This window comes from Thermodesulfobacteriota bacterium, from assembly GCA_030583865.1.
GTDB lineage: Bacteria > Desulfobacterota > GWC2-55-46 > GWC2-55-46 > GWC2-55-46 > UBA5799.
Genome location: CP129479.1, coordinates 1,324,406 through 1,439,748 on the forward strand (window position 1 = coordinate 1,324,406; position 115,343 = coordinate 1,439,748).

Consider the following 115,343-nt stretch of genomic DNA (forward strand, 5'->3'; position numbering starts at 1 on the left):
AACCCCGGCCAGGGCCGCGCTGCCGTGTTTTCGTCCCAGATAGAATTCCGAGACTTTGTAAGGGTCGAGTATTCTTTCGACCGAAGCCGCGGCGTTCGCCAGGGCGTGAGAGGCTGCATCCATCTCTTTTTTCGGGTCGGGCTTGGGCTGGGTGAGCCCCGCAATGGAGGCCGTGACTACCGCCGGCTTGAGCCCGCCGGCCTGCATGAGGACCTGCTCGACATCCAGGGTTATCTCCCTTCCAAGCGCCGCCTCGACAGATCTCTCGGCCTCTGCTATCTGGCCCTCCTCGAGGTATCTGGTCGTGTTTATCGCTGCCCTTACCCTGAGCGCGTCATCCGTTTCCCTGTAATCGAAGGCGGAGAGGTACGATACCTTGTCAGCGTCGAATGCGCGCTTGAGGGCGGCGCTTATGCCGCTCCTCAGCCTTATCTCCGAAAGCGAGACGTGGAGCGTGTAAAGTAGCGGTATCGAGATGACGAAGAGTATCGCGCCGAGCGCGGCTATCCTCTTCTTGAGCTGGTGGACGTCTATTTCAGTGAGTACGCCGGGCCTGAAGCCGTACACGAAAAAGACCATGCAGGTGCTTATGATGATGGCGACGAAGTTGGTGAAAAAGAGGAAAAAGCCGCCGAGCGCTATTGAGAAGTTGGCGCTCCCGAGCCCGTACCCGGCGACGCTCAGGGGCGGGATTACCGCGGTCGCTATGGCCACGCCAGGCACTATGGTTATGTAGTTCCTTTTCGTGCAGATGGCTATCGCGCCGACGAGGCCCGCGAGGAAGGCGACTACAAGGTCGTAGAGGTTGGGCCTCGTCCTCGCGAGTATCTCCTGCGTGACCTCGTTCAGTGGAGAAACCCATGTCGCAAAGGCGGCTACCGCAATGGTCGCGGCAACGCTCTTGACTATCGTCGAAAAGGCCTTTTTGCCGATGGCCTCGTTCCCGGTTATGAAAGCGAAGCCGCTGCTCAATATAGGGCCCATCAGGGGAGATATCAGCATTGCGCCGATAATGACGGCCGTGTTGTTCGTTATGAGGCCAGTAAGCGCGATAAGGTTGGCTATGGTGAGCACGAGAAAGTAGCCGGCCGAAATATCGACTTCCTGGTATACGGTCTTCATGACCGACGACTGGTTTACCTCGGCTGCCTTCTTATGGAGCCATTCGTTTATCAGGCCTATGGCTTTGAGTCTTAAAAGGTCCACAAACAGACCGCTCCTTTCATTTAGTAGTGGAATATACCAAAAAGAAGGGCATCTTGTCCATTTTCGAGACAGCCACCTACTCCCACTTGCCCTTGAGCAGGGGCTTTACCGGATGCTTCTCGCGTTCGAGTTTCAGGTCCTTGAAGATGTCAGCCGACGACTCTGTCTCGTCCTTGGGCTTAAGAGCGAGGCCGAGCTCCTTTATGGGTTCTTCGGAAGCGCCGATAAGTATCATCTCCGCGCCCTCATAGTCGAGGAAGTCGGGAGGGTCTGCGTCGGCAAACCTCCTGCCGTCGAATTTCTGCATGAGCCTCTTGGGGAAGCCTGCCTTTTTGCGGCCCTTGAGTCCCGCTCCCGGGGGCGCGGGCTTCTCAGGGTTCTTTATGGTCACGATATAGCTCGCCTCGTCCTCTATCCTGAAGGCCTCCTGCACCTCGCCGGGCCTTTCCGGGAGTTCGAGCGAATACGCCAGGTGGGTATGGTCGCCGTGCCTTGCTATCGCGTATACCCCTTCGCCCGCGGGGCGCGCCGCAGGGAGCTCCCTTTCTCCCCTGGTCTTTGTCCTGTATTCCTTCTCTTCAAGTTCGTCCGCGACCTCCTCGGCCCTTCTCCTGACCTTGTCGACAAAGCCCCAGCTCCTTTCACCGCCCTCGACGTCCGGCAATGCCTGCCTGCCGACGACAATGAGGCGGTAGATTTTCTTTCCCTCGGGGCTCAGCACCATGTAGAACCGCTGCACCTCCTTGAGCCCCTTCACCTCCTCTTCCTCGACCTTCGGCCTGTATATGAAATATATGCTCCCTCTCTCAAGCACTTCGGGCTTGGGCATAATACACCTCCGTTCCGCTTTGAAGCGGCTTTTATATTAAAGTGTTTTTCCGGTGTAGGTGCGAGTCAAGTAGAAGGGGAGGGCGAATGGGCCGGGCCGGTTGCCTTATTTAAATTCCGTTTTCTGTCATTCTGAGGGAGCGAAAGCGACTAAAAAGAATCTAACTTGCTTGCTGATTGTCAAAATGCAGTTTCTTGCCATTCGATTACACCCAGGGCTTTGCTCACTTTCTCAGATTCCTGACAGTTTTCTTTCGGCAGGTTTCCCGGGCTGCTTTTTTGATTTGACACGAGCCGCTTTTTTTGAGAAACTTAAAAGGTTCCGCCCCTGCCGCACGGCGGGGCTACGAATTACCCGCAAACTGCACCGAAATCCATCCATATGCCCCCGTAGCTCAGCAGGATAGAGCAACGGATTCCTAATCCGTGTGTCGGACGTTCGAATCGTCTCGGGGGCGCCATTTTTTCCCACTATAATCAATGCATTAGCTGATTCAACTTCTCCTCCTCCCTGGCCGTAATCCCCTCTACTTTGCCTAAACTTTGCCCATTGGCCTCTTTGCCCAGGGCGGCGCGCTCCTTGTGGTAGTCAGAGACCTTCCTCGAAGCCCTCTTGAGGTCCTCCTCATTCACGATGTTGTACCTCTCGAAGACGCTCCTGGTCTTATGACCGGATATGAGCATGGCAACCCTCTCGGGCACGCCGGCGCGGACCATGTTCCGGACGGCCGTCCTCCGGAGATCGTGGAATATCCGGGTAGGGACCTCCTTACCCGGGTCCCATAGCCTTATCTTCTTTTCGCTCCTCTCCCAGGCCTTCTTGCAAGCTGTGTCCCAGGACTTGTCAAAGCGCCCCAGAGGCCCTCCACGGTCGTCAAAGAGCACCCAGGGGGTATCAGGCCAGTCCGCGTCCTTGAGGGCCTTTTGGAAGCGTATGGCGGCCAGCAGCTCGCCTTCCATGTAGACCACCCTGGCCTCGTCGTTTTTCGTGGACCCGGCATTGAGGGTTATCTTTCCCTCGACAAGGTCCACCTGGTCCCATACAAGGCCCCTCAGCTCGCCCAGGCGCATGCCCGTGTGATAGGCCATGATTATGAGCGGCTTGAGGCGAGGGGGCAGGGCCTCCTTTAGCGCCTGGTATTCCTCGAACTCGAAAAAGCCGGAGCGCGGAGGGCCTTCCTTCAGGTGAGGGATGTACGGGACCTGTTTCACCTTGGGAGGGGTCTGCCTGGCTCCCAGGTGGAACATGCGCTTGAGGGCCGAGAGCTCCCTGTTGATGGTGCCGTTCTCGACCTTGTCCTCCTGCTGCCGTTTGAGAATGTAGATGTTTATCCTGTCCGTCGTTATCTCCGGGACGCGCACGCCCCCGAAGGTTTCCTTCAGGGTCCTTACGCTCAGGCCGGCGCGATCCTCTGTCTTCTTCCCGTTCACGCGGTAGTCGTTCAGGAGGTCCTCGGCGAGTTCGTCAAAGAGTATCCGCTCGATCCGCAGGCCCTGGAAGCGGCCCTCTGCAACCTCTCCCTCCCTGGACTTGAGCTTCCTCTCGGCGTCGGTCTTTCTCTTTGAACCCGAGCTCTCACGAAAGGGCTTGCCGTTCCGGTAGTACTTGATCCACCAGACCTGGCTTTCGACGTAGTTGTCGTTCTTGTCCCTGTACTTGGGCCGGTAGACGCTTCCCATCATCCTCCTCCTTTCTCGTTTTTTTCCTTCCTGTACCCCGTTATATTGTCCCTCAAACAGTTGAAATAAGTATCCACTGTGAGGATCGCAGCGTTGACCTTGTTCTCCGGGGCTTCCCTTATTACTCTCAGGTATCTTTCCAGGCATGCTTTTTCTTTGTCTGAAAGCCCGCGAATGTGCTTAAGCCTTCTAACGCCGCGCATCGAAGCTATATGCAGCACCTCGGCCATGTATCCCTCCAATAAAGAATTCAAGGCCTCTTCTGTTAAGCCCCTGCTCGGGCCTTCATCGGCCTCGAAGATATCCGCGAACTCCTTTGCGCTGACCGGAGTCCATATCTGCCACCGCCCGGACGGTATCCAGTTTTCCATCAACATCAGGGCGCCGGAGAGGTTGTGCTCGCAGTAGCAGACTATGAGATCCTCCTGTGCGATTATCGGCTTCTGAAGGCATTCGGTGCACAGCCCCTCTGCCGGCGGCAGGGTCCAGCTTTCCTCGATCTCTCTCAATTACGCTCCCTTCGCGGCCGCGAGCGGGCCGGGTTTCACTCCCTTTTTAAGGCGACCGTCATTAAGCAGGAACCTGGCGTATAAGAGCTTCTCCAGGGCGTCCTCGGCGAGACTCTTCATATCCCTGCTGCTTACCTTGAAGTTGAAGTCATCATCTCCGGCCTTAGACTTCAGGAGGCTCCAGACGGCTATCATGTTGTTGACGGTCTGTCTTAGTTTATCCGCCTCGCCGAACCCGAGCACCGTATCCATCGATAGCGTCATTTCCCGGACCAGACCCATCTCGTGGCCGCCCATTCGGGCCTCTCCTTCAGAGATCGCCCTTTCGAGGGACTCTACATGCCTTACGCCGGGGGCCAGTTCGTCTATTGCCTTCCTTAATTTATCGAGGTCGATGGTCACGGTCTTCCTGGAGCCGGGCTTCGCGTCATTCTTCTTTGCCATTTTGAACCTCCGTTTGAATTTGCTTCCGGTAATCGATGCAGTGGTCTCTAAGATAGTCGATATGCTGAAACGCCTCCTTCGAGAAAAAGGCGATGCTGTCCGGAGACGTGCCCTCGATTGCATGGCTTTCCCCGAGGGAATACATGATGCTGCAGAAGCTGTTGAGATAATTAAGGGAGTGCTCTATCTCGCTCTCGACGTCCTCAGGCTTATTGTCCATCGGGCTTGTGGGTATTTTTTCCAGCATGGTCCGGGCCTCCTCAGTGTGCGGCATGGTTTTCGATTGCGGCAAGCTCGATATCGTCGGCCTCTTTAAACAGCCTGGCGTATCTTTTGGATGCTTGCAGATTGTCCTCGATGATGAAGCTGCAGGCCAACCTGGCAGCGAGGTCCTTTGCCCGGTCCAGCCTCTCCGTTTCGCTCAGCATCTTCTCTGTTATGTTCCCGTCGATGAACTTCTTGAGCTCCGCGCTCATCATGATTGGCTCCGTCCCTTCTATGGGTTAGACACTCTCTGAGTCGAGGTTATTGAAGGGCGCGCTCCTCTTCCGTTGCCTTTGCCTGGTAATCTTTCTTGCGGCGCGCTCGCTCCTCTATGCACCTTTTCTTCAGCTCCTGGAGCTTTTCTATCTCCAGGTCTATCTCGGCCATCCAGTGGCTTAAATTATCGACGCCCGGCGAGTCCGGGCTTTCGAGGTCAAGGTTGACGAGGAAGTGGATATCTTTTATACGCCCGTATACGTGTTCCTCTCTCGGCTTCTCGGCGGCCATCTCGTCCGGGGCCTCGTTTGTGACTATGTATCTCTTCTTGACACATTCAGGCAGGGGATGACCGGCCTTTTTTTTGGCGAGGAAGAACAGCTTTGCCACGGCCTCATAGGTGTCGGTTGTATGGGTAAGGTATCTCTCGGTTGCGCCGCTTCCCTCGTATGGGTATAGGACCCTCAATGCCTTCATCGCGGCGAGGACCTCTTCCTCCAGTTCCTTCGCTTTGTTTTCCGGCTCTTCATCCGGGGTCTCCATCTCCCCCTTGAGGAATACCTGGTCCATCTCGGTGAGGAGGTCATTGGAGATTTCCTTCAGGCCGCAAATAAGCCTGGCCATTACCCTTGTTTGGTATGTGCCTGTTGCGTTCATATTTTCCATGAGGGGCGTGATCATTTCGTGGAACGCGAAGAATTTGTTGTGTACCATATCCGGGTAGATTTCCTCGGTCTTTTTCCCTATCGTCTTTTTAACCAGCATCGCACGTCCTCCGGATTTTGGGCATAAAAATAGCCCGAGTGTTGTCTGTGGCTCTATACGAAACCACCCCCATACCTCACGATATGGAGACACTCGGGCTTTCTTCTACCCTGAAATATGAAACACCCCTTTCCGCATCAAATATGCGGAGGAGGGGATAGCCCGTATAGAGTTTTAGACACAAGTAAAATACCGCATTCCCCCGTTCGTGTCAAGACCCTTATGCGGCCCTATCTGATAATACCCAGGGCCCGGCAGAGCGCCTTGAGCTCATTGAAGTTCTCATTGTATGCCCTCCGGATCCTCGCGGCCTCGGCGGGCCTGTCGTTTGCAACGGCCGCTATCAGTTCCCTTTCGAGACGCCTCTCGATTGCCTGGAGCGTCCTCAGGCGGCTTCTGCGCCCGTTCAGTCCCTCAATCGCAGCCGGGACTTCCTCGGGGTTTACAAGGAGCTCTGGGAGTTCCTTGTGGCATGCGGAATGCACTGTGAGGTCAACAATCGCGCTCTCAGGTTTTTCAGGATCCGACGACAGTTCTTCAAGTACCTCTTCGTCACTCTCCATGAATTCGACCAATTCCGGAGAAAGGCTTGAAGTGGGCTCCTCCAAGATCGCCGCCCCGGCGTGCTCCGCAGGCCCATCATGTTTTCCGCATGTATCTGCAGTCTTAACGCCTGTCGGAAGGCATAGCGCGCCTTTATCTGGACTCTCATCGAGCACCTAAGACCTCCCCTGCCAATAAGCGCCTGAGGGCCTTGTCTCCCGGGTGAACCGTGGTGCTAATTGAGCTCATTCCGACAGGCAAGGTCCTCAGGCAATCGCGATACATGAAGCCTTATACGGCCCTTGGCTGGACGCCGGCTCAGGCGTGGACCCGGAGGCCCTCCTTGAGCTTCAGGGCGCTCTCCATCGCGGTTACGATCTCGTGGACGAGTTCTGAGGGGGCATGCTCCCATAGCCCCTCTACCGTGGTTATCTCCTTGCCGTCCACGAAAAAGCCTGAGGTGGAGACCACGTTATCGAAAAACTGCCTTTTCTGCACGGCCTGGGAAACCTCAGTTACCTTCTCCCTCGGTGCCCCCTGGCCGAGGCGGGCCGCGATGAGTCTGGAGTACTCCTGGGATTTTACAAAAGGGACGTACCTGAGCTTTACGATGCAGGGCTTATCGCTTTCCCTGTTTTTCCCGTATTCGGGGATGTACTCTATCGCCACGTCCGGTGAAAATACTTCGATTGCCATTTTACTGCCTCCTTGGTTTTTTTTTTGCGTCTTGAAAAAAACTCGCTCACTCAGCCGTGTTATGGTAAGCGCATGCCGTATAGAGCCCCGCTTTCAGAAGGCCTCGCGCCCGAGGGCGCCTATCCTCTCGGCCGAGGCAGCATTATTTCCTTCTTTGCCTCTTCCGGGCAGCGTTTCCTGTACTCAAGCATCCAGAGGCAAGACTCGATGATTTTTTCAGCGTCGTTCATATATGTTTCCGATCTCCACTCTGGAGGGGTTTATTGCTTCGCGATGCGCGTTGCCACGAGCTCTACGTCATAGTCCTTGCTCAGCTTCGACATCCTTTCCATAAGCAGGGCTACTGAGCTCTCGTCCAGAAGCTCGATTTTCTCCACATTGAAGACTATTTTGGGTCGAGTATCTGCCGGCTCGGTACGAAGCGGTCCGGGATAGGCGTTAGCAGATCCACCTGCATAAGGGGGGTTCGCCATGCCTTCGGCGCTGATAGTCTGTCCCGCCGTGGAGGTCCCCCCGGGCTGAGTGGCCAGAATCTGCTGCACACTCGCCATGCCTGCCGCTGTGGCGGCAGTAGCTGCCGCGATGGCAAGGGCTGGACCGACTACGGGGATAGGCGCAAGGGCCGCATATGCGCCCATTGCCGCCCTGTAGGTTTGTATGGTGGTCTCCCCAATGGCGAAACCCTTCATGAGATTGAATGCCTTGCCTCCTTCCTTTCCGGTGAGTACTGTGAGGTTTTGAAGGAGGTTTGCGTTCGCTCCAAACATTGAGGACGCCGTTTGCAGCTGGAAGGTGCGTTTCTTCTCGGCAAGGCCTATCTCCATTTCGGTCTGGGCTTGCCATAGCTCCTCTTCCGTTGCTCCGGCTTGAGCGAGTAAAGAGAGCCGTTTGGTGTTGTATTCCTCCTGTGCCCCGAGCTGCTGTTCATACCTGAACCATGCGCGGGAAAATTCGTCATCCGGGCCTTCCTCCTCGGGAGCGCTCAGGCTCCAGAGCTTTGCCTTAGCCTCCGCTATGCGTTCGTCCTCGGCAAGGGTCTCAAATGTCTCCCTGATGCTGGAGGTCATGGAGTCTATATTCAGCGAAGTATCCAGTCCGCTTGCAGGTGAGTCGCCTATCATGCCGAGGTCAAAGCCGGTGAGGCCGGTCGAGAGAGAAGGCTGTACGGCCTGGAGGCCGCTCCCGGTCCAGATAAAATCACCGCTCTCGAAATCTCCGGAAGTTTTTGATCCTCTTTCTCCGCCCCCGGCGGTGCTCAGCTGCTTTCCAGGCAAAGCAGGCTGATAGGAACTAAGTGGGTACCTCCGGTTGTCTTTCCCGCCCGCCGCGTTCGGGTTTATCCATGCGGCGCCCTTGTCTATCGCTCCGGTTATCGAGTCGAACCATTCGAACGGCGCTTTGAGGTTCTTCACCGTCATGGCCGCTATCTCAAGGCCGACGTTTCCGATCGCCTCTTTAAGCTGGTTATAGGCGAGCGTTACCTCTTGGACCTTCCTTTCATGCTCGGTCATTTCATTAACCGCGCCGGAGACCTTCCCTTTGAGTAGGTCCATCGCTTTAGCCGTTTTTTCGGCTTGTGAGGCGTTCTGGCCGAGTTCCTTGCTTAAGTTTCTTAGTTCAGGTATTAGTTCCCCAAGAGACTCTATGTTGCCGGCCATTGCTTTCCCGATAAGGGTTGCAGCCTGACTTTGAGAGATGCTTCTCTGATATGCGAGATCGAAAACAAGGTTGAGGTTCTGGACGGACCCGGCGTAATCGCCTGTGAGGAATATAAGCTGTTGAAGGACGGCTGCGACCTCATCGTCCTGGACAAGCGCATAACGGGAGCTCGCCTTGATAACATCCTCGACGTGGCCTTTTAACGAATCGTAGTCAACACCCAGGCTGTTGATCTGGATCCGGAGCCTGTTCATGGCCTTCTCGCTCTCGAGGGCCTGCTTGCTGGCATCCACGAGCCAGGCGGCAGAGGCTACCACGCCGGCAGCCTGGAGCCATGCGGCCCTGATGCCCATGATGCTGCCGCCGAGCCCGTCAAGGCTTTTTCCCATTCCCTTGGAGCCGGTCTCTACCTTGCCGGTAAAATCCTTGAAAGATTTTTCAGCCTGGGTCAGCGGCTTCGAAAAAGAGTCTTGCGCCGCGATCACAACGTCGAGCTTCCGTTCAGCCATAGAGCACCCTCCCTTTCAACCTACAAATCTTGAGTATTTTTTTTAGACCTTCGATTCGAAAAGAGCCCCTCTTCCCCCTTACTCTGTTCAGGCCAGAAATCATAACTGCCGGCTGGTGAGTTCGCGTAATGGCGCGTTCCACGTGGAAAAAATCAGGTGGAAGGGCCGAGATTTTATCCGGGCATGACAAGGCAGGATTTTTGTTTTCGGCAATCATGGGCAAGCCGTTCCTTATAAGTATTTATTTCTCTTATACTTCTTATTCCTTATTTCTCTTATTATGATAGTAGGATAAAAATCCTATAACTATATAAAGAGAATCCCGCCTTAAGCTCTATATGCAAGATATAGGCTCGAAACTCGAAAATCTTGGAAGCGGGGAAAGGCTATCCGTATCCGCCGTTTACAGCCATGATTTTACGTATGAAAGGGCATGACGCCATGATTTCCGCTCTCCTTTCGCTCCTCAATACAGGTCCGGCCTCAGGCTCAAACCGTAGAACCATACCTGCCCGCCTGATTTTTCCTTGCGGAATTTCTTTTCCATAAGCCTGGAGAATCTCTTTTTGCGCGGAGGCTCAGGACCAATGGCTTCTGAGTACCAATCCTGAAAGGCTTTATAGACCTCGCTGAATCTCACGCGGTCGTCGCTTGTATCGTCAGGTGGATAACAACAAGACTCAATGAACTCGGCCAGGAGGTCCTCCGTGAAGCGATACTCTTCCGTGGCCGCCTTGACTCCCTTGGGCGGGTTGAGCCCCTGGCGCTGCCACTCGATACACCCCCGGACCAGCCAGGCCAGTATACCGGAGGCCTCGGCCTTGAGCTTCTCCGGTAGTTCCCGGTCCTTGGGGCGTTCGTCTTCGCCTTGAGGGGCGTCTACGAATTTCATTTTAAAAGGGAGCAAGTGTATCCGCTGCCAAAAGGCGTAATCGTCACCCGGAGCGTGCGGCAGGTGATTCGTAAGAAGGCAGAGGAGGTGCGTTGGCTCAAAGGTCGTCTCATGTTTATCGTAGAGGTTACGGCCGGTGAGGGTGTCCCCGCTCGATAGCCACTTGGCCTTGGACGTCGAGAAGCGGCGCCCTTCGTCCGTCTCCGAGGCAAGGGCTATCCTGAGGCCTTTGAGCGTCATAAGGTCCGGCGAGGCGCCGGAGCTCAATCTTGAGTTCCGCTGGTCCAGGAGCATCTCGGACTGGATAGGCTGCACGAGCGGGCCCAGGGTGTAACGCAGGGCCTCTACAAACGTGCTCTTGCCGTTCCGGCCTTCGCCGTGGAGAACCGACAGGATATGCTCGGTAGCAAGGCCCGTGACGCCGTAGCCGAAGAGCCGCTGTACATAGGCCACGAGCTCCATGTCGCCGGCGAAGACGTCCTCGAGAAACTTCTCCCAGATAGGCGACGGCGCGTCATAGTCGGTCCATTCATGCGGCGCTGACTTGGTGATGCGGTCCTCGGGGCGGCCTTCGCGGAAGCGACCGGTCCGAAGCTCTATAACGCCGTTAGCTACGCCGAGTATCCATTGGTCCTTGTCGAGCTCCTCGCCGCAAGCGCTCATGGCCGGCTCCACTATGTGAGCCCAGTCCAGACAATTGCGAGCGCCGCGCAAGGACCTGAGGCGGTTAACGCGGCGGCGGTAGTCCTTGATCGTGAACTCTATCTTCTTGGCGCGGGCCTCCTGCTCTGAAGCCTCTGCCTGGCGTTGTTCCTCCTTGATCCTGGCGGCCTCTTCAGTGTACAAAAGGGCCACTTCCTCGACGCCCTGGAAGACCCGGTTGTACACGTCGAATCGCCAATGGTGGCCGCTCCAGATGAACCACTCGCAGGCGGTCTTATTGAAAAGGTACTTGTCTCGGTTTAATACAGCGAACAGCAAGCCATCCCCGTACTCATTCGCCTGCAGGCAATTATGGATGAACTCCCGCGGTATGTCGCTCTTTGCGGCTCCTTCAGCTTTTAGTCGCTCGGCCTCTTCCTTGCAGCGCGCCTTCACGGCTTCCGTGATGCTTTTAACGTCCTCCATCCTCGTCCATCTCCTCCCCAAAGACCTTGAATTTTCGGAGCCATATCCGTATCGTATCCGGCGAGACGCCGATCATGCCGGCAATGAGCTTTATGTCGAGGCCGTGTTCCCGGACCTCCATAAGCGCGGCCATGAGGAAGACCTGCCTGAAGGCGAGTTGCGCGCCCTGCAGAAAGGTCCCTGAGACAGCAGTAAACTTGCGTCCACAGAGCTTGCAGGCACAGCGCTCGCCGGCCCAGAAGTTCCGTACCGCGCCGGGCCCCTCGACCGAAGCCCGGCAGCCTGGGCACCTGGCTTCGCCGGGGTGAAGGTTCCTGAGGACCCAGGCGCGGCAGGCCGCCTCGTCCAGGAAGTCGACTGAGAAGGCGGCGGCCGCGTCACTTGCGGTAAAATATTTCAGGGCGCGGGAGGCGTCCTCCACGTGGGCGGCGTCCTTGCCCGAGTTTTCCATGTGGCCTGCTAATGTCCTGTCCTTTTGCACGCTGCCTCGCTTTTCAAAATTTTTCAGGGGTATCCCCGTCCGTCACATTTTGCTCAGCTTTCTTTTTAACGCATTTTTGCAAGCCTAAAAAATCTCGGACCGCGCTCGAACTTCGGGCGTCATTGGACCCGCATTCCCCACCCCTCTGGAAGGACCCGTGAAAATTTTTTGAGCCTTGCCTCTCTATGATTTCACGCTGGCAAGCTGAGTAGGGGGCAGGGGGGCGGCATAGTTATCAGCTATGCCGCCCTTCAGAGGTGAGGTGCGAGGCTGGCAGCGGGTCATCCTGTCCTGTGCTTCAACACAGGGTTGGTGAGGTTGATTTCCCTCACGCTGCCGGCCCCATACCTGTTCTCCTCCCTTGCCCTGAAGTCCTGTCTGCAACCAGGGCGATAAACTCTCCCTGGTTTGATAATCACTTCCTTCCTATCTCCCGTTCGAATTCGTGTGCGAGAAGGCTTTCGGCTTTCTCGTGTACTATCTTTTGAGCCGCCCTGATGCCAACGGTCTTCACCATCGCTACGATATCCGGGCCATACAGTCTTTCAATAGGCTCTCGCATTTTGCCTTTGTACCTGCCCTTTGTCATAGTCCTTGGGAATTCTCCTGTACGCTTCCAGATAGCTGGAGCTCCCTCGGGGGTGTTGGCCATAAATCCTTTTTTAACTACCTTGCGGCCGCTGGCCTTTTTAACTTTTACAGTGACGCCCTTTCGAGTCTGTCTGGCGTCGAAATGCTGCAAGCCCGGAGGACGGCCTCTGAAGGCAAGCAGGAATTTCATGTCCTCCCATGATACTCGCTTCACATATAAGCCCGCGTCGAATCTGTCGCGCTTGATATTGTACTCGCTGCGTACCTCGCGGCTTATGGCCGTCCTTGCCTGAGGCCCGAGCTTGTTCAGGGTACGCGTGGCAATCTTTTTATACTTTTCGGGATCCAGGGCCTCTTGAAGCTCTTTGAGACCTTTAACTTTAAAGGTAAACATGGCTCTTCTGTCCTGTGCTGTCAGGGGCTTCCCTGGCCTCTCTGCTTCTCACAGATAAGGCCAGGGAAGGGGAAGCCCCCTGGTCCGGCGGGAGGAGTACACCGGAGTTTTTTTATCAACCAAGAGGGAGCATCCGCCTGGTGAACACCGCACCAGGCGGATGGGTATCCCCTCAATCCCGTGGAGGTCCGGGATTGCTAAGCCTGTTTAGAAACTCTGCCTCAACCTCCTTCATGAGCCCGCGGGCGCGCTCTTCAGCCAGGGCCGCGCCTTGCGGGGTATCGAGTGCGAAGACCTGCCCCTTTTCAGACCGAACCTCGAATATTGACGCGAGAAAATGCGCGAACCTCGGGGACCCGTGAAAATGCGTTTTTGAATTAAGGAAGGCAGCATACGCCTTTAAGATGAGATCGAGTTGCGGCTGTATTTCGATTGTGAGTTCCTCGAGGACATGTTGCCAAAACCGGTGGTCAGCAGCCGCGCGATCTCGGTCAACAACGGACCGCTGCCGCTCCTGGCCCTCGAGGGCGTGCCCTATAGCCTCCATGAGCTCTGTCAACTCGGCTACCTGAGACTTTGCCCGGTCAGCTTTTGATCTCGCTGCATCAAGGTCCTGCTGTGAAATTTTGCCGAGAACAAAAGCATCGACCGCAGACCTTCTCTCGCCCTCGGCTCGCTCTGCGGCCGCAGTGAACTCGGGGAATTCCTCCTCGAACTTTCTCCTTTTGCCTTTGAGCTCTGATAAGGTGTTCTCAAAGTCTTCGACCGCTTGGCGCGAGTCCTGCCGGTCCTCCAATATCTTCGCGAGCTCCTCGCGTTTTTTATTTTGAGCTGTATTCCTTTTTAAAATCTCTAATGCCATTAGAATCCTCCAATTCGATTTGATTAATGAATTAATTTGGCTCTCACCCGGGGAAACACTGCGGCAGCAGTCCCGGATGAGAGCCGCCCCTTTGGTGGCTGGACGGGCCAGCAAAGGGGACCTCCCTGGATGAGGTGAGGGACAGGGTATTAATTAGCTCTCCGGCCCCTCGTTCTTGACCAGGGCGCGCCTATCAATGGCTTTTGCGGCTGCGTCGATGCGGACCTTGAACTACACGCCGTCCATATTCCACGCCTCTTTCTCTTCGAGATAGGGCTCCTGCTCACCGTTTAGAAAGAAGACCTTTATGGTTTTCCCCTTGGGGCCGGCCAGGTACCACGTTTTGGAGCTGTCGGCGTCGAGGCGGGGATCGTAGACCCGTGTAAACCTGGTCCCGGCATACGGGTTTGCCCGCGTGGCCGCTTTGTTGTCTCCGGCGAACTGCCCTGAGTTGAAGAATGTCTCGGCCGCACCCTCGAGGGCGAGAGGGGCGATAAAGTACTGAGCCCTGATATTGAGGTTTGAAATGCCCTGGAGGTCCTTCTGGAGTCCCATGAGCGCAATGCCCTCCGCGAGCGTGGTCTCGCCGGGATTTCCGCCGGTGCCTATGTTGTTATGCGCCGCATCGAAGAGCGGGTTGCCATCACCCATCTGGGGGTTGCTTGTGAGTACTGCGTATGCTATGTCTCCGATCTTCCTTGCGGCAGCCTCGCCGTGCTTATAGGGAATGTCGGTTAGGGCGCCGAGATCGTCATTGATTATGGCCTGGCGGGTTATCCTGAAGAGCTTGCCGTATGTGGCGAGTTTGGCGGTCTCCTTTGCGTCAGTAAGCTTGCCGTACTTGTATTCGTCGGACTCGGCTATTTCGTCGAGGTCGTCGGACTCGGATGCCTTGGCAAACGTATTGGGCTTGAAATCCGGAAGGCTGCCGGGAGCGCACCATATTCTCCAGGTTTCCTCCTGTGTTTCGTACCCCTCGAAGAGCATTTTGTTGGCTACGTTCGAGAGGATGGACGGGAAATCGCTCGTGGTGAGAGTCCGGGTCGCTAAATGCTGCTCGGGCGCGAGGGCGCGGCCCACCATCTCCAAGGCAGTGCCCCCTACGGGAAGACTCTGAAAACGCAGACTCTCGCGAGCCAGTTCTTGCAGGTTGAAGCCTATGAGGTCCCTCGCTCCGGGGCGCCCCTCAGTCTTCTTGATTTTGCAGGCGCGCATGAGGATCGCGTCCTCCGCGGCCGCCCGGAATTTGTCTCTTTCGTCTCTCGTAATCTGTGCTCCCATTTACTTCCTCCTCTGCTTGTTTATTGTGGTTAGAAACAACTCTCTGCCGTCCTGGAATTTTCTATCAACCGGTCAAGATCTCGAATGTCGAGCTGGACGCGGCCCCCGATGCGTACTACCGGGAGCGTGCCCTTGAAGATCATTTGGCGGAGAGCGCCGGGGGTCCGGCCTAAATATATTGCGGCCTGCTCGACGCTCAGTAGTCTTGCTGTAAGGGGTTTAGCGGAGGACATGGCTATGCATCCTCCTTATTTTTCGAGGGGCAAGAAAATCCTGGCGCGCTCGTAAAACGCTTCAGTTTTGCGAGCGATCTGTGGCTATTAAAGAGAGGGGATCCTGCCATGAGAACTTCCTCCGTTTTCCATTTCCATTCTCTTTCGTAAGAACATCTGCGATTTCAGAAATTTTATTGCGTTTGCGAGCTTGATGGCTTCCACCTTGCCGCCGGAATGATAATTCGTGATGTGCTCAGATAAAGCAGGGGTGGAAGGGAAGACGAAAACGACTTTTGGACCTTCTGAGAGTAACTGTGGGCGATGGCCTTGCAGGACAAGAAATCCCGCGCAGTATGCATCCATCGTGCTGAAGGTGTTCTCGCTCATATTCGTCCTCCATAGTTGAAAAAAACAAAAAGCCAGAAACGATTAAGTCTCTGGCTTTATAGCAACTAAAAGAAAAGCTGTCGCGGAATACTGATATCTTTTTTTAAGGACTGTTTTCCGTTTCTATTTTTTTCTTTATTTTTCGAACGTTATCCTCCGTAAAACTATCTTTTAATTCTAAGACGCATGAAGTAATTTCAGAGATTGAATGGTTTGACAGATTGAAATCCTTTGGCAAAAGCAAAGACTGTTTAGCCTCTTCAATGCTATAAAATAAAAAGCGCACATAGTCAGAAGGAGACGCCTCGCGGGAAGCCAGTATTTTTTTCCAATTGTAAATTCCTCTAGACAAAGCGATTGGCTCGTCATTAAACCTGACGATCATATCTATTTTAGAACGAGAGATGGGTTCAAGTTCAAGTCTTAAGGCGCAAAGGACCTGCTGGATTGATGGGTAGTAGCCTGGTCCCAGATGATCTATCTTTTCTAAAAGTGGCAAAACATAATTTTCAAACTTATACGCTTGATTGTGGTCTGAGGTATTTCTTCCTGCTCTTTCTATTAGCGTGAGCAAATCTGTATTTGTATTATTTTCAAAGTATCCTTTATCTAATGAGGCTTGAAATTCATTGATTTTATTTTCCAGTTCCTCAGCTATCTTATGAATTTCTTGATGCAATTCCAGTGCATGCTTCTTATTTTTTCTGATTTCTTTGGTTGATAAAAATAATGAGCTAGGACTTTCGTCTGAATCTATTATAGGTTTTGAAGGATTACAGAGAACTGCCCCATCAACTATGATAGCCAGAACAGTTTCACGGCCTATATTCTTTTTGTTAGGTGGTATTTTATTGTCAATCTCGCAGAAAATATTTCCAATACTACGGTACTCTATTAAGCGGCGGGCAATAATATTTTTTTCAGGCAAAAGTAGCCTATTGAAAAAAATACAAACCCATTCTGGCAAATCCTTATTTGCAACACATGACACTTCCTTTTTCAATTATCATTCTCCATTCTCGTGGACAACCTGATCTCTCTTTAGGCTATCTTTTTCACCTTCAGCTTCTTTTTCCGTACCTCCCAAAGATCATACTGCATCTGCTGATTGAGCCAGCTCTCGGGCGTGGTGTTAAAGGCAATGGAAAGCCTCACGGCCATCTCCGGGCTGCCGGCACGGCCGTTCACCAGCTCCGAAAGGGTCTTGCGGCATACGCCCAGGGCCTCAGCCGTCTCGGTGATGGAGAGTCCCAGGGGCTCTATGCAGAGTTTCTTTATGACTTCTCCTGGGTGAGGAGGATTGTGCATATACCGCTCCATGCCTTTAAACCGCTATTTTTATATCGATGGTGTCGTAGTCCACGATCGGCGTTGAAAGCTTCCTGCCGTCCTTCTTCCGCTTCATGTCCACGAGGCCGTACCGCTCGAGGATGCTTATGTCGGTAACAACGGCCCTCATGTCCCTGTCTGCGAGTCTTGCGAGCTCCTGGATGCTCTCCGGGCGCTGCTCCCGTATGATGTGAAGCAGCTCGATCCTCCTGGGTGTTAGTGCCTTTCGAAACCCTTCTATGCTCTCAAAGAAAAGGCCCTCTTGCTTTGAAGCCTTCTGGCCGCGCTCGATAGCTTCCCCGGCCTTTACGAAATCATCCAGGGCCTCTTTTGTGCTTTTTATGCCAACCTTGACTTTCTTTGCCTTCATGACTTTTTCTCCTTTAATGCTTTCAGGCGTTTAATATCATCCTGAAAGTCCTTTACGAGGGCCTTCAGATTCTTGAACCTGTACGGCTTCTCCTCGCCCCTGAAATGCCGATGGTCCCCTTTGCCTTCGGCGTTGTCATAGCCTATGACTCGGTCTCCGTCCACGATATAAACGAGCGAATATTTATATCCATGTGGCCTGTCCGTAGAGGGAGGCACCTGCCATAGCTTCAACTCCACGATGTTACCGGAATCCTCGACCACTTTCTGATGGATTATGCGGCGCGCCTTCATTGGTGTTATATTATATCATCAAAAAGATTATTGCAACCTTTTTTGGCATAGGCCAGGACTGCCCGATGCTTGGGGCGAGCGGCGCGGGAAACTCTCCGGAGCCTCCTGAGAGCTGCTTGAACCTCTGAGCCGCCCCAAGATACAGGCGAGGGGCGCTATCAAGGCTCTGAGGCCCTCCAGTAGCCTCTGAACCGCTCCTGAAGGCCCTGGGGTCCGCGCCTCAGAACACGGCCTCAGTGACCTTGTGCTGCTCTATGATGCGGTCGAGATCGTTCAGGTCCAGATGTATGCGCCTGTCGAGCTTGACCATCGGCAGGCGGCCTTTGTATATGAGCTCCCTGACAGCACCTGGTGTCCGGCCGAGATATATTGCGGCCTGCTCGATGCTCAATAGCCGCGGCTTTATCACCGCATTGTCTTTATGCCCCAAGGATTTTGTGGCCGGAGGTGCTTTTACTCGGCATGGCCTTTCTCCTGTATTTTTGCTGTATCGACAGGCTTACTTTGCCCGTTACTTTGCCCAAAAAATTTAAAACTGTGTAAAAACCAGTAAAACCCGGTAAAGTGTCATTTTATAGAAACCTTCCGGATTTTAAGGGAAATTGTCAAAAAGCATAAGAAATAGGAAGGCGAGAAAAAGCCCCCGGACGTTTTCCTAATCCGTGTGTCGGACGTTCGAATCGTCTCGGGGGCGCCAAATAAATCAAGGGGTTACGGGTAAAGGCCCGTAGCCCCTTTAAGTTTTCTAAGTATTTATCCAACCCTGTCCAACCCTGTTAAGGCAATAAAAGCCGCCCCAAGGGAAGGGAGCGGCGTGATTGTAATGGGGGATTCGCTTATTCAGTCAGACCTTCTCTTTTAACGGCTGGTTCGACTCATACCAGGCACGCCCTCTCTCTAAAATGTCCTTTGGTATCGTGCCTTCATCGAGCTCGGCATGAGGCGCAAAGTTTTTTTTGCCGCACTCAACGCACTCTGATGAAAACCAGAGTTCAGGGGGTATGAGCGGCTCGGCGTTATGGTCGACTTTTATCCAGCAATCCCAATTTAACGTGCTGCAAGGGCATATATCTTTCTCCATGCGGCCCCCCATTTATCCCTAATTTAGTTTTTCTTATGGCAATTTCTTAAAATTGCTATTTTCCCCGGACTCTTTGTTGCTGGCGTGAATAAAAAATGCTCATATATATGCTCCGTTTTTTATTCCCGCACTTCCGGGAAAATTGGATATTTAAATTTTTCTAGGTTTTGCTCTTATTGAGTCCAATCCATCTTTACCAAGTAATATTACATCATTGGGACCCACATGTTCTGGCCAATCCCTCTTTCTAATGTTTCTCAAGTCGATTTTCATCTCTATTTCCATTGTTAAATCGAATTCACGATAATAAGAAAGCTCTGGAAGACTATCATAGCTTTTAAGATTTGTAATTATATAGGCAAGTGGAAAATATTTGATAACATTAAAAAATCCCCATTCATTATAAATTCCCCTAATCGCTGGCATCGAAAAATCTCTGAAAATTACGGTTTGATTATATGGATATAGCCAATAGAAAATTGAAATATCATCTGGGAGTAAAGATTTTTCATCTGCTAGAAATAATCTAATCTTTTCATCGAATGGTGATTCAAAAAATTCGATTTTAGCGGCTAGAAGATGTCCAAGAATACCCCGAATAATCGCATTAGGGCGCGTTTTGATTTTGATTATGGGGCAAGGTAGGTAGAGATTGGATTTTAAAAGTTTACTGAGTGAAATACTAAATTCATTTAATACCGGATCATATCTTGTTCCCAATAATGAATTACACTCTTTACAGATGGTTCGATATTTTACGCCGTTTTGAGTGATAACGAACTGCCTTTCTCCTTCATTTTGTTTATTCATCAGTATCTTATATATTCCCTCAATTTCCATAGGCAATAATTCAACTCCCCCCTTTGGAGGAATATGATCCCAAGAGAGTTGTGATTTTTTTTTGCAAATGTTGCAAATATCCTGAATGTTCCTTTTAAACTTTTGATAATTCATAGCTATACTCAAATATTTAGAGAAACGGTCAGAAACCCCCGGCCTTTCAAGGCCGGGGATGAATGGCCGCCCGTAGCGAAGCCAGCGTAAGCTGGCGTAGCGGAGGCAATATCGCCTCACGGTTTCCCGATACCCCGGCCTTCAGGCCGGGGAGAGGTTCATAAAAACTAGGTATTTTTTAAATTATGAACTTCTCCCCGGGCCTAGAAAGACCGAGGGTTTATGACCGTTTCCCTAAATCCTTTTGTAAACTACTTCATCAATAGCAAGCTCAACGCCATGACCGCCATCCCCAGCACAAGGCCGAGGATGCTGTCGTGCCCCTTGCCATATGTGCGGCTCGTCGGAAGCAGTTCGTCGAGGCTTATATACACCATTACCCCGGCGATGCCGCCGAAGATGATGCCCATGACCTCGGGCGGGATTATCATTCCGTCGCCGTTAACGCCCACGAAATAAAGGATGAGGAGATATCCTATGAGCGCGCCCACTGGCTCGGCAAGGCCGCTAATGAGCGAGTAGGCGAAGGCCTTGCCGCGCTTCCCGGTAGCGTAGTATATGGGGACAGAGACGCTTATGCCCTCCGGGATATTATGGAGGGCTACCGCGACCGCTATGGCAATCCCCAAGCCGGGGTCGTGCATCGCAGCGAGGAATGTCGCAAGTCCTTCGGGCAGGTTGTGGATGGCTATGGCGAGGGCGGTAAAGAGCCCCATCCTGTGGAGCTTGCTATTATGGGCCGCGTGGTCGTGTATGCCGCCTGCCTGGTTATCGTCGTACGCAGCCGCGCCGGGCTCTATCGCGGCTTCGCCCTTAAGCGGGGCCCGCTCCGAGCCTGCGTGGGTCTCGTGCGGGTTCCGGGCTGCCGGGATGAGGTTGTCGATTACGGCTATGAAGAGTATGCCGCCGAAGAACGAGCCCGCGTTCGCCCAGTGCCCCCAGTAGTCGCCGTAGGCCTCGGTGAGGGCGCTCCCGCCCTTAAGGAGTATCTCCACGAACGAGACATATAACATAACCCCGGCGGAGAAGCCTGTCGAGACCGAAAGGAACCGGTAGTTGGTCCTTTTGGCGAAAAAGGCTATGGCGCTACCTATGCCCGTGGCCATTCCGGCGAATAGGGTAAGCCCGAGCGCGAGCCAGACGCCGCTCATAAGGCCTCCCGGATGCGCGATACCGGCCTTATGCCGTCTGCCGGAGCTTCGATTTTTGCGGGGTCACTCATAGTCTTTCTCATCGCCAACATAATGAGATTTGTAACATCCCGGCGGGCATTCTTTCAAGGGGCATCATTTTTTGCTTGCCATTTGTAATTTATGGTGTTAAGGTAAGCAGGATTTATTTCTTGTCGCCATTCGGTCGGCGCAAGCTGTGTCATGGTTGGCCTCCCTTACATCAACCTCACCCAGAATAACCTTTAAACGATCCCGCCTAGACCGGCCCTTTATTGGGTAGGCTGTTTCCGGAGTAATTTATCATGTCATTTGAACTACTCGGCTTGAGGGCCGAACTGCTGAAAGCCGTGGAAGGCGAGGGCTATACCCAGCCCACACCCATCCAGGCGAAGACCATCCCCGTTATCCTCGAAGGCCGGGACGTCATGGCCGGGGCGCAGACCGGCACCGGCAAGACCGCCGCTTTCACGCTCCCGATGCTCGATATCCTCAGCCGGACCAGGCGCGAAGAGAGGGGCAGGGCGCCCAGGGCCCTTGTCCTCACGCCAACACGCGAGCTTGCCGCGCAGGTCGGGGAAAGTGTGCGGACCTACGGCAAGAACCTGCGCTTGAGGCCCGCGATCATCTACGGCGGGGTCGGCATAAACCCCCAGATAGACGAGCTACGCCGCGGCGCCGACATACTCGTCGCTACACCTGGCCGCCTCCTCGACCACGCGGGGCAGAGGACCGTGAACCTCTCGGAAGTAGAGATACTCGTCCTCGACGAGGCGGACCGCATGCTGGACATGGGCTTTATACACGACATACGCCGCGTATTGAAGCTCCTTCCGGCAAAGCGCCAGAACCTCCTTTTCTCGGCGACCTACAATGACGAAATAAAGCGCCTCGCCGACGGGCTACTTCATGAGCCTGCCGTCCTGGAGGCAGCGCGGAGGAACACTCCCGCCGAGGCGGTCTCCCAGGTGGTGCACCCGGTGGGGCAGACCAGGAAAAGGGAGCTCCTTTCGCATCTCGTGAAATCCGGCGGCTGGCGCCAGGCGCTCGTCTTCACCCGCACAAAGCACGGGGCGAACAGGCTTTCGGAGCAGCTCCTTAAGGACGGCATAAGCTCGACCGCCATCCACGGCAACAAAAGCCAGTCGGCCCGCACCAGGGCGCTCGCCGAGTTCAAGAAAGGCTCGGTCAAGGTGCTTGTCGCTACCGACATCGCGGCCAGGGGGCTCGATATCGAGAGCCTGCCGCACGTGGTGAATTACGACCTCCCCAACGTTCCCGAGGACTACATACACCGGATAGGCCGGACAGGCCGCGCCGGGGCCGGAGGCACCGCGCTCTCGCTCGTCTCTCCGGAGGAAAGGGAACACCTTACGAACATCCAGCGCCTCCTCGGACGCAAGATACAGGTTGAGGAAGTGCCGGGTTTTCCGCATGACGCATCTCAAAAGGCCGCGCCTGCCGCGCCCAGGGCCGCGCATCAGAGGGACGCCGGGAAGGGCCGCTTCAACAGTCCGGGCGGCTTCAGAAGGCCCTCGCGCAGGAACTGATCCGGTTTCAGAACGGACCTCAAAGAAAGCTATCATAAGAGACACCCGCCTTGCGGCGGGTGTTTTTTTTGAGCGCCTCTCCGCGCCGGGTATATGGCTATCGATACAGTATGCCGGGCGGGCCGTCCGGAGGCGATGGCCTCTCGTATGGCGGGGTGGGATCGAAGGTGAAGGGGAGGTCGGGCCTGACCTCCGGTGAAGGTTCCTCTATGTCGATCGTCCGCATAAGCCTTATGGTCTCATCCAGGCGGAGGTCGGCAAGCCTTTTAAGCCCGTCCCTCATGTGTCCTTTTTTAGCGCCCTGCGCCTCTCCGAGGCGGGACTCAACCATGCCGAGAACGCTGCTCGTGTAGGTGTCTACCACCCCGTGCACACGTTCGAGCCGCATCCTGCCGGGCACCTCCGTTACCCGAATTTCCCTGAGCTCGGAGACGGCCCTCTCTTTCTCAGCCGGCGGGACCTCCGATAGGCCGGCGGCTCCCATTAATATGTTTGCTTCTTTGTGGAAATTCTCTACAATGTCAAGTGCGGTAGAGACCGCGTCTCCCTGGGCCCACAGGGGCGAGGGGAGGAAGAGAAAAATAAGGAATAGAAGGGCCCTGGCCATGACACAGTATATACAACCGCAGCCGGGGCTGTCAATGGAGCATGACCGATAATACTGGTAGAAGGCTTTTCATCATAGACGGAAGCTCGATAATGTACCGGGCCTTCCACGCCATTCCCTCCACTTTCACCAATTCCAGGGGGCTTCCGACGAACGCGGTATACGGGTTCACGCAGTCGCTCCGGAAGATCCTCAACGATTTCAAACCCGAGTACATTGTCATCGCCTTTGACGTCAAGGGGCCCTCGTTCAGGCACGGGCTAATGCCGGGGTACAAGGCCGAGAGGCCCCCCATGCCCGACAGCCTCTCCCTCCAGGTCCCGTACGTGAAGCAGATGGCCGGGGCCCTGAACATCCGCACACTGGAGATGGCCACCTTCGAGGCGGACGACGTTATAGCCACCCTCGTTAAAAAGTTCGAGGCCGCCGGCGTGAAGCTCGCCGTGATAACCGGCGACAAGGACATGTACCAGCTCGTGGACGACAATACCGTGATACTCGACTACATGACCGGCAAGGAGTACGGCCCCCCTCAAGTCAAGGAGAAGTTCGGGGTCGGCCCGGAGAGGATACGGGACCTCCTTGCCCTTTCCGGCGACGCGACAGACAGTGTACCTGGCGTACCCGGAGTGGGGCTGAAGACCGCGGCCAAGCTCATAAGCGAATTCGGCTCTGTTGACGGGATTTATGAAAATATAGAGAGCATTTCCAAGCCGAAGTTAAAGGAAAGCCTCATGTCGAACAGGGAGCAGGCAGAGCTTTCGCTGCAGATAGTCACGCTCAACCCCGACGTCCCCCTTGAATGCGAGCTTGAGGAGCTTAGATACTCGGGGCCTGACTACGCCGCCCTCGGCCCGCTCCTTTCAGAGCTCGAATTCAGGAAGCTCATAAGCGAGATGATGCCAGAGGCGCCGAGGCCGGTTGAGGAGGGTGGAGACTATTCTGCCGTGCTCGACAAGGAGGGGCTCTCAAGGCTTGTCTCAGAGCTCTCGGCCCTTAAGGAGGTGTCAATCACCCTCTCCCTTACCGAAGAGGGCTTTAACGGGAAGCTCAAGGGCATCGCTTTCGGCCTGGGGCCGAAAAAAGGCAGGTTCGTGCCAATCGTCTCCGGCCATATAGCCCCAGGCGAGCTTATAGAGGCGATAAGGCCCCTAATGGAGGACGCCGGAATAGCGAAGCACACGGACAGCTCAAAGGCCCTTTATCTCTTCCTTGGCAGGATGGGCGCGGAGGCGAGGGGTATTGGCATGGACGTCTCCCTTGCCTCATATCTTGTAAACCCCTCGAAGCCCGACCACACGGTCCCGGCCCTCGGCTATGAGCTCCTGGGCCTTTCCACCGAGGAACTCCGCGACGGGGCCGATTTCGAGGCCGAAGCGCTCGCGGAATGCAAAAAGGCCTGCAGCATACTGGATATCTCGAAAATAATTAAAAAAGAGCTTGAGGATAACGGACTCTGGCCGCTTTACGAAGAGCTCGAGCTCCCCCTCTCCAGGGTCCTTGCGGAAATGGAGGCAACAGGCATAAAGCTCGACAGGGAGAAGCTAGTCATTCTCTCAAAGGAGATGGAAAAGGAGCTCGCTTCGATGGAGAGGGAGATATACGCCTCTGCCCGGACCGAGTTCAACATAAACTCCCCGAAGCAGCTCTCAGAGGTCCTTTTCACGACACTCGGCCTTAAGCCCTTGAAGAAGACCAAGACCGGGTACTCGACGGACGAGGAAGTGTTGACCCAGCTCGCCGCGCGGCACGACGTCCCCAGGCTCATAATCGGCTTCAGGCAGCTATCGAAACTCAAGTCCACGTACGTCGACGCCCTTTCCGGGACAATTAACCCGGAGACCGGACGCATACACACCACTTACAACCAGACGGTCACGGCCACGGGCCGCCTTTCGAGCTCAAGGCCCAACCTGCAGAATATCCCCATCCGGGGCGAGATGGCCGGACGCGTTAGGGAGGCCTTTGTCGCGGAGGACGGCTTCTCGTTCATCTCAGCCGACTATTCGCAGATAGAGCTCCGGATAGTGGCGCACCTCTCCGAAGACCCAATCCTTATGGACGCGTTCCTTAAAGACGAGGACGTGCATACGAGGACCGCGAGCGAGATATTCGGCACCATGCCAGGGCTGGTTACCCCGGAGATGAGGAGGAGGGCCAAGGCCATAAACTTCGGCATCATCTACGGCATGGGCCCCTGGGGCCTCTCTACCGAGCTCGGGATATCGATGAAAGAGGCGACCGACTACATAAACATGTATTTCGACCGCTACAGGCTCGTAAAGGAGTTTATAGACAGGACCATAAGCGAAGCCGCCAGGAACGGCTTTACGAGGACCATCTACGGCAGGCGCCGCTTTATCCCTGAGCTTAAAAGCCCCGTAGAGGCCACGATAAGGCTCGGGAACAGGCTGGCGATCAACACGCCGATACAGGGCTCGGCAGCCGACATGATAAAGGCCGCGATGATAAGGATATCGGAGCGCCTTAAAGAGAGCGCGTCCCGAACTCGCATGCTCCTCCAGATACACGACGAGCTGATCTTCGAAGCGCCGGATGGCGAGCTTCCCGCAATGAGGGAGCTTATAAGGGGAGAGATGGAAGGGGTCCTTGAGCTCAAGGTGCCTGTGAGGGTAAACATAGAATGCGGCCCGGACTGGAGGAGCGTCGAGTAGGCCCGTATCCGCCTTGTAAAAAGCTCTTGACCTTGTATTTCATTAAAGATACTATTTATAATATAAAAAGTGTAACCATTGGATTCCGCCCCCTTTAGAAGTACTCACTAAAATCTATCGAGTCTGCAGCGATGAACGAGTCAAAAAAGCCGTATACAACCGGCGAGATAGCCGCTTTTTGCCATGTTACGATAAACGCGGTCAAGAAATGGATAGCGTCCGGGAAGCTCGTGGCGTTCAGGACGCCGGGCGGTCACTTCCGCGTAAACCGGGAAGATTTCATGGTTTTCCTTGAGAAATTCAAGCTCGAGGTGAAAGAGGAGATGTTCCCGGAAAGAAAGAAGATACTCATAATAGACGACGAACGGGAAGTCGTGGAGTTCATAAAGGGCGCGCTCGTGGCCATGGGCGACGGGTTCTCGATCGAGACCGCGGGCGACGGCTACGAGGCCCTTATTAAAGTTGGGGACTTCAAGCCAGAGCTCCTTGTGCTCGACTTGAGGATGCCCAAGATAGACGGGTTCGAGGTCTGCAGGCGCATAAAGCAGGACGCCAACACCAGCAGGATAAAGATCCTCGCAGTCACGGCCTACGGCAGGGAGGACATGGAGAGGATAATCCAGTGCGGGGCCGACAACTGCCTTTCCAAGCCCTTGAAGCTCAAGGACTTCCAGAAGAACGTTCAGAGGCTGCTTAAGTAAGGCTGCCGCAGGGCAGCTTTGCCGGGCTGCTTCCGCAAGGCGAGTCGATGAAATCACCTCTCAGAAGCCTCTCCATTTTCCAGAAGTCCATAATCGCGCTGACGGTAATCTTCGCAGCCGCCGCATTCGAGTACAACTCGTTCCTCGACAAGTCCCGTAAGCTGGAGTTATACGATACGCTCCAGGCGGAGGTGGGCTCGGCGAGGGCCTCCATCTTCAGGCTCCAGCACCACCTGGAGATGATAGTAGTCGCATGGGGGATGGAGTACGGCTCCGTCAATATGTTGAAGGCGGGCATGGACCATACCGCCGACAGGCTCGAAGCCGTGGCGGCGGACCCGGCGTATGCCGGGCTACTTAAAGAGGAAGGCATGCTCGCCGAGTCAGTCCGGGCCGTCCTGAACGATATCTCCACGATAAGGGCGGAGCTCCGGAGGCTCAACGAGGCCATGTCAAGGGAAGAGATGATACTCCTGCACAACTCCGTGGACACGAACACTGTCCTCGCCGCCGAGAAGGCCGAAAGGCTCCAGTCCTACATATCGCTCAGAAAACAGGCGGTCTTCCGGGAGTTCAAGTCCCTTGTGCTCAAGAGCTTCGCCGGCTTCGTGGCGTTGGCGCTGGCGGCGGCCCTTATACTCTACGGGAGGGTCTTCCACCCCATGCGGAAGGCGGTCCTCACGGCCAGGCGCATCCTCGCCGGAGAGGCGGACGCGAGGTTCGACGCCGACGGCAGGAGCGAAACCGGGAGGCTTGGCGGGAAGCTCAACCAGATACTCGAATACCTTGGCAAGGAGAAGGCGTTCAAGGACTCGGAAAGCCTGAGGTTTAGGTCCGCGCTCGTCGAGTCCTCGGGGCAGGTATCCGCAATCGGCGCGGTCATCTCCCTTGGAGGCAGGACCCTTTCCGAAACGGAGGTCTTCGAAGCCGCCCTCAAGGAGGCCGTCCTGAGGACAGGGGCTTCGGGAGCCGCGGTATACATGCTCGAAGACGGAGGCGCATTGAGGCTGAAGTCGGCTTCCGGGCTGCCCGAGGGGATCGCAGCGCGCCTTGAGGACGTCTCGCTCAGCGGATGGGAGGGCGGCGCCGCAAAGGTCTTTGACCGCAGTTCATTCCCTGCGGCCTTTTCAGGGATTCTTTCCGGACCAGGTACGGAGCTGGTGGCCGCAGCCCCTCTTGTCTACAACAGGCAAGCGGCCGGGCTGTTGATAGCTGCCTACGGGAACAGGGAGGGCTTCTCGGTAGAGCACCTTGCCTTTCTTGAGGCAATCGCCTCGTCCATCGCCGTCATATCCGGGCATTCGGCCCTGTTCAGGAACGAGCGCGCCTCCAGGATACTCCTTGAGCGCCTCATCGGGCAGCTGCCGCCCGGCCTGGCAGTCTTCGGCCTCGACGGGAAATGCGTCATGATGAACGGCAGGGCAAGGCTAATGCTCGGCGCGAACTCCGGTTTCAACGCTTCGGCATACTCGGTCCTGGAGGACGAGGTGCTCCGGTCGCAGGGCATGGTCGCCGCGATCAGCAAGTCATACGAAGGTTATTCGACCGAGTTCATCATAAACTACGCCCCGATGTCCGCAAGGGAGCTGGGGCTGAGCGCGCCTGGGAGGAGGCTCCGGATAAGGAGCTTTCCGGTTTACGGCTCTGGCGGGGAGTTATCCAACCTGGCGCTCCTTTACGAGGACATGAGCGAGCCGGAAGCGGTCCAGTCCGGCGGGCAGGCGCGATGAAAAAGCTTTTCAGAAGCCTATCAATATCCAACAAGCTGGCCGTCGTGTTCCTTTTCCTTCTTTTCATGATGGGGGTGGGCGGCCTCGTCGGCCTCTATAACGCCGACCAGCTCGCCAAGGTCACGGAGAGCCTCTACGTCGACTCGTTCAAGAGGGGCGAAACCCTTTCGTCCGTGGAGAACGAGTTCCTGTCCGCCAGGCAGGAGGTCTTCCTGCACACGATCATCACCGACAACTCGTCGAAGCTCTTTCTTGAAGGCTCGATAGACGACCGCATGAGGAGGATGGACAGGCTGCTTGCCGAGTACAGGGCGATGGGCATCGCCTCGGGCCGGGACAAGACCTACGACGAGCTCATCGAGAACCTCCGGATGTACGCGGCCGTGCACGAGAGGGTAGAGGAGATATCCAGGGCGGGCAACAGGGACGCCGCCCTGAACCTCATAAGGAGCGAGGGCAACAAGGTCTTCACCGCCTCCCTCAATTCACTTAAGGAGCTTATCAAGGAGGAGAAGGACACGGCCTTCACTGCCTACAGGGAGAGCGGTTTCTTCGCAAAGGTAATAATACTCGTGACCCTGGCGTTCACGCTCCTCGCGATAGTGTTCGCCGGCGGGCTGTGGCTGATACTTACGCGTTCCATCGTGAAGCCCATACTCGCTATCGAGGAGTCGGCCCGGAAGATCGGCCAGGGGAGCCTCTCGGAGCGCGCGCCGGTCGCCGCCGAGGACGAGATAGGCAACCTCGCCGTCGAGTTCAACAGGATGGCCGGGAACCTTCAGGACTATTATACCAGGCTCGAGCACAAGGTCGAGGAGAGGACTGAGGAGCTTAAGCTCGCGAACCAGGAGCTTTCGAAGAACAAGATATCCCTCGAGTTCGCCAACATGGAGCTCGTGGAGGCCAACAGGATGAAGAGCCAGTTCCTCGCGAACGTAAGCCACGAGCTCCGCACGCCGCTCAACTCCATAATAGGCTTCTCCGAGCTCCTGCAGGAGAAGGCCTTCGGGGACTTGAACGAGCGGCAGATGCAGTATGTCGAGTACGTCCACTCGAGCGGAAGCCACCTCCTTCAGCTCATCAACAACATACTCGACCTTTCAAAGATCGAGGCCGGGAGGATGGAGCTCTCGATGGAGAGCTTCTCCCTCATGGAGGTCCTCGGCGAGGTCCTCGGCATAATAAGGCCGCTTGCGCACGAGAAGAGCATCGCAATAGAGTCCAAGTCGGTCCCGGCCTCTCCCAAGCTCATCGCGGACAAGGCGAAGTTCAAGCAGATAATGATGAACCTCCTTTCGAACGCGGTCAAGTTCAACGTCCAGGACGGCCGCATAAGGGTGGACTGGGAGATAACCGAGGAGCCAACGGGGCTGCGTATCGAGCGCTACATCACACTCAGGATAAGCGACACAGGCATCGGGATAAATGCCGAGGACAAGGGCAGGCTTTTCAAGGAGTTCGAGCAGATGGACTCCTCGTCCTCGAAGGAGTACGGCGGGACCGGCCTGGGGCTCGTGCTCACAAAAAGGCTCGTGGAGCTCCATAACGGGACCATATCCGTCGAGAGCGTGCCGGGGAGCGGCACGACCTTCATCGTCAAGCTCCCGCAGGGGACGGACGAGCTGGACGTCCCGGTCCTTACGACCAGGGCGGCATCATCCTCGGGGCTCGCCTCCCTGCCGCGCGTCCTCGTCTCCAGCGAGAGCGCGGACATAAACCGCCTCATCGACATATACCTCTCGGGCAGCGGCTTCGACGTTTTTACCGCGGTAGACGGGGTGGACCTTTTAAGGAAGGCGGGGGAGCACCGCCCTTTCGCCATCATCATGGGTATAGCCCTCCCGAGGAAGGACGGATGGGAGGTGCTCCGCGAGTTGAAGGAGGACCCAGGCACCGCCGGGATACCGGTTGTCATCATCTCTTCCATAGACAATAAGGAGCTCGGGTACTCGCTCGGCGCGGTCGAGTACATGGAAAACGCCGTGAAGAGGGAAAGGCTCCTTGAAGCTCTCGACAGGATACGGCAGAAGGCCGGCTGAAACGGGGTCCGATGGCTGCTGAGGAACGGAAGATAAAGATCCTCCTCGTAGAGGACAACCACATGAACAAGGTCCTCGTCAAGGAGATACTCACCCTTCACGGTTACGAGATAACGGAGGCCGCGAGCGGCACCGAGGCCCTCAAATCATTGATGGAAGAGAGGCCCGACCTCATACTCATGGACCTGCATCTCCCCGGCATGGACGGGGTAACCGCGACCAGGATAATAAAATCCGACTCAAGGAACAGCTCCATACCCGTCCTTGCCCTTACGGCATCCGCCATGAGGGGAGAGGAGGGCGAGCTTTTGTCCAAGGGTTTCGACGGCTACGTGGCCAAGCCCATCGAGCGCAAGAAGCTGCTGGACGCGATAGTGTCGAGCATGTCGGACAGGCCCGGCGAAAAGGCCTAAGGCCGCTTTAGCTTCCTTATCCTTGCGAGCGCCTCTTCCATCCGCCCCATCGCCTCGATGCCGGGCCTTTCACCGCCGTACCGTTCCCTGAGGTATATTTCCGTTATTTCGGCTACATCGGCCTGCCCCACCCTGTCGGCGAACTCCCTCGGGGTCTCCCCGGGCCCTTTCCGCATACCCTTCACTGAGAGGACCTTCAGCAGCTCCATGTAATAGCGCGGGGCCTTGTGTCCGGCCTTATCTTTACGGGCGAGCCTCCGGGCTATAATGGCCCCGGATATTGCGAGCGCCGATACGAGAAGCGCCGCTAGCACGCTTTTTACGCCGGGCCTTTTATCCGGCAGGAGGCCCGCGAGCAGGCCCTTAAGCCCGGATGCCTTCTCCTCGAAGGCAAGGGCGATGGCGCGCTGGTCGGAGAATGAAAACCGGACGATATGCCTGTTCCACTTGTGACGCATGAGGTCGAGATACATGAAAAGGGCTCCATGCCTTTCCCACTGCCACGAGGAGGGCGTGGGATCGAACCTCATCCAGCCCTGCCCGTCTATATAGGCTTCCACCCAGCTGTGCGCGTCCTGTTTCCGCACCATGAAATAGCCGCCGTATTCGTTCCATTCCCCCTCCAGGAAGCCCGTGGCTATCCTGGCCGGCACGCCCACGGACCTGAGCATCATGGCCATGCCTGTCGCAAAGTGCTCGCACCAGCCCTCTTTCGCGTGGAGGAGGAAGTCCTCAAGCGGGCCGGTTCCTCCACCGCTTTGCGGCGTAAGCGTGTAGGAGTAGTTTTTGCGGAGGTATTCCTCTATCGCAAGGGCCTTACCGAGCGCGCTCGTCCTCCCCGCGGACGCAGCCCTGGCCAGTTCCGTTATCAAACGTCCTTCCGGGCTGGATGCGAGATACGAAGCGTCAAGATATGAACCGTCGGGGTCGCTGGCGGGCCTGCCGCCCGAAATATCCGACCACGCGGTGTACTCAAGCCTCCTGAAAGGCGCGGAGGGGAGGCGGATATTCCCGGAGCCGTCGGTCCAGAGGTTATGCAGCCTACCCTCTATCATGTAGGCGCTGGAAGCCGCGAAGAGCACCTCGGTGTCGAGCGGCTCGAGCCAGACCTTCTGCTCCAGGTTCCTCTTTCCTGGGCCCCCGAATGTAAAGACCCCGTCCTCGCCCCTTATGAGGCGGTCCAGGGCTACGCGCCTGCTCCATCCGGAGCCGTCGAAGAAATCGAGCGACGCGCCCCGGAAATAGAGCGGCCCAGGCGGGCTTTCGCCCTTGATTTCGACCCGCATGACGATGGCGGGGTCGAGCTGCACCCCGGCTATAGAGTCCATCTCCATGCGTTCCGAGAAGCCTGAAATATTGAGCGTGTCGCCTGGTCCGGCTTCCAGTATCCCGACCCCCATCCTCGGGATGGAGAAGAAGACCCCCAGGGTGAGGACAATGCAGACCGCGGAGAGCGCCGTAAACGCGAGGAAGAGGGGAAGGCCGAAAAGGTCGTGAGGGGCGCCCGCCCCCGCGCCCGCCAAGTCCATGTCCCTCCGGAGGCTCAGGACGACCATGCCCCATATGACGAATACGATATAAAGCGCGAGGACCGCGAAAAATACGGGGCTTACGGTCGAGGCCGCGGCTGCGAGGATAAGGAAGAACGCAATCGCGAAGATGATCGCGTGGTCCCTTCCGCCCCTCAAGGACAGGAGCTTCAAAACGAGTATCAACGAGAGGAACCGCGTCCCGGAGGCGATGATATCTCTCGATATTGCGAGGTAATCGGCGATCAGGAAAACGAAGGCCGCAAGCGCCGCCGCGTTCCAGAACAGGGGGCGGAAGACAGGTTTACCCGACGCGAGATTGTAGGCGATGCCGGCGACGGCGATCACGGAAAGAGACGATATGAGCCCGCTGCCTGCCGCCTCGACCAGGCCCGCGGCCCAGAGCCCGAGGAGCGAGATTATTGACGTGACGCCGAGCGCATGGGATCTCATGCCGACGTGACCCTTAAAACCGGCTGTCCCTCGACAGGCGCGGGCGATATGAGCGCGAGCTCTTTTAATATCTCCGACAGTTGCGCGCGCCCGGGCCCGGGAGGGATGTCCCTGCCGATGGTCTTTAGTCCCACTGACCCTCCTGCTTCGATATGGAAGGCCGCCGTAGAGGCGGCCCTGTCCACAAGCTCCTCGAATTCGCCGTCGGTCCCCCCGCGCCGGTTCTCGAAAATCACGATCACCCGCTTCCCGGCCCCTCTCTCGAACTCCTTCGTAAGTAGCCTCTCCTTCCGTGCGGCCGATTTCCAGTGGATGTGCCGGGCGTCGTCCGCGAGCCCGTATTCCCGGAGCCCATAAAAATCGCTACCCGCGCCCCTCTGAGAGCTACGCCCGTCTCCGTAGATCGTCGAGATACCCTGGGCCTTGATCGCGAGCGCGCGGTCAGTGGATGGGAGTACGAGGACGCTCTCGTCCTCGCCGCCAGGCTCTGTTTTTCCCTTTATAAAGAACCCGAAAGGGAACCTTGTCGAGATCCTCACCGGACCGGGCGTTACGAGCCCCCTTTCCCGGAATAAGCAGTCAAGGCGGAGCTCCGTTGATTCTCCCGGCCTGAGCCTTACTACATAGGCAGGGGCGGAAATCCGGCCCTCGATCCCGACCACGCTGAAGGAATACGAGGAGAAAAGCCGTTTGGTGTTCTCGATCCGTAATGTCATGGAGGAAGGCGAGCCCTTGTATGCGGACCGCGGAAGTGCCCTCTTTACGCGAAGCCCCCTGAGGGTCGCCTCGGACATCAGGCCCGACACAATGATTATCGAGAGCATGGCCGAAACGACAAGATAGAGGAGGTTATTGCCGGTATTGACAGCCGCGAGCCCGATGGCGAGCAGGACCCCGATGAAGGCCTTGCCTTCCCTTGTTACCGAAAGGGACCTCGGGAACTTCAGAAAACGGCGGAGGCCGGTCACCCTCCTGACAGACCCTGCCTTCGCCGGGTTTATGGAGGGTATGAGGCCCGGATCAGGCATCAGAGAGGGACTTTTGCGGTGCCGAGTATTTCCATTATGAGGGAGAGGCCGGTCTCGAACCCTGCTTCGAGCGCCCGCTCGGCAGGGACTATCCTGTGCGCGAAGACCGGGCCCGAGAGGGTTTTTATGTCGTCAGGTATGCAGTAATCCCTGCCCGAAGCGAGGGCAAGGGCCTGCGCCGCCCTGTACATGGCCATAGCGGCCCTGGGGCTCAGTCCGAGCCTTATCGCGCGGTGGCTGCGGGTCGCGGAGACTATGGAGAGGATATAAGTGACGAGGTCCTCGTCCACTCTGACCCTCGATGAGAGGGCCTGGAGCGCCTCTACGTCGCCGGAGTCAAGCACCGGACCCAGGCCTTCGAGCGGGCCTTTTTCACCGGAGGACCTTATTATCATCCTCTCGTGCTCCACGTCAGGGTAGCCCATCCTGAGGCAGATCATGAACCTGTCGAGCTGCGATTCGGGGAGCGGAAAGGTGCCTGAGAACTCTATCGGGTTCTGCGTCGCAAGCAGCACGAACGGGGAGGGGAGCGGGTATGTCGCCCCGTCGACCGTGACCTGCCTTTCGTTCATGGCCTCCAGAAGCGCGCTCTGGGTCTTGGGTGTAGCCCTGTTTATCTCGTCCGCAAGGACGATATTGGCGAAGACCGGACCGGGCCTGAACTCGAATGCGCGGGCCGCCTGGTTGAAAACTGTCACGCCGACGATGTCCGACGGGAGGAGGTCGCTTGTGAACTGTATCCGCTGGAAGGAGCAGTCGAGGCTTTTCGCGAGCCCGTGGGCGAGGGTGGATTTCCCGACGCCCGGGACGTCCTCGATAAGGAGATGTCCCCTTGCCAGTAGCGCCGTTATCGCAAGGTCAATGACCGCGGGCTTGCCCATCACGGCCCTTTCGAGGTTTGCCCTTAGCGCGCCGACCCTGGCTGAAGCCTCTCTCAAGTCCATTCCCGTGGTATTCAGCACGGGTGAAATCTTAGCAGATACTCGTTTCCCAGTCAAACAGGAGCAGGAAGAGGAGGTGGTTAAAAAAACCCCGGCAATTTTGTTGCTTTTCAAGCCCGCGCCGGCCCGGGCAGGCCAATTCAGGTTGACAAAAGCCGCATTTTTTCATATTATTGCCGGAATTTACTCGTCGATTTTTCTTCTTCATCAACCACCAGGAACCGAGCAACCTGACGTGAACCGTTTTCAGATTATCGCCCTTTCCATCATAGCGGCATTCTTCCTACTGACATCCCTTAATCCACGGGTGGCCTTTTCGGAGACCGGAAGCGCCTCCGGCAAGGCCAGGGCGCCATCTCCCGAAAAGTCTTCAGCGGGAAAGAGCGGCCTGCCTGAGGAGCTGCTTCACGAGCGCGAAAGGGTATCAGGCCCGGATTACGAGTCCTCCTTCGAGAAATACCTGGCCGGGAAGACACCGGGACTCGGGCATTTCGGCTACGCCCTCTTCAGGTCCGTCCCTTTTTCTTTTCAGCCGTCCGACAATATCCCCGTGGACCCGGATTACGTCCTCGGCCCGGGCGACGAGCTCAGGGTAAGCATCTGGGGCAGGCTCAACGCCGAGTACTCGGTCGTCGTGGACCGCGACGGAAAAGTGAACCTCCCGGAAGCCGGAATCCTCTTCCTTAACGGGTTGACGTTCAGCGAGGCGAGGGAATTCCTAAAGAAGGAGCTTGCGAGGTATTACCTTCCGTCCGAGGTCAAGATGAACGTGAGCATCGGCGCGCTCCGTTCCATCCGCGTCTACGTGGTCGGAAACGCCGTCCGGCCCGGGAGCTACTCCATTTCATCCATGTCAACGGTGCTGAACGCGCTCTTCGCGGCAGGCGGGCCCTCAAAGACAGGTTCCATGAGGAAGATAGAGCTTAAGCGGAACGGAGCGACAATAGCCGCCCTGGACCTCTACGACCTCCTCCTCAAGGGAGACAAGTCGACGGATTTGAGGCTTGCCGCTGAGGACGTCGTCTTTATCCCTCCGGCTGGGCCGCTCGCGGCCGTAGCGGGAGAGGTCAGGTCGCCTGCTATCTATGAGCTCAGGGGCGAGTCGAGCGCCGCGGAGATATTTGCCCTCGCGGGCGGGCTGAACGAAACGGCCATCAGGGGAAGGCTCCGCATAGAAAGAATCGTTGAGAACACCAGGGAGGCGATGTTCGAGACGGACCTCTCGGCAAAGGACCCGGCTGACGTAAAGGTGCAGCCGGGAGACCTTCTCACGGTATATCCGGTAATCCCCGATAAAAAGGTAGTAAGGATCGAAGGCGCTGTCGAGAGGGGCGGCGAGTTCGGTATCGGCTCGGGCCTCAGGGTCAGCGACCTCGTAGCGCTTGCCGGCGGGCCGAGGTACTACGCCTACACCGAGGAGGCCGAGCTTACGAGGATAACGCCCGAGCAATCGGGGCCTGTGACGACCAAGATACCAATAAAGCTCGTCAGGGCGCTCGAAGGGGATCCCGAGCACAATATCGAGCTTCTGGAAAACGATTACCTCTTCGTCAGGGCCGTGCCGGAATGGGAGCTTTACAGGACCGTAAGGATTACCGGAGAGGTGAGGTTCCCCGGCGCGTATACCATTAAAAAGGGCGAGACAGCCTCGTCGCTCATCGAGCGAGCAGGGGGCTTTACCGGGAAGGCCTATCTCCGCGGCGCGGTCTTCACGAGGGAATCCGTAAGGGAGCTCCAGCAGGCCCAGCTCGACGAGGCGCTCGACAGGCTTGAAAAGGAGATACTCGCTCAGTCGGCGTCCGGCATCGGGTCGGCCCTTGACGAAGAGGCGGCCAGGATCGAGGAAGTCGCGCTCTCGAACAGGCTGGCGGTGCTAGCGAAGATGAGGGCCGCAAAGGCCAGGGGCAGGATAAGCATAAGGATCGAATCGCCTGCCGATTTCAGGGGAGGCGAATCCGACCTCGTGCTTGAGGAGGGCGACCATATCCATATACCCGAGCGGGCCGCACACGTGCAGGTCATCGGAGCCGTCCACAACCAGACCGCATTCGTGCACCGGGCCGATTTCAGCGTGAAGGACTACATGAGGAAGGCCGGAGGCGTTACCAGGAGCGCCGACAGCGGCGGGATATACATACTGAAGGTAGACGGGACCGCGATAAGCCGGAACGACGCCGGGTCCCTTTTAGGCTGGGACCGGGATACGAGGAGATGGACCGGAGGAGGCCTCATGTCAGCGGCCCTCGATCCGGGCGACACCATAGTCGTTCCCGAGAAGGTCGACAGGACGGCGTTCCTCCGGGACTTCAAGGACATCACTCAAATATTGTATCAGATAGCCGTGACAGCAGGCGTCCTTATCGTCGCATTTTGACCCTGGACGCTGCAACTGGAGAGGAACCGGATGCTGAGGGAAAACACCAAGATCATCTCCGGCGGCCTTAAGACCGCGGACCTTGTCATCACCGCCCTTTCGTTCCTGGCGGCCTACGCCATAAGGGGGTCCATAACGGAACTCCCGGCCCTGAGGCCTTTCTCCGAATACTCGTTTCTCCTCATATTCATACTGCCGCTCTGGGCCGGGCTCCTCCGGTATTACGGTGCCTATGGCACGATGAGGACCAAGAGCCTTCTGCAGACGCTCGTTCCGGTGCTTAAGGGCTCGTCAGCGGCAGTGATAGTCCTCATGACCCTTCTCTACGCCTTCAAGCTCGAATACGTGAGCAGGGCGCTCATCATTATCTTCTTCGTCGTGAACTCGGCGTTTCTCCTGGCCTTCAAGGCGTTTGTCCTGTTCCTTACGCGCTACTTGAGAACAAAGGGCTACAACTTCAGGACCATGATAATAGTGGGCACCGGGAGGAGGGCGCTGGAGTTCGCGAGGTTTATCGATGAGCACAAGCAGTGGGGCGTGCACGTGCTCGGGTTCGTGAGCGTGGGCAAAAATGACGAGCCCGGGCCCGCGCCGGCCCCGGAGCGCGTACTCGGGGAGGTGGAAGACCTAGAGCGCCTGATAACCACCGTTCAGGTCGACGAGGTCGTGTTTGTCGTCACGAGGAAGCTCCTCGACAGGATAGAGGGGCCGGTCATGGCCTGCGAGCAGGTCGGCATAAAGGCGAGCATAGTGATGGACCTTTATCGGCACGAGATAGCCAGCATGCAGATGGGCGAGCTCGCGGGCAGGCCGGTCATGACCTTCAACCCGGTCGCCACGCACGAGCGGGGGGTCGTCCTTAAAAGGGCGCTGGACGTCGTCTTTTCGGCTCTCGTACTTCTTCTGGCCTCGCCTTTTTTCTTGTTCGCGTCTATCGGAGTGAAGCTTACCTCGCCTGGCCCGGTCTTTTTCCGGCAGGAGAGGTGCGGGAAGAACGGCAGGCGCTTCAAGGTGCTTAAGTTCCGCACCATGGTAGAGGGCGCGGACAAGGCGCTCGCATCGCTTAAGCATTTGAACGAGATGAGCGGGCCCGTTTTCAAGTCGCGTAACGACCCGAGGGTCACGCCCTTCGGGAGGTTCCTCCGTAAATACAGCATAGACGAGCTCCCTCAGTTCGTTAACGTACTTAAGGGGGACATGAGCATCGTGGGGCCGAGGCCGCCGCTCCCGTCTGAGATCACACAGTATGACCTGGCCCAGCGGCGGAGGCTTTCGGTGAAGCCAGGGATAACCTGCCTCTGGCAGGTGAACGGCAGGAACAAGATAGGGTTTACGGATTGGGTTAGGCTCGACCTCGAATACATCGATAAATGGAGCTTCTGGCTGGACCTGAAGATAATCCTGAAGACCGTGCCTACGGTCTTCAGGGGTACAGGCATTTAGGGGCGGGCTGCGCGGATTTCGCGCTCTCGTCCGATGCAATTGAGGCAACCTCTCAAAATCAGAGATTTTTCCCCGCATCCGAATCCGAGGAAAGATTGATTTTTAGAGGTGGCCTTGAAAGGAACGGTAGTTTTTTGTTTCGTAAGCTCTTTTTTCTTAGCGCTCTTTTTTTGTCCGCATACGGGCTCTCCATGCCCGATGGCGCACATGCCGGCAGCTCGATAAACATACCGGTCGATAGCTGGATATACCGCGACCTTGAGCGCCTGGAGGTGAAGGGGTTAATAGAGAGCGGGATACTCACGACCCGGCCCTTCACCAGGCAGGAGGGCGCAAGGCTTGCCGGCGAGGCCGTCCGGAATTTGAAAGGGGACGGAAGAGGAGGTCCGTGGCGGTCCGCGGAGCCCATAGCGTTACGGCTGAGGGCGGCCCTCGGCGATAACGAAGGGTCAGGCCCGGACACCTATTTCAAGCCTATAGAGCGCGCCTATGCCGGTTTCGTGTACTCTGACGAGAGGCCTTATTTCCCGTCCGTCAACAACGACGGGCACGAGTTTCGCGAAAACGGCAATGCATGGGCCGGTCTGTCGGCAAGCGCCGGGCTTCTCGGCTTCACTTCCATAGAGCTCAATCCCGAGTACAGGGCCGGCTCGTCCTCCGAACTCAGGCTCGTCCGCGGTTACGCGAAGGCGGACATCGGCTTTATCGAGCTCCTGGCCGGCAGGGAATCCATGTGGTCGGGCCCAGGCTATCACGGGAGCCTCCTCCTTTCCAATAACGCGGAGCCGCTTGAGATGGCCAAGGCTTCGACGGGCCGCCCGGTGCTACTCCCCTGGGTCTTTAGGAAGCTCGGGCCGTTCAGGCCGTCCGTCTTCCTGGCAAGGCTCGAAGAGGACAGGGACTTTCCACGCGCGAACCTCCTCGGCATGAGGCTTGATTTCAGGCCTCGCCCGTCTTTCAGGTTCGCGCTCTCAAGGGTAATCATGTTCGGCGGGGAGGGCCGGCAAAGCCTGAGCGCCTCGGACTGGGTAAAGGTCTTCTTCGCCTCGGACAGCGCTGAGCACACGAGCTCGCCCATAGACGGCAACCAGCTCATGTCGATCGACGCCTCATACATCCATGTCGACAGGAACGGCAGTCTGCCCTGGACAGGGCTTAAGCTCTATACCGAAATAGGCGCGGAGGACTCATCCGGCAACAGGACCCCGACGGTGAGGGGCTACCTCTTCGGCCTCTACGTCGACGAGCCGCTGGGGCTTAAAGGCCTCGATTTCAGGGCCGAGTACGCCTATAACGCGCACGGCGACCGGTTTTCCTTCGCCCAGTGGTACAGGCATCACATATATGATTCAGGTTACACCTATAAGGGCCGTGTGATAGGGCACCACATGGGGCCGGACGCCGCCGACCTCTTCATCCGCGCCCAGTACCATTTCCAGGGCGGCGCAACAATCGGAGCGGAAGCCGACTGGGAGCGGTCCCTCATACACGAAAGAGGCGAAACGAAGCGGAGCTGGCTTGCGGCTGACGCAAGCGTTATATTCGGCGAGGCCCTCAGGGTGAGGGGGAGCGCGGGGATCGAGAAGACGGACGGCCCCTCGGGAAGCTCCGCGAACCCGGTTGCCGCGATTTCCATAGAAAGGCATTTCTGAAATGGAAGACTTGCGAGACGAACTGACGATTCGCGATTACATATCCGTAATCTCCAGGCGCCGGAAGATGATAGGGGCCGTTACTGCCTCCGCCTTCGTGATCGCTGTAATCGTAAGCCTTCTCCTCCCAGTGCAGTTCGCCTCCACCGCGAGCATCATGCCGCCGCAAGACGATAGGGGGGTGGGTTCCTTGGCCGGGCTTTCGCAGGTGCCGGGGATCGCGGCGCTCTCCGGGAGCTTTTTGGGGCTGAAGTCGCCTTCCGACCTCTGGGTAGGGATACTGAAGAGCCGGAGCGTCGCGGACCCGATAATAGAGCGCTTTGGACTCCGCGAGCTTTACGGCAGGAAGACGCTTGAAGAGACGAGATCGGCGCTCTCCAAAAGGATTAGGATTGAAAAATCGAAGGAGGAGATAATCTCCATAACCGTCTTCGACACGTCGCCCGAACGGGCAGCCCTGATCGCCAACGCTTTTGTCGAGGAGCTCGACAGGATCCTCGGCCGCTCCGCAATGACCTCCGGCCAGAGGATGAGGACGTTTGCCGAGAAGAGGCTAAAGGAATCCAGGCAGGAGCTCGAAAAAATAGAGGCCGAGCTCAGGGGCTTCCAGGAGAAGCACAAAACGGTGAACCTCGACAGCCAGTCAAGGGCGATAATCGAGGCCATAGGCACAGTAAAGGGGCAGCTCATGGCCAAGGAGGTGGAGCTCACGGCACTCCTTTCCTTTGCAACCGAGGAGAACCCCATGGCGGGAGTCCTGAAGGCCGAGGTACTGGGGCTGAAGGAGAAGCTGAGCGAGCTTGAGTCCGGGAAGCCCGCCGGAAGGGGAATATTCATACCCACAGACAATATCCCGGGCATATCGTTCGAATACGCCAACCTTTTGAGGGACGCGAAGGTACAACAGACGCTTTTTGAGCTCCTTACGCAGCAGTACGAGGTCGCCCGCCTGCAGGAGGCCAAGGACAGCCCCACCGTCCAGGCGCTCGATATCGCGATGCCGTCGGACAAGAAAGCCAAGCCGAAGCGCGCCATGATCGTAGTCTTGGCAACTGTTTCTGCGTTAATTTTTTCGATATTTGCCGTATTTTTCACAGAATATATAGAGGCATTGGGGAGAAGAGGCGAATCTTGAGGAACGGGCCCGTAGGCGCGCGATAGTTCTTCTGGCTCAGTCTTTTCACAAAAGGAGAGCCGCTTTTAACAAAATTGACGATATTTTATTTCCTGGGTAACTTCACAAAAGCATTTTAGCAAGCTATACTGTCTTTGATTGGAGGATTTTGACGTATGGGCTTTCGCGACCTTTGGCAACCCTCTATCCACTTTTGGGAAATCTTAGCATTCTGTTCTGGACAAATCGCTTATAGGTGCCAGAAAAGGAACAATGCTAAACAGGCGCTATTTCATAAAATTTCTATTATCCAGTATTGTAGCGGCTGGATGTGGCTCAGATATTGGAAGGGGCAGTTTTACTGAAGATAACTCACACGATAACAAAAAAACTTTTAAAATTTATGCTGTTACTGATACTTCAAATTGGGTTATAAAGGATGGTGTTCGCATAAATTTATATGATTATAAATTTATTGATGGAGTCACAAACTATATTAAATGGTCCTATATTGAGAGTGAGGAGGGAATTTACAATTGGAAGGGCTTAGATAGACTTTTAACCGAAGCTGCTCTATCGGGAAAAAAGCTATCTTATAATATTCTTGGAGGTGATCACGCGCCAGATTGGGCCTTTGATAAATATTTAATACCTGCTTATCATTGTTGGTGCTGTGAGACAGAGACTGAACGCAGGACATATTTCCCCTGGATTGAGACACAGAATGGACGTTATTTAAATACAAAAATTCTTGAGATTTGGGAAAGGACTGTTGAAAATTTTGCTGGATTTTTAAAATCGCATCAGTTTAGAAATTGTATTTCGTATATAACAATTACTGGGGGACCAACTTCGAATGGGCTCGAAATAATGTGGAGTAAATTGTATAACGCACCGGAACTTAATTGGGGAAGTCATGAAGAGGAATTATTCATTGAATTCTGGAAAAGACTTATAGATATTTACATCCGAAATTTTTCAGATTTCCCTTTGGGGATTGCATTTGCTGATGTTTTCCCAAATAGTAGTGAAAGTTGCCAAATTAGTAGAAATATTTCTATCTCCAATGAGATTGTCAAATATGCATTGGCTGAAGCTGAACAAAAGAATGCCATTATTAGACCACTAGGGCTCTGGTTTGGAAATATCCCGCCAGAATTGTTAAGTTCACATAGCTTAGTAGAACAATTTTGGAATCTTGGTGCACCTTTTGCTGTTCAGGGTCATATCAGAACAGAAGATTCATCAAGGCTAGAAAATATGCTATATGCTGCAATTGATTTTGGCGCGAATTGGATAGAACTCTGGCATTCAGATGTGATTGACCCAAATTTTCAAGAAGTACTTATCAAATTCCGAGAAGAAATTAATTTTGAGCTCAATTAAAAACACCCTAAGATGCTAATTTTTTCAATCAATCTGTTTTTCTTAAGTTTTTTAATCATATACTCATTGTACTCAAGCAGAAAAGGTAATTTGCATTTCTTTTCTCCTTTCTTTTTTCCTTTTATAATTTTTTCAGTATTCTACCTTATCCCATCCTCAATAAATGTTTTAATAACAGGAAAGGATGTGCTCGAAACTCACCACTATCTCTATTTTATTGCAATTTTGTCTTTTGTGATAGGCGTTTTAATTTCAAGAAAATTATTTCGGCATAAGGAAGATGCCGCAGCACACGAAATAGGTTTTGCAAAAGGAAAAGAAATTCCTCTATTAGCGCTAAATTTATTTGGAATTTTCCTGCTTCTATTGTATGGGGTCTGGTCTGGTATAACGTATGGCCTTCTTACGGGCAATGACATCGAGGATCTAAGAAGAACTGCGGAAATTGGCAAAGGCTTTATAAAAGAACCTGGTATTTATTTTGTCTCAATATCAAGTCTTCTCCTTACTGGCTGTTATATGAAGGCCGGGAAGAAAAAAATTTTTGGCATAAAAAGCCTTTTTATAATCGTCTATTCGTGTTTTGTAATTTTTATCACCGTTGCGCATAAGGTGGCTCTTTTTTTACCGCTCTTACTACTGCTTGGTCTTTATAATAAATATTGTAAAATTTCAATAAAGAAATTGTGCTTTATAGGATTTATTTTTATAGTTGGAATAGGCGTTGTAAATTTTATGAGAACTGGCTTGGAAAAAACTGAATTTATTAATGATCTTATGTGGAAGTCAGTCGTTGTGTTTGCTATTTATGATGCCAATTATGTTCCTATTGTGAAGCAAGTTGAGCGAGGAGAAATTGAGTTGCAGAAGGGGCGTGAGTATTTTCAGAGTGCAATTTTAATTATTCCAAGATTTCTTTATTCTGAAAAGCCTGTCAGCTTTGATTATTTTCTTAAAGAAAAATTGAATAGAACTTTTAGTGGTGGTGGGCTTCCGCCAACTCCTGTTGGTAGTCTATTCCTCAATTTTGGATTGTTTGGCGTAATAATTGGGATGCTTACAATTGGTCTTATCTATAATTATTTATATATATTGTACATAACTAGTTCCTATTCTAAAAGTGTGCTTTTGCTATTTTTAATATATTATATTATGAATCCTTCTCAGCTATTTGGTTATCTTTTTATTTTTCTGGTCTCTTTTATTTTTATTGCTTTCACAAGTTCTATTATATATAAAGCTGCAAGTTTTCGAAAAAGGATAGCGCTTAGTTTGTAAAAGACAGGGCCTTCTAGTTCATTCAACGCCTCTCCTTAGGCCTCTTCTTGGCCGGCTCCGGGCCGCTTGCCTTTTTTTCCGCGAACTGGGTGATATGTACATGTACAGGCTCGGCAGGGCATTGACCGGCTTTACCCTCGTCATCGTCATAATGGGCTTTGCAGGCGGGCTCAACAGCGCCTTCGTCATCGTGAGCTTCCTCGGGACGTCAGGGATATACCTCTCGCGCTTCCATGAGGCATCGAGAAAACATGCCGGCGGGCCCGGTTAATGAGGATATTAAAAAAAAACTCAGCAGCCTACCTATCATCACTTCGAAATATCCCCCAAAAGACGCTAATCTGACAAAAAATGTCATATGCACTGACAAAAATTGTTACTCCAAGCTGGGTAAAACTCGGCCTGTTTCCTGAAAGATGCTGATTTACTTACAATTCCAGATTTGGCACGCCAGGTGCATATAGAAAGAATCAACAAGAAGGCGGCTCAAGTTCCAAAAAGTTATTCCGAAAAGAAAGAAATAAAAAACATCACCAAAGGGTGAAAGGAGGAAGTAAAATGCTGCAGAGGATATTGAAGAACATGAAGAGGGAGGACGGCTTCACGCTGGTCGAGCTCCTGATAGTCGTGGCCATCATAGCCATACTGGCGGCCATAGCCATCCCGCAGTTCTCGGCCTACAGGGAGAGGGGCTCAAGGGCTTCGATGGTCGCGGACGCGAAGAACACGGCCACCCAGCTTGAGGCGCTCTTCACGGACGAGAGCTCGTATACGGACGCTGATGGAGTTTCCGTAGGCCCCGGACCTGCTTTTACTGACGTGACCGGCACCAACAGCGGCCAGACCGTCAGGTTCCTCGCCAGCAAGAATAACACCATCACCATAACCGGCAACGCCCTTGACTGGTCTATCGATGTTGACAACCCTGGAGCCGGAGCCGGCAAGAGCCCTCTCACGCTCGCGAGCGATGGCAGCTGCGCCTACGCCGACGCCACTAATTGCTAACACACGGCATGCAGCATTGAAGTGAAAAAGGGCCTGTTAATTAAGCAGGCCCTTTTTTTTTGCTCTACTCACATGCTGCCTGGGAAACAAATATGGCTGAAAAAAAGGCATATGCGTGCCGGAGGATGGGCGGATTCACTTTGGTCGAGCTTCTCATAGTCGTCGCGATAATCGCCATACTCGCCGCAATAGCCATACCGCACATGCAGTCATCCTCCATGAAGGCCGCTCGGGCAGCCATGCTCTCAGACGCGAGGAACGCCACGAGCCACGAAGAGGCGTATTTCCTGGAAAACCAGACCTATCTGGCCATAGCGGCAATTACCGGGCCTGCGCTCGTCCCGATCGGGAGTGGGGCCGTTAACGTAAGCAGGGGGAATACCCTCGAGGTATCGGCTGGAGGCAGCGGCATAACCGATTCTTACGTCATGACCGTATCCAACCCGAGGGCAGGCGCGGGCATGTCTCCGCTTACCAGGACCACGGACGGCTCTTGCAGCTGGGCTGACGGGAGCGCCTGCTGACAACGGGCAGAAAGCCAGGCGTGCCAACGGTAAATCTCCCCTGACCCCTCTTTAGCAAAGAGGGGAATTAATGCCCTTTCCTAAATATTCCTCAGCGCTTCCCTGCAGAGCCCTGCCGGGTCGTAACCCCTCTTTTCAAGCATCCTTTTCCTTATGAAGAACTCGAGGAATGAGTGCGCCCTCAGGAACGGGACACCGTGAGCGGCCAGATTCACTATGTCCAGTATGACATGGAAAACGAACCCGAGCCAGACCGCGAAGAGCGGGGCCGAGCCGGTCCAGTAGGATATGAAGAAGAGAGGCACGAGGAACTCGAGTGTGTGGAATATCTCGAGGTTAAGAAAACCCGGCCTGTAAAGGTGCCTTTCAAGCCAGGCGTGGTATGCGAACATCCTCCTGATGCTGAAGTCCGTGAAGCGGTTGTGCCAGAGGAAATCCAGGTAATGGTCAAGGTCGATAAGCAGCGAGGCCGCGAAAAAGATGACGCTGTCTCTTCCGATGAAGGGATACAGGACGGCCGCCCCGATTGCGCCGCCTATCACATGGTCTCTCGGTTTCATGCCTCTCCTCTCAAGGTGCGCGTGTGAGGACTGCAAATTCTATTATACACCGCCATTCCGGACCTGAGGAGGCTTTAAGTCAAAATTTGCCACGCCCTGCAGCGTCCTCCGGCGACGCAACATGAAATTTAACACATGATGGAATTCCGGGCAATGCAAATTCCCGTAACGTCCCGGCGTCCTCTCCCTTTTAAGGAAACGCATATGCGCCTGTGATATAATATTTTTGAACTTTTTAAGTTTTTTTCGGAGAAGATATGGCCAACGTAAAATCAGGCGATGGGTCCGCGCCGGCAGCCCGTACAGTAAGCGTGAATATCCCAGTTACCGGCATGAACTGCGCCTCCTGCGCGTCCAAAATCGAGAAGGCGCTAAGGGGACTTGGCGGAGTCGTATCAGCTTCCGTGAACTTCGCATCAAATAAGGTTAGCGTCTCCTACGACCCGGCCAGCCTGCGTCCTGACGACATAATCCGCGCGATAAAAGGGCTCGGGTACGGCGCCGGGGCAGCACACGTCACTATCCCGATACAGGGGATGAGCTGCGCTTCCTGCGTAAGGAAGATTACGGGCGTGCTTGAAGGCGTCGACGGGGTCTTGGGCGCTGATGTGAACTTCGCATCCGGCAGGGCGGAGGTGAGCTATCTGCCGGAGACGACCTCTCCTCAAGCTCTGGTCAGTGCCATAAGGAACGCCGGGTACGGCGCGGAGGCGCTGTCAAGGGATGAGGACCTTCTCGAGCGGGACGCAAGGCTCAAGAAGGCCGAGATGAAGGGGCTCGTCGCGAGATTTCTCCTGGCCGCGGTTGTATCCGTGCCCCTGATGCTCGGCTCGATGGGGGAGATGCTCCACTGGGTCCCTTCCGTTTTCGGCAACCACTTCGTGCAGCTCCTGTTAGCTGCGCCGGTCCAGTTCTTTAGCGGCGGAAGGTTCTACAGGGGCGCTTGGGCCGCGGCAAAAAGAGGCTACGCGGACATGAACACGCTCATAGCCGTCGGCACCTCCGCCGCGTTCTTCTTTAGCGCGGCCGTAACGCTTTTTCCAGGCTTTTTCGCCTCAAGCGGGCTTGCGGGAGGCGTCTACTACGAGACGGCCGCGGTCATCATCGCCCTCATACTCCTTGGCCGTGCGCTCGAGCTCCGCGCGCGCGGGCAGACAGGCGAGGCCATAAGGAAGCTCGTCGGCCTCGGCGCGAAAACCGCACGGGTCGTAAGAGGCGGCATTGAGTCCGCCGTCCCGGTCGAGGAGGTGATCCCGGGCGACATCGTTGTCGTAAGGCCGGGCGAAAAGGTCCCGGTTGACGGCGTAGTGGTCGACGGGTACTCGTCCGTTGACGAATCCATGATAAGCGGCGAGAGCATGCCCGTCGATAAGAAGCCCGGCGACCAGGTCATAGGCGCCACAATGAACACTACCGGCTCGTTCAGGTTCAGGGCGACCAGGACAGGAAAGGACACGGCCCTTTCAAGGATAATCAGGCTCGTCGAAGAGGCGCAGGCCGCAAAGCCGCCCATTGCGCGCATGGCCGACGTGATCGCGGGCTATTTCGTTCCCGCTGTCATTGCCGTCGCGGTAATCACGTTTATCGTCTGGTACGTCTTAGGCCCGGAGCCTGCCCTTGCCTTCGCCCTCATGAACTTCATAGCCGTCCTCATCATAGCCTGCCCGTGCGCGCTGGGGCTCGCGACGCCGACTTCGATAATGGTAGGCACCGGAAAGGGCGCCGAGAACGGGATACTCATAAGGGGCGGCGAATCGCTCGAGACGGCGCACAAGCTCGACACGATAGTCCTCGATAAAACCGGGACGCTCACGAGAGGCAAGCCGTCGGTCAAGGAGGTGATCGCGCTCGCGGATACGGGGGAGGCGGACGTCCTTTTCCACGCGGCCTCGGTCGAGAGGAAATCCGAGCACCCGCTCGGAGAGGCGGTAGTCAGGAAGGCCGAAGAGCTCGGGATAAGCACTGTTGAGCCCGGCGTGTTTGAAGCGGTCCCGGGCCGAGGAATAAGCGCCGCCGTAAACGGGAAAAAGGTGCTGCTGGGCAACGAAAGGCTCATGGCGGAACGCGGCATCGACATCGACAGGGCGAGGGGAGAGGCCGAAAGGCTAGCCCTCCGTGGCATGACCCCCGTTTATGTAGCTCTCGACGGCAAGGCCGCAGGGTTGATCGCGATAGCGGATACCCTCAAGGAGGGCTCAAGGGACGCGGTTATGGCGCTCAGGAAGATGGGCCTTGACGTGGTAATCCTGACCGGCGACAACAGGAGGGCGGCTGCGAGCATAGCAGGGGAGCTAGGCGTCGAAAAAGTGCTCGCCGAGGTGCTTCCAGAGGACAAGGCCAGGGAGATAAAGAGGCTCAGGGACGAGGGCAGGGTGGTCGCCATGGTCGGGGACGGGATAAACGACGCCCCCGCGCTCGCCCAGGCCGACGTCGGCATAGCCATAGGGACAGGCGCTGACGTCGCCATGGAGGCCTCGGACATAACCATCATCGGGGGCGACCTCAAGGCCATAGCCGCGTCGATCTCCCTCAGCAGGGCCACCATAAGGAACATCAGGCAGAACCTCTTCTGGGCCTTCGTCTACAACGTGCTCCTTATCCCGGTGGCCGCAGGGGCGCTTTATCCCTCCTTCGGCATCCTCCTTGACCCGATGTTCGCGGCCGCTGCAATGGGGCTCTCGTCCGTAAGCGTAGTGGCCAACGCGCTTCGCCTGAAGAGGTTCAGGCCCGCGGCATGATTGGTTCTTTCAGAGGACCGTATCGGCAAACTCAATCCATCTCCTTCAAAATCCATGTAAGCATACATAGAACGCGCTCTTGACACTTCTCCTCCGTGGAAGGATAATGTGATTAGCCTGAGTCAGGAGACCGGTCATGCGTGAGACGCTGTGCTGGATGGGCTCGCTCGCCATTATTACTTCGAAGAACTATGCAGACGCTTCGGCGAAATTCGGCTTTCGGAGCGAGACAAGGAGTTTTCTCAAATCTCTCGCAAATAGCGAAAAGAGGCTTGCGCGGGCGCTCCTTGAGTCAGCCGCGCGCATTGAAAAAGCCAAGCGGAGGGCGATTGCGCCTTCAGCGCTTAAAGATTCAAGGAATTCAAGGGAGATCGTCGAAGACTCGTATTCCTTTCTCAGGTCGGCCCTTTTCACTGACGAGCACGCCTTTCTTGAAGGCCTCCTGCAGTGCGAATACCTGAAGTGGAACCGCCTCACAGCGCCCATCTCAGAAGGGCTCAGGGCCGGTCCGGAAGGGCCGGCAGGCGTACTTGCCGCCTCTCAGAGGCATAAGAGGCGGATAGAGCGTTTCCTCGAATCCATAGGCCATTCCAGCCCTGCCGCTTTCAGGCTCAGGGCATCCGAGCCGGTTTGGGTCGAGAGGCTCCTTGTTGTCGGCGACTTCGACCCCGAGGTCTTGGATCTCCTCCGGGCCGAGGGCAGGGTTGACCTGGCCCGGAACGGCAGGGACGCCGTGGAAAGGCTTTCGGACCGTTACTACGCGCTCGTAATGACCGAGACAGGTCTTCCGCTCCTCGACGGCATAGAGCTCTGCAAAAGGGCTTCCAGGAAATATCCCGGCATAGAAGAGCGGTTCCTTTTCATGTACGACTCGCTGACCGGACAAGACCGCGATTTCATTGTCCGGAAGCGTATAAGGCGCCTTAAGAAGCGGTCGCGCCCCGAGAAGGTCAGGAGCGAGGCGGCCCGGATACTGGAGCGCTGAGAGGTTGCCTTGATTCTATTCCAGGAGGAGCGGGATGTCAGTCGAAGCCTATGTCTTCATTGAATGCGAGCACGCCAAATCCAAGGAGGTGCTCGACAAGATACTCCAGATAGGCGGGGTAAAGGAGGCCAGGATAGTCACCGGCCCCTACGACCTGATAGCCCTCGTCGCGGCTTCGAATTTCAAGGTGCTCGGGGACGTCGTCATATCCAAGATACAGTCGGTCGAGTACGTCAAGAGGACCCTTACCAACGTCATCATAGACTGAAGCCCTCCTGCTGCGGGCCGCCAGGCCCCGCCCAAGGGACCCGTGCTATACTTTCTTTATGAGAAGCAGGGTCTCGATATCGCAAAACCACGAAATAGAGACTGCAATGAGGGGCGCCCTCGACGTGCTGGACGGCCTTTCAGAGCTTTTTGTCGGGAAGCACGTCGCCATAAAGCCCAACGAGACCTGGGCGTCGCGGGACGACCTGTCCGCCTGCGTCCAGGCCGATACCGTCCGGGCCGTAATCAGGTACGTGAAAGCGTACTTTCCCAGGAAGATAACCGTCTCCGGCGGGGCAGGGGCAGGGGAGACGGACGAGATCTTCAGGCTCCTCGGCATTGACAGGGTCATAAGGGATGAGGGGGTCGAGTTTTTCGACCACAACAGGCCGCCCTTCAGGCCCGTCCCCCTCGAGCACGGGCCGCACAGGGAGGTGATGGTGAACGGGCACATATTAGACTACGACACCGTCATCTCTCTCGCCGCGCACAAGGAGCACCATCTCGCGGCTGTCACGCTCACCATGAAGAACATCGCCATGTCATACCCCGCGGGAGACTTTTACGGGCACCCGAGGGCAAAAAGCCTCCACCCGCACGGCATGTTCGACGACATACACTCGTTCATAGCGGCCATGTGCAGGAGGTTCCCCATTGGCCTCGGCATAATCGCCGGGCACCCTGCAATGACCGGGACCGGCCCTATTGGAGGCTTTACCTTTGAGAGCGGCATGGTGATCGCGAGCAAGGACTGCGTTGCCGCCGATTCCGTAGGCGCGCACATACTGGGTCACGACAGGGTGGCGCATGTAATCGAAGCGGAGAGGCTCGGGGTGGGAACAGCCGACCTTTCAAATATCGACATATCAGGTGTCCAGCTTCCGGAAGCCGTAAGGATATTCAGGGAAAGGGAGCGGAAGGCCGCCGCTTAGTCGTAGAAGGCCCGGATCTCGTCCCTCTTCGCGGCGATCTTTTCGGAGAAGCCCAGGAGCTCGTCCCCGGTGAGCTTGAGAGACGCGAGTATGTGAGCGTGCACGGGCGAGCAGTAGGCGTATTTTTCCCTCGGCTCGGTGACGATGAGGTTCGCGAGATAGATTATCTGCGCAAGCGGAGGTATGGCTTCCATCTCCTCGAGGCATTTCTCGGGCCTGTGGTGGTACTTTACGGCGAGCGTGCAGTCCTCAGGCAGCTTGCACTTGTCCACGAACCATTCGCCGACCTCGGCGTGGTCCGCCCCGAAGACCTCAGCTTCCCTTTCAATGCAGTTCCTGTCGAACGAGCACACCTCGAGGTATTCCTTGCTCAGTATCTGAAGAAGGAGCGGCCTGCCGATGTCGTGGATCAGGCCCGCGAGGAATGCGGTTTCCTTGCTGACCATGCCTGTCCGCCTTGCCAGCATGCCGGCGGCCATCGCAACCTCGAATGAATGCCCCCAAAGAGACGAGATGACGGAGTTGGTCTTGTTGTTCTTGAGGAAACTGAAGAGGGTGGTCGATATGGCCAGCCCCTTCACCATCTCAAAGCCCAGAACGAGGATGGCCTGGTCTATCGTGTTGATTTTCCTGGGAAAGCCGTAGAAGACCGCATTCGAGACGGCGACGACACGGGTGGCGATGGCCTGGTCGCGCTCGATGATATTCTCCAGGTCGGAAATACCGGACTTTGGGTCCTCGGTCACCTCGATTATCCTCTTGAGTACGGCAGGGACAGTGGATATCTTGAGGACCTCGAGGACCTTCGAGCGTAGAGTTTCCCTCTTCGCCTTCCCGGTCTTTCCGGAATGGATTTCTTTTACCGTATTACCCATATAGTCACTGTATACTTCTTATCGGACAGGGGCATACAAACTTGAGCGCAAAAACGGGACGATATCGAAAAAAGGCTGTTCGGGCAACCCATATGCAAGTATTCGAAACAAATATGTTTTTTTTAGCCTGGGCCCTGGGCTGATATCCGGCAGCCTGAAAGGGACCTCCGGTTGAAAAAGGATGGGCTATAAAAAATCAAGCGGACAGAGTTCAGCCCTTTTTGATGAGATAGCATGGATGAGTAGACCAAAGGGAGGTCGCAATGGCTGGAGCGCGAAAAAACTCGCATAAGGCCTCAAATGTCACGACCGACCACGAGGAAATAAAAAACTGGGTCGAGTCCAGGGGAGGGCATCCGGCGTCAGTTAAGCGGACGCGCGAGGGGGACGGCTCAGGCATACTCCGGATCGATTTCCCCGGATACGAAGGGGGGCGGGTCGCTTGAGCCAATATCCAGGGAGGAGTTCTTCGAGCAGTTCGAGAGCCGAAAGCTCGCATTCCTCTACCAGGAAAAAACGGCTTCCGGAGAGGTCAGCCGCTTCAATAAGATTGTTTCGAGGGAGGAATCTTACTTATGAAAAACTCGTGTTTGTTGCTGGTTAGCGCACTTTCCTCATGCAGAGTATGAGGCGCGCCGATGAGTATGTGATGATGCATTCGCCGTCACCCGGAAAGACAAAGAGAGGCTCCATGGTTTCAATCCATTTCAGGAAAAAGGAATACCCATGGAGAAGCAGTTCAGGAACTGGTCTGACCTTAACAGCAAGCCTTTCAACAAGAACGAGGTCCATCCGTACACACGGTGCCGCGGCATCCTGATGAACGGGATTGAGACCGAGGCAACGATATTCCTAAATCAATTAGCGCGGCATAGCAACGATATGGACGTAAAGAGGAGCGTCGCGGCCACCCGCAGGATTGAGCAGCAGCAGCAAAAGGCGCTGAACTGGATGATACCGGCGTCGCGTACGAGCAGGTGGCGGTGGAGCTTACGGCCTGGCTGTGCCAGAACGAGCCGGACCCTTATCGGAAACCGAGTTCGTGCCGAGAGGCGAGCTTAAGAAGGATTCACGCTTATCTCCTGAAAGGAGAGCATCCTGTAGACCGCCTCAGGGAAGCTGCCTGAGAAATATCAGTCAGCCACAAAAAAGGGCTATGGCGCATGCCGTAGCCCTTTTTTTTCGTGGTATTCAGCCATTAAAAGCCCGTCACCGCCACATGGCGTTTATGTCGCATAATGGATATTATGTCAAATCAAGGATGGTTCGGCTGGAGAGTGACAGATAAGCGGGCCCCCTTCCGTGAAGTCCATCCTCATCTTTGAATTTGTTTGTTATCTCAATATGTTGACAGAGGTTGTTGAGAAAGAGTCTTATATTTTTAGCAACGGCCTTCCTAAGTTACACGCGCCTTCTATCCCCTCGGGTGCTTTCCCTTATGCAGGTTCTTGAGTCGTTCGTTCGTTATGTGGGTATATATCTGGGTGGTGGATATGTCCGCGTGCCCCAGCATGGCCTGGACTATCCTCAGGTCGGCTCCCCTTTCAAGGAGGTGTGTGGCGAACGAGTGGCGTATTATGTGGGGCTTGCACCTGGCCCTGCCTATCCCTGCCAGAAGTGCGTACTTCTTTATCAGCGCCCAGAAGTTCTGGCGGGTCATACAGGCGCCTCTTGCGGTAAGAAAGAGCGCCCCTGTCTTCCTGTTGCCGGGGAACGAGGGCCTGGATTCGTCGATATACCTCTTGAGCCAATGCATCGCCGCGTCCCCGAGCGGGACCATCCTTTCCCTTGAGCCCTTGCCAAAGGCAGTGAGATAGCCGCCCTGGAGGCTTATGTTGTTTGTATGGAGGTTCGTAAGCTCTGACACTCGTAGGCCGGTGGCGTAGAGCGTCTCAAGCATGGCCTTGTCGCGCAGCCCCAGCGCGTTATCCAGCGAAGGGGCAGAAAGAAGCCTCTCAACCTCGTCTATAGAAAGGAACTCGGGGAGCTTCTGGCGGACCTTGGGCATGTCCACCCTGGAGCATGGAGACTCGTTTACGGCCCCCCTTCCGGCAAGGAACTTATAAAACCCCCTCAGGGTCACAAGGGCCCTGGCGTACGACCGCGCTGAAAGGCCCCTTTCGCTCGAATGTTTCAGAAAGGACGATATGTCACCGGGGGTCGCCTGAAGCAGGTCCTTTCCGGCCATGTACTCGCTGAAATTAGAGAGGTCTTTCTTATAGCTCAGGCGGGTATTCAGGGAGAGGCCCTTTTCCACCACGATGTGGTCGAGGAAGGCCTGTACAGGGTCCCTCCCCAGGCAGCTCATTTCGCCTCCGGCTCAGAAGGCTCGGTAAGTACCTTATACAGCTTATCGGCTATGTCGTTCAGGCGGTCCTTGAAAAATACCTTCTGCCCGAATATGTCCTTTACGTAGAAGATGTCCGCGGCCTGGTCGCCTTTTGTCGATATCTTGGCGACGAATATATAAAGGCCGAGCTTCGAGAGAGTGCTCGTGATGTCGTAGAGAAGCCCGATCCTGTTCTGTGTATGTATGTCCAGCACGGTGTAGGCCTCCGAGACCTCGTTGTCTATCTCGACGGTCGTCTTGACCCTGGGCCTGGCCTTGCTGTCGAGTATCGACGGCTTCCGCTTCCTTACAAGCGTTTCGACCTTTACGCGGCCCGAGAGCACCCCGGCAAGGTCTCCCTCGATCTTCTCAAGCCTTGTCTCGTCGGTTATGAAGCCTCCCAGGGGGCCTGTAACCTGGAGTATGTCGAGCGCGATGCCGTTCCGGAGCGTATTAATCTGCGCCCCGAGTATGTTCACCCCATTAGCGGCCATGACGCCGGTTATCATCGAGAAGAGCCCGTGGACGTCATGGGTGCAGATGACAAGCTCGGTATATTCCCTGAAGGTGTCCTGCCTGACCTTCATCGCGTAGGTCTTGTTCCCGAAATCGCTCAGAATCTTCAGGTGCTCGGCGATGAAGTCGGGGCTGGTCGAGAGGAAGTAATTCGCCGGAAGGAGCTGAAAAAAATCCTCGACCGCAGCGCTCCCGAGCCCCTCGGGCGCAAGGAGCGCTGCCACCCTCTCCCTCACCTTCCTGAGCTTTGCCTCTGATTCCTCGGGCTCGAACGTGCCTCGCTCAAGTACCGTAAGCGCCTTGAAGTAAAGTTCCTGGAAGAGGGCGCCCTTCCACTGGCTCCAGACATCCGGCCCCACGGCGCGCACGTCGGCGAATGTAAGGAGATATAGCAGGTTCATCCTCTCGATGTCGCCTACTTTCCTGGCGAACTCGATTATAAGCTTCTCGTCGTGAAGGTCCCTGTACTGGGCCGTGTTCGCGAGCAGGAGGTGGTGGTTTACCAGGAACCTCACGAGGTTCGCGTCCTCCTCGGCGAGGTTCAGGCGCCTGCATATCTCGGGCATCATGGCCGCGCCCTTTTCGGCATGCCCCTTTCCGTGCGCCTTACCGATGTCGTGGAAGAGGACCGCGAGGTAAAGGACCTCGGGGTTCGGTATCTCCTCGAAAAGGTTCGAAAGGAGCGGGAAATCGGATTTATACTGTCCCCGGAGCCTCTCTATTTCCCTCACGGCGAATAGCGTATGGGCGTCGACGGTGTAGACGTGATAGAGGTCGTGCTGCACCCTGCAGCTTATTTCCTCGAACTCGGGGATGTACCTGTCGAGGAGCTTAAGGCGGTGCATCTCGCTCAGCGTCTTATGGACGCTTTTTCCCCTGAGTATCTTGAAAAATGACGCCGCGGCTTCCTTCGAGGTGCGGAAGTCGTCGCCGGCGGTCACCAGCCCCTCGAGGACCTGGTCCTTCGCCGACTGGTCGAGTTCCACGTCGAACGCCTGCGCGTATTCAAAGGCCTTGAGCGCCATCGCAGGCTCGCGCTGGATGGTGTCATCTGTCCTGGTGAAGAGATGGCCGCCCGAGATGTAGAAGTTCCTGTCTATCCGGACCTTCTTTCTCGGCCATTTTAACGTTTTCTTTTCCCTGTGCAGCGCCCTGGAGAGCATGAGCCCCGAATAGTGGCTTATGTCGGACGCGTGGCGGTAATAGCGCTGCATGAACGCCTCTACCGCGAGGCATTTGTCGGTGCTTTCAAACCCGATGAGCTTTGCTATCCGTTCCTGGTGGTCGAACGTGAGCTGGTCGGTCTTCCTCCCGGTCGTGAAATGGAGCTCGTTTCTTACCCAGAGGACGAAATCGAGCGAGACCTCGAGCGCCTTCCTGTCGCGCTCGCTCAGGAGCCCGAGAGAAAACGGCTCGACCGGGCTCGCGTGCCTGGCCTTCAAGGCCCAGACGGCCGTATGGAGGTCCCGGAGCCCGCCCTCCCCCTCCTTGACGTTGGGTTCGAGTATGTAGACCGAGCCGCCGTACCTGGCGTGGCGCTGCCTGGTTTCTTCGAGCTTTTCGTTTATGAACGAGGCGGACCTGGCCCGGTTGAAAAGGTTCTTCCGTACGCTTTTTCTGAGGGATTCGAAGAGGTCCGCGTCGCCTGTAAGGAACCGGAGGTCGAGGAGAGCGGTCATGGTCTTCAGGTCGTCCTTCGCAAGCGTAATGCACTCCGGCACCGAGCGGATCGCGAACCCCAGGTCAAGGCCCGTGTCCCAGAGGACATAGAGCATCTCCTGCGTGAGCTCCTCGACGGGCTTAGTGAGCCGTCCCTTATGGACGAGCATGAGGTCTATATCGGAGCGGATATTGAGCTCGCCCCTGCCGTAGCCTCCTATTGCGACGAGGGCGGCCTTATCGGATGGGCCGAGGCGGATTGAGTTCCGGGCGAAGAGGGCTTTAAGCAAGCCGTCGACCACGGACGTGTACGCGCGGCATACCTCGCGGCCCGTGGCTCCGGAGAGGTGCGATTTCCGGATCTCCGCTTCGTGCTTCGAGAGGTATTCCTTTGCGACCGGAGCGAGCGGCCCGTCTGCCTTGATGAGCGTATCCGGCATGAGTACGCGCGGCATAAGTTCAGGCCTCGCCAGGGCCGTTCATATAGCTCAATACCCCGTCCGCAATGCCGTCCACGGCCTCTTTCAGGTATCTCGGGTCTTTAAGGCGTTCCTCCTCCAGGGGGTTGCTGATAAACGAGACCTCCACGAGCACCGCGGGCATCTTCGTGCCTATGAGGACATAGAACGGCGCGCCCTTGACCCCGTTGCTCCTGACGTTCCTGTAGCTCGCGCGGAGTTTCGAGACGAGGCTGTCCTGCACGACCCCGGCGAACCGCGCCGAGTCGTTAGTCTTCGCTGTCTTTATGAGGTCGTTCAGTATGAACTCAAGGTCGCTCACCGACCTCGTCGAGGTCGCGTTCTCCCGCGCGGCCACCCTCTTGGCCTCCTCGTCGTTCGAAATGCCGAGGATGTACGTCTCGATGCCGGAGGCCGTCCTCCTCGGGGCGGCGTTCACGTGGATGGATATGAAGAGGTCGGCTTCCTCCCTGTTGGCTATGGCCGTCCTTTCCTCGAGTGGCACGAACACGTCCCTGTCCCTGGTCATGACGACCTTCGCGCCGGCCTCGCGCTCGAGCTTTTCCCTGAGCATGAGCCCGAGCTTGAGGTTTATGTCCTTCTCCTTGAGGCCTGTCCTGCCGACGGCCCCTGGGTCCTTGCCGCCGTGGCCCGGGTCGATGACTATCTTCCTGACCTTCAATCCGAGCTGCTGCGTGAGGCTGGGGTCTGAAAGCGGCAGGCCCCTCGGGTCCTGCCGTATCTCGGGAAGCGCCTTCCCGGTCCGGTCCCTTGCCTGCCTTATGACCTCGTCCTTTCCGGCAGGCTTCTCGCCGGTCACGTCGATCACTATCCTGTACGGGTCGGTAAGGTAGAATATCTTGAAGTCCTGGATGGACTCTATGTCGAGGACCACGCGGACAGTATCGGTATCGTACTGCCCGGCCCTTGCGGCTTTCAGGAGCCCGTCATTTATGGGTATGGAGCGCGCGAGCTCCGGCGAAAGCATGGCGCCCGATATGTCTACGTAGAGCCGCCTCCATTCGACGCTTATGGAGGGGTCCTTGCGTAGGAGCCGGTGCGTGAACGAGGCCTTGTCGCTTACGTTTATGACGACCCTGGTGTACGTGGGGTTGGACCAGTGGCGGATGTCGGTAACGGCGGCCTTTGGCGCGGCAGGAGACTTCCCGGCCGATATGAGGAGCAGGGCCAGCGCGAGCAAAAAGAAAAGGGCCGGCCTGGCTGCGGGGCTTTTCAATCAAGCATCTCCTTCAATTTATGAAGAGCGGTAATGGCCTCGATGGGGGTCATCGTCTCGACGTCGATGCGCCGGAGCCCTTCCCTGAGCTCGTCCCTGCCTCCCAGGAGGCTCATCTGCCCCCGCTCGCCTGGCCTGTCCCCGCGGGCCGCGATCCGTGGCATGCCCGATTCGGTAAGCTCTCCGGTCTCCAGGTTCCTGAGTATCTCCCTGGCCCTTGATATGACCTCGTCAGGGACTCCGGCGAGCCTGGCCACCTGTATGCCGTAGCTCCGGTTAGCTCCGCCGGGAAGCACCTTCCTGAGAAAGATTATCTTTTCGTTCCACTCCTTGACCGCCATATTATAATTTTTGACCCTTTCCTTTGTCAAGGAAAGCTCGGTCAGCTCGTGGTAGTGCGTTGCGAAGAGAGTTTTTGCGCCGAGGGAAGGATTGTCGTGAATGTGCTCGACCACGGCCCACGCTATGGAGAGCCCGTCGAACGTTGAGGTCCCGCGCCCTATCTCGTCAAGCACTATAAAGCTCCTCGGGGTCGCGTTGTTGAGTATGTTCGCGGTCTCGCTCATCTCGACCATGAAGGTCGAATGGCCCCGCGAGAGGTCGTCGGACGCCCCGACCCGCGTGAATATCCTGTCGACGACCCCGATGGAGGCCTGTGCAGCCGGGACAAAGGAACCTGCCTGGGCCATCAGGATAATAAGGGCGTTCTGCCTCAGGTAGGTCGACTTGCCTGCCATGTTCGGGCCGGTCAGGATAAGGATTCTCTCGTCCTCATTCAGCATCAGGTCGTTCGAGACGAAATCGTCGGCGCCTGCCTCCACGACCGGGTGCCTGCCGCCCTCTATTTGGATCGCGTAGCCCTCGTTCATCTCGGGCCTCGAATACCCGTGCCGCTCGGAGACCTCGGCCAGGGAAGAAAGGCAGTCGAGTGTGGCTACCGATTGAGCGGTCGCAAGCACCCTTTCGATATGATCCTTGAGCTCTTCGGCGAGCGAGGCGAAGAGGGCCGATTCGAGCTTAAGCGCCCTCTCCTCCGCCGTAAGGATCTTTTCCTCCCATTCCTTCAATTCCGGGGTTATGAACCGCTCGGCGTTCACGAGCGTCTGCTTCCGGATGTAGTCAACAGGGACGCTCGAAAGGTTGGTCCTCGTTACCTCTATATAATAGCCGAATACCCTGTTGTAGCCTATCTTGAGGGAGCTTATCCCGGTCCTCGCCCTCTCCTTTGTTTCGAGCGACGCGATCCAGTCCTTGCCGCCGGAGCCGATTCTGCGGAGCTCGTCGAGTTCAGGCGAGTATCCCTCGCGGATTACCCCGCCGTCTTTGATGGAGTGCGGAGGGTTTTCGGAAATTGCCCGCCCTATCGACTCAGCGGCTTCGGCTACCTCGTCGAGGGAGAGTCCCTTAAGGAGTGATGAGGAGAAAGGCCTGAGCGAATCGTTGATTTCAGGTATCGTTCTCAGGGATTCCCTTAAGGATGCGAGATCCCGCGGCCCAGCGGCCCCGAGGGAGAGCCGCGCCGTAAGCCTCTCAAGGTCGTGAACGCGGGAAAGGGACTCCTGGAGGGACGTCCGGATGCCGCGGTTCCGGATAAGTTCCTCGACCGCATCCAGCCGCTCCATTATCGCGCCCGCATCCTTCAGCGGGTGGAGGAGCCAGCTCTTGAGCCTCCTCCCTCCCATTGCGGTCCTGGTCCTGTCGAGCACTGAAAGAAGCGTGTTCTCGCGGCCCCCGTTTTTCATGTTCCTGGTTATCTCAAGGTTCCGCCTGGTGGACGAATCGAGGACGAGGAAGTCGCCGGTAAAATAGGGCTCCGGCTTTCTCGCGTGCCTTAGCTCCGCCTTCTGGTTCGAGCGTATGTATTCGAGGAGCGCCCCGGCGGCAGCGACCGCCTGTGGCATGTTCGCGCAGCCGAAGCCGTCGAGGGTGGCGGTCCCGAAGTGGGCGTTAAGGCGTGCCTCTGCGTCAGTGAGGGAAAACCTCCTGGCCTCGATTGCGGTCAGCTTCTTTACAGGCGAATCAGGGAAGGCGAAGGCGTCCTGGGAGCCATCGGGGATGACGAGCTCAAGCGGCCTTAAGCGACGTATCTCCTCTATGAGCGGATGCGCTCCGGTTAGGCTTGTGAGCCTGAACTCGCCCGTGGATACGTCCATGTACGCGAACCCCGAGGCCTTGCCGTCCGCGTACGCCGCGGCTATGAAGTTATTGGCCTTGGGGTCGAGGAGCTCGTCGTCGAGCGCTATCCCGGGCGTTATCACGCGGGTAACGGCCCTTTCGACGATGCCTTTCGATTCCGCGGGGTCGGTCGTCTGCTCGCATATGGCGACCTTGTGTCCCTCACGTACGAGCTTCGCTATATAGCCAGCGGCCGCGTGGTAGGGGACCCCGCACATGGGTATCTCGCGGTCGCGGTCGCGTGATGTAAGGGCTATCCCGAGGACTGACGAGGCGAGCTTAGCGTCCTCGAAAAACATCTCGTAGAAGTCTCCCATCCTGAAGAAGAGGACGGAGTCGGGGTGCGCTGCCTTTATTTCCAGGTACTGGCGCATGGCCGGTGTAGTTGCGCTTTTGGTCATGGGTCGGTCCGCGTCGATTTGAGCTTGAAAATGTATACTCAGCCTGCGTGCGTCATACTATCCAGTCCTGCTGCTCGAAGTCCTCCGGCGGCACGGTGAATATGAGATAACCCTTTACGGGCCAGCGCTCCACGCCCCTCTCGTGGGCGTTTATGTTGATATAGAGCTTGATCTCGTCGCCTTTCCCTGCGTCGAGAAGCGAGAGCGGTATCTCGACTTCGGCGACGGCGTCCGCGGCCACGCGAAGAGTGGTCTCGTCTCCCCACTTGTCGCCGTACCTGACGGATATTGTCCCGTCCGCGTTTTTTCCCTCTATTTTTGCGGCTGCCTTCACCTGCCTGGGCTGCATGAAGGTGACCGTGAAACTCCACGGCCCCTCGAAGCGCCCAAGCTCCTCGATGTAGTCGAAACGGAAAAAAAGCGACTCCCTTGAGAAGCCGTAGGATATGGAGTCGACGAGCCCGCCCTGGAGTTCCTTGTGCATCGCGCTCCCGAAGTAGGTCCGCTCGAGCTTGCCGCATGAGAGCCACTCGAAGTAGTCGGAGATTATGCCGTCCACATTTGGAGAGATGAGGGCCCTCGGCTCGGAAGGGGGCCTGTAGCCCTTTATCTCAGAGGATATGGGCATCTCCAGGTAGTCCGGCGGTGGATTCCCGATAAGCTGGTAGATCCTCTTTATGCGCCGCCTGAAAAGGGCGTCGAAATCCTCGTCGCTCATCGAGGAATGCTCCTCGCCGTACCACCAGAACCAGTCGCTCCCCTCCGCGGCGTAGACCTCCTCCCATGCCTCGCGCACGTTTTCCTTAATTCGCCTCTCCTCAGGGGTGCCGCCGAGGGCCTCCTCGTATTTCACGAGCGCGTCCCGCGCCTCTGATATGTAGTCCCAGGCCGTGTTGTCCTCGACGTGGCCTATCCATATCTTGAAGTTGTGGTTTATCCACGAGCCGGGAAAGAGCCAGTCGAGCCGTTCCCTTTTAGTCTTCATGTCCAGGAACTCGCTTATCGTAACGCACCTCAAGGCCGGGTGGCTGGAAAGCTTCGAATAGAGGGCCCTCAGGAAATCCCTGCCGTCGTTCCTGAAGTGCTCCCACGCGTTCTCGCCGTCGAGTATTATGGGGACGACGTGCTCGCCTGGATTTTCGAGCATGCCGTGTATGCGCGCAAGCCTTGATACCATGTCAGAGGCAGCGTGCTCGGCGTCCATTTTGGAGTAGTCGAAACCGATAAGGTCCGAGAGGACATGGTCCCTGAAAAAGAGTACGGTCTTACCGCCTTCCGAGTCGATTTCATAGGGCTTGTAGAGGAAAGTATCGTAGCAGTTGCCCATGTGGTCGCGCCTTATCGGACGCCTGAGCGTATTGGAGAGTATCTCCTCGTCGGTCGCGAGCCACTCCACACCCTCGGATGCAACGATGGGCAGGACGTCCATGCTTACCGAGCCCTCGGAGGGCCACATGCCCCTGGGCATCGCGCCGAAGGTGTCCTTGTAAAGCTCAAGGCCCCTCCTTACCTGCTCCCTCGCGTCCTCGGGGTGCCTGAAACGGGCCTTGGGGAGGGTCGCCCAGGGCATGGCTTCCCTTGCAGCGTCGCTGTCGCAAAGTAGCGGCAGTATGGGGTGGTAATACGGGGAAGTGGAGACCTCGATTATGCCCTTCGCCCTGAGCTCCGCGTACTTGGGTATGACCGTGCCAGCTATATCAGTCTGCTTCCTTAGAAGCGCCGCCTTCTCCTCTTCGGTATAGCCCCCACCCTTTGAGTAAAGGGCGCTTAGGAACCGGTCCTTTTCCCTTATCGAAGGGTCTATCCAGACGAGGTTATAGAGCACCTGGAGGTCGAGGAAGTCCTGGTCGTTGAAATACCTCAGCGAATGGAGGACCTCGTCCCTGTCGTTCGATATGCCCCTTTTCCTGAGGAGATCCCAGAACCTCGGGAGCGGCCGTATCATGTGCTCCCAGTTCGCCTGGAAAAAGAACTGGAGCATGAAGACCTTTTCCTCGGCCCCGAGCTCCTCCGCCCTTTTTCCGCTCAGCCGCCTGTACTTGTCCCTTGCCTTCCCGGAGGCGTACTCGTTTATCTGCTCTATGAGGCATGGCACCAGGTTGAAGGTCTGGTGCACGTCCGGGAACTCTTCCAGTATCGCCGCCATGTCGTAATAGTCTTTCGTGGCGTGGAAGAGGACCCACGGGAGCGTGTACTCGCCGGTCAGCGGGTCTTTGTATAAAGGCTGGTGCATGTGCCAGACGAAGGCAATGTTGAGTTTATTGTCCATTCCATCCCTACTTGGGTTCGAATACGGTAAGCTTTCCCTTGTTTGTAAGGATGGCGACCCTTGAGTAGGCGGAAGAGGCGTTTGCGGAAATATCCGAACCGAGCGTGGCAGTCCAGGTGGTCGAGCCGTCCCCGAGGCTTATGGCCTCTATATGCCCCTTGTCCCTGGAAAGGAAGCCGAGCCCAAGGAAGGCCTTCTTGAAGCTCGAAAGCACGAACAGCTCCCCTCCGGAAGCGAAAACGCTCGATGCTGCGCCAATCGAAAGCTTCTTTTTCCATAATATCGCCCCGGAAAGCCTGTCGAGGGCCACGATGTCGGTCTCCCCGACAAGGACGATGCTTTTCCTGTCCGGCACGATGAAATCACGCGCCTTGACGATGCCGTATACCCCCTTCACCTCGCCGGTGGCGGCATCCAGTGCCTGCACGGCCTCGTTCCCGTCTATTACGAATACCGTACCGTCCTGGTAAAGCGGCGACCTCCGCCATTTTCCGGCCTTGTCGAAGCCGCTGATTACCTGCCTTGACCAGGCCTCATCGCCAGTCTCGGCGTTGAGCGAGACTATATGACCATCCGAGAAAAGGAAGAAGAGCGCGCCGTCGCCTGAGTACGCGGGAGAGCCGTATATCCTGGGGCTCACTACGGTATAAGTAGCCCTGCTGTAAGTCCATTCGCGCACGCCTGTCCCGGCGTTGAGCGCGTGCACGCGGTCGTCCTGCGAATTGAAAAAGAGCCTCCCGCCGCTTACGACCGGAGAAGAGAGTATCTCGGAGCGGGCCTGGTACTCCCACAGGACCTTGCCGGAGTGGTCGAGGCAGCGCATCACTCCGTCAGCCGAGCCGAAGCAGACCATCTCGCCCGTCACGGCCGGCGATGCCTCGATCGGCTGCCTTGCGTGATAACGCCATTTCACCTTGCCGGTAGAGAGGTCCACGGCGTAGAACCTGTCGTTGGTGGAGCCGACGTAAAGAAGGCCGCCGTGTAGCGCAGGAGTCGAGAGCTGCTCCTTTGGAAATGGCCGAAGGAGCCTGAAATCGGAAATGTCCTTCTCCCAGGAGACCGCGAGCGGGAGGCTTACCTCGGCGGAAGAAAGGTTTGTCCGCGATTCGCCGGAAAGATGGGTGCTCCAGGGCGCGGTGTCAGCGAGCGGCTTTGCCGCGCACCCGCCGAGGATGAAGGCGGCAGCGAGGCACGCTCCCGCTTCAGCCCAGCTTCTTTTTGACGAGTTCCAGCGCATTGTCCTGTATTCTCCTGAAGTCATTAAGGCCGAGCCCGGCCCCGAGCGCGACCTTCCCGGCCCTTTCATCGCTGACGAGGTCGCCGGGCGCGTGGGCGTCGGTGTTTATCAGCATCCTGGCCCCTGTCTTTTTTGCGAGAGCAGCAACATGCCCGTTCGAGATGCTGTGCCCTGCCCTGCAGGTTATCTCAATGTGCACGTTTTTTTTGGCGGCGGCGATGCATTCTTCTTCCGTTAGGAGCCCGGGATGGGCCAGTACGTCCACCCCTGCCTTGATGTAGGCCATGTTCGTGCCTGGCTCTACGGGCTCGGCAAGCGTTTCGCCGTGGCCGACTACGATGAGCGCCCCGAGCGACCGCGCCTTCCTTACGAGCGCGGGTATGTGCGCCGGAGGTATGTGGGTAAGCTCCACCCCGGCAAGGAGCCTGAAGCCGCTCCCTGAATCGAACCTGCGGGCCACCCTCGCGATCTGCTTTACGACCGCTTCGATGTTGGAGTCGTCCACATGGTCGGTTATTGCCATCGCGGTATAACCGGCGACCCTCGCCCTCCTGACCAGCTCGGAAGGGATTAGGGCACCGTCGCTCAACATGCTGTGCGTGTGGAAGTCTATCATCGGGCAGTCCTTTCCTTGTCCGGTTATGTTGCCCTGTACCGCGGCCTTTTACACCGCCTTTGCTTCGCTTAAAAGGCTTCCAAAAAGAGAATGGAAGGCCCTGGCAGCCGTTTCCTCCCCGTCCTTGCCGAGCCTGTAAAGCGGCTCGGCGTCCGAAAGCCCGAGGCCTTTCCTGCATGCGGCGTCGTCAAGGACGCCCATTACGACGTGCACCGAAGGCGCCCGTTTCTTGAGCAGTATGTCTCGCTTCGCGTCGAGCAGCTCCTTCAATTGAGAAGCCCCCTCCTCGCAGACGAGGAGGACAATTCCAACGAGGTTCCCGGAGAAGGCCCTCCAGAGCGGGCCGGTACTCTTGACGGTCGGCACGGAAAAAAGCGACAGGTCGATGCCGCCGCTCAGCCTGAACGAGCCTACCTCGCCGAGCGGGTTGACCATCGAAAGCTCCGGGAAGGCCGACTTCGTGTTCAGGCTGAAGCCCGGCAGGTCCCGGCAGTGCCTTATGAACTCAGCGACCACTGTCGCGGACGTGGAAAGGAGGAGTATCTTCCCGTGCCCCGCGCCTCCCGACACGTTCGCGATCTTTTCGCGGATGCTCAACACCTCGTCGGCGCTGAGGAACTCCCTCCTGGCCTCCGCCCCCTCGCCCTTTACCTCAGCCAGGATCCCCTTTGCCGCGAGGGCGGCAATCGTCTGGTATACCTCGTAATCCGGGAAGGCCGAGCGCTCGACTACGTCCCTGACCCTGGCGTTCGCCTTTACGAGCTGTACTACATCGTAGACTATGGGCTGCAGGCCCTTGGGCACGGACTCCGCGGCCGGGCTGAGCTTGAGAGCTGAATCGGGCGACGGGAGCTGGTTTTTTTTGCTGCGGTACTCGTCTACCTGCCTCATGCCCTCCATTAGGAGGTTGCCCGCGGAGGCCTTTATCCTCTTTGGAGCGGCCACCGCCTTGGGGATGAACTCGAACCTGCCCTCGGTCCAGTGGAACATCCTGAAGAGCGCCTTTTCGCGCTCGGCATTGTCGAGCGACGCGTTCAGTATGTCCCCCTCCTTTATGAACACGCTCCCGGTCCTTCCGTCTGAGGTGACCTTGAGCTCCCCTTCCTTCCTGTTGAGGTGCAGGAATTGCAGGAGGTCCGCGAGGGACATGTGGCTCAATGTGCCCTCTATCTCCTTCGACGCCTCGTCCCCGGCGGCAAGGAGCGACTGCCGCATCCTTGCGTACGTCTCCTCGAAGTTGAGCGGGCGCTTGAGGAAGATGTCCACCCCGGCCCTGAAGCCCCTTATCTCGGCCGCGGCATCGGACACGATTAGGAAAGGCACCCGCGAGGTGTGCGGGTTTTTCCTCAGCGTATGGAAGAGCCGCTCGCCGCCTATGACCGGGAGCGCGGTGTCGACGGCAATGAACGAGGGGCCCTCCTCTATGGCGAGCTCAAGGGCGCGCGCGCCGTCCGGCGCGACGACGGTCTCCATGCCCATGCCGGAGAGAAATGACGAAAGCGCGCCTGCCTCCTCCTTGTCCCTGAGGCCGATAAGGACCTTTGTCCTATTCACTTACCCGAGCTGCTCCTGTAGAGAGTATTCCTGCTGGAACTTGGTAATGAGCCCTTCCACCAGCCCGAAGTCGGAGGTATGGAAACAGGAGAAGGTCGCCCCCCAGTTCTCCTTGCAGACTATTGCGTATGCCGTCTCCTCGTTGAGGAAGAAGGTGAAGAAGGTCTCCCTTAGCCTCGGGTCGTCCAGGAGCAGCGGGAGCGCGTTCCTCACTTCCCAGATGCTGCCCTCTCCCTCGCCGACCAGGAAGACCCTGGTAGCGACCTGCCCGGCTGAGCCGAGGTTCTTGACTACAGGGAGCGACGCGGATAGGCTCTTCGCGGCGTAATACATTATGCCGCGCCTCGCGGGCTCCCTGGCGATCTCCCTGATTATGAGCTCGTTCACCTGGTCGAGGAAGAACTCCGAAAGGTCCTGGCCCGCGCCCGCATCGAAGCTCGAATACTCGTAATCCTTGAAGTTCCTGGAGGTAAGCTCCCCGAGTATCTCCCAGAAGAGCTTATTGCCGAAACCTTCCTTCTCCCAGACGGAGGCCCTTCTCTCCTCGGCCTTCCTGATAGCCGCGAGTGCAAGCTCGCCGAAAGCCCTTCCGTCCTTGGGAAATGTGGCCTGCGTTATTACGGCGTTCCGGCAATTAGCAAGCCCGTCAAGGGCCTTCAGAAGCTTCCTTGCCGTTACGGCCGCGCCGAAGTAGTCGGTCTCGGGCAGTATTATCATCACCCGGCCGCCGTCGTAGAGGCCGGCCACGTCGCAGTCCCTCGTTGCCGCAACAACGCGGGAGGCCAGCCCTTCGAGGAGGCCTGCGTCGGATTTGCCTTCGCCGAGGTCTATCAAGACGGCCGAGAACTGTGCGTTATACCTCTTGGCGCGCGCGGCCTCCAGGCGGCCGTATTCGCCGAGGAAGAAGCTGTCGTAAAACCGCTCTACATTCAGCCCCTTTGCAAGGGCTGGCCCGCTTTCCGTATTCAAAAGAGACTCCAGGGGGTAGGATTAAGGAACCGCTACATCTTGTATTTCCCGAAATCTCCCATCGGGATGTCCTCGAGCGATGCGGACGCGTCCTTCGCCTTTTCCTTGCCCTCGCCCTTGAGCTCCATGCTCCTGGACTTGTCGAGCACACCCGATTCGACGAAGATAGGGGCGTTTGTCCGGAGGGCCAGGGCTATCGCGTCGCTCGGCCTCGAATCGATGGTGAACTCCCCTGCCCTGCCGGTCATGTGTATGGTCGCGTAGTAGACGTTGTCCTTCAAGTCCGTCACCTCGACCTTCTCGACTGTCGCGCCCACCTGCTTCAGGACGTCCCTCAAGAGGTCGTGCGTCATGGGCCTCGTGAACTGCACCTTCTCGAGCTCGGAGGCGATGGCGCTCGCCTCCAGCACGCCTATCCAGACCGGGAGCGCGTTCTTCTCCTCGTCGTCCTTGAGTATCACTATGGGCACGTTGGTGAAGGGATCTATCGTAAGTCCGAAGACCTTCATCTTCAAGAACATGGCATACTCCTTCCTTGCTTGGGAGGCTGCGCGGGACCTTTTGCAGCCCGGTTGTGGCCCTTAAGGCCCTGGGACCTGTCAGCAGCCAGCCGCCCGGACCTCCCCCCGGAGCGAGTTCTGGTATGCTTCAGTTATGGTAACCTCGATAAGACTGCCTGGGTTGGCCTTAAGCCCCGCAGGCGCCGGGAAGTTCACTATCCTGTTGCACGAGGTCCTTCCGGAAAGCTCAGAGGCGTCTATTTTGCTCTCGCCCTCGACGAGCACATCCAACGTCCTTCCGAGCAGCGCCTTCATGCGTTCGCTCGTTAGATCCTTTTGTTCCTCCTGAAGGCGCTGAAGCCTTTCCGACCTCGCCTCCAGCGGTATCTGGTCCGGCAGGCCCGCCGCAGTCGTTCCGGGCCTCGGCGAGTACATGAAGGAGAATATGTTGTCGAACCGTACGGTCCGGAGAAGGCTCATCGTAGCCTCGTAGTCGGCCTCGCTCTCTCCCGGGAAGCCTACTATGATATCGGTCGTTATTGCCATCTCGGGATACAGCCTTTTCAATAACGATACCTTCGAGAGATACTCTTCGACCGAATAGCCCCGGCCCATTGCCGCGAGGACGCCGTCCGATCCGGACTGCACCGGAAGGTGCACATGGCGGCAGAGCTTGGGCTCTTCCCCGAAGAGATGGATAAGCTCGTCCGATATGTCCTTCGGGTGGGAGGTGATGAAGCGGACCCGTGAAAGCCCCTCAACCCGGCAGACCTTCCTGAGGAGCTCCGGGAAAGATATGTCGCCACCTCCGCCGGTCCCGTAGGAGTTGACGTTCTGGCCGAGTAGCGTTACCTCCTTTACGCCCTTTTCTACGAGCCCCTCTATTTCCCTCAATATGTCGGCGCTAAGCCTGCTTACCTCCCTGCCCCTCGTATAAGGGACTATGCAGTACGAGCAGAAATTGTTGCACCCCCGCATGATGCTTACGAAGGCCTTCTCCTCGAGCTCGACAGGCTCGATCCCGTATTCCTCCGGATTTATCTCCCCGGTCTGCTCGGTAAGGACCACCTTTCTGCCGGTGTCCGCCTGAAGGAGTAGTTCCCTCAATTTATGGACATTATGCGGGCCGAAGACTATATCGAGGTGGGGCGCCCTCTTCAAGAGCCTCTCCCCTTCCTGCTGGGCAACGCAGCCCGCGACCCCTATGACGAGCCCCGGGCGTTCCTTTTTAAGGGATTTGAACCTCCCGAGGATGGAGTAGACCTTCTGTTCGGCCTTATCCCTTATGGAACAGGTATTTATAAGGATAAGGTCCGCTTCCGAGGGGTCCTTTGTACGGGTGTAGCTCAAGCCCTTCAGGAGCCCCAGCATGCGCTCGGAGTCGTTCTCGTTCATCTGGCACCCGAAGGTCTCCAGGAAGACGAGCTTTTCACTGCCATGAAGCCCTTCAGCCATACTGTTTTCAAGCCTCGCGAGTGTAGATAAAGCCCAGAAACATTTTAAGTTTTTGAGAGGCCGCAGTCAAGTCGCAACTTTGGGCGCCCGGCTGCATGGAAGACCCGCAAACGCCGCATTTTTAACGCTTTAGGAGCATATACCGCAAGCTTATCGCCTTGATTGTTTTTTCGCGGCCTGCGCACATGGGGGGATATAAAATATAAAAAAGGAATACCCCGCTTGCGCGGGGTATTCGAATCGAACATTTTGTCGGGAGGTGTCTTATTTATCAGAGGTGAGACTTGATCTCGTCGCTCTCTGGCTTCACTATCCAGGGCGTATCCACGCGGAACCTGGATTGTATGTCCCTGCCGGCCTTTTCTGCCTCAGCCCTTGTGCTGAAGAAACCCACCCTCACCCTGTGCCATTGGACCGAATCCCTGGTGAAGTCGGCCACGTACGATTTGTACCCAGCTTTCCTCAAGGATATTGCAAGGTTTTGGGCCTCTGGGAGGCTTGCGAAAGAAGCCACGTTTATCGCCCACGGCTGTGCCTCGGGCTTCTTGGGCTGTGCGGCTTTTGCGGTCTTGGCCGGTTTCCGCTCCTTTTCAACTGCCTTCTTGACCGGGGCCGCCTGAACGGGCTCTTTCCTGGCCTGGACCGTCTCCTTCTTTTCAACCTGGGGGGTAGGAGCAGCTTGCTTAACTGCCGTCGAAGGCGCTGCCGTGGTCTCCTTGAGAGAGGCGGCAGGTACAACAGGCGCTGCAGGGGCCGGCTCTATCGGCGCAGCCGTTGCCTCGACCGGAGCATCCTGTGCAACTATTGCCTCTGCCGGTGTCTCCTCTACTGTTTCCTCGGTCAGCTTGGCCCTTTTTGAGATGACCTCGTGCCCGCTCTCGTTTTCCTGGCCGGATGGCATGAAGATGAATACGAGCGCGATAACTATTACCGCCGAAACCGCTCCGATTATGACTACTTTTTTGTCCTTCAATCCGATACCTCCTTTTGAGCCGGGGGCCTTTTCACGGTGAAGTATATAACACGAGCCATGCGCATATCAACAGGCATTTGCCACGCCCTGGCAGGCTGCTAAATTTTCAGGAGGTAAAATAGAAAAGGGCCCGGCAGCTGCCGGGCCCTTTCATCATGAGGCATGACTCGATTTCCATGTTACCCGACAAAGGAGCACTTGGAGGCCGCCGTCCTGGTGTCCATGTTGCGGCCCCTGTTCAGGTGGTCGTCTATCTCGGCTGCGGAGCCTATCATCCTGCCGAAGAGGAAGGTCGTGAAGGCCGCGCTCTCGACCTCTTTGTCCGGCATCTTCCCGGAGCTGTAGGCCTCCCACATTATCTTGAGAAGAATAACGGCTATGACCGCGTCTATGTTGACGCAGTAGACGTTCTTGCTGACCTTCCAGTCGAAGAGGGACTTTACGAGGTTATGGTAGAAGTCGAGGAAGACGTTATATACGCCCTTCTCCTCGAAAAGAGCGGCCACGAACCTCTCTCTCGGGTCGTAGTTCACGTCCTTGCCCTTGAATACCGGGTGGTTTACGCAGGGTATCTTGAGGTACTCGATATTCCCGAGCGCCTTCTGGTCCGCCTTGTACTTTGCGTAGCCCTTCGAGTATTCGTCGGCAATGGCCCTCAGGTCGAGCCCGTGCTTCCTGCTCGATGGGTCCTTAAGGCCCTTTCCGGAGAACCTCTCGATGAGGAACGCTATTGCCTCGTAGCCGTTCCCGCCGTGCGCGAACCCGGTGTGGGTGAGGAAGCCCACGAAGCCCTTGTTAAGCTGCACCCTGGCCGGGTCCTCGGGGCCGTCCGCGCTCACCGCGCCCTTCGCGCCCTGTGCGGAGATGGTGCCGGGGCCGTTCGAGATGATGAGGCCTAAGAGCATCGAGAACTCGAACCTCTCGGTCTCAATGGGCTTCCTGCCTATGAGGGCCAGGAAGGCCGCGTCCGTAAAGGACCACTTCTCCACGAGCTCGTCGTTCTTTACGCCGCAGAAGCTGTCCTTCGTGTGCCTGGCCGCGTCAACGCTGCACCCGACGAACGAGGAGAATATCCTCGAGTACCAGGGAAGCGCCGCGATTGTGACCTTCGAGATGCTCCTCTTTATGAGGGGCTCCCACCCGAGCGTCATCCATATGGCCGCGACGAGGGCGTCGGTAGAGGGCTTGCCCTTGGACGCCTCCTTCACGAACTCTATGAACACCGAGCTGCCGCCCGCGTTCTCGACCCTCTTTAGGACGGCCTTTGCCGACTTGTCGTCCTTGCCGGCCGTGAGCGCGGCCTTGTCGTCCGCCGGGAGAGCCTTGAGGATGGCGGAGCAGTCGAACTTCCCATAACCCGACTGGAGCCCCGATGCCTGGAAGGCCTCGAGGAGTATGCTTGATGCGCGGAGCGCCCCCTTCACCCTGCCCTTGCCGATGATGGATATGGCGGACGAAAGGACGCTGTTCGGGGAGCTCTCGGCCTCGCGGGCAGCCTGGGCCGCCGCGAGCGCCCCGTCCCCGTCATGGTTGAGGTGCGCGTTGAAGGCGGCGTTAGCAAGCTCGACGCCGTACGCGTCCGGGTATCTCTTTATGAGCGAAAAGACCAGGTTCTCCTCGAGCAAGCGCTTCGAGGAATCGAGTATGGAGACGTTGTGGACCTTGGTCACCTGGGTGTTCGGGTCCATCATCGAAGCCCCGGAGGCGTCCTTCATGGCCTGCCTCGGGAACTGCGCCCCTATCTGCCTGTTGATGTGCTCTATCTGCTCGTCATACGGCGAAACTGCCTTGACGGCCTGCATGTCGAGCTCCCTGGGCACCTGGACCGAGGCGTTGCTCCCGAACCAGCACTTGAGCGAAAGGTCGCCCTTGGGCTCGAAATCCGACTTTATCCCGTTCTTCTCCATTACCTTGGAGAGCGCCTCCGGTATGTGGGCGATGTTCGTAACGACCGCGCCCTTCTTTGAGAAATGCGGGGTCTGGGGGGTGTATATGCCGTCCACCCCGAAGTACTCCATGAACCATTTCTCCTTGGCCATCGCGTCGTCGCCGGAGCCGGCGAGGCTTCCGGCATGTCCGCAGGCCTTGGTGAGCCTCGCCTTCCAGCGGCCCACGACGCACGCCACCGTGGGTTTCTTTATGTCCAGGCCGTGCTCGTAATATCCGCCCGGCTCCGTGTAGATGACCGCGCCCCTGGACCTGTCGTCGTTATGCAGGGCGTGGAAGAACTCCCGCGGCGAGTAATGGATGTAGACGTCCTTTCCGCTCGATATGGAAGTGGTCGTGCCCCAGCCCTTGGTAAGGAGGTAGACCGCGATGGTGGTCGTGAAGTTGCCGGAGTTGGAGAAGATCGCTATGGAGCCCTTTACAAGGGATTCGTCCGGCTTGTTGCCGCCGAGCGCGCCGCCTATCCTCACCTGGTTCCATGAGTCGGCAACGCCCAGGCAGTTGCCGCCGAATACGTCCACGCCGTTCGCCTGGCAGATGGCCCTTATGACCCTGGCGTCCGCGACCGAGACCTTCTCGGTCAGTATGATTACCTTCTTGAGGTCCGGGTTGTGCTTTACCGCCTCGGCTACGCCGTCCTTGACGCCCGAGGGCGGGAGGTAGATGACCGCGGTGTTGAACTTGTGCCCGGCCTTGAGCCCTTCCTTTATGGAGTTATATACCGGGATGTTGCCGAGCTTTGTCTCGAGCGACTGCCCGGTCCTGCCGGGCATGGTCCCGAAGACGACGTTCCCGCCGGAGTATATGTGGCTTACAGGCGTTACCGTCCGGCTTTCATTTCCGAGTATGTTCAGCACGCACACGCGGTCCTCTCGCGTGGCTATCTCTCCAAGCGATTTAATACCGACATAGTACGGGAAGTCCTTTACGCCTTGCTTGTGCATGTCGCTCACCTTGTCCTTTTTTTGGCACCCTCTAGAAATTGATCTTTTCCCCGGACTCTGTGTAGTTACGGGGAATGAAAATGCTCACATATTACTCGAATATGCTCCGCTTTTCATTCCCGGCTCCCTTGATTGCGGGAAAAATCTCCACTTTTTAGAGGCTGCCTTTTAAAAATCGCTCTTTTTACCTGGCCGCGGCTGCCGTCTTCGGTGCTCCGGCCTTCGCCGTCTCCAGCCCGAGGGCCCCGGCGACCAGCGCCCTGCCCTCTTTCTCCATCCATTTGTCGACGTTGAGGGCGTAGTTTACGACCTCGCTCATGGCGCTGTCGTGGCCGAATATCCTGTATGGGAGCTTAAGGTTCTCAAGGGTGTCCCTCATGTACGCCATGCCGCGGATGAGGTTCGGGCCTCCCCTGCCTATGACGACGTAAAGCGGCGTGGGGCCCTTGGTGACGAAATAGTCCCTCAAGGCGTCGGCCATGGCCCTGAAGGTCTCGTATATGTCCGTGTTGTTGGCCTTGCCGCCGATGATGAAGAGGACGTTGGACTGCTTGAGCCAGTACTTGAAGACTATCCTCGATATCTGGAACATCTTTTCATACGGCGGGTTGCCGCCGAAGTCAGAGGATATGGTGGCCCTTTCGCCCAGGAGCTCGGTTACGAGCGCGTTCGCGCCGCCGCCGAAGGTCGGAGCGGTTATCGTGCCCTTGGGGTTCATGACGAAGACGTCGCTCTGCCCCTGGTAGGTCCGGAGCTGGTTTATTTCCTGCTCGAACTCGGAGTAGTCCGAGGCGAAGAGATGGGCCGGGAGGTCGAGCCTCTTCCAGGAGGGATTGTCGATGTCGAAGGAGCACTTGAAGTCGCAGGCGACCGGCGTTAGCCTCCCCTTGCTGTCCGGCGACATGCGTATGGGGTTCAATTCCAGGGTGCTCAGCCCGTAGTTGTTGTATAGCGTCCAGAGCTTCGGGAGGTTCTGCACGAGCGGGCTTATTATTTCGCCAGGCGCACCGAGCTCTGTAAGGGCGTTCGATATGTGGAAGCTCTTCAAGCCCGTAAGCGGGTCGAAGGGTATCTCCCGTATCTTGTCCTTGGGGAGCTCCTCTATGTCCATGCCGCCGTGGTGCGTTATGGTCATCATCGGGGCGCGGTAGAGGGTCGAGTCGGTTATCGAGAAATAGACCTCGTGCTCCGCGGACACCCCTCCCTCGAAGGTGACCCCGTCGGCCTTGACCGAGTTGGTCCCAAAGGTGTGCTCGATGAAATAGAGCCTCTCCTTCTCCTTCAGGGCGGTAGCTATGTCCTTGGCCCTGCCGATGAGGCCCGCCTTCCCCTTCTTGCCGACCCCGCCCTTGAATATGGGCTTTATGAAGACCTGCCCGCACTTCTTGATGAGGTCCTTTATCTCGTCCACGCTCGCTTCAGGCCCGAGGACCTCGGCGTGAGGGTACTCGACCCTTTTAAGGAGCTTGTGCCCCCAGTAAAGGCCTGTAAGCTGCATAACTACCTCCGTTCTTTGCCGATAGGGTTGATGGCCGCCCCGCAATAAAATCCCGGGGGCGGCCCGGTATCTATATCGACCAGGTATTTATATCGAATCGACTATCGCGTTAAGTGTGGCGCTCGGGCGCATCGCCTTCGCGGTCTTTACAGTGTCCGGGCGGTAGTAGCCGCCGATGTCCTGGGGCTTGCCCTGAGAACCGTTGAGCTCGGCCACTATCTTCGCCTCGTTCTCGGCAAGCTCCTTTGCGGGCCTGGCGAAGCGGTCCTTAAGCTCCTTGTCCCTGGTCTGCTCGGCGAGCGCCTCAGCCCAGTACATGGCGAGGTAGAAATGGCTTCCGCGGTTGTCGAGCTCGCCGACCTTCCTCGCGGGCGACTTGTTGTTGTCGAGTATCTTCCCTATGGCCTGGTCGAGCGTGTCGGCCAGTACCTGGGCCCTGGCGTTCTTCTGCGTATTGGCAAGGTGCTCAAGCGAGACGCCGAGCGCGAGGAACTCGCCGAGGGAGTCCCACCGGAGATACCCCTCCTCGACGAACTGCTGCACGTGCTTGGGGGCCGAGCCGCCGGCGCCGGTCTCGAAGAGTCCTCCGCCGTCCATGAGCGGGACAATCGAGAGCATCTTGGCGGACGTGCCGAGCTCGAGTATAGGGAAGAGGTCGGTGAGATAGTCGCGGAGCACGTTCCCGGTGACCGAAATCGTGTCCTGCCCCTTCCTTATGCGCTCGAGCGAGAAGCGGGTGGCTTCGACCGGGGACATTATCCTGATGTCCAGGCCCTTGGTGTCGTGGTCCTTCAGGTACTTCTCGACCTTGCTTATGAGCTCCCTGTCGTGTGCCCTCCCCTTGTCGAGCCAGAAGACGGCGGGGGCGCCGGTTGCCCTGGCCCTCGTGACGGCCAGCTTCACCCAGTCCTGTATCGGGGCGTCCTTGGTCTGGCAGGCGCGGAAGATGTCGCCTTCCTCGACCTTCTGCTCTATGAGGGCCTTTCCGGACTCGTCCACTATGCGGATTAAGCCGCTGCCGGGGGCCTTGAAGGTCTTGTCGTGCGAACCGTACTCCTCGGCCTTCTGGGCCATGAGGCCGACGTTCGGCACGCTCCCTATTGTCCTCGGGTCGTATGCGCCGTTCTTCTTGCAGTCTTCTATGACAGCCTGGTAGACCCCGGCGTAGCTCCTGTCCGGTATCACGGCCTTGGCGTCATGGAGCTTGCCGTCCGGGCCCCACATCTTGCCGGACTCCCTTATCATCGCCGGCATGGAGGCGTCGATGATGACGTCGCTCGGCACGTGCAGGTTGGTGATGCCCTTGTCGGAGTTCACCATCGCAATGGCCGGGCGCTTCTCATATACGGCCTTGATGTCCGCCTCTATCTCCGCCCTCTTGGCCTCCGGGAGCTTCTGTATCTTTGCGTAAAGGTCGCCGAGGCCGTTATTGACGTCTACCCCGAGCTCGCTTATCGTCGCGGCGTGCTTCTCGAATACGTCCTTGTAGAAGACCGAGACAGCGTGGCCGAACATGATGGGGTCCGAGACCTTCATCATCGTGCCCTTCAAATGGAGCGAAAAGAGGACTCCCTGCTTCTTCGCGTCCTCTATCTGAGCCTCGAAGAACTTCCTGAGCGAAGCGCGGCTCATTACCGAAGCGTCGAGCACCTCTCCGGCCTTGAGCGCCGTCTTCTCCTTGAGGACCGTCGTCTTGCCGTCCTGCCCTACGAACTCTATCCTGACGTTCCCGGCCTTCTCGACCGTAACGGATTTCTCGCTCCCGTAGAAGTCGCCGCCGTCCATGTGCGAGACGTGGGACTTGGAATCCGCCGTCCACGCGCCCATCTTGTGGGGGTTTTTCCTTGCGTAGTTCTTGACCGATGCCGCGGCCCTCCGGTCGGAGTTGCCTTCCCTCAAGACCGGGTTCACGGCGCTCCCGAGGACCTTGCCGTACCTGGCCTTTATCTCCTTCTCGGCGTCGGTCTTGGGGTCTTCGGGATAGTCGGGTACCTTGTAGCCCTTTTCCTGCAGCTCCTTTATAGCGGCCTTGAGCTGCGGGATGGAGGCGCTGATGTTCGGAAGCTTTATGATGTTCGCCTCGGGCTTTTTCGCGAGCTCTCCGAGAGCGGCGAGCTCGTCCTGGATCCTCTGCCCCTCCGTCAGGTTTTCGGGGAAATTCGCGATGATCCTTCCCGAGAGGGAGATGTCCCTGGTCTCGACTTTAATTCCCGCCGCCCCGGTAAAGGCTTGGATGATGGGGAGCAGGGAATATGTTGCCAGCGCTGGCGCCTCATCGATCGCGGTATAGATGATCTTGGACATGTACCCCTCCTGTTTCTTCTGAAAAGGTTTTAAGATAATACTGTATATAGTCCTGTAATAACAGTTTTTTCTGCAGGTCTGTCGCTATCGCAAGCGGTTGTCAAAGAGTTTGCTTCCGGGCTGCGCCTATCCGGACTCGGCCCTGCCCCCCGGGGCGGCACGGCATAAAAAAACCGCCAAGGCAAAAGATGCGGGTCTTCAAAACCCGAGTCAATTGCCCAGACGGTCGGCCTTCATATTCGGAAACCCCGCTCCCCGGTGGTGCCCACCTTGATTCCGTCAGTTACGGGATTTTGACCTGGCAGGCTGCTGGTATATTTTGAGAGAACCTTTTTTCTAAAATGGTTCTCCCAAAGTTATTAGCAATCTGTTAAGGCCTATCTATAAGGCTTGAGAAGTGTAGGACAAGAAGGGGTTTTTGTCAAGCCTTTTTTGCCGGTCTTTTCCGGCGTATTGCCGGTCTTTTCAGTCTATGGATTCGTAGCGCGGGAGGAGCCTTGAGAGGGTGTCCGCGAGGTGTTCGGGCATGACCTTTACGTCGGCGATGGCAGGCATGAAGTTGGCGTCGCCCGGCCACCTTGGCACGACGTGCAAGTGCAGGTGGTCGTCTATTCCCGCGCCTGCAGCCTTCCCTATGTTCATGCCTATGTTGAAGCCGCCGGGGGACATTGATTCCGTGAGCACCCTCGTGGAATGTGCCGTGAGGCGGAAGATATCCGCCGACTCTTCCACGGTAAGCGACTCGATATCCGGGACGTGGCGGAGGGGCGCTATCATCAGGTGGCCGTTATTGTAGGGGTATTTGTTCAGTACGACGAGGGAATGCCTTCCCCTGTACAGGAGAAGCCCATCTCCGGGCCTGCCGGTCCCGGCCTTGCAGAATACGCAGCCCTTCTCCTTCCCTGACTTGATGTACTCGAGGCGCCAGGGCGCCCACAGGCGTTTCATCAGTTCCCGTCGTTTATCCTTTCCCGTATCTCCTTGCCGGCCTTGAAGAAGGGCACCTTCTTGGCGTCTATGAAGATGTTCTCGCCTGATTTGGGGTTACGGCCCTGCCGTCCGTCGCGTTCCTTGATCTTGAAGCTGCCGAACCCGCGTATCTCCACCTTGTCGCCCTTGGACAGGCTCTGGGCCATTGACTCGAACAGGGTGTCGACGATTATCTCCACGTCCCTCCTCGAGAAATTGGTGATCTTTGCGGCTACGGCCTCGATCAGCTCACTCTTGGTCATGTTGCTTTCTGCCTCCTTTTACCTGGCTGGATTTGGCATCAGATACATCAACCTAAGGCCCGAGAGGAGCTCGGTGAGTTTGTCCACCGAGGCGTCCCCCATCAACGCCTTCCAGAAGCCTACGTTCTTCTTCCTCGGATATATCACCTCGGGCTCGCCTTCGATCCCCGCAAGGCGTGCGCCGAGTTCAATAGCGTCATGGAGGCCCCCGAGCTCGTCAACCAGCCCCTCTGCCTTGGCCTGCGCGCCCGAGAATATCCTGCCGTCGGCAAGCCTCTTTACGGCCTCCGGCGGAAGCCCCCTGCCTTCGGCAACGGCCTCTACGAACTGGCTGTTCACGTCGTCTATGACCGACTGGAGGAGCTCTCTTTCCTCCTCGTCCATCTCGCGGAGCGGCGAGCCTACGTCCTTGAACCTGCCGCTCTTGACCACATACCCCTTGAGACCGAGCTTCCCAAGGAGCTCCTGCACGTTGAAAAATTCTATTATGACGCCTATCGAGCCCGTTATGGTGCCGGGGTTGGCCACGATTTTATGCGCCGCCACCGCCGCGTAGTACCCGCCCGAGGCGGCGATCGTCCCCATCGAGGCGACTACCGTCTTCTTTTCCCTTAGCCGCTCTATTTCCCTGTGTATCTCCTGCGAGGGCCCCACCGCGCCGCCAGGCGAATCTATGCGGAGCACCACGGCCTTTATGTCCGCCCTCTCCCCGAGCTCGCGTAGCTCGCGGGTGAAATCGTTCGGCTCTGCGATTATCCCCTCGAGCTCCACTACCGCCACCTTGTCAGCGCCGATGCCGCGTCCGGCGATGACGCCCACGGCTATGGAGACGAGTATTATGGCTATGAAAACGGCCCCGAAGGCCGCAAGGAGGTTCCTCAGGAACTCCCCTCTGCGCCCGTGCATCAGGGGTTACCGTCACCCGCAGGCTCGGCCTGGCTTTTTACCTCCCTGACGGAGAGGCCGATCTTGTTGTCCTCGGGGTCCACGTTAAGGACCTCGACCTCGACGATGTCGCCCTCCTTTATGTCCGCGCCGCGCTTTTTGCCGCGGCTCAATTCCGATACGTGCACCAGCCCTTCGAGCCCGGCCTCGAGCTCGACGAAGGCGCCGAAGTCGGCCACACTCGTCACTTTGCCGTCCACGATCATGCCAGGCTTGTAGCGCTCCTCAACGCCCTGCCAGGGGTTTTTCTCAAGCAGCTTGGTCGAGAGGGAGAACCTTCTGTTGGCGGCGTCTATGTTGAGCACCACTGCCTCGACCTCCTGCCCCTTCCTGAATAGCTCCGAGGGGTGCTTCACCTTTTTCCAGGAGAGGTCCGATATATGGACGAGGCCGTCGATGCCCTCCTCTATGCCGATGAAAACGCCGAAGTCGGTTATGTTCTTGACGACACCCGAGACCCTGGAGCCCTTGGGATAGCGCCCCTCGGCCTCTATCCACGGGTTGGACTCGGTCTGCTTCATTCCGAGGGATATCCGTTTGCTCGCGGGGTCCAGGTCGATCACTTCCACCTCGACCCTGTCCCCTACCTTGACCTTCTGGGAGGGGTGCTTGAGCTTGGTCCATGACATCTCGGAGATGTGCACCAGGCCCTCGAGCCCCGGCTCGAGCTCTACGAAGGCGCCGTAGTCGGTGATGTTGACGACGGTCCCGGTGGTCCGGGTGCCGGGCGTGAACTTCTCCCCCGCCTTTATCCAGGGATCCTCGACCGTCTGCTTCATGCCGAGGGATATCTTGTTCTCCTCCCTGTTGAACTTCAAGACCATCACCTTAACGGTGTCGCCGATCTTCAGGAGCTGCGAAGGGTGGGTGACCTTGCCCCAGGACAGGTCCGTAAGGTGCACGAGCCCGTCTATGCCTCCGAGGTCGATGAATGCGCCGTAATCGGTAATGTTCTTTACGGTCCCCTCCACGGTCGCGCCCTCGGCAAGGGTCTCTAGGGTGGTCTTCCGGAGGACCTCCCTCTCCTCTTCCAGGAGCACCCTCCTTGAGACGATGACGTTGTTTTTGCGCCTGTTATATTTGAGTATCCTGAACTTGAACCTCTGGCCTATGAGCTTGTCCGGGTTCCTTACAGGCTTAAGGTCTACCTGTGAGCCCGGCAGAAACGCCGTAACCCCTTCTATGTCCGCGTAAAAGCCGCCTTTTATCCGCTGGGAGATGGTGCCTTCCATGGGCTCGCTCTTTTCGCAGGCCTCGACTATCCTGTCCCAGACCTTGAAATGATCGGCTTTTGCCTTGGAGAGGCGGACGATGCCGTTCTCGTCCTCGCGCCTTTCGATAAGCACGGCGACCTCGTCCCCGACCTTGATGGTGGGCTGCCCGTCCTTGTCAAGGAACTCCCGCAGCGGCACCTGCCCCTCGGACTTGTACCCGATGTCTATCATGACCGAGTCCTGGGTTATCTGGACGACCCTGCCCTTGGCGATGTCACCTTCCTGGAGCTCCTTGAGCCGGCTTTCGAAAAGCTCCTCGAAATCCGACCTGGAAGTATCACCCGCGCGGGATTTTTCCTCTCTCCCTATCATTTAGATGCCGATCCTCCCCCGTTCTTATTCTTTGAATAAAAACCATATCATACAGCGTTTCAAAGTGCAAATCATTTCGAAGAAATCTCCTTCATGCGCAAAACCACCGCCTCTATCAGCCACTCGGGGGTCGAGGCCCCGGAAGTGACCCCTGCGCGCCGTTTTCCATCGAACCATTCGGGGCACAATTCGGAAGCCGTCTCGATATGATAGGTCTCGGGCCGTATGGCCCTGCAGACCTCGGCAAGCCTCCTCGTATTGGCGCTGTTCTTTCCGCCCACGACCACCATGACGTCTACCTCCCTGGCGAGCGCGGCGCTTTCGGTCTGCCTGGTCGAGGTGGCGTTACATATGGTGTTGAACACCTTCAGTTCCGAAGCCTTGTGTAAACAAAAACTGACAATCTCTTCAAGCTTTTCCATCCGGAGCGTCGTCTGCGCGACTATGCCGAGCTTTGAAACCCTCGGCATTTCCACGAGCTCGGCTATGCCGCTTACGACCCGCACCTTGTTGTCGCCGTAGCTCATGAGCCCCTTGACCTCAGGATGGTCCTTTTCACCGGCCACGATGACCTGATAGCCTTCTTCGGTAAGGCGGGAGACCAGCTCCTGGGCGGTCTTGACAAAGGGGCAGGTTGCGTCAACGATATCGAGCCCCTTTTCCCTCGCCTCCCTGTATTCCTCGAAGGTCACGCCGTGGGACCTTATGATGACAGTCCCCGAGCCTATCTCCGAAAGGTCGTTTTTCGCATAGACCCTGGACTCTTCCAGCATCTTTACGACCTGGGGGTTGTGGATTATCGGGCCCAGCGTATGTATGCCGTCCCCCTTTTTCTCGTCAGAGGCGCATTTGCCGGCCATGTTTATGGCCCTCTTTACGCCGAAGCAGAAACCCGACGATTTAGCTACGAGTATCTCCAACCTTCAACCTTTCATTTATTATGCTTACGACCTGTTTCACGACCTCTTCAATGCCCATTGCGCCGGTATCGACCATTACGGCATCGTCAGCCATCTTGAGGGGCGAGACCGCACGTTCGGTGTCGCGCCTGTCCCTCTCCTCGAGTTCCCTTCCGACTTCCCCTGTTGCTTTAGCGCCTTTTTCGACGAGTTCGAGGCGGCGCCTCTCTGCCCGTATCTCAGGGGAGGCGTCGAGGAATATCTTTACGTCCGCGTCCGGGAATACGGCGGTGCCGATGTCCCTTCCTTCCATTACGACCCGGCCAGCCTCGCCGACGCCCCTCTGAAAGGCCACAAGGAATTCGCGCACCGACTTTTTCACTGACACCCTGGAGGCCAGCTCCCCAGCCTCCTGCGTCCAGAGCCTCTCTGTATAATCGACCCCGTCGACCGCCACCCTGCCGCTCCCGGCATCGTACCTGAAATCGATGCCGGTGCAGAATTCCTTCAAGACCGCGTCGCTCGAAAGGTCGACCCACGACTCCTTTGCCGCGAGCGCGAACGCCCGGTACATGGCGCCGGTATTGACGTAAGTAAAGCCGAGCTTCTCGGCGACCTTCTTCGATACAGTCGTCTTCCCGACCCCGCCCGGGCCGTCTATGGCTATGACCGGCCCCCTCTTCATCCGACCCTCGTCTTTCCGAGGAGCCCGAAGAATCCCGGGAAGGAGACGTCCACGCTCCCGGCCCCCTCGATATTCACGCCCTCCTCCGTCATGAGGGCGGCTATAGCCATTGCCATCGCTATCCGGTGGTCCCCCCTGCTCTTTATCGAGCCTCCCCTGGCCCTCTTCCCGCCAGTGCCCTCGATTATCATGCCGTCTTCGGTCTCGGTATTACGGACGCCGATGGCCGAGAGGCACTCGGACATGGCGGCTATCCTGTCGCTCTCCTTGACCCTGAGCTCTGCCGCGCCGCTTATCCTTGTCGTGCCGTCCGCGAATGCCGCGGCAACGCACAATATCGGGAACTCGTCTATCGCGGGGAGGAGTTCAGGCCCGGTTATATCAACTCCTCGGAGGCGCGAGCCCCTGACAAGGATATTCCCCACCGGCTCGCCGGATGCAACGCTTCCGGCGTCCACCTCTATCGAGCCGCCCATCCTTCTGAGGATATCTATAATTCCGACCCTGGTGGGGTTTACGCCGACCTGGCGGATAAGGAGTTCCGATTCCGGCGCGAGAGTTGCTCCTGTCAGAAAGAATGCGGCTGACGAGATGTCCCCGGGTACAATTATTTTACACCCCTTAAGGCGGTTTGTCGACTTGAGGGAAATAGCGTTGCCGGAGCTCCTTACGTCAGCGCCGAAGAGCTCGAGCATCCTCTCGGTATGGTCGCGGCTCTTCTCCGGCTCTTCGATAACGGTCTCGCCGTCTGCGGAAAGCCCGGCCAGGAGGAGCGCCGACTTAAGCTGCGCGCTCGCGACTGGCGTCCTGTATTCTATGCCCTTAAGCCTCCTGCCTGATACGGCTACAGGAAGAAGGCCGCCGTCATTTCTGCCTGCAATCGACGCGCCCATTTTGCGGAGCGGGTCGACTACCCTCTTCATGGGCCGCTTCCTGAGCGACGCGTCGCCGGTTATGGCTGAAAAGAAGGGCCTGCCCGCAAGCAGCCCCAGGATGAGCCTCGTTGTGGTACCCGAGTTCCCGGCGTTTATGACGTCATCGGGCTCCGAGAGGCCGTCGAGCCCCCTGCCGGTAACGCTTACCCTTCCGCCGTCCCTCGCTATATTGACGCCCATGAGCCGGAAGGCCTCGATGGTCGAGAGGTTGTCCTCGCCCTCGAGGAAACCCTCTATCTCGGTCAAGCCTTCGGCTATGGACCCGAGTATGACGGCCCTGTGGGATATTGACTTGTCGCCTGGAACCGATATCTCGCCCCTCAGGCCGCTGCCCGGGAGCGCTCGCTCGGTCCCGGAGAATATGTCCTTTGCCTGTATCACTCCTTTTCTCCTGTCAAGGCGCCCTTTACGAGGGAGTCCCTGATCCCCTTGGCCCTCTCGAACTCGGCCCTGAGGTTCTTCTGGTCGCCCTTCTCGATGAGGGCACGCAGGGTCGCGAGCCTGCCGGTGAAGCCGTCTATGGCCTTCAGTATCTCCGCCCGGTTCATGGCGCATATGTCGCTCCACATCTCCGGGGAGCTCGATGCTATCCTGGTAAAGTCCTTGAACCCGCCCGCCGAGTAGCTTATTACGTCCGCGCCGGACGCTTCGTCCATGTCAGCGACCGCGTTCACGAGCGTGTAGGCTATCATGTGCGGGAGATGGCTTACGGCGGCGAATATCATGTCATGGACGAGCGCGTCCATGACGACTACCGTCGAGCCCGCCGCCTCCCACACGGCCTTTACTTTCTCGAGGGCTTCCCTGTCGGTCTCAGGCACGGGGGTTAGGATGCACCTCCTGTCGGCATACAGTTCCGGGAAGGCGGCCTCGACGCCGGAGTGCTCTGTCCCGGCTATGGGATGGCCTGGCACGAAATGCACGCCTTTCGGCATGAAGGGCGCGACCTCCCTGATTACGGCGCCCTTTACGCTCCCCGCATCGGTGACTATGCAGCCGGCCTCGAGCCCCGGAGCCGCGTTCCTGACCGTCTCTGCTATCTTCAATACCGGGACCGCGACGAGCACGAGCCCGGCGCCCCTTACGCCTTCAACGGGGTCGGTAGTGAACGAGTCCACTACCCCGAGCCGTTTGGCCGCCTCGAGGTTCTTAAGGCCCCGCCCTATGCCGACTATCTCGGAGGCTATGCCCTTTTGCCTCAAGACCATGGCAAGGGAGCCGCCGATGAGCCCGACGCCGATGACGGCAACCTTTTTAAAATGGAGAGCCATGATTGAACCCCTGCAAATCCAAAGAGCGCCCGGCGAAATCAGGCCTTTGCCTTCCGTGGCGCTCTTTGGCTTCTAAGATTTTTATAAGGAAGGAAGCTGGGGCGCCGGCCCCTTACGCTTCAGCTTAGAGTGTCCTTCCCACCGCGACCGCTACTTTTCTCAGGTCGTCCATGAGGAGGGCGAACTTGCTGGGCTTAAGCGACTGGGCGCCGTCGCAGAGCGCGTTCTCGGGGTCGGTGTGGACCTCTATCATGAGGCCGTCGGCGCCGACGGCGACCGCCGCCTTGGCGAGCGGGGCCACGAGCCCCCACCTGCCGGCCCCGTGGCTCGGGTCTATGAAGACCGGGAGGTGTGTTTCCTCCTTCAATACGGGAACGGCGCTCAAGTCCAGCGTGTTCCTTGTCGAGGTCTCGAAGGTCCTTATGCCGCGCTCGCAGAGTATTATCTGGGTGTTGCCCTGAGAGGCTATGTACTCGGCGGACATGAGGAACTCTTTTATCGTAGCGGAAAGGCCCCTTTTGAGTAGCACGGGCTTCTTGGCCCTTCCCACCTCTGTGAGGAGCCGGAAGTTCTGCATGTTCCGCGCGCCTATCTGCACTATGTCCACGTATTCGCAGAGCAGCTCTGTGTCCCTCGGGTCCATGAGCTCGCTTATTATGGGAAGCCCGGTCTTCTTCTTGGCCTCGGCCAGGAGCTTCAAGCCGTCCGCGCCCAGTCCCTGGAAGTCGTACGGCGACGTCCTGGGCTTGAAGGCGCCGCCCCTGAGTATCCTGGCGCCCGCGGCCTGGACCGCGGTTGCGCAGTTCACTATGGAGTCTATGCTCTCGACGCTGCACGGTCCGGCAATGACCTGGAGCTCCGTATCGCCTATCTTCACGCCGCTTACGTCTATGACCGTGCCTTCCTTGCTGAACTCGCGGCTTACGAGCTTGTAGGGCTTCAATATCGGCATCACGCTCTCGACCCCGGGAAGGGCCTCGAGGGAGATGCCGGCAAGGAGCGCCTCGTCGCCTATGGCGCCTATAATGGTCCTCTCCTTGCCCTTTGATATGTGGACCGAGAGGCCGGCCCCCTTTATCTTCTCGACCACGTGCTCGACGGTGTCCTCTGCAGCGTCTTTCTTAAGAACGATTATCATAGCGAATTCCCCCATGCATTTATGCGCCTAACGGCGGACTGCTTCCCTGAACGCACCAAGAAATCTCATGTTCTCCTCGGGAAGGCCCACTGTTATCCGTATGTATTCAGGCATGCCGTAGCTTGCCATCGGCCTCACGATGACGCCCTTCCTTAAAAGCGACTCATAGACGCCCTTCCCGTCGCCGACCTTAACGAGGAAGAAGTTAGCCTCGGTGTCAACGCATTCGTAGCCCATGCCCCGGAGCTCGCCCATGAGGAGCCGGAGCCCCAGCGCGTTATTCTCCCTCGTTTTTTCGAGGTGCTCGCGGTCGTCGAGCGCGGCGATGGCGGCGACCTGCGCCAGCGTGTTTACGTTGAAGGGCTGGCGCACCCTGTCCATGAATCCGATCAGCTCCGGGTGCGCGACCCCGTAGCCAATCCTGAGGCCCGCAAGGCCGTATATCTTGGAGAAGGTGCGGAGCATCACGACGGCGCGCCCTTCGTTTATGTATGAGAGCGTGTCAGGGAAGTCCTTGCCCATCACGAACTCGTAATAGGCCTCGTCGACGCAGACGATTACGCCATCGGGCACTTTCCCCATGAACTCGGCGAACTCTGCGCCGGTGACCATCGTCCCTGTGGGGTTATTCGGGTTCGCGATGAAGACGAGCCTCGTTTTATTCGTTATGGCGGCGGCCATCGCCTTGAGGTCGTGCCTCATCTCCTTAAGCGGCACAGGCCTTGCCACTCCCCCCGCGGCTTTTATGGCTATGGGGTAGACCGCGAAAGAGGGCTCTCCCATGACGGCCTCGTCGCCGGGCCTCAGGAAAGCGCGGATAAGAAGCTCGATTATCTCGTTCGAGCCGTTCCCGAAGGTCATCATCTCGCCGGATACGCCGAGCATGGACGAGAGTTTTTCCTTGAGGTAATAGCAGGAGCCGTCCGGGTACCTGTGGAGCCCGGCAAGCGCCCCGGCAGCCGCCTCGATCGCCTTTTTTGAAGGGCCGAGCGGGTTCTCGTTAGAGGCGAGCTTTATCGAGCCCTTTATGCCCAGTTCGCGCTCGAGCTCCTCAATGGGCTTGCCCGGAGGATACGGGACGAGCGAGCTTATGTTCCGAGGGACCTGTAAGTTGAGTTTCCGCATGTCGGTTAAAGAGCTCAGCAGTGGCCTCCGTTTTATTTTCTGGCGTTCACGACAGCTGCGATTTCGGGTACGAGCCGAGCGTTTTAAGGAACGAGCACGACTTCTCGAGCTCGGCTATGGCGTCCCTCACCGGCTCGTCGGATATGTGGCCGTCGAGGTCCACGAAGAAGACGTATTCCCAGGCCTTTGTCTTGAGGGGCCGGGACTCGATCTTCGTGAGATTAATGCCTCTTGACGCGAAAGGCTTTAGCATCGTGTAGAGGGCCCCTGGCGCGTCTTTTATGGCGAACATGATGGATGTCTTGTCCCGCCCGGTCTTCCTTGCGAAATTTTTGCCTATTACGAGGAAGCGGGTGAAGTTGTTCGGGCTGTCCTCGATGTTCTTTTCTATTACACGGAGGTCGTAGAGGCTTGCGGCGGCGATGGACGCCACTGCCGCGGTCGAAGGGTCCTCCGCGGCCATCTTGGCCGCAAGCGCGGTCGATGAGACGTCGAAGACCAGGGCGTTCGGGAGATTACCCTTGACCCAGTTCTTGCACTGCGCTATCGCGTGCGGGTGAGAGCATATCTTGGCTATGTCGGATATCTTCCCGGATTTATTGAGGAGCGCAAGGGAAATCTCGAGCATCACTTCCGCGTATATCTTGAGGTTGGAGCCCACGAACATGTCGAGGGTGTGGCTTACTACACCCTCGGTCGAGTTCTCGATGGGCACGACCCCGAAGACTGCCCTTCCCTTTTCCACGTCCTCGAAGACGTCGGCTATGTCCTTTTTCGGGATGAACTCGCCGGAGAGGCCGAAGTGCTGTATGCAGGCCTGGTGCGTGAAGGTGGCGACAGGCCCGAGGAAGGCCACCCTGAGCGGCTTCTCAAGCGAGAGGGACGCGCTCATTATCTCCCTGAATACGTTCTTTATGGCCTGTTCTGGGAGAGGGCCGGTGTTCCTTTCCATGAGCTTTCTGAGGACTTCCTGCTCCCTTTCAGGCACGTAGAAGTCTTTGCCCTCGCGCTCCTTGAGCTTGCCGACCTCGATGACAAAACCCGCTCTCCTGTTAAGAAGCGCGAGTATTTCGAGGTCTACGGCGTCTATTTCGTCCCTAAGTTCCTTTATGCTTTTGGTTACAGGCATATATATTTGAAATTCCTGAATTTTAAGAGGATAGCGTAATGTATTCCCTGCAAAAAATCAAATATTATTTATTTTTCCACCGCGCTCTGATCGGCCCTGCCGCCGACCAGCCAGCCGTCATTTTTTAGGCTCAGCGAAGAAGCCCATTGAGCGGAATTTCCGGTATCTCGCCTCCACGAGCGACCCCGCGTCCATCTCCTTAAGCTCCTTCAGCTGCGGCAATATGGCAGATTTGAGGCTTTTGAACGCGGCTGCCGGGTCCCTGTGCGCGCCTCCTACAGGCTCTTTCACGACCTTGTCGATGACTCCGAGCTTCAATAGCTCCCCGGCGTCGATCTTGAGGGCCTTTGCAGCCAGGTCCGCCTTTGCCCCGTCCTTCCAGAGTATGGCTGCGCAGCCCTCCGGGGATATGACGGAATATGTCGCGAACTCCATCATGTTCACCCTGTCTGCCACCCCTATGGCGAGCGCGCCGCCGCTCCCGCCCTCGCCGATGACCGTCGCAATGACAGGCACCTTGAGCCTGGACATGACCATCAGGTTCGTCGCTATCGCCTCGGACTGCCCCCTTTCCTCGGCGCCGATCCCGGGGTATGCGCCGGGAGTGTCGATGAAGGTGAATACCGGCAGATTGAACCTCTCGGCGAGCTCAAAAAGCCTTTTCGCCTTCCTGTAGCCCTCTGGGTTCGGCATGCCGAAGTTCCTGTGGACCTTTTCCTTTGTGTTCCGCCCCTTCTGCTGGCCCAGCACCACCACGGCCTCGCCATCGAGCCGCGCGAGGCCGCCGGCTATGGCCGGGTCGTCCCTGAAGGTCCTGTCGCCGTGGAGCTCGATGAAGTCCTCGAAGACGTTCTGGATGTAGTCGAGCGTATACGGCCTGTAAGGGTGCCTCGCCACCTGCGTTATCTGCTGCGGCGAGAGCTTGCCGTACAGCTCCTTTAACAGGGCCTTGGTCTTCTTTTCGAGCTTGGCTATGTCCTCGGACGAGCGGGCGTTGCCGGAAGCCTCGAAGGCCCTGAGCTCGTCTATCTTCTTTTCGAGCTCCTCAACGGGCTTTTCAAATTCAAGCCAGTGCCTGTACATGGTCTTGGCCCAGTCTCCTTTCCGCGCTACTATATTATTTTTACCTCGGCCCCGTCTATAAGTTCCTTTATCCTCGAAATGGCGGGGCCGAGCGGGCTCAGTTTCAACTGCTCGTTCACCCCGATTATCACCTCTCCGTTGTCCGCGTACACGAGGTGGAGTATGACCTGCGAGGTGCCGGGGTTCTCCTGTATTATCTTCTTAAGCCCGTTGAGCTTCTCTCCGGACAAAACGTCCGCGGGCGCGTGTATGTGCGTGTTCCTGGCCTTCAATTTCTTCTCCATTGCCGTCGCGTCCTCGATGGAGGAGATATCCGAGGCTATGAGCTTCATCTCGTCCTCTTCCTTGTCGAGCCTGCCCGTCACGATGAGGGGTGAGCCGCCTGAGATGACCTCTTTCGATTTCCTGTAGAGGTCCGAGAATATGACCGTCTCGACCGAGCCGGTAAGGTCCTCTATCCGGGCGAACGCCATGCGGTCGCCCTTCTTTGTCGTTATCTCCTTCATCTCGGCTATTATGCCGCCGACCGTGACCTCGTCCTCGTTGTTTTTCTCGGAAAGGGTCTCTATGGGCAGGGCGTAGAGGGCGAGCTCGCGCCTGTACCCGGCGAGCGGGTGCGACGAGAAGAAAAAGCCCAGGGTCTCCTTTTCGTAGGCAAGGAGCTCCTTGTTCCCCCACTCTTCCATGTTAGTCGAGCCTGGCGCCGCCCTTGCCGGAGAGGGCGCGCCGCCGCCCATCGCGTCGAAAAGTGACGACTGCCCCTGCTCCCTGTCGCGCTGCATCGACTGCGCCGCGTCCATCGCGGAGTCGAGCCCTGCCGCGAGAGCGGCCCTCTTCTCGCCGGTAAAGTCGAAGGCGCCGCATTTTATGAGGCTCTCGACCACTTTCTTGTTCACCTTCCTCGAATCGACCCTGGAGAGGAAATCGATGAAAGACGTGAACTTCTCATCCTCCCTGACCCTCATTATCTCTTCAATCGCGGACGCGCCGACGTTCTTTATCGCCGCGAGGCCGAACCTTATCCTGCTGCCTGAGACCGTGAACTCCATCGAGCTCTCGTTCAGGTCGGGCGGGGCCACGGCTATACCGATTTCCTTGCACTCGTTTATGTATTTCACGACCTGGTCGGTATTGCCCATGTCAGAGCCCAGGAGCGCGGCCATGAACTCGACCGTGTAATGGGCCTTGAGATACGCCGTCTGGTAGGCTATGAGGGCGTAGGCCGCGCTGTGGCTCTTGTTGAAGCCGTAGCCCGCGAACTTGGCCATGAGGTCGAAAATCTTCTCGGCCTTCTTCTGGTCTATCTTCTTTTTGATCGAGCCGTCGAGGAACTTCTTCCTCTGGTCGAGCATCTCTTCCGGGAGCTTCTTGCCCATGGCTTTCCGGAGGACGTCCGCGTCCCCCGGCGTGTAGCCGGCGAGCACCTTGGCTATCTCCATGACCTGCTCCTGGTAGACCATGACGCCGTAGGTGTTCTCGAGTATGCCCTTTAGTTCCGGCACCTCGTAGACGATTGCCGTCCTCTTGTGCTTCCTGTTGATGAAGTCGTCGACCATGCCGCTCTGAAGCGGGCCCGGCCTGTAGAGGGCGACCGCGGCGACCATGTCCTCGAAGGTCGTGGGCTTCAACTTCCTCAGAAGCTCCTTCATGCCGGAGCTTTCAAGCTGGAAGATGCCGTTGGAATTTCCGCTTGCCACGAGCTCGTAGGTCTTTGAATCGCCGAGGGGCAGGTTTTCGATGTCGATGTCCACGCCCCTGTTGGATTTCACGAGCTTTATGGTCTTGTCTATGACGGTAAGGGTCTTGAGGCCCAGGAAGTCGAACTTAACCAGACCGACCTTCTCGACGTCCTTCATCGTGAACTGCGTCGTTACCGAGTCGTCCTTCTGCTGCTTGTAGAGGGGCATGTACTCGTCAAGCGGCCTGTTCGATATGACAACGCCCGCGGCGTGGGTCGAGGCGTGGCGCGGGAGGCCCTCAAGGGCGACGGCCGTATCAAGGAGGTCCTTTATCTTCGGGTCCTTCTCATATAGCTCCTTGAGCCGCGGCTCCTGCGATACCGCCTCCTGTATGGTGATGTTCAGGGTGTTCGGGACGAGCTTGGCGATCTTGTCCACGTCGCCGTAGGGCATGTCAAGTGCCCTTCCAACGTCCCTTATGCAGGCCTTGGCCTTCATCTGGCCGAAGGTTATTATCTGGGTGACCTTGTCCGCCCCGTACTTCTCGGTTACGTACTTTATGACCTCGTCCCTTCTTTCGAAGCAGAAGTCGATGTCGATATCGGGGAGAGATATCCTGTCCGGGTTGAGGAACCTCTCGAAGAGCAGGTTGTATTTTATGGGGTCGAGGTTGGTTATTCCGAGCGACCACGCGACAAGGCTCCCTGCCGCCGAGCCCCTGCCCGGGCCGACCGGTATGTCCCTGCTCTTCGCGTAGTCGATGAAGTCGGTGACTATGAGGAAGTAGCCCGGGAAGCCCATGCCCTTTATGACCTTTAGCTCCTTCTCAAGGCGGTCGTAATACTGCCATTTGACGGGCTCCACGTCGGCGCCCAGCTTCCGCATGGCGTCCAGCCTCTTTTCAAGCCCTGCCCTGGCCCTCGCGTCTATCATCGAATCGAGCGTCTCGCCCTCGGGCACCGGGAACTCGGGCAGGTGGTTCTTCCCGAGCGTGAGCTCGAAGTTGCACCGCTCGGCTATCTCGATAGTGTTCGCGATGGCCTCTGGCGTGTCCTTGAATGCCTCGTTCATCTCCTCCGGGGACTTCACATAGAACTCGTCGGTAGAGAAGCGCATCCGGTTCGGCGCGTTCACGGTGGTGCCGGTCTGTATGCATAGGAGGACGTCATGGACCCTGGAGTCCTCTTTCCTCAGGTAATGGCAGTCGTTCGTCGCGACGAGCGGTATCTCGAGCTTTTTACCGAGCGCAATAAGCTCGCGGTTCACCCTCTCCTGCTCGTCTATCCCGTTATGCTGTATCTCCAGGTAAAAGCGCCTGTCCGGGAACATGGCCTTGTATTCCGAGGCCGCCTTTTCAGCGGCCTCCTTCTGGCCTATGGAGATGTTATAGGCGACCTCGCCGTGCAGGCAGGCGCTCAGGGCTATGAGCCCCTCGCTATGCTCACGGAGAAGCTCCTTGTCCACCCTCGGCTTGTAATAGAAACCTTCGATGTATGCCCTGGAGAGGAGCTTGCAGAGGTTCTGGTAGCCCTTGAGGTTCTTGACCAGCAATACCAGATGGAAGGCATACTCGCCCTTTATGGCCGTCTTCTCAAGGCGGCTCCCGGGCGCGACATAGAGCTCGCAGCCGATTATGGGCTTTACGCCCTTCTGCATGGCCTTCTGGTAGAACTCGACGGCCCCGAAGAGGTTGCCGTGGTCCGTGACCGCGACCGCGGGCATCCTCTGCTCCTTTGCGAGCGCTATGAGGGCCTCTGGCCTTATGGCTCCGTCAAGGAGACTGTACTGGGTATGAAGGTGGAGGTGTACGAAATTGGCGTGGTGCATAGGGAGGAAAGATTACCATATTTCAAGGGGTTTTGGTAGGGTTTTTAAAACCGTTCCCGCAGGCGCGGCCCTACACGGCCCGATTGCGCATGCGGCAAGTTCTGCTAACCTTTTCAATATAGACAAATATCATGCAAAGGACATGATTTCGAGATCCAAGGGTCATGCATAATGAAAAAGAAACTCCTGGTTACAGGTTCGAGCGGCCTTATCGGGAGCGCGGTCGTCGAGCGCTTCTCCGAGGAGGGCTGGGACGTGGCCGGCATAGACAACAACATGAGGGCCGATTTTTTCGGCCCTGCCGGGGACACGCGCTGGAACCGGGCAAGGCTTGAGGAGCGATACCCGCGGTTCAGGCACATCGAGGCTGACATAAGGGACAGGCAAGCGATGATTAAGGCGATTGGCGACATCAGGCCCTCCGCCATAGTCCATGCCGCGGCCCAGCCGAGCCATGACCTGGCGGCGTCAAGGCCGTTTGACGACTTCGACGTGAACGCCGGAGGGACTCTCAACCTACTCGAGGCGGCAAGGCTCGCCTGCCCCGAATCCCCTTTCGTACACCTCTCGACCAACAAGGTCTACGGTGACGCCCCCAATGAGCTGCCCCTTGTGGAGAAGGAAGCGAGATACGACTACGCGGACCCGGCGTTCGAAAACGGCATCCCGGAAGGCATGAGGATAGACCGGTCGAAGCACTCGCTATTCGGCGCGTCCAAGGCCGCCGCCGACCTGATGGTGCAGGAGTACGGCAGGTACTTCGGGATGCCGACGGCCTGTTTGAGGGGCGGGTGCCTTACCGGCCCAAACCACTCCGGTGTGGAGCTCCACGGGTTTCTGAGCTATCTCGTCAAGTGCAATCTGGAGAGAAAAAAATACAAGGTCTACGGGTATAAGGGGAAGCAGGTCCGCGACAATATCCACTCGGAGGACGTGGTCGGGTTCATCATGCGGTTCCTCGGGGCTCCGAGAGCAGCCGAGGTCTATAACCTGGGCGGCGGGAGGGGGAATTCCGTATCCATACTCGAAGCCTTCAGCCTCGTGGAGTCGATTTCAGGTATACCGATGGAATGGGAATATTCCGAGGAGAACCGCTCAGGCGACCATATCTGCTACATCTCGGACCTGTCGAAGGCAAAGGCGCACTACCCGGGCTGGGAGGTCACAAGGGAACTTAAGGCGATATTCATTGAAATAGCCGAAGCCTGGGCATGGCGGGCTTGAAAGAATACAGGACGGTCAGGAAATTCTTTTCAGCACGTATACCGCCTGGCCCTGGAAATCTTTGGCGGAATAGTCCACGTTCGTAAACCTGCTCCAGTAGTACTGCGGCCCGCCCCGCTTTATCTCGACTACACCCTCAAGGCTGTAGCCGCTGAGATCGAACCTTGAAAACCAGTCTGCTATTTTAGGCATACTCTCATTGGTAATCCCCCAGGAGACCGGTATATTGACGTAGACGAGAAAGAGCGGCTTGCCTTCCGCGATGTCATTCCTTAACTCCATTTCCATCGTACTCGAATAAGCGTGACCCTCTACGATCGGATACATGTAGATATACCCTGTTGCTGAAAGCCTGTTCGAGAGGAAATATATCTGCGGCTCGGAGCCAAGGACTGCTACCCTGTCATCCGGACCCGAATTCTCTCTTATATATCTGGCTATCCCTACGGATTCCGGGAAAGGGTTTGCGCCGTAAATAATCCTCGATATCTCATCGGGCGACGAAAAAAAGAGCAAGGTCCTCTCCTTGTACAGCGGATACGCCAGGACGAGGAGGAAAACGCACGCCAGGGCCCATCCGGCGCGCCTTAACCCGTATCTTTCCAGAACTCCCTTCACGCGCGAGACCGCCGCTCCGAAAAAGAGAGCGGCTGCCGGAAGTACGAGTATGAAATAATGCGACCTGAAATAAAGACCCGGCAATATCGAGATGGCTGAAATAACGAGGAAGGACCAGAAAAAGATGCGCGCGGAGCGCGCGCTCTCTCCATGAGGCGGAAAGAACAGTCCCGCTCCGGCAATGGCCAGCAGTGGCAATGCGGAGTCCTTCATAAGAGAGAAGGCATCTCCCAGGTTCGAAAGGCCGTCGGAGAGGCTTATTAACGAAACGTACTTGGAAGCATATGAAAAAGTCCAGAAGAAGAACTTATCGAAAACCCCCCACAGCATGAAGACCAGGCAGGTCAGGCCGAATGGCAGGCCAGCTCCGGCGACGAAGAGAAATGTTCGGGATAATCTCTTGCCGAAGGGGTATGCGTGGGTACGCAGCAAAAAGGCTGACAGGTATACGACGGGCAGCCCCATGAAAAAGACCGCGTGCTGCTTCATCAGGAAAGCAACGCCGAAAAAAAGGCCGCAGAGGAAGAAAAAGAACGCCTTGCCGGCCTCCATGCTTTTGAAAAGGAAGAGCGCGCCGGCGACGATGAAGAGGACGGCGAAATGCTCGGCATTTGCGGAAAGGCCGAGAAAAGCGGAGTTCATGGAGAGTATCGAGAAAAAGGCGCTGGAAAAAGCGCTCGGGAGCGGCTCCAAAAACTTTCTGGCGAGGAGGAATACTAGCACGGACGTCAACGCGTTCAAAAGCGTAAGACCGAGATGGATGGCCTCGGTGCTCTGACCGAAAGCGAGCATGAAGATGGCGTATGCTCCGAAAACGCCAGGCAGCTTCATCGTGTGCATGTGCTCGTATGGGGGGATGCCGTTAAGCAGGAGCTGCGCAGCGTAAGCGTATTCGCCCTCGTCCCGCTCAAGCGGGACATCGAGAAGGTGTATCCTTATGGAGGCGCAGACGATAGAGACGGCTATGACTATCAACCACGCCATGTACTGGCGCGCTCCGGCAGCCCCGTCTCCGGCAGGGTTATTTGTGGCTAAGCTCATCTCTTCAATCCGTAAAGCTACTCGAGCTTCCTTACGTATATCTCCTTTATTATCTCCGGGTCGAGGGCAAGGGTCGTCTCGCCAAGCTGGATGACGAAGGCGGGCCTTTTCTGGTGCACCCTTATGGTGCTCCCCGGGACGATGCCGAGGGAACCGAGCTTGTCAAGCCTTACGTGCGAGTTGGAGGCGATGAATATGATCCTGCCGGTGTCGCCCACTTCAAGGACGTTAAGCTGCTGCACTATGGGCTTCAATTCGTCCTTCGTTTTTTTACAGCACGCGCCCCTGGGGATCGGGAGGCCGTGGGGGCAGGTCGGCGGGTGCCCCAGGAGGGTGCAGATGGAGTCCGTCACCTCGGGCGAGAGGGTGTGCTCGAATGAGCAGGCGTTCTGCTCGAGGTTCTCCTCATCCATTGCCAGCACTTCGGTAAGGAGCCTTTCAGCGAGCCTGTGGCGGCGTATGGCGGCCTCCGCGAGCCTCTCACCCGCAGGCGTAAGCGTGATGGTGTCTCCGGCAATGGTAACGAGCCCGTCCATCATCATGCGTTCGATGGTGGCGGTGTCGGCCTCCTCGGCCACCTCCTTGATCCCCATGAGCTGCTCAACCGAGCTCGAGCCAAGCTCCCTCTGGGACCATATGAACTCGAGGACCTCGTCGACTGCCTTGTCATTTGCCATGTTCTTCCACCTGGCAGGCTGCTGAAAAAACCCAATCTGCGTCGTCGTCTCAAAATTCGTCATTGCAGCGTACCTTAAAAGTACGCCTCATTCCTCATTTTGCGACTCCTTGCATCTTGAGCTTTGAGCAGCCTGCATATGATTTTGAGTTCTTCAACGCCCTGCTAATCCAGCGTGGCCCCTGAGAGCCTCAGCCCGATGTTTACGACCGTCCCGACAAGTATTGCGAACGGGAAAATGAATACGGACATCCAGACGGCCGTCTTCAACCCACGCTCCTTGACTATCATAAGGAGGTTGGCTATGCAAGGGACGAAAAGGGTCATTGTCACGAGGCTTACGACGACCTGGACCGGGTCGAGCATCCCGTCCTTCTGCAGGGCGAGCAGGCCTGCAGCCCCGTAATCCCTCCTTAAAAAGCCTATGAGGAATGCCTCGGTCGCCTCGGCAGGCAGGCTCAGCAGTCCCGCGATGACCGGGGAGGCCGCGACTTGTATGGCATTCAGCGCATTGAGCCTGTCGAGGGCGAAGAGCACGAGCGTCCCGATCACGAAAAGCGGCACCGCCTCTTTCAAGTACCACTGTACGCGCACGAGCGTCTTAAGCACGATATTCGAGATGTGTGGCATCCTCATCGGCGGTATCTCGAGTATGAAGTCCGAGGGCTGCCCGGGAAGGACCCTCGCCGCAAGGAGGCCGACGATGAAAAGGACGAGCATCACTATCGCGGCCCAGAGGACCATGGCCGCGAATGAAACCGCGCCGAGCATGCCGAGTATCACCCCGAGCTGCGCCGAGTATCACCCCGAGCTGCGCCGAGCACGGCACGCCGAGGGCGAGGAGGAGCGTCACTATGACCCGTTCCTTCCGGGACTCGAGTATCCTGGTAGTCATGGTGGCCATGGTGTCGCACCCCAGGCCGAGGACCATCGGCAGGACAGCCTTTCCGTTAAGCCCCATTCCCTTGAAGACCCTGTCCACCATTACCGCGAGCCTGGGCAGATACCCCGAGTCCTCGAGGAAGCTGAAGAACACGAAAAAGAAGCTGACGATGGGGAGCACAATGGCAATGGCGTAGGTAAAAGCCATGGTCACGACACCGAATTCACCGACCAGCAGGTCGTATATGAGGCTCCCGGGCGTGAGGACGCGGCCCACCATGCGGCTGGTCCAGGGGTTTACGAACTCGCCGAAGACGACCTGCTCAAGGTAATCGACGCTTATTCCGGCGCCGAGGACGCCCACGAATTCGTACATGATGAAGAGCACGGCCAGGAGGATGGGGATGCCCCACACAGGGTGCATGGTGACCGAGCCTATGAAGGCCGACGCCTTTCCCCTTCTCTTCGCCTCTGTTTTCACAACCTTCGAGACGAGCGAATCGACTTCCTTCAGCCTTGCGCGGTTGATGATATAGCCCACAGGGTCCTTGAACCGCGCCTGGACGGACGCACGTATCTCCTCCACCCTCCTCATCTCGTCGGGGCCGAACGCGGCCTTCGAGAGCCAGGGCTTCAGCGTCCCGTCCCCGGAAAGGAGCATTATGGCTATCGACCGCGCCGATATGCTCGACCTGGGCAGAAGCGGCTCGATAGCCCTTATGCCCTCCTCTATGTGGCGCGGGTATTTAACCGGGGAAGCCGCCGGCTTCTCGCGGTTATGGAACGCCGCCTCGAGCTTGTCGAGGTTCCACCGCTGGGTGGCAATGGTGGGGATGACCTTCAAGCCGAGAGTGGAGGCAAGCGCGGCCGTGTCTATGGTGATGCCCCGCTCCCCGGCCTCGTCGTACATGTTCAGGGCGAGCGTGACGGGAAGGCCCATCTCCATCAGCTGGAGAGTTACGAGTAGGCTCCTCCGGAGGTTCTTGGAGTCCATGACCTGGAGGGCGGACGACACCTCCCCGGTCATCAGAATGTCCCTTGTCACGAGCTCGTCCTCGGACATGGGTACGAGGCTGTTCACGCCGGGGCTGTCGATAATGGCGAGCTTTTTTGAGCCGAAGCGCGCAACCCCCCTGGATATCTCCACAGAGGTGCCCGGGTAGTTTGAGACCGTGGCGTACCTGCCGGTGAGCGCGCCGAAGATGACGCTCTTACCCACATTAGGGTTGCCGACGAGCACAAGCGACCCTCCGGCCTGGGCCTGGGCTATTCCCTTCTCGCTGCCATGACGCATGGCTTAGATGATAATAATATCCAATTTCACATGCAAGCTAAATCTTGACGGCGGGCATAGCAGGGGGAAATCAGCGTGGCATGCGGCCCGTATATCAGAGGCCGTTCAGGCGCAGTCAGGGCAGTAGCCGTAGAGCTCAAGCTTGTGGTTTACGACGGTGAACCCGAGCTTCTTTGCGGTCTCGGCCTGCAGCTGCTCTATCTTCTGGTTGTGGAACTCGGCTATCCGGGAGCATTTGATGCAGATGATGTGGTCGTGGTGGCCGTCCTCGGGCAGGTTCTCGTATCTTGTCTGCCCGTCCCCGAACTGCCTTGATATGGCGAGGCCGCACTCGGTAAGGAGCTTCATGGTCCTGTACACGGTGGCATAGCCGATGTTCGGGGTCTTCCTTTTTACCTTCTTCAGCAGCTCGTCGAGGGAGATGTGGGTGTTGGTCCTGAAAAAGGTATCGGCGATGAAGTCCCTCTGGGACGTGGACTTGAGCCCCTTTGCCTCGATGTACGACTTGAGGATATCCATTTTGCTTTCAGGCTGCATAACCCACGCACCTTGGGAGGATCGATCGGGAGGTACAAATGAAATGGAGCGGGAGACGGGTCTCGAACCCGCGACCTCAACCTTGGCAAGGTTGCGCTCTACCAACTGAGCTACTCCCGCGTGAAGAAAACGCCCTGCTTTTAATGTTTATTTCTATCGGTGGGACCGGAAAGGCATCAAAAATGCCGTACTGGTTCCGATGACATGATTATAATTATCATAGTCATTAAAATTGTCAAGAGCTTATTTGGGCAGGCTGATACGGTTTCACACGGAGGCCAGCGGAAGCTACTATGAACCCGGGGTTCTTGAGGCTCTCCTTGTTGTAAAGCAAGGGACTCCCGTCCGGCAGCGTAACCGCCGCCCCTGCCTCGGCAGCGACGGCGTGCCCCGCGGCGGTGTCCCATTCCCATGTCTCGCCGAACCTCGGATAGAGGTCTGCCCTGCCTTCGGCCACGATGCAGAATTTGAGAGAGCTCCCCGCCTCCACCCGGCTCGACACATCATAGCCCCTTAGGAACGCCTCCACATGGGCGTCCGGGTGCGACCTGCTTACGACCGCGCGCACCCCGGCTCCCGGGAGCCCGGAGCGGATCCTTTCAGGCGGCCCGCCCGCCTTTTCCCTGAAAGCGCCTCCGCCCTTCTCGGCATAGTACAGAAGCCCGCAAGCCGGCGCGTATACCACTCCCATGACAGGCGCGCCGTCCTCGATAAGGGCTATGTTGACCGTGAACTCCCCGTTTCTTCTTATGAACTCCTTTGTGCCGTCGAGCGGGTCCACGAGCCAGAACCTCTCAAATCCGCGCCTTGCCTCGAACGGCACGCCCTCACCCTCCTCCGATATCACGGGCACGCCCGGGGCGATCGCCGGAAGGCCGTCGGCTATTACACGGTGAGATGAGCTATCGGCCTCTGTCAGCGGAGACGAATCCTCCTTGTACTTCACGGAAAAAGGACGGGAGTAGACGTCCATGACAGAACTCCCGGCCATTCTCGCAAGCCCGACGACCTCAGAGAGCATCCGCATCTATCTCGCGATCCTCTTCAATATCTCTTCTAGTCTTTCAATCTCCTCGCCATACCCGGCCCAGTCGCCCCTCCGCTGCTTGTCGAGCGCCCGCTCGAAGGTGCGCATCGCCTCCCGGGCCAACTCCGTGGTCCCGGTCTCGTCCGGCTTGGCAGCTGGAGCGGCGGCCCCGGCGGCGCGCGTCCGGGCGGCTTTTCTGCCGCCAAAGAGGCGCTCGAGCGCAAGCTCCAGGTTCTCCTCCATCACGACCTCGTTCTCGTAGGCGACTATTACCCTCCGGAGCTCCGGAAGCCCGGCCTTGTCGACCGCAGCGAGATAAAGCGGCTGGACGTAGAGGAGCGAATTCTCAATAGGGATCACGAGGAGGCTCCCCCTTATGACCTGCGAGCCCCTCTGCCCCCAAAGCGTCAGCTGCTGGGATATGTACGAATCCTGGTTTATCCTCGCGTCTATCTGCTTGGGCCCGTATATGAGCCTGTCCCTCGGGAAGGTATAGACAACGAGCTTCCCGTAGTTGGGCACGTCGCACCTGGCCGCGAGCCAGGCCGCGAGGTTGTCCCTCTTTGCGGGGGTGTACGGGAGGAGCAGTATGTATTCCTCCTTGTCCTCCCCGGGGAGCTTCATTATGGTGTAATAGGGCTCCATCGTCCTTTCGGAGAAGACCGGTATCTCCCAGAGGTTCTCCTTGTTGTAGAAGACCTGCGGGTCGGTCATGTGGTAAGAGGAATAGATATGCGCCTGCACGCTCAGGAGCCCCTGCGGATACCTTATGTGCCTCTCAAGGTCGTCGGGCATGGCTTCGAGCGGCTCGAATACGCCCTCGAATATCCCGGAGAAGACCCTGAGGACCGGGTCCGCGGGGTCGCTTACGTAGAACTTCACCGTGCCGTCGTACGCGTCGACCACTGTCTTTACCGAGTTCCTTATGTAGTTCGTCCTCCCGTCGACTGGCGTCGAATAAGGGAACCTCCTTGAAGTGGTGTACGCGTCGACCATCCACACGAGCCTGCCGGAATCGGAGATGACGAGGTACGGGTCCTTGTCGAATATGAGGAACGGCGCTATCGTCCGTACCCTTTCGAGCACGTTCCTGTAGTAGAGTATCCTGCTCTCCGGCTTTATGTCAGAGGAAAGGAGTATCTTCTCGGTCTTGAACCTGAGCGCGAAGAGCGCCCTCTTCAAGAGCGAATCGAGCCTTACGCCGCCCTCTCCCGCGTAGGACGTGTAGACGTTGCCTTCGGTAGTAGGGTAGCTGAACTCCTGGACCTTTGTATTGACGACAACGTAGTCGCTCGAGAGCTCCCCGTAATAGATCTCCGGCCTCGTAACGGCGAGATTGCCGTAGCTCACGGGCGGTATGTCCCGGACCATAAGCTCCGGGAGCCCCTCGCGCGTTATCCTGCTTACGGGCCCGAGGGCCAGGCCGTAGCCGTGCGTGAACGTGAGCTTCTCGTTTATCCAGGACCTGCTCGGGAGGTCAGCGTAGGAGAGCTCCCTCGGCGAGAGCATGACCTGCATATAGTCGCCGTTTATCGTGTACCTGTCGTTGTCCACGTCCGCGAACTTGTAGTACGTCCTTATCTGCTGGAGCTGGCTGTAGGTCCGTAGGAGCGGCACGTGGTCCCACAGCCTGATGTTCTTGATGGTCGCGTCGTTCGCCTCGATATTCCCGGACGTCAGATTGTATCCGACGTCGAACGGTATCACCTCTATGCTGTCGAGGTCATAGCCCATGCGCGTGAACTTTATATTGTGCTCTAAATACGGGGTCTCGAGCACAAGCTCGTTCGGCTCTACCTTGAACTTCTGGACGAACCCGGGATAGAGCACGAGCCCGCCGAAATAGACTACGCCGACCACGCCCGCCGAGACCAGGGCCGCCTTCAAGGCGCCCCGGAGCATGGAAACTCCGAACACGACCGCCGCTATGGGAGTGACCGCTATGAGTATCCTGTAGAAGAGTAGCCGCGTATTTACGTCGGTATAGCCGGCGCCGAAAACGGCGCCGTCCTTCGTAAGGAGGAGGTTGAAGGTATCAATGTAGAATCCGAAGGCGGCCAGCAGGAGGAAAAGGCCGCCGAGCACCCCGAAATGCGCCCTCACCTTCCTGTCTATATAAAAGCCCGCGTTGGAGAGGACGAGGCCGCCCCTCAGGAAGTAGTTCACCCCCACGATAAGGAAGGTCATGACGAGCGTGAACCCGGCAAACCCCTTGAGCGACTCTATGAACGGGAGCCTGAAAAGGTAGAAGCCTATGTCCTTGCCGAGTATCGGGTCCGCCAGGTCCATATGGACGGAGTTCATGAAGATAAGGAACTCATCCCATCTCAGCGCCCCCCACTGCGCCGCGAAAAAGGCGAAAACGGCCCCGGCGACCAGGGCAGCCGTCCTTACGATGCCCTCGAGTCCCTGCACCTGGAGCGCGAGGTTGTCGACCAGGTGTAGCTTCATGGGCCTGAAGCTTGCCCGGTTTGCTATTATAGTATTGACCGTCGCAAAGGCGAGGAAGAAAAGCCCGAAGGCCGCGCCCATGGCTATCTTCGCGGAGAGCGTTTTCGTGAATATCCCGGTGTACCCGGTCTCCTTGAAAAAGAGCCACTCGGTATAGATGTTAAGGAGCGAGAGCGACAGGATTAAAAGTAATCCGATGAGCCCGATAATTACAAACCTGGTCTTTTTTGCCTGCATCGTCCTTCCCTTCTATTGTTCTTTTCAGCAGTCTTTTATAGCATTATGAAGTAGCCGATACAATAGAAACCGGCAAGAAACGGGAAGATGTGAAAGGAATCATGTGAAGGGATACGATATGGCGGGAATGTCCGGACGGAGACACTACTTTACTAAAGGAAGCTTTGGTAATTGTACTGCAGACATTGCGTAGGTTTTAGCTCCGAAGCAATCTAAAAGTGACTATTACCTGAATACGAGATTTCTTTCCGCCACGCTTCGCCCTCGGCTCATGCGCTCGCAGTGTAAGGATACATGAATCAGTGAGAGTGCTTCCCTACCCAATTTCTGCGGCCTCGAAAGCGTCTTTTATATGCTCGATTTCGAGCCTTTCGTCCCTCTTCTCAATGCAGACCACGTCGAAGCGGACCTCGGGGTCCGCAGCCCCGGCCTTTTCAAGATAGAGCTGGGCGGCTATGGTCATCTTCCGTTGTTTTTTTTCGTCAACGCTCGCGGCGGCAGGGCCGAAGGCGTCCCCGCCCCTCGTCTTTACCTCGATGAAGACGAGGGTCCTTCCGTCCCTGGCGATTATGTCTATCTCGCCGTAGCGGCAGTGGAAGTTCCTCTCGATTATCCTGTAGCCGTTTTTCTCGAGAAAACGGACGGCCTCTTCCTCGCCCGCGTTGCCGAAAGCCTTTCTCCTCATCCTGCACCCGCAGGCCCGGCAAAGAGGTCTTTGATCACGCCCCGGAAGGTCTTCCGGTGGATGGGGCTCGGGCCGTGCTCGTCGAGCAAAAGGAGGTGCTCCTTCGTGGGATAGCCCTTGTTTGAGATGAAATTATAAAGGGGGTACTGCAGGTGGTAGGCGTCCATTATGGCGTCCCGCGTCGTCTTGGCCACGATAGAGGCGGCTGCGATCGAGACGCTAAGTGAGTCTCCCTTTACTATCGGCGTCTGCGGTATGTCGGTGTCGACCGGGACCCTGCCGTCTATAAGTAGAAGCTCAGGCCTTACTCCGAGGTCCCCTATGGCGATCTCCATCGCCTTTAGCGAAGCCTTGAGGATATTTATCCTGTCTATCTCTTCCGGCCATACTATGCCCACTCCCACGGCCCGCGCCGCCCTGTATATGCCGAAAAGGGACTCTGTCCGGGCCTGGTGCGTCATGGTCTTCGAGTCCTTGATGCCGAGGCCGAGAGGGGGCGGGAACGGGAATATGACGGCGGCGGCGACCACGGGGCCGGCGAGCGGGCCGCGCCCTGCCTCGTCTACCCCGGCTACGTTCGCAAGGCCCTTTGAACTGGCGTCTCTTTCGTATAAGTCCATGAGGAGGCCGAATCGGATTCTAAAATTGATCTTTTCCCCGGACTCTGTGTCAGGCCGGGCATAAAAATGCTCACATATTCTTATATATGCTCCGCTTTTTATTCCCGGCTTTCCTTGATTTCGTGAAAAATCTCTAATTTTTAGAGGTTGCCTGGAGTAAAAACGTGCCACCCTGTATGCGGGACGCGCTTCAATAAAAAAGCCCGGCCTTTGCGGGCCGGGCTTTGTCGGATTTGCCGTTTACCTCTTTGTCTTGATCCTGGCGGCCTTGCCCTTGAGCTCGCGGAGGTAGTAGAGCTTCGCCCTCCTTACGACTCCCTTGGAAAGGACCTTGACCGATTCGAGCGCCGGGGAGTTGACCGGGAAGATCCTCTCGACGCCTACGCCGTAGGATATCTTCCTGAGAGTGAATGTCGCCCTTACGCCGCTGCCGCGCTTCTTTATTACGATGCCCTCGAAAGGCTGCACCCTCTCCTTGTCGCCTTCCTTGATCCTGACCTTGACGAGAAGGGTGTCGCCCGGGTTGAATTCCGGCATGTCCGTCCTGATATAGTCCTTCTCGATATCCTGCATGACTCCCATGGTATCCTCCGCGATTCCTCGACAGTTTCAAAATTTTTAAACGCTAATTATGCGCCAGAAAAACGGGAATTGCAACAAAAAAGTCAACTACAGCCCGGCCTGCCTCCCTTTTTGATAATTTCATCAAGAAAGGCCCTGTCGCCCTCGGGGACCTCCGCCTTCTCCAATAGGTCGGGCCTGCGGAGGCAGGTCCTTCTTATGCTCTCCTTCCGCCTCCATTTTTCAATCTCGGCGTGGTTCCCCGAAAGGAGCACCTCCGGGACCCTCATGCCCCTGAACTCCTCGGGGCGCGTGTACTGTGGATATTCGAGGAGGCCCCGGCTGAAGGAGTCCGACTTGGCCGATTCCGGCTCTCCGAGCACGCCCGGCACGAGCCGCGAGACGGCGTCTATAATGACGAGGGCCGGTATCTCTCCGCCCGAGAGCACGTAATCGCCGATGGATATCTCGTAGTCTGCGAACTCCCGTATGCGCTCGTCATAGCCCTCGTACCTGCCGCATACGATTATAAGGCGGCCCATTGAGGCGAGCTCCTCCGCGATGGGTTGGGAAAAGAGCCTGCCCTGCGGGGTCGTGAGGACGACGCTCGCCGGCGCGCCGTGTCCCTTCAAGGCCTCTATGCCCTTTACGACAGGCTCGACCTTCATCACCATGCCGTGTCCGCCGCCGTACGGGTAGTCGTCGGTCGTCCGATGCCTGTCCTCCGTATAGTCCCTGAGGCTGCGGGCGTTGACCTCTATGAGCCCGCTTGCCGCGGCCCTGCCGACAACGCCGTGGCGCACCGTTGAGGAAAAGAACTCGGGGAAAAGGGTAAGTATGTCGAAGACCATGAGGGTACCGGAATGAGGTGTCGCACAATCGCTTTTCAGGCTGCCTCTGAAAATCAGGTATACCTTCTGAAGTAGAGGAATGGTGGAAATAAAAAGCGGAGCATATATGAGAATATGCGTGCGTTTTATTTACGTCCTGACGAAGAGGTCAGGGAAAATGGTTCTTACAGGCGGCCTTGTAATCACACTTCAGGCAGGATGCCTTCTATCAGGCGGATGGTTATTTCATTCTTATCCGGGTCTACCCTGACTATCACCTGCTCTATGGCCGGGACGAGGACCTCGCCGTAGGCCCCGTCTACCACGAGGACGTCGTTGCTGCCCGTTTCCATGACGTCCGCGACCCTGCCGATGTGCTTCGAGTCCTCGGAATATACCTCCATGCCGACCAGCTCGAAGTAATAATACTCGTCCTCGGCGGTCTCGGGGAGGTCGGAGCGCCTTACCGAGATATCTAGGCCGGCGAGCGCCTCTGCCGCGTTCCTGTCGGCAACCCCGTCGAGCTCGAGTATGAAGACACCCTTGTGCCTACGCGCCCGGGTGACCCTGGCGGGCCTCGCTTCGCCGCCCTTGCCGGCGATGAAGACGGCTTCCCAGCCCATGTCGTCGAGGTCGCCGTAAGGCGCTGCCTTGACCTCGCCCTTTATCCCGTGGGCGCCCGTTATCCTCGCGATCGGTACGAGATCTTCTTCCCTACTCAATTATCTCCAGAACAGAGCGTTTTTTGAGTTTCGTCGAGGCCGCGGTCAGAATCGTCCTTATGGCCCTCGCGGTCCTGCCCTGCTTCCCTATGATCTTGCCAAGGTCCTCTTTGGCCACTGACAGCTCGATGACAGACGTCCTCTCACCTTCGATTTCATTTACCCTGACATCCTCCGGACGATCGACGAGAGCCTTTGCGATATACTCGATTAGGTCCTTCATGCGATACCTCCGAGAAGTTCTGGCGTAGGTGACGGCTTTTATCGATCCAGCTGTCCGACCTGCTGCTTCTCCGGGTCTCAGGCCGCTTTTGCGGCCTTCTTGAGGAGCTGTCTCACGGTATCTGTCGGGACCGCGCCCTTGCTGAGCCAATATGTCACCCTGTCGCCCTTCAGGGCCACGCGGGCCGGCTCTGCCATCGGGTCGTAGGTGCCGACCACCTCGAGGAAATCACCGTCCCTCGGGGCCTCGGAGTCGGCCACTACTATCCTGTAAAAAGGCTTCTTCTTGGCTCCCTGTCTTGTCAACCTGATCTTTACCGCCATGCCGCCGTATTACCTCCCGTCTTTGTGATTGGTTTGAGAAACGCTACATCATCCTGTTGAAAAGCCCCTTGAGCCCCCTGGGCCCGGCCTTCTTCAGCTTCTTCATCATCTTCCGCATGTCCGCGTACTGGTTTATGAGCTTGTTGACCTCCTGTACCCTGGTGCCGCTCCCTTTCGCTATCCTCTGCCGCCTGCTGGCGTTAAGGACGGAGGGGTCGGACCTTTCGCCCCTGGTCATGGAGTTTATTATCGCCTCTATCCGGACGATTTCCTTCTCGTCTATGCTTATGTCCTTCGACTTCTTTATGGCGTCGAAGCCCGGGACCATAGAGAGTATGGAATCGAGCGAGCCGAGCTTCTTTATCTGCTGGAGCTGCTCCTTGAAGTCCTCGAGCGTGAACTCGTCTCTCTTGAGCTTCTTCTCGAGCTCCTTCGCCTGCTTCTCGTCGAAGGTGGCCTGGGCCTTCTCGATGAGCGTAAGCACGTCGCCCATGTCGAGGATCCTGCCCGCGAGCCTCGAGGGATGGAATACCTCCAGGGCGTCCGCCTTCTCGCCCGTGCCTATGAACTTTATGGGACGGCCCGTGGTGACCCTCATGGAGAGGGCCGCGCCGCCCCTGGCGTCTCCGTCGAACTTCGTGAGCACCACTCCGGTTATGCCTATGGTCTCGTTGAAGCCCTTGGCAGTGTTGACCGCGTCCTGTCCGGTCATGGAGTCGGCCACGAAGAGCACCTCGCCCGGCGAAAGTATCTCCCTCATGGACTTGAGCTCCGCCATGAGTGCGTCGTCTATATGGAGCCTCCCGGCCGTGTCCACGAGAAGTATGTCATAGCCCTTGAGCCCCGCGACCCTGAGCGCCTCCCTGCATATGTCGGAGGGAGACGAATAGGATTCGCTGTCGAAGCAGTCTATCTTTACCTCGGAGGCGAGCTTCTTAAGCTGCAAGACCGCCGCGAGCCTGAAGAGGTCGGCCGGGACTATGAAGGGGTTCCTGCCCTTTTTCTTCAGGTGAAGCGCGAGCTTCGCGGTCGTCGTGGTCTTGCCGGAGCCCTGAAGACCCACGAGCATGATGACCGCGGGCCTGCCCTTCAATTCCAGTCCCGCGTCCTCCCCGCCGAGGAGGGCCGCAAGCTCGTCGTAGACTATCTTGGTGAACTGCTGGCCGGGGGAGAGGCTTTCGAGCACCTCCTTGCCCATGGCCTTTTCCTTCACGGCAGAGACGAAGTCCTTGACGATCGTGAAGTTTACGTCGGCTTCCAGGAGGGCGAGCCTGACCTCTTTAAGGACCGCCTGGACGTTCGATTCCGTCAGGGTGCCCTGGCCCCTTACATCCTTTAATATTTTCCTGAACTTGTCGGAAAGTGACTCGAACATCCCCTATTTCCCGGAAAAGAACGGACGCCGGACAGCCCGGCAGTATCCATTGTTCAATTATACCTTAAATATTATAATCCGCTTCCGCTTGCCTGGAGAGCGATTAATACGCGCCTGGAAAGACGCAAATTATAACAATATACAGGTTTTGCGGCTCGCATGTCAATACATTTGCTGGAGAGCGGGCGGATTGTCATGGGTACGCGGCCCGGTCTTCAGGCAGAACGGAGTTGGAGGCCGCGAAAGTAGTACGTTGACACGCGGGAGATTATTCTGTTACCTTACTGAGGATGACGACACTGGAACTAACGGCTTTACTGATGCTTTTGACCCTTGCCGCCCTGGTCCTTAACCTCCCTTTCGGCTATTTCAGGGTAAAGGCGAAAAAATTTTCGGTCAAGTGGTTCCTGTACATCCACCTGCCTATCCCGGTCATATTCCTCCTTCGGAACATGGCAGGCCTCGGCTACAAGTTCATCCCGCTAATGATAATCGGCGCGGTGGCCGGACAGCTCATCGGCGGGAAGCTCAACCGAAAGGGACCATGAAATGTCCGGCAGGGGAAAGGAACGCCGGGGTTCCCGCAGCTCGCCAGTAACGATAAGCTCGGTCCTCGGCTCGACGCTGGGGCACCTGAACCTCGGGGCCAAGCTCCTGGAGTACAGGGCGAAAAAGCTCTGGCCCGGGTGCGTGGGAGAGGCCATCTCGCGCAGAACCTGCCCCGAGAGGCTCATAGGGACGGTCCTCTTCTGCTCCGTAGAAAGCTCGCCGTGGATGACCGAGCTCAATTACCAGAAGGCCTCCATCGTCGCACGGCTTAACGGGGCCCTCGGCCCCGGCACAATCACCGACATAGTATTCAGGACCGGCGCGGTAAAAAGCCCAAGGCCTGGCAGCGCGCCGCCTCCCCCGCAAAGGCCACTCACACCTGAAGACGAATCCTTCATAGAAAAGACTGCCGGCCCAATAAAAGATGGGAAGCTGAGGGCCCTTGTAGAAAAGGTCATGAAAAAAGGGAGGGGGCGTGGATAGAAGTCATTACCGGCCAAACTGCTATGCTATGGGAATCTCCGCTGATTCTGTATGGCTTCTATGAAGACCCGCCTTAAAGAGAGCTTTATCAACCTTGGCTTGACCACGCATCTTGTGATGACAGTGGTCTCAGCCGGGATCATAGTCTCCTACCTCACAGCCCAAGCCGTGACCCCTTCTTGGAAGGCCCCTGGGCTGCCATCCTATATCGGATATCCCAAGAACGTCGAGAACGCGGCACTTGTCGCCTCGGTCCTGGCCGCGGCCATGTCCGCTTTCTTCCATGAGACGTTCAGGTCTTTTCTTCTAAGGTTCTCGAGCCTCATCCTTGTGCCTTTTGCGGCCCTCATTGCCTACAGGCACGCCAATCCGGCTGCCCCGGCCGGTTTCGCATTGCAGGCGGTGAACGTCATTATTTTATCGAGCTTCCTGTATTATTTTTTCAAGAAAGGGGCGAGCCCTCCGGAGAAGGCCAACCCGCTCGTAATCCTTGCCTCCGGGTCCGCCGGGTTCGCCGTCTTTTTCATGCTCTCGGTCGTATACTGGTTCGAGTACCCGCTCGACGTGCATCACTTCGGCGAGCAGTTCACATCAGCCGCCGACCTTGTCTCCGGCGGCAAGCCTTTCATTACATTCCATTGGCCGCACGGGCTGGAAGACACCGGCATTGCCGCGCTCTTCTTCCTTTTGTTCTCACGCGTCGACATGCCCACTATGCTGCTTTCCTTGGCTTTTGCCACCGGGCTCGGGGCAGTCGTCTTGCTGCTCCTCTGCAAGGGAATGCGCCTCGGCTATTACTCTATTCTCATACTGGCGTCTGTAGCTATCTTCAATTACGCCCTCGCGTTCACCTATTTAACCAGCTTCCTCTTTGCGCTAGCCGCCCTCGTTGCGTTCTCAAGGGCTGAGCGCGGATTCCATTTTTTCGCCGCCGGGGCCCTGGCATTCGTAGCCCATGTATACCGCATCGAATATGGAGTTTACGCGTTCGTGTCGATAATCGCGCTCTTCCTCTACCTTGCGGCAGGCTCCGCAATATACGACCGCAGGGCATTAATCGGCCTCGGGCGGGAAGTAATTCTCTTTCTCCTGGGCGTCTTTTCTACGGCGCTCTTCCTGTACCTTGTCCTGGGCTGGCCGGGCCGCGAATGGTACGTCACGATATTCAGTATACTACCTAAATACCATGCCGATTCAGGAGGCCTGCCGTTCCCTCTTTTCCTCAAATCCATGGAACACCAGTACGCAAACGCTTCGTGGTCCGGAATAGCGTTCATAACGACCGCGCTGTCCATTGCGGCCATAACTGCGGGCTACCTTTTGAGGAACATCAGGCATGCGGGTAAGATAGAGCGCTTTCCGGTGCTGGCCCTTTTCTTTTCTGTCCTCATGCTCAAGACGGCTTTCGGAAGGAGCGACGACTCCCACATATATGCCGCCTTCCTTTTTCCAAACCTCGTGCTTGCGCTCATATTTTCAAGGGTCGTCGCGGCATCGGCCATCCGGCTTCCGCTGAAGGCGGCGCTGATAGCCCTGCTTTTCGCCTTTTTCAATTTTCAGACTGCAAGATTTACGTTCGCCGAGAACCCCTTCATACCCCATTCGGTCCTCTTCAAGGGGTCGTATGAGATCCTTGCGGAATACGGCAGCCACGCGCCGACCCAGTGCTCTGGGTCGCTATTTTCGCGAGATAACATCAGGAACCCCGAATACGCCCGCTTTGACAGGTCGGTCTGCGGGCTAAAGGAGCAGCTCGCGCGATACGGAATAGGCGACAAGGAGCTGCTGGTGACGCACTCGGCCCCACTCATCTACCCGGCCCTCGGATATGGGCTCCCGACGAAATATTACAAGATCGGCCTCGCCATTACCGAAGGGATGCAGCAGGAGATGGTGGCCGAGCTTGAAAGGAACGGCGTGAAGGCGATATTGAGGTCCAATACCGGACTTCCGTGGTATGATATACCGGACCGGGACAGGCTGCCTCTTTACTCCAGATGGGCCGAGGAGCGTTTTGACATGGAGAACCCGGTAAGGACAGAACTGGGAGAGCTGTACCTCTTAAGAGGCCATAAGTAAGGAAACCGGAAAATTTTCGAGCTACGGAAAACAGGCTCAGTCCATGCTTTCACTCAAACTTAAAAGGAAGATAGACCATTACCTCGGCATCACGCTCGCGACCTTCTTCGAGGCGCTCGCGCTTTCGCTAGGATTCATAATGAGGCGGGACCACAGGAACGTGCCTGTTCACAGGGCGGTGGTCATGAAGTTCAGCGGCATAGGGTCGCTTGCCTGCGCCTATCCGGCGCTCGCGGCCCTCAAGGATACGCACCCCGGCTCTCAACTCGTCTTCTGGGGCACAGGCCAGACGAACCTGCTCGCGAGGGAACTCGGGATATTCTCCGAGACACTCGAACTCGACGACAGAACGCTCGCGACCAGCCTCTATTCCCTGGCAAAAAACCTCATCCGAATTTGGCGGTTCCGCCCGAACTGGACCTTCGACCTTGAGACCTACTCGAAGCTCTCATCGGTCCTCTGTCTCCTTACGGCCGCGAGGAACCGGGCCGGTTTCGTATCCGACACCACCCGCTTCAGGAAACGCCTTCACACGCACCTCGTCTACTTCAACAGGTTCCGCTACGCTGGCGAGCTCTATTTCAGGATGTTTTCAGAGACAGTCGGCTTGCCTGAAAAAAGCTTCATCGAGGCGGGAAAGGGCAAGGGCCTTCCGGTTGAGGGCAGCAGGGACGCGGACGGCATGGTCCTGGTGAACATAAATACCGGAGAGCTTTTTGCGCCGAGGAGGTGGCCGGAAGGCAAGTTCAAGGCGCTCGTCGAGAAACTCCTCGACGCATACCCGAACAGGGTAGGCATCACAGGCTCCCGTAGCGAGCGGCAGTTCGTCGAGGCCTTTATTAAGAAGCTTGAAAACCCGCGGAAGGACGCCGTGGTGAGCCTCGCCGGGAAGCTTACCCTCCGGGAGCTCATGGGGTATCTCAAGGGCGCCGCCCTTTTCATCACAAACGATTCCGGGCCGCTCCATCTCGCGGTCCTCATGAAGACCCCGACGATAGCCCTTTTCGGGCCGACGCACCCCAGGCATTTCCTTCCGGCAGGCGGCAGCGCGGAACCCGTTTACAATGACTTTATCTGCTCGCCGTGCGTGCACGTGCTTGACGAAGAGCTTCTCCCGTGCGGCAAAAAGGCCCCGTGCATGGATTCCATAGGGGTTGAAGAGGTATTTTCAGCCGCATCGAGGATATTGGGCGCAAAAAATGCCGGGGTCCCCAAAGGGAGCTCGAAAACCCTATCATGAAGTTAAAAAATTCCTTCCTGGACTTTTTAACCACGGCTTGGCCGGAATGAATCCCTCCAAGCCTCACAAATTGCCCGGCTTGGATAGTCTTCGCAATTTGACAATCCATCCGTGGATTGCCTGGCAGGGTGTTTTTCAACCCCTGCTAAGGTATTCCGGGGAATGACTGTCGAGGTGTTCAGGAAGGCCTTGGTGAATAAACTAATGGATTATAACAGGCGGTGCTACGGTTATCCACATGAGGCCGTTACAAGCTGACGCGATGGGAGACGGATGTTTCATCCGGCAGAGGACTCCTCAACCTCCATGCCGTCCTCCTTGCCCGCCTCGATCAGGAATAGCCTGGGGGCGCGCCCAGTTTTGCCGCCAAAGAACCTTATGCGCGAGGGCCTGAACCCAGCTTTGCCGAGCTCAATGAGCGCCTCGGTTATCCTTGCCGTGGGAAGCACGTAAAAGACCCGTCCCTTCCGTCCGGTGAGATAGGCTGAGATTGAGATGAGGTCCGAGAGGCCGCCGTGGAGCTCGGCCCTTGCAGCGGCCCTCTCGGTTTGCGGGCTTACCCTACCGGCTCCGGCCTTGCCGTAAGGGGGGTTGCTTACGACTGCAGTGAACGCGCCCTCAGGAAAATACTCCCTCAATTCCCTGAAGTCTCGGTTTATGATATCGACCCGTCCGGCAAGCCCGTTGGCCCCGACGTTCTTCATCGCTGTCATTGCAGCCTTTTCATCGATCTCTACCCCGGTTATCTTTCCGGCCCTGGATTTCCATGCAAGGAGAAGCGGGATGGCGCCCGTTCCGGTGCCGATGTCTATTATGCTGTCGTTTTCATCAAGGGTCGGGATTGCGAATTCGGCCAACTCGACCGAATCGCCCGTAAGCTTCTGGCCCGCCTTCCTCTGAACGAAGAAGTACGGGCCGAGCTTTTCGAGCGTTTCGTCTTCTGAGATACGGGGTCTTTCCAACGGCTCAGGCCTTGAGGGCGGCCTTTGTCCCGTGGAAATTTATGGTAAGGCCCGAGAGGAGCTTCGGGTAGAAGTAGGTCGATTTCTGGGGCATGACGAAGCCTGCCTCGGCCACGGCCTTCACCTGCTCTATCTTGGTGTTGTTGAGGAGGAAGACGAGCTGGTTCCTGTCGTTCGAGCAGGCCGCGATCACCTCTTCAAAGCTCTTTACGTAGACGAGGTTCTCCTGCCTCTCCTGTGCCTCCTGCGTCATGCCGAGTATCTTCGCGAATATGAGCGAATGGAGGACGGTGACGTCCAGGCGCTTGAAGACCTCTGGTATTGCGCCGCCGAAGACCTTGTCCATTGTGTTCGAAGACTTTATGGTAAGGAGGTAATATATGTCCCTCGCCCTTATGTGCAGCCCGAGGGCGACGGCCGATTCCCCTGCCTTTTTAAGCTCCTTCAGGAAAGCCTCCCGCACCGCGGCCTCGTCCGGCTTGCCGTAGCGGAACTCCCTCAACTCGAAATACTCGGCGCACTTCGAGAGGAACCCGTCCGGGTTGAAATCAACGAGGCTGTGCACGACCCTGTGCGTGGGCCATATGGTCATGCCCTCGTCGTCCATGTTGCTGAAGTACATCATCACGTAATCATAGGGCTCGTTCCCGGTATGGTTCCCGGCCTTCTCCCTCATCATGTTCCTGTAGTTTAGGGCCGTCTCATACCTGTGATGGCCGTCGGCTATGAAGAGGGACTTGTCCCTCATCGATTCGGTTATCACTTCGAGTACCTTCGGGTCGTCGACCCTCCAAACCCTGTTCACGGTGCCGTCGTCGTCGGTGACGTCTATGTCGGGCTTTCTTCCGGAAGCGGCCGCGTCGAGGAGCTTATTGGCCTTGAGCGTCGGGTCTGAATAGAGTGAGAATATGGAGCAGAAGTTAGCGTCTGATGCCTGCATGAGCTTGAGCCTGTCGGCCTTGGGGCCGGAAAGGGTCCTCTCGTGGGGATGGATCCCCTTGCCGAAGTCCATGAGCTTTGAGAGCGCAATGAACCCCTTCCTGGTCTTTCTGGACCCGTCCTTCTCCGAATACGTCTGGGTGTAATAGTACATGCAGGGCCTCTCGTCCTGGACGAGAACACCTTCGCCAAGCCACTTCTGAAAGTCGGATGACGCGCGGGAATACCTGTCGCTCCCTTCCCTGTCCTCAGGGAATACCTTCCCGAAGATGAGCCTTATGACGTTGTTCGGATGGCGCTCGTAAAGCTCATCCTGCTTGGCCGGCGGTATCACGTCATAGGGCGGGGCCATGACCTTGTTAAGATCCCCGACTTTTGCGGGGTTATAGAGTACGCCCCTGAACGGTATTATCTCTGCCATCACATGCTCCCGGATTATAGAATAGAGTAGTATCAGCCCTTTGAATAAAATATCAGGAATCTATAAGATTACTATCAGGGGAGCCCGGTTGTCAACGGGAAAAGGGGAGGATTCCGCACCGGGAGCAGGCTAGAGGGAAGAATGGAAACCGCATGGTGGAGAAAAGATGGCCGCCATAAACTCATACCCTGTGATTCAAAACAATGATTGTAAATCAAACTGTTTTTGAATAAAGTTAATGTCGCGCCTCAAGCAAGACGCAGGCCTTTATCTACCCGATTTCCGCTAGCTCGAGCCTGTCCTGCCATCTGGCCTTAAGCACCCTTCTTATGACTTCTCCTTCGGGGCCTTTAAGGCCCGGGTTACTCCTCAAATAGTCGTTCGCCTCCTCCCTGGCGGTCTTCAATAGCTTAAGGTCTGAAAGCGCGCCGTCAGTCCTGAAATCAGGCAGCCCCGCCTGCCGCGTCCCGAGAAAATCACCGGGCCCTCTTATCTTGAGGTCCTCCTCGGCTATCCTGAAGCCGTCGTTCGTCTCCTCCATGACCTTGAGGCGCTTATATGTGTCCTCCGAGTTTGTCCAGCCCGCAATGAGAAGGCAGAAGGACTTCCTCTCTCCCCTCCCCACCCTTCCGCGTAGCTGATGGAGCTGGGCAAGGCCGAACCTCTCGGCGTGCTCTATGAGCATGACCGAGGCGTTTGGCACGTCGACGCCCACCTCTATTACGGTGGTAGAGACGAGGATGTCTATCTTTCCGCTTTTGAAGTCCTTCATCACCGCCTCTTTTTCATCGGACTTCATCCTTCCGTGCAGGAGCCCGACCCGGCAATCCCTGAAGACGTCCTTTTCGAGGTGAGCCCTCATGTTGGTCGCGTCCCTGAGGCTCAGCTCCTTCGATTCCTCGACGAGCGGGTACACGATATAGGCCTGGCCGCCCGAGGCAATCTCCCTTTTAACCGTCTCATACGCGGACTGCCTCTCCTTTTCGCGGAGCACCTTCGTATGCACCGGCTTTCTCCCGGGCGGCAGCTCGTCTATTATCGATACGTCGAGGTCCCCGAAGACCGTCATGGAGAGCGTCCTCGGGATGGGCGTGGCGGTCATTATGAGGATGTCGGGCGAAAGCCCTTCGCCTGCGCCGAAGCCTTTCTTCTTCAGAATCCCCCTCTGCACGACCCCGAACCTGTGCTGCTCGTCGATGACGGCCAACCCGAGCTTCTTGAACT

Annotated in this window: 101 protein-coding genes, 2 tRNA genes, 1 pseudogene and 1 riboswitch (2 of these 105 running past the window's edge); of the genes and pseudogenes, 26 read left to right on the forward strand and 78 right to left on the reverse strand. The window is 57.1% G+C overall.

The window, feature by feature from the left end; all coding sequences use genetic code 11:
- Positions 1–1,206 carry the 5' portion of a DUF389 domain-containing protein gene (locus tag QY316_06300; GenBank protein ID WKZ34005.1) on the reverse strand. 414 nt of this gene lie to the left of the window's left edge, so 1,206 of the gene's 1,620 nt are visible here — the first part of the coding sequence; it begins with the start codon at positions 1,204–1,206; its stop codon lies off the left edge, out of view.
- 76 nt (positions 1,207–1,282) lie between these two features.
- Complete coding sequence (locus QY316_06305; protein ID WKZ34006.1) at positions 1,283–2,035, reverse strand: hypothetical protein; 753 nt, start codon at positions 2,033–2,035, stop codon at positions 1,283–1,285.
- Positions 2,036–2,418: 383 nt separating this feature from the next.
- Between QY316_06305 and QY316_06310 the strand changes: the two genes are divergently transcribed.
- Positions 2,419–2,495, forward strand: a tRNA-Arg gene (locus tag QY316_06310).
- A gap of 16 nt (positions 2,496–2,511) precedes the next feature.
- Here the strand turns inward: QY316_06310 and QY316_06315 are convergent.
- From QY316_06315 to zupT, 23 genes are all read right to left on the reverse strand, one after another.
- Positions 2,512–3,717, reverse strand: coding sequence for a site-specific integrase (locus QY316_06315; GenBank protein ID WKZ34007.1), 1,206 nt, complete (start codon positions 3,715–3,717; stop codon positions 2,512–2,514).
- Entirely contained in the window at positions 3,714–4,223 is a 510-nt protein-coding gene (locus tag QY316_06320) for a hypothetical protein (protein ID WKZ34008.1), read from the reverse strand. The genes QY316_06315 and QY316_06320 overlap by 4 nt, the downstream gene beginning before the upstream one ends.
- Positions 4,224–4,667 carry a hypothetical protein gene (locus QY316_06325; GenBank protein WKZ34009.1) on the reverse strand — a complete coding sequence of 148 codons (444 nt, stop codon included), beginning with the start codon at positions 4,665–4,667 and terminating at the stop codon, positions 4,224–4,226.
- Positions 4,651–4,914 (reverse strand): hypothetical protein, encoded by a 264-nt coding sequence (locus QY316_06330; protein WKZ34010.1) that lies wholly within the window; start codon positions 4,912–4,914, stop codon positions 4,651–4,653. The genes QY316_06325 and QY316_06330 overlap by 17 nt, the downstream gene beginning before the upstream one ends.
- Positions 4,915–4,927: 13 nt before the next feature.
- Positions 4,928–5,146, reverse strand: coding sequence for a hypothetical protein (locus QY316_06335; protein ID WKZ34011.1), 219 nt, complete (start codon positions 5,144–5,146; stop codon positions 4,928–4,930).
- A gap of 46 nt (positions 5,147–5,192) precedes the next feature.
- Positions 5,193–5,912: a hypothetical protein gene (locus tag QY316_06340; GenBank protein WKZ34012.1), complete on the reverse strand. Its 720-nt coding sequence runs from the start codon at positions 5,910–5,912 to the stop codon at positions 5,193–5,195.
- 230 nt (positions 5,913–6,142) lie between these two features.
- Positions 6,143–6,631 (reverse strand): hypothetical protein, encoded by a 489-nt coding sequence (locus QY316_06345; protein ID WKZ34013.1) that lies wholly within the window; start codon positions 6,629–6,631, stop codon positions 6,143–6,145.
- Positions 6,632–6,773: 142 nt separating this feature from the next.
- Entirely contained in the window at positions 6,774–7,151 is a 378-nt protein-coding gene (locus QY316_06350) for a hypothetical protein (GenBank protein WKZ34014.1), read from the reverse strand.
- Positions 7,152–7,411: 260 nt separating this feature from the next.
- Positions 7,412–9,319 (reverse strand): hypothetical protein, encoded by a 1,908-nt coding sequence (locus QY316_06355; GenBank protein WKZ34015.1) that lies wholly within the window; start codon positions 9,317–9,319, stop codon positions 7,412–7,414.
- Between the two features lie 466 nt (positions 9,320–9,785).
- Positions 9,786–11,339 (reverse strand): phage/plasmid primase, P4 family, encoded by a 1,554-nt coding sequence (locus QY316_06360; protein ID WKZ34016.1) that lies wholly within the window; start codon positions 11,337–11,339, stop codon positions 9,786–9,788.
- Positions 11,326–11,790, reverse strand: coding sequence for a hypothetical protein (locus QY316_06365; GenBank protein ID WKZ34017.1), 465 nt, complete (start codon positions 11,788–11,790; stop codon positions 11,326–11,328). Before QY316_06365 ends, QY316_06360 begins: the two co-directional genes overlap by 14 nt.
- Positions 11,791–12,235: 445 nt before the next feature.
- The gene (locus tag QY316_06370) at positions 12,236–12,805 is read right to left on the reverse strand and encodes a hypothetical protein (GenBank protein ID WKZ34018.1); all 570 of its coding nucleotides are present in this window, start codon (positions 12,803–12,805) and stop codon (positions 12,236–12,238) included.
- Positions 12,806–12,977: 172 nt separating this feature from the next.
- Positions 12,978–13,667 carry a hypothetical protein gene (locus tag QY316_06375; GenBank protein ID WKZ34019.1) on the reverse strand — a complete coding sequence of 230 codons (690 nt, stop codon included), beginning with the start codon at positions 13,665–13,667 and terminating at the stop codon, positions 12,978–12,980.
- 231 nt (positions 13,668–13,898) lie between these two features.
- Positions 13,899–14,756 (reverse strand): hypothetical protein, encoded by an 858-nt coding sequence (locus tag QY316_06380; GenBank protein ID WKZ34020.1) that lies wholly within the window; start codon positions 14,754–14,756, stop codon positions 13,899–13,901.
- A gap of 512 nt (positions 14,757–15,268) precedes the next feature.
- The gene (locus tag QY316_06385) at positions 15,269–15,550 is read right to left on the reverse strand and encodes a hypothetical protein (GenBank protein ID WKZ34021.1); all 282 of its coding nucleotides are present in this window, start codon (positions 15,548–15,550) and stop codon (positions 15,269–15,271) included.
- Between the two features lie 103 nt (positions 15,551–15,653).
- The gene (locus tag QY316_06390) at positions 15,654–16,553 is read right to left on the reverse strand and encodes a hypothetical protein (GenBank protein ID WKZ34022.1); all 900 of its coding nucleotides are present in this window, start codon (positions 16,551–16,553) and stop codon (positions 15,654–15,656) included.
- A gap of 38 nt (positions 16,554–16,591) precedes the next feature.
- A complete protein-coding gene (locus QY316_06395; GenBank protein WKZ34023.1) occupies positions 16,592–16,870 on the reverse strand; it encodes a HigA family addiction module antitoxin in 279 nt (92 codons plus the stop codon).
- 4 nt (positions 16,871–16,874) lie between these two features.
- A complete protein-coding gene (locus QY316_06400; GenBank protein ID WKZ34024.1) occupies positions 16,875–17,249 on the reverse strand; it encodes a winged helix DNA-binding protein in 375 nt (124 codons plus the stop codon).
- Positions 17,246–17,542 (reverse strand): DUF6516 family protein, encoded by a 297-nt coding sequence (locus QY316_06405; protein WKZ34025.1) that lies wholly within the window; start codon positions 17,540–17,542, stop codon positions 17,246–17,248. The genes QY316_06400 and QY316_06405 overlap by 4 nt, the downstream gene beginning before the upstream one ends.
- A 220-nt stretch (positions 17,543–17,762) precedes the next feature.
- A complete protein-coding gene (locus tag QY316_06410; GenBank protein WKZ34026.1) occupies positions 17,763–17,951 on the reverse strand; it encodes a helix-turn-helix domain-containing protein in 189 nt (62 codons plus the stop codon).
- 435 nt (positions 17,952–18,386) lie between these two features.
- Positions 18,387–18,623 carry a hypothetical protein gene (locus tag QY316_06415; protein ID WKZ34027.1) on the reverse strand — a complete coding sequence of 79 codons (237 nt, stop codon included), beginning with the start codon at positions 18,621–18,623 and terminating at the stop codon, positions 18,387–18,389.
- Between the two features lie 150 nt (positions 18,624–18,773).
- Positions 18,774–19,577 (reverse strand): hypothetical protein, encoded by an 804-nt coding sequence (locus tag QY316_06420; protein WKZ34028.1) that lies wholly within the window; start codon positions 19,575–19,577, stop codon positions 18,774–18,776.
- A gap of 251 nt (positions 19,578–19,828) precedes the next feature.
- A complete protein-coding gene (gene zupT / locus QY316_06425) occupies positions 19,829–20,728 on the reverse strand; it encodes a zinc transporter ZupT (protein WKZ34029.1) in 900 nt (299 codons plus the stop codon).
- A 323-nt stretch (positions 20,729–21,051) separates the two neighbouring features.
- On the opposite strand from zupT, the gene QY316_06430 reads away from it, so the two are divergent.
- On the forward strand, positions 21,052–22,296 hold the full coding sequence (locus tag QY316_06430) for a DEAD/DEAH box helicase (GenBank protein WKZ34030.1): 1,245 nt from the start codon (positions 21,052–21,054) through the stop codon (positions 22,294–22,296).
- A 97-nt stretch (positions 22,297–22,393) separates the two neighbouring features.
- Here QY316_06430 and QY316_06435 read toward each other — a convergent pair whose 3' ends face one another.
- Positions 22,394–22,780 carry a hypothetical protein gene (locus QY316_06435; protein WKZ34031.1) on the reverse strand — a complete coding sequence of 129 codons (387 nt, stop codon included), beginning with the start codon at positions 22,778–22,780 and terminating at the stop codon, positions 22,394–22,396.
- Between the two features lie 164 nt (positions 22,781–22,944).
- On the opposite strand from QY316_06435, the gene polA reads away from it, so the two are divergent.
- From polA to QY316_06460, 5 genes are all read left to right on the forward strand, one after another.
- Positions 22,945–25,578, forward strand: a complete 2,634-nt coding sequence (gene polA / locus QY316_06440; GenBank protein WKZ34032.1) for a DNA polymerase I — start codon at positions 22,945–22,947, stop codon at positions 25,576–25,578.
- A 131-nt stretch (positions 25,579–25,709) separates the two neighbouring features.
- Positions 25,710–26,279, forward strand: a complete 570-nt coding sequence (locus QY316_06445) for a response regulator (GenBank protein WKZ34033.1) — start codon at positions 25,710–25,712, stop codon at positions 26,277–26,279.
- A gap of 47 nt (positions 26,280–26,326) precedes the next feature.
- Positions 26,327–28,009, forward strand: a complete 1,683-nt coding sequence (locus QY316_06450; protein WKZ34034.1) for a GAF domain-containing protein — start codon at positions 26,327–26,329, stop codon at positions 28,007–28,009.
- Positions 28,006–30,048 (forward strand): ATP-binding protein, encoded by a 2,043-nt coding sequence (locus tag QY316_06455; GenBank protein WKZ34035.1) that lies wholly within the window; start codon positions 28,006–28,008, stop codon positions 30,046–30,048. The genes QY316_06450 and QY316_06455 overlap by 4 nt, the downstream gene beginning before the upstream one ends.
- Positions 30,049–30,059: 11 nt before the next feature.
- Positions 30,060–30,461 carry a response regulator gene (locus QY316_06460; GenBank protein WKZ34036.1) on the forward strand — a complete coding sequence of 134 codons (402 nt, stop codon included), beginning with the start codon at positions 30,060–30,062 and terminating at the stop codon, positions 30,459–30,461.
- On the opposite strand, the gene QY316_06465 is transcribed toward QY316_06460, so the two are convergent.
- The 3 genes from QY316_06465 to QY316_06475 are packed head-to-tail and all read right to left on the reverse strand — an operon-like array spanning position 30,458 to position 34,433.
- Entirely contained in the window at positions 30,458–32,443 is a 1,986-nt protein-coding gene (locus QY316_06465; GenBank protein ID WKZ34037.1) for a DUF4129 domain-containing transglutaminase family protein, read from the reverse strand. The genes QY316_06460 and QY316_06465 overlap by 4 nt on opposite strands.
- The gene (locus QY316_06470) at positions 32,440–33,471 is read right to left on the reverse strand and encodes a DUF58 domain-containing protein (protein ID WKZ34038.1); all 1,032 of its coding nucleotides are present in this window, start codon (positions 33,469–33,471) and stop codon (positions 32,440–32,442) included. Before QY316_06470 ends, QY316_06465 begins: the two co-directional genes overlap by 4 nt.
- Positions 33,471–34,433 carry an AAA family ATPase gene (locus QY316_06475; GenBank protein WKZ34039.1) on the reverse strand — a complete coding sequence of 321 codons (963 nt, stop codon included), beginning with the start codon at positions 34,431–34,433 and terminating at the stop codon, positions 33,471–33,473. The genes QY316_06470 and QY316_06475 overlap by 1 nt, the downstream gene beginning before the upstream one ends.
- A 214-nt stretch (positions 34,434–34,647) precedes the next feature.
- Between QY316_06475 and QY316_06480 the strand changes: the two genes are divergently transcribed.
- From QY316_06480 to QY316_06520, 9 genes are all read left to right on the forward strand, one after another.
- Positions 34,648–36,786, forward strand: coding sequence for an SLBB domain-containing protein (locus tag QY316_06480; GenBank protein ID WKZ34040.1), 2,139 nt, complete (start codon positions 34,648–34,650; stop codon positions 36,784–36,786).
- A 30-nt stretch (positions 36,787–36,816) separates the two neighbouring features.
- Positions 36,817–38,229, forward strand: a complete 1,413-nt coding sequence (locus QY316_06485) for a sugar transferase (protein ID WKZ34041.1) — start codon at positions 36,817–36,819, stop codon at positions 38,227–38,229.
- Positions 38,230–38,420: 191 nt separating this feature from the next.
- A complete protein-coding gene (locus tag QY316_06490; GenBank protein WKZ34042.1) occupies positions 38,421–39,881 on the forward strand; it encodes a capsule assembly Wzi family protein in 1,461 nt (486 codons plus the stop codon).
- Position 39,882: 1 nt separating this feature from the next.
- A complete protein-coding gene (locus QY316_06495) occupies positions 39,883–41,016 on the forward strand; it encodes a GNVR domain-containing protein (protein WKZ34043.1) in 1,134 nt (377 codons plus the stop codon).
- A gap of 252 nt (positions 41,017–41,268) precedes the next feature.
- On the forward strand, positions 41,269–42,381 hold the full coding sequence (locus tag QY316_06500) for a hypothetical protein (GenBank protein ID WKZ34044.1): 1,113 nt from the start codon (positions 41,269–41,271) through the stop codon (positions 42,379–42,381).
- A gap of 12 nt (positions 42,382–42,393) precedes the next feature.
- Complete coding sequence (locus QY316_06505; GenBank protein WKZ34045.1) at positions 42,394–43,659, forward strand: O-antigen polymerase; 1,266 nt, start codon at positions 42,394–42,396, stop codon at positions 43,657–43,659.
- Positions 43,660–43,753: 94 nt separating this feature from the next.
- The gene (locus QY316_06510) at positions 43,754–43,930 is read left to right on the forward strand and encodes a hypothetical protein (protein WKZ34046.1); all 177 of its coding nucleotides are present in this window, start codon (positions 43,754–43,756) and stop codon (positions 43,928–43,930) included.
- Between the two features lie 287 nt (positions 43,931–44,217).
- Positions 44,218–44,664 (forward strand): prepilin-type N-terminal cleavage/methylation domain-containing protein, encoded by a 447-nt coding sequence (locus tag QY316_06515; protein ID WKZ34047.1) that lies wholly within the window; start codon positions 44,218–44,220, stop codon positions 44,662–44,664.
- Between the two features lie 125 nt (positions 44,665–44,789).
- Positions 44,790–45,188, forward strand: coding sequence for a prepilin-type N-terminal cleavage/methylation domain-containing protein (locus QY316_06520; protein ID WKZ34048.1), 399 nt, complete (start codon positions 44,790–44,792; stop codon positions 45,186–45,188).
- A gap of 80 nt (positions 45,189–45,268) precedes the next feature.
- On the opposite strand, the gene QY316_06525 is transcribed toward QY316_06520, so the two are convergent.
- Complete coding sequence (locus tag QY316_06525; protein WKZ34049.1) at positions 45,269–45,748, reverse strand: hypothetical protein; 480 nt, start codon at positions 45,746–45,748, stop codon at positions 45,269–45,271.
- Between the two features lie 257 nt (positions 45,749–46,005).
- Between QY316_06525 and QY316_06530 the strand changes: the two genes are divergently transcribed.
- From QY316_06530 to QY316_06545, 4 genes are all read left to right on the forward strand, one after another.
- Positions 46,006–48,486, forward strand: a complete 2,481-nt coding sequence (locus QY316_06530) for a heavy metal translocating P-type ATPase (GenBank protein WKZ34050.1) — start codon at positions 46,006–46,008, stop codon at positions 48,484–48,486.
- 136 nt (positions 48,487–48,622) lie between these two features.
- On the forward strand, positions 48,623–49,471 hold the full coding sequence (locus tag QY316_06535; protein ID WKZ34051.1) for a response regulator: 849 nt from the start codon (positions 48,623–48,625) through the stop codon (positions 49,469–49,471).
- A gap of 34 nt (positions 49,472–49,505) precedes the next feature.
- Positions 49,506–49,739, forward strand: coding sequence for an Lrp/AsnC ligand binding domain-containing protein (locus QY316_06540; GenBank protein WKZ34052.1), 234 nt, complete (start codon positions 49,506–49,508; stop codon positions 49,737–49,739).
- 58 nt (positions 49,740–49,797) lie between these two features.
- Positions 49,798–50,670, forward strand: coding sequence for a DUF362 domain-containing protein (locus QY316_06545; GenBank protein ID WKZ34053.1), 873 nt, complete (start codon positions 49,798–49,800; stop codon positions 50,668–50,670).
- Here QY316_06545 and QY316_06550 read toward each other — a convergent pair.
- Complete coding sequence (locus tag QY316_06550; protein ID WKZ34054.1) at positions 50,667–51,545, reverse strand: HDOD domain-containing protein; 879 nt, start codon at positions 51,543–51,545, stop codon at positions 50,667–50,669. The genes QY316_06545 and QY316_06550 overlap by 4 nt on opposite strands.
- Positions 51,546–51,808: 263 nt before the next feature.
- Between QY316_06550 and QY316_06555 the strand changes: the two are divergent.
- A pseudogene (locus QY316_06555) lies at positions 51,809–52,124 on the forward strand (hypothetical protein).
- An 835-nt stretch (positions 52,125–52,959) separates the two neighbouring features.
- On the opposite strand, the gene xerD reads toward QY316_06555, so the two are convergent.
- The 28 genes from xerD to QY316_06695 all read right to left on the reverse strand — a co-directional run bounded on the left by xerD (position 52,960) and on the right by QY316_06695 (position 92,120).
- Positions 52,960–53,853, reverse strand: coding sequence for a site-specific tyrosine recombinase XerD (gene xerD, locus QY316_06560; protein ID WKZ31587.1), 894 nt, complete (start codon positions 53,851–53,853; stop codon positions 52,960–52,962).
- A complete protein-coding gene (gene glnD / locus QY316_06565; GenBank protein ID WKZ31588.1) occupies positions 53,850–56,504 on the reverse strand; it encodes a [protein-PII] uridylyltransferase in 2,655 nt (884 codons plus the stop codon). Before glnD ends, xerD begins: the two co-directional genes overlap by 4 nt.
- A gap of 4 nt (positions 56,505–56,508) precedes the next feature.
- Positions 56,509–57,744 (reverse strand): N-acetylmuramoyl-L-alanine amidase, encoded by a 1,236-nt coding sequence (locus tag QY316_06570; protein WKZ31589.1) that lies wholly within the window; start codon positions 57,742–57,744, stop codon positions 56,509–56,511.
- Positions 57,741–60,320 (reverse strand): DNA mismatch repair protein MutS, encoded by a 2,580-nt coding sequence (gene mutS, locus QY316_06575; GenBank protein WKZ31590.1) that lies wholly within the window; start codon positions 60,318–60,320, stop codon positions 57,741–57,743. Before mutS ends, QY316_06570 begins: the two co-directional genes overlap by 4 nt.
- Positions 60,321–60,372: 52 nt before the next feature.
- Positions 60,373–62,589, reverse strand: a complete 2,217-nt coding sequence (locus QY316_06580; protein ID WKZ31591.1) for a glycoside hydrolase family 57 protein — start codon at positions 62,587–62,589, stop codon at positions 60,373–60,375.
- Positions 62,590–62,596: 7 nt separating this feature from the next.
- Positions 62,597–63,826 (reverse strand): PQQ-binding-like beta-propeller repeat protein, encoded by a 1,230-nt coding sequence (locus tag QY316_06585; protein ID WKZ31592.1) that lies wholly within the window; start codon positions 63,824–63,826, stop codon positions 62,597–62,599.
- On the reverse strand, positions 63,792–64,442 hold the full coding sequence (locus QY316_06590; GenBank protein WKZ31593.1) for a histidinol phosphate phosphatase domain-containing protein: 651 nt from the start codon (positions 64,440–64,442) through the stop codon (positions 63,792–63,794). The genes QY316_06585 and QY316_06590 overlap by 35 nt, the downstream gene beginning before the upstream one ends.
- A gap of 48 nt (positions 64,443–64,490) precedes the next feature.
- On the reverse strand, positions 64,491–65,996 hold the full coding sequence (locus tag QY316_06595) for a DUF4388 domain-containing protein (GenBank protein WKZ31594.1): 1,506 nt from the start codon (positions 65,994–65,996) through the stop codon (positions 64,491–64,493).
- The gene (locus QY316_06600; protein ID WKZ31595.1) at positions 65,997–66,965 is read right to left on the reverse strand and encodes a hypothetical protein; all 969 of its coding nucleotides are present in this window, start codon (positions 66,963–66,965) and stop codon (positions 65,997–65,999) included.
- Between the two features lie 32 nt (positions 66,966–66,997).
- On the reverse strand, positions 66,998–67,486 hold the full coding sequence (locus QY316_06605) for a bifunctional nuclease family protein (GenBank protein ID WKZ31596.1): 489 nt from the start codon (positions 67,484–67,486) through the stop codon (positions 66,998–67,000).
- Positions 67,487–67,564: 78 nt separating this feature from the next.
- The gene (miaB, locus tag QY316_06610) at positions 67,565–68,920 is read right to left on the reverse strand and encodes a tRNA (N6-isopentenyl adenosine(37)-C2)-methylthiotransferase MiaB (GenBank protein ID WKZ31597.1); all 1,356 of its coding nucleotides are present in this window, start codon (positions 68,918–68,920) and stop codon (positions 67,565–67,567) included.
- Between the two features lie 271 nt (positions 68,921–69,191).
- On the reverse strand, positions 69,192–69,893 hold the full coding sequence (locus QY316_06615) for an SPOR domain-containing protein (GenBank protein WKZ31598.1): 702 nt from the start codon (positions 69,891–69,893) through the stop codon (positions 69,192–69,194).
- A gap of 179 nt (positions 69,894–70,072) precedes the next feature.
- Positions 70,073–72,784, reverse strand: coding sequence for a CoA-binding protein (locus QY316_06620; GenBank protein ID WKZ34089.1), 2,712 nt, complete (start codon positions 72,782–72,784; stop codon positions 70,073–70,075).
- Positions 72,785–72,968: 184 nt separating this feature from the next.
- On the reverse strand, positions 72,969–74,282 hold the full coding sequence (locus QY316_06625; protein ID WKZ31599.1) for an ATP citrate lyase citrate-binding domain-containing protein: 1,314 nt from the start codon (positions 74,280–74,282) through the stop codon (positions 72,969–72,971).
- Positions 74,283–74,369: 87 nt separating this feature from the next.
- Positions 74,370–76,586 carry an NADP-dependent isocitrate dehydrogenase gene (locus QY316_06630; protein ID WKZ31600.1) on the reverse strand — a complete coding sequence of 739 codons (2,217 nt, stop codon included), beginning with the start codon at positions 76,584–76,586 and terminating at the stop codon, positions 74,370–74,372.
- A 209-nt stretch (positions 76,587–76,795) separates the two neighbouring features.
- Positions 76,796–76,883: riboswitch (ZMP/ZTP riboswitch) on the reverse strand.
- A 168-nt stretch (positions 76,884–77,051) separates the two neighbouring features.
- A complete protein-coding gene (locus QY316_06635) occupies positions 77,052–77,534 on the reverse strand; it encodes an HIT domain-containing protein (protein ID WKZ31601.1) in 483 nt (160 codons plus the stop codon).
- Complete coding sequence (locus QY316_06640) at positions 77,534–77,818, reverse strand: integration host factor subunit beta (GenBank protein WKZ31602.1); 285 nt, start codon at positions 77,816–77,818, stop codon at positions 77,534–77,536. Before QY316_06640 ends, QY316_06635 begins: the two co-directional genes overlap by 1 nt.
- A gap of 18 nt (positions 77,819–77,836) precedes the next feature.
- The gene (gene sppA, locus QY316_06645) at positions 77,837–78,724 is read right to left on the reverse strand and encodes a signal peptide peptidase SppA (protein WKZ31603.1); all 888 of its coding nucleotides are present in this window, start codon (positions 78,722–78,724) and stop codon (positions 77,837–77,839) included.
- Positions 78,724–80,349: a 30S ribosomal protein S1 gene (locus tag QY316_06650; protein WKZ31604.1), complete on the reverse strand. Its 1,626-nt coding sequence runs from the start codon at positions 80,347–80,349 to the stop codon at positions 78,724–78,726. Before QY316_06650 ends, sppA begins: the two co-directional genes overlap by 1 nt.
- A gap of 71 nt (positions 80,350–80,420) precedes the next feature.
- Positions 80,421–81,269 (reverse strand): 4-hydroxy-3-methylbut-2-enyl diphosphate reductase, encoded by an 849-nt coding sequence (gene ispH, locus QY316_06655; GenBank protein ID WKZ31605.1) that lies wholly within the window; start codon positions 81,267–81,269, stop codon positions 80,421–80,423.
- Positions 81,250–81,933: a (d)CMP kinase gene (gene cmk / locus QY316_06660; protein ID WKZ31606.1), complete on the reverse strand. Its 684-nt coding sequence runs from the start codon at positions 81,931–81,933 to the stop codon at positions 81,250–81,252. The genes ispH and cmk overlap by 20 nt, the downstream gene beginning before the upstream one ends.
- Positions 81,930–83,249, reverse strand: a complete 1,320-nt coding sequence (gene aroA, locus QY316_06665) for a 3-phosphoshikimate 1-carboxyvinyltransferase (GenBank protein ID WKZ31607.1) — start codon at positions 83,247–83,249, stop codon at positions 81,930–81,932. The genes cmk and aroA overlap by 4 nt, the downstream gene beginning before the upstream one ends.
- On the reverse strand, positions 83,246–84,139 hold the full coding sequence (locus QY316_06670) for a prephenate dehydrogenase/arogenate dehydrogenase family protein (protein ID WKZ31608.1): 894 nt from the start codon (positions 84,137–84,139) through the stop codon (positions 83,246–83,248). Before QY316_06670 ends, aroA begins: the two co-directional genes overlap by 4 nt.
- Before the next feature lie 124 nt (positions 84,140–84,263).
- A complete protein-coding gene (aroF, locus tag QY316_06675) occupies positions 84,264–85,277 on the reverse strand; it encodes a 3-deoxy-7-phosphoheptulonate synthase (protein WKZ31609.1) in 1,014 nt (337 codons plus the stop codon).
- A 27-nt stretch (positions 85,278–85,304) separates the two neighbouring features.
- Positions 85,305–86,402 (reverse strand): histidinol-phosphate transaminase, encoded by a 1,098-nt coding sequence (gene hisC, locus QY316_06680; GenBank protein WKZ31610.1) that lies wholly within the window; start codon positions 86,400–86,402, stop codon positions 85,305–85,307.
- A 46-nt stretch (positions 86,403–86,448) separates the two neighbouring features.
- Entirely contained in the window at positions 86,449–87,531 is a 1,083-nt protein-coding gene (gene pheA / locus QY316_06685) for a prephenate dehydratase (GenBank protein WKZ31611.1), read from the reverse strand.
- A 117-nt stretch (positions 87,532–87,648) separates the two neighbouring features.
- Positions 87,649–88,614, reverse strand: coding sequence for an acetyl-CoA carboxylase carboxyltransferase subunit alpha (locus QY316_06690; protein ID WKZ31612.1), 966 nt, complete (start codon positions 88,612–88,614; stop codon positions 87,649–87,651).
- 29 nt (positions 88,615–88,643) lie between these two features.
- A complete protein-coding gene (locus tag QY316_06695) occupies positions 88,644–92,120 on the reverse strand; it encodes a DNA polymerase III subunit alpha (protein WKZ31613.1) in 3,477 nt (1,158 codons plus the stop codon).
- 171 nt (positions 92,121–92,291) lie between these two features.
- On the opposite strand from QY316_06695, the gene QY316_06700 reads away from it, so the two are divergent.
- Positions 92,292–93,344: an NAD-dependent epimerase/dehydratase family protein gene (locus tag QY316_06700; protein ID WKZ31614.1), complete on the forward strand. Its 1,053-nt coding sequence runs from the start codon at positions 92,292–92,294 to the stop codon at positions 93,342–93,344.
- Positions 93,345–93,359: 15 nt separating this feature from the next.
- Here QY316_06700 and QY316_06705 read toward each other — a convergent pair whose 3' ends face one another.
- The 16 genes from QY316_06705 to ffh all read right to left on the reverse strand — a co-directional run bounded on the left by QY316_06705 (position 93,360) and on the right by ffh (position 107,446).
- Complete coding sequence (locus tag QY316_06705) at positions 93,360–95,003, reverse strand: glycosyltransferase family 39 protein (GenBank protein WKZ31615.1); 1,644 nt, start codon at positions 95,001–95,003, stop codon at positions 93,360–93,362.
- Between the two features lie 17 nt (positions 95,004–95,020).
- Positions 95,021–95,680: an iron dependent repressor, metal binding and dimerization domain protein gene (locus tag QY316_06710; protein ID WKZ31616.1), complete on the reverse strand. Its 660-nt coding sequence runs from the start codon at positions 95,678–95,680 to the stop codon at positions 95,021–95,023.
- A gap of 164 nt (positions 95,681–95,844) precedes the next feature.
- A complete protein-coding gene (locus tag QY316_06715) occupies positions 95,845–96,309 on the reverse strand; it encodes a nucleoside recognition domain-containing protein (protein WKZ31617.1) in 465 nt (154 codons plus the stop codon).
- On the reverse strand, positions 96,281–97,855 hold the full coding sequence (locus tag QY316_06720) for a ferrous iron transporter B (protein ID WKZ31618.1): 1,575 nt from the start codon (positions 97,853–97,855) through the stop codon (positions 96,281–96,283). The genes QY316_06715 and QY316_06720 overlap by 29 nt, the downstream gene beginning before the upstream one ends.
- 105 nt (positions 97,856–97,960) lie before the next feature.
- Complete coding sequence (locus QY316_06725; GenBank protein WKZ31619.1) at positions 97,961–98,374, reverse strand: Fur family transcriptional regulator; 414 nt, start codon at positions 98,372–98,374, stop codon at positions 97,961–97,963.
- 62 nt (positions 98,375–98,436) lie between these two features.
- Positions 98,437–98,512, reverse strand: a tRNA-Gly gene (locus tag QY316_06730).
- Between the two features lie 115 nt (positions 98,513–98,627).
- The gene (gene cysQ / locus QY316_06735) at positions 98,628–99,419 is read right to left on the reverse strand and encodes a 3'(2'),5'-bisphosphate nucleotidase CysQ (GenBank protein WKZ31620.1); all 792 of its coding nucleotides are present in this window, start codon (positions 99,417–99,419) and stop codon (positions 98,628–98,630) included.
- Entirely contained in the window at positions 99,420–102,107 is a 2,688-nt protein-coding gene (locus QY316_06740; protein ID WKZ31621.1) for a UPF0182 family protein, read from the reverse strand.
- Positions 102,108–102,423: 316 nt separating this feature from the next.
- Complete coding sequence (locus tag QY316_06745; protein ID WKZ31622.1) at positions 102,424–102,792, reverse strand: YraN family protein; 369 nt, start codon at positions 102,790–102,792, stop codon at positions 102,424–102,426.
- Positions 102,789–103,412: a ribonuclease HII gene (locus QY316_06750; GenBank protein WKZ31623.1), complete on the reverse strand. Its 624-nt coding sequence runs from the start codon at positions 103,410–103,412 to the stop codon at positions 102,789–102,791. The genes QY316_06745 and QY316_06750 overlap by 4 nt, the downstream gene beginning before the upstream one ends.
- Positions 103,413–103,652: 240 nt before the next feature.
- Positions 103,653–103,994: a 50S ribosomal protein L19 gene (rplS, locus tag QY316_06755; GenBank protein WKZ31624.1), complete on the reverse strand. Its 342-nt coding sequence runs from the start codon at positions 103,992–103,994 to the stop codon at positions 103,653–103,655.
- Between the two features lie 83 nt (positions 103,995–104,077).
- Positions 104,078–104,824 carry a tRNA (guanosine(37)-N1)-methyltransferase TrmD gene (gene trmD / locus QY316_06760; protein ID WKZ31625.1) on the reverse strand — a complete coding sequence of 249 codons (747 nt, stop codon included), beginning with the start codon at positions 104,822–104,824 and terminating at the stop codon, positions 104,078–104,080.
- A 182-nt stretch (positions 104,825–105,006) separates the two neighbouring features.
- A complete protein-coding gene (gene rimM, locus QY316_06765) occupies positions 105,007–105,525 on the reverse strand; it encodes a ribosome maturation factor RimM (protein WKZ31626.1) in 519 nt (172 codons plus the stop codon).
- Positions 105,518–105,748, reverse strand: a complete 231-nt coding sequence (locus QY316_06770) for a KH domain-containing protein (GenBank protein ID WKZ31627.1) — start codon at positions 105,746–105,748, stop codon at positions 105,518–105,520. Before QY316_06770 ends, rimM begins: the two co-directional genes overlap by 8 nt.
- 77 nt (positions 105,749–105,825) lie before the next feature.
- Positions 105,826–106,071, reverse strand: coding sequence for a 30S ribosomal protein S16 (rpsP, locus tag QY316_06775; GenBank protein WKZ31628.1), 246 nt, complete (start codon positions 106,069–106,071; stop codon positions 105,826–105,828).
- 43 nt (positions 106,072–106,114) lie between these two features.
- Positions 106,115–107,446, reverse strand: coding sequence for a signal recognition particle protein (ffh, locus tag QY316_06780; GenBank protein ID WKZ31629.1), 1,332 nt, complete (start codon positions 107,444–107,446; stop codon positions 106,115–106,117).
- A gap of 320 nt (positions 107,447–107,766) precedes the next feature.
- On the opposite strand from ffh, the gene QY316_06785 reads away from it, so the two are divergent.
- From QY316_06785 to QY316_06800, 4 genes are read left to right on the forward strand one after another with little or no spacing between them, the layout of a single operon-like run.
- Positions 107,767–107,994 carry a hypothetical protein gene (locus QY316_06785; GenBank protein WKZ31630.1) on the forward strand — a complete coding sequence of 76 codons (228 nt, stop codon included), beginning with the start codon at positions 107,767–107,769 and terminating at the stop codon, positions 107,992–107,994.
- Position 107,995: 1 nt separating this feature from the next.
- Positions 107,996–108,478: a DUF721 domain-containing protein gene (locus QY316_06790; GenBank protein WKZ31631.1), complete on the forward strand. Its 483-nt coding sequence runs from the start codon at positions 107,996–107,998 to the stop codon at positions 108,476–108,478.
- 51 nt (positions 108,479–108,529) lie between these two features.
- Positions 108,530–110,557 (forward strand): hypothetical protein, encoded by a 2,028-nt coding sequence (locus QY316_06795; GenBank protein ID WKZ31632.1) that lies wholly within the window; start codon positions 108,530–108,532, stop codon positions 110,555–110,557.
- A 43-nt stretch (positions 110,558–110,600) separates the two neighbouring features.
- Positions 110,601–111,797, forward strand: coding sequence for a glycosyltransferase family 9 protein (locus QY316_06800; GenBank protein ID WKZ31633.1), 1,197 nt, complete (start codon positions 110,601–110,603; stop codon positions 111,795–111,797).
- A 278-nt stretch (positions 111,798–112,075) separates the two neighbouring features.
- Here QY316_06800 and QY316_06805 read toward each other — a convergent pair whose 3' ends face one another.
- The 3 genes from QY316_06805 to recG form a co-directional block, all read right to left on the reverse strand.
- Positions 112,076–112,759: a methyltransferase gene (locus QY316_06805; GenBank protein WKZ31634.1), complete on the reverse strand. Its 684-nt coding sequence runs from the start codon at positions 112,757–112,759 to the stop codon at positions 112,076–112,078.
- A 4-nt stretch (positions 112,760–112,763) separates the two neighbouring features.
- On the reverse strand, positions 112,764–114,119 hold the full coding sequence (locus QY316_06810) for a DUF1015 domain-containing protein (protein ID WKZ31635.1): 1,356 nt from the start codon (positions 114,117–114,119) through the stop codon (positions 112,764–112,766).
- A gap of 271 nt (positions 114,120–114,390) precedes the next feature.
- A protein-coding gene (gene recG, locus QY316_06815; protein WKZ31636.1) for an ATP-dependent DNA helicase RecG crosses the window boundary here: on the reverse strand, positions 114,391–115,343 show its 3' end. It continues 1,495 nt past the right edge of the window; the window shows 953 of its 2,448 coding nt (coding positions 1,496–2,448); its start codon lies beyond the right edge, outside the window; it ends in the stop codon at positions 114,391–114,393.

Coding starts and splice junctions, on each gene's coding strand:
- QY316_06330 (WKZ34010.1), bottom strand. CDS start 4,914: ATGCTGGAAAAAATACCCACAAGCCCGATGGACAATAAGCCTGAGGAC.
- QY316_06365 (WKZ34017.1), bottom strand. CDS start 11,790: ATGGAAAACTCGGGCAAGGACGCCGCCCACGTGGAGGACGCCTCCCGC.
- QY316_06605 (WKZ31596.1), bottom strand. CDS start 67,486: ATGTTCTTGAAGATGAAGGTCTTCGGACTTACGATAGATCCCTTCACC.
- zupT (WKZ34029.1), bottom strand. CDS start 20,728: ATGAGCGGCGTCTGGCTCGCGCTCGGGCTTACCCTATTCGCCGGAATG.
- rplS (WKZ31624.1), bottom strand. CDS start 103,994: ATGGGAGTCATGCAGGATATCGAGAAGGACTATATCAGGACGGACATG.
- QY316_06725 (WKZ31619.1), bottom strand. CDS start 98,374: ATGGATATCCTCAAGTCGTACATCGAGGCAAAGGGGCTCAAGTCCACG.
- QY316_06695 (WKZ31613.1), bottom strand. CDS start 92,120: ATGCACCACGCCAATTTCGTACACCTCCACCTTCATACCCAGTACAGT.
- QY316_06385 (WKZ34021.1), bottom strand. CDS start 15,550: ATGAGCGAGAACACCTTCAGCACGATGGATGCATACTGCGCGGGATTT.
- QY316_06355 (WKZ34015.1), bottom strand. CDS start 9,319: ATGGCTGAACGGAAGCTCGACGTTGTGATCGCGGCGCAAGACTCTTTT.
- QY316_06715 (WKZ31617.1), bottom strand. CDS start 96,309: ATGCCACACATCTCGAATATCGTGCTTAAGACGCTCGTGCGCGTACAG.
- QY316_06445 (WKZ34033.1), top strand. CDS start 25,710: ATGAACGAGTCAAAAAAGCCGTATACAACCGGCGAGATAGCCGCTTTT.
- rpsP (WKZ31628.1), bottom strand. CDS start 106,071: ATGGCGGTAAAGATCAGGTTGACAAGACAGGGAGCCAAGAAGAAGCCT.
- QY316_06580 (WKZ31591.1), bottom strand. CDS start 62,589: ATGGACAATAAACTCAACATTGCCTTCGTCTGGCACATGCACCAGCCT.
- QY316_06810 (WKZ31635.1), bottom strand. CDS start 114,119: ATGGCAGAGATAATACCGTTCAGGGGCGTACTCTATAACCCCGCAAAA.
- QY316_06540 (WKZ34052.1), top strand. CDS start 49,506: ATGTCAGTCGAAGCCTATGTCTTCATTGAATGCGAGCACGCCAAATCC.
- QY316_06740 (WKZ31621.1), bottom strand. CDS start 102,107: ATGCAGGCAAAAAAGACCAGGTTTGTAATTATCGGGCTCATCGGATTA.
- QY316_06795 (WKZ31632.1), top strand. CDS start 108,530: ATGGCTTCTATGAAGACCCGCCTTAAAGAGAGCTTTATCAACCTTGGC.
- QY316_06545 (WKZ34053.1), top strand. CDS start 49,798: ATGAGAAGCAGGGTCTCGATATCGCAAAACCACGAAATAGAGACTGCA.
- QY316_06325 (WKZ34009.1), bottom strand. CDS start 4,667: ATGGCAAAGAAGAATGACGCGAAGCCCGGCTCCAGGAAGACCGTGACC.
- QY316_06490 (WKZ34042.1), top strand. CDS start 38,421: ATGCCCGATGGCGCACATGCCGGCAGCTCGATAAACATACCGGTCGAT.
- QY316_06405 (WKZ34025.1), bottom strand. CDS start 17,542: ATGAAGGCGCGCCGCATAATCCATCAGAAAGTGGTCGAGGATTCCGGT.
- QY316_06770 (WKZ31627.1), bottom strand. CDS start 105,748: ATGAAGGACCTAATCGAGTATATCGCAAAGGCTCTCGTCGATCGTCCG.
- QY316_06690 (WKZ31612.1), bottom strand. CDS start 88,614: ATGTACAGGCACTGGCTTGAATTTGAAAAGCCCGTTGAGGAGCTCGAA.
- QY316_06530 (WKZ34050.1), top strand. CDS start 46,006: ATGGCCAACGTAAAATCAGGCGATGGGTCCGCGCCGGCAGCCCGTACA.
- QY316_06670 (WKZ31608.1), bottom strand. CDS start 84,139: ATGGCTCTCCATTTTAAAAAGGTTGCCGTCATCGGCGTCGGGCTCATC.
- QY316_06720 (WKZ31618.1), bottom strand. CDS start 97,855: ATGCGTCATGGCAGCGAGAAGGGAATAGCCCAGGCCCAGGCCGGAGGG.
- QY316_06465 (WKZ34037.1), bottom strand. CDS start 32,443: ATGAGATCCCATGCGCTCGGCGTCACGTCAATAATCTCGCTCCTCGGG.
- QY316_06550 (WKZ34054.1), bottom strand. CDS start 51,545: ATGGGTAATACGGTAAAAGAAATCCATTCCGGAAAGACCGGGAAGGCG.
- QY316_06525 (WKZ34049.1), bottom strand. CDS start 45,748: ATGAAACCGAGAGACCATGTGATAGGCGGCGCAATCGGGGCGGCCGTC.
- QY316_06455 (WKZ34035.1), top strand. CDS start 28,006: ATGAAAAAGCTTTTCAGAAGCCTATCAATATCCAACAAGCTGGCCGTC.
- QY316_06470 (WKZ34038.1), bottom strand. CDS start 33,471: ATGCCTGATCCGGGCCTCATACCCTCCATAAACCCGGCGAAGGCAGGG.
- QY316_06400 (WKZ34024.1), bottom strand. CDS start 17,249: ATGAAGGCAAAGAAAGTCAAGGTTGGCATAAAAAGCACAAAAGAGGCC.
- QY316_06790 (WKZ31631.1), top strand. CDS start 107,996: ATGTCCGGCAGGGGAAAGGAACGCCGGGGTTCCCGCAGCTCGCCAGTA.
- QY316_06750 (WKZ31623.1), bottom strand. CDS start 103,412: ATGGACTTATACGAAAGAGACGCCAGTTCAAAGGGCCTTGCGAACGTA.
- QY316_06635 (WKZ31601.1), bottom strand. CDS start 77,534: ATGAAACGCCTGTGGGCGCCCTGGCGCCTCGAGTACATCAAGTCAGGG.
- QY316_06395 (WKZ34023.1), bottom strand. CDS start 16,870: ATGGAGCGGTATATGCACAATCCTCCTCACCCAGGAGAAGTCATAAAG.
- QY316_06710 (WKZ31616.1), bottom strand. CDS start 95,680: ATGGCAAATGACAAGGCAGTCGACGAGGTCCTCGAGTTCATATGGTCC.
- QY316_06585 (WKZ31592.1), bottom strand. CDS start 63,826: ATGCGCTGGAACTCGTCAAAAAGAAGCTGGGCTGAAGCGGGAGCGTGC.
- cysQ (WKZ31620.1), bottom strand. CDS start 99,419: ATGCGGATGCTCTCTGAGGTCGTCGGGCTTGCGAGAATGGCCGGGAGT.
- QY316_06650 (WKZ31604.1), bottom strand. CDS start 80,349: ATGATAGGGAGAGAGGAAAAATCCCGCGCGGGTGATACTTCCAGGTCG.
- QY316_06370 (WKZ34018.1), bottom strand. CDS start 12,805: ATGTTTACCTTTAAAGTTAAAGGTCTCAAAGAGCTTCAAGAGGCCCTG.
- QY316_06800 (WKZ31633.1), top strand. CDS start 110,601: ATGCTTTCACTCAAACTTAAAAGGAAGATAGACCATTACCTCGGCATC.
- miaB (WKZ31597.1), bottom strand. CDS start 68,920: ATGGCTGAAGGGCTTCATGGCAGTGAAAAGCTCGTCTTCCTGGAGACC.
- QY316_06430 (WKZ34030.1), top strand. CDS start 21,052: ATGTCATTTGAACTACTCGGCTTGAGGGCCGAACTGCTGAAAGCCGTG.
- mutS (WKZ31590.1), bottom strand. CDS start 60,320: ATGACCAAAAGCGCAACTACACCGGCCATGCGCCAGTACCTGGAAATA.
- glnD (WKZ31588.1), bottom strand. CDS start 56,504: ATGCCGCGCGTACTCATGCCGGATACGCTCATCAAGGCAGACGGGCCG.
- QY316_06785 (WKZ31630.1), top strand. CDS start 107,767: ATGCTTTTGACCCTTGCCGCCCTGGTCCTTAACCTCCCTTTCGGCTAT.
- QY316_06335 (WKZ34011.1), bottom strand. CDS start 5,146: ATGATGAGCGCGGAGCTCAAGAAGTTCATCGACGGGAACATAACAGAG.
- aroF (WKZ31609.1), bottom strand. CDS start 85,277: ATGATAATCGTTCTTAAGAAAGACGCTGCAGAGGACACCGTCGAGCAC.
- QY316_06360 (WKZ34016.1), bottom strand. CDS start 11,339: ATGGAGGACGTTAAAAGCATCACGGAAGCCGTGAAGGCGCGCTGCAAG.
- QY316_06375 (WKZ34019.1), bottom strand. CDS start 13,667: ATGGCATTAGAGATTTTAAAAAGGAATACAGCTCAAAATAAAAAACGC.
- QY316_06435 (WKZ34031.1), bottom strand. CDS start 22,780: ATGGGAGCCGCCGGCCTATCGGAGGTCCCGCCGGCTGAGAAAGAGAGG.
- QY316_06625 (WKZ31599.1), bottom strand. CDS start 74,282: ATGCAGCTTACAGGCCTTTACTGGGGGCACAAGCTCCTTAAAAGGGTC.
- sppA (WKZ31603.1), bottom strand. CDS start 78,724: ATGCACGGGCGCAGAGGGGAGTTCCTGAGGAACCTCCTTGCGGCCTTC.
- hisC (WKZ31610.1), bottom strand. CDS start 86,402: ATGCGGAAACTCAACTTACAGGTCCCTCGGAACATAAGCTCGCTCGTC.
- trmD (WKZ31625.1), bottom strand. CDS start 104,824: ATGGTCTTCGACATACTTACCCTTTTCCCCGAGTTCTTTTCCTCAACG.
- QY316_06620 (WKZ34089.1), bottom strand. CDS start 72,784: ATGCACAAGCAAGGCGTAAAGGACTTCCCGTACTATGTCGGTATTAAA.
- QY316_06640 (WKZ31602.1), bottom strand. CDS start 77,818: ATGACCAAGAGTGAGCTGATCGAGGCCGTAGCCGCAAAGATCACCAAT.
- pheA (WKZ31611.1), bottom strand. CDS start 87,531: ATGCCTGTAACCAAAAGCATAAAGGAACTTAGGGACGAAATAGACGCC.
- QY316_06505 (WKZ34045.1), top strand. CDS start 42,394: ATGCTAATTTTTTCAATCAATCTGTTTTTCTTAAGTTTTTTAATCATA.
- QY316_06535 (WKZ34051.1), top strand. CDS start 48,623: ATGCGTGAGACGCTGTGCTGGATGGGCTCGCTCGCCATTATTACTTCG.
- QY316_06590 (WKZ31593.1), bottom strand. CDS start 64,442: ATGATAGACTTCCACACGCACAGCATGTTGAGCGACGGTGCCCTAATC.
- QY316_06515 (WKZ34047.1), top strand. CDS start 44,218: ATGCTGCAGAGGATATTGAAGAACATGAAGAGGGAGGACGGCTTCACG.
- polA (WKZ34032.1), top strand. CDS start 22,945: ATGACCGATAATACTGGTAGAAGGCTTTTCATCATAGACGGAAGCTCG.
- QY316_06350 (WKZ34014.1), bottom strand. CDS start 7,151: ATGGCAATCGAAGTATTTTCACCGGACGTGGCGATAGAGTACATCCCC.
- QY316_06415 (WKZ34027.1), bottom strand. CDS start 18,623: ATGGAGAAAGATATATGCCCTTGCAGCACGTTAAATTGGGATTGCTGG.
- QY316_06420 (WKZ34028.1), bottom strand. CDS start 19,577: ATGAATTATCAAAAGTTTAAAAGGAACATTCAGGATATTTGCAACATT.
- QY316_06500 (WKZ34044.1), top strand. CDS start 41,269: ATGCTAAACAGGCGCTATTTCATAAAATTTCTATTATCCAGTATTGTA.
- QY316_06745 (WKZ31622.1), bottom strand. CDS start 102,792: ATGAGGAGAAAGGCTTTCGGCAACGCGGGCGAGGAAGAGGCCGTCCGT.
- QY316_06495 (WKZ34043.1), top strand. CDS start 39,883: ATGGAAGACTTGCGAGACGAACTGACGATTCGCGATTACATATCCGTA.
- QY316_06520 (WKZ34048.1), top strand. CDS start 44,790: ATGGGCGGATTCACTTTGGTCGAGCTTCTCATAGTCGTCGCGATAATC.
- ffh (WKZ31629.1), bottom strand. CDS start 107,446: ATGTTCGAGTCACTTTCCGACAAGTTCAGGAAAATATTAAAGGATGTA.
- QY316_06460 (WKZ34036.1), top strand. CDS start 30,060: ATGGCTGCTGAGGAACGGAAGATAAAGATCCTCCTCGTAGAGGACAAC.
- QY316_06700 (WKZ31614.1), top strand. CDS start 92,292: ATGAAAAAGAAACTCCTGGTTACAGGTTCGAGCGGCCTTATCGGGAGC.
- QY316_06340 (WKZ34012.1), bottom strand. CDS start 5,912: ATGCTGGTTAAAAAGACGATAGGGAAAAAGACCGAGGAAATCTACCCG.
- QY316_06510 (WKZ34046.1), top strand. CDS start 43,754: ATGTACATGTACAGGCTCGGCAGGGCATTGACCGGCTTTACCCTCGTC.
- QY316_06305 (WKZ34006.1), bottom strand. CDS start 2,035: ATGCCCAAGCCCGAAGTGCTTGAGAGAGGGAGCATATATTTCATATAC.
- QY316_06485 (WKZ34041.1), top strand. CDS start 36,817: ATGCTGAGGGAAAACACCAAGATCATCTCCGGCGGCCTTAAGACCGCG.
- QY316_06705 (WKZ31615.1), bottom strand. CDS start 95,003: ATGAGCTTAGCCACAAATAACCCTGCCGGAGACGGGGCTGCCGGAGCG.
- xerD (WKZ31587.1), bottom strand. CDS start 53,853: ATGAGCTGCCTGGGGAGGGACCCTGTACAGGCCTTCCTCGACCACATC.
- QY316_06630 (WKZ31600.1), bottom strand. CDS start 76,586: ATGTCCAAGATCATCTATACCGCGATCGATGAGGCGCCAGCGCTGGCA.
- QY316_06450 (WKZ34034.1), top strand. CDS start 26,327: ATGAAATCACCTCTCAGAAGCCTCTCCATTTTCCAGAAGTCCATAATC.
- cmk (WKZ31606.1), bottom strand. CDS start 81,933: ATGAAGAGGGGGCCGGTCATAGCCATAGACGGCCCGGGCGGGGTCGGG.
- QY316_06315 (WKZ34007.1), bottom strand. CDS start 3,717: ATGATGGGAAGCGTCTACCGGCCCAAGTACAGGGACAAGAACGACAAC.